This window comes from Cyclobacteriaceae bacterium, assembly GCA_025808415.1.
GTDB lineage: Bacteria > Bacteroidota > Bacteroidia > Cytophagales > Cyclobacteriaceae > UBA2336.
In genome coordinates this window covers 403,701-519,043 of the sequence record CP075525.1, presented here as the reverse complement: position 1 = coordinate 519,043, position 115,343 = coordinate 403,701, and the positions used below count along the sequence as shown (strand labels likewise).

General features: G+C 44.0%; 109 protein-coding genes and 1 tRNA gene (3 of these 110 running past the window's edge). 45 read left to right on the top strand and 65 right to left on the bottom strand.

The window, feature by feature from the left end:
* On the top strand, positions 1–2 hold a 2-nt sliver of the coding sequence (locus KIT51_02370) for a glycogen/starch synthase (protein UYN87143.1). It extends 802 nt beyond the left edge of the window; a 2-nt sliver of its 804-nt coding sequence is all that appears in the window; its start codon lies off the left edge, out of view; its stop codon straddles the left edge of the window (only 2 of its three bases are visible, at positions 1–2).
* A protein-coding gene (locus KIT51_02365; GenBank protein UYN87142.1) for a hypothetical protein crosses the window boundary here: on the top strand, positions 1–1,422 show its 3' portion. 15 nt of this gene lie to the left of the window's left edge; 1,422 of the gene's 1,437 nt are visible here — the last part of the coding sequence; its start codon lies off the left edge, out of view; it ends in the stop codon at positions 1,420–1,422. The genes KIT51_02370 and KIT51_02365 overlap by 17 nt, the downstream gene beginning before the upstream one ends.
* Before the next feature lie 3 nt (positions 1,423–1,425).
* Positions 1,426–3,261 (top strand): glutamine--fructose-6-phosphate transaminase (isomerizing), encoded by a 1,836-nt coding sequence (gene glmS / locus KIT51_02360; protein UYN87141.1) that lies wholly within the window; start codon positions 1,426–1,428, stop codon positions 3,259–3,261.
* A 228-nt stretch (positions 3,262–3,489) separates the two neighbouring features.
* Here glmS and KIT51_02355 read toward each other — a convergent pair whose 3' ends face one another.
* The 10 genes from KIT51_02355 to KIT51_02310 form a co-directional block, all read right to left on the bottom strand.
* Positions 3,490–3,867, bottom strand: coding sequence for a hypothetical protein (locus tag KIT51_02355; GenBank protein ID UYN87140.1), 378 nt, complete (start codon positions 3,865–3,867; stop codon positions 3,490–3,492).
* 119 nt (positions 3,868–3,986) lie between these two features.
* Entirely contained in the window at positions 3,987–4,502 is a 516-nt protein-coding gene (locus KIT51_02350; protein UYN87139.1) for a hypothetical protein, read from the bottom strand.
* 8 nt (positions 4,503–4,510) lie between these two features.
* Positions 4,511–4,933, bottom strand: a complete 423-nt coding sequence (locus tag KIT51_02345) for a hypothetical protein (GenBank protein UYN87138.1) — start codon at positions 4,931–4,933, stop codon at positions 4,511–4,513.
* The gene (locus KIT51_02340) at positions 4,934–5,629 is read right to left on the bottom strand and encodes a hypothetical protein (protein ID UYN87137.1); all 696 of its coding nucleotides are present in this window, start codon (positions 5,627–5,629) and stop codon (positions 4,934–4,936) included. It lies immediately after the preceding gene.
* Positions 5,630–5,798: 169 nt separating this feature from the next.
* Complete coding sequence (locus tag KIT51_02335) at positions 5,799–6,335, bottom strand: hypothetical protein (protein ID UYN87136.1); 537 nt, start codon at positions 6,333–6,335, stop codon at positions 5,799–5,801.
* Between the two features lie 102 nt (positions 6,336–6,437).
* Positions 6,438–6,743, bottom strand: coding sequence for a helix-turn-helix transcriptional regulator (locus tag KIT51_02330; GenBank protein UYN87135.1), 306 nt, complete (start codon positions 6,741–6,743; stop codon positions 6,438–6,440).
* A gap of 25 nt (positions 6,744–6,768) precedes the next feature.
* The gene (locus KIT51_02325) at positions 6,769–7,074 is read right to left on the bottom strand and encodes a type II toxin-antitoxin system RelE/ParE family toxin (protein ID UYN87134.1); all 306 of its coding nucleotides are present in this window, start codon (positions 7,072–7,074) and stop codon (positions 6,769–6,771) included.
* A 245-nt stretch (positions 7,075–7,319) separates the two neighbouring features.
* Positions 7,320–7,745 (bottom strand): hypothetical protein, encoded by a 426-nt coding sequence (locus tag KIT51_02320; protein UYN87133.1) that lies wholly within the window; start codon positions 7,743–7,745, stop codon positions 7,320–7,322.
* Positions 7,746–7,943: 198 nt separating this feature from the next.
* The gene (locus KIT51_02315) at positions 7,944–9,011 is read right to left on the bottom strand and encodes a hypothetical protein (GenBank protein UYN87132.1); all 1,068 of its coding nucleotides are present in this window, start codon (positions 9,009–9,011) and stop codon (positions 7,944–7,946) included.
* Positions 9,011–10,315, bottom strand: a complete 1,305-nt coding sequence (locus KIT51_02310) for a hypothetical protein (GenBank protein ID UYN87131.1) — start codon at positions 10,313–10,315, stop codon at positions 9,011–9,013. Before KIT51_02310 ends, KIT51_02315 begins: the two co-directional genes overlap by 1 nt.
* A gap of 129 nt (positions 10,316–10,444) precedes the next feature.
* Here KIT51_02310 and KIT51_02305 point away from each other — a divergent pair, with 129 nt between their 5' ends.
* Complete coding sequence (locus KIT51_02305) at positions 10,445–10,900, top strand: hypothetical protein (protein ID UYN87130.1); 456 nt, start codon at positions 10,445–10,447, stop codon at positions 10,898–10,900.
* Positions 10,901–10,905: 5 nt separating this feature from the next.
* Here the strand turns inward: KIT51_02305 and KIT51_02300 are convergent, their stop codons facing one another.
* A complete protein-coding gene (locus tag KIT51_02300; protein ID UYN87129.1) occupies positions 10,906–11,571 on the bottom strand; it encodes a 3-hydroxyacyl-CoA dehydrogenase in 666 nt (221 codons plus the stop codon).
* A gap of 50 nt (positions 11,572–11,621) precedes the next feature.
* On the opposite strand from KIT51_02300, the gene KIT51_02295 reads away from it, so the two are divergent.
* The gene (locus tag KIT51_02295) at positions 11,622–12,002 is read left to right on the top strand and encodes a RidA family protein (GenBank protein ID UYN87128.1); all 381 of its coding nucleotides are present in this window, start codon (positions 11,622–11,624) and stop codon (positions 12,000–12,002) included.
* Positions 12,003–12,075: 73 nt separating this feature from the next.
* On the opposite strand, the gene KIT51_02290 is transcribed toward KIT51_02295, so the two are convergent.
* Positions 12,076–13,755, bottom strand: a complete 1,680-nt coding sequence (locus KIT51_02290; GenBank protein UYN87127.1) for a glutamine--tRNA ligase/YqeY domain fusion protein — start codon at positions 13,753–13,755, stop codon at positions 12,076–12,078.
* Positions 13,756–13,828: 73 nt separating this feature from the next.
* On the opposite strand from KIT51_02290, the gene KIT51_02285 reads away from it, so the two are divergent.
* Positions 13,829–15,364, top strand: coding sequence for a glutamate--tRNA ligase (locus KIT51_02285; GenBank protein ID UYN87126.1), 1,536 nt, complete (start codon positions 13,829–13,831; stop codon positions 15,362–15,364).
* Positions 15,365–15,366: 2 nt separating this feature from the next.
* Positions 15,367–15,600, top strand: coding sequence for a hypothetical protein (locus tag KIT51_02280; GenBank protein ID UYN87125.1), 234 nt, complete (start codon positions 15,367–15,369; stop codon positions 15,598–15,600).
* A gap of 42 nt (positions 15,601–15,642) precedes the next feature.
* Here KIT51_02280 and KIT51_02275 read toward each other — a convergent pair whose 3' ends face one another.
* Positions 15,643–16,050, bottom strand: a complete 408-nt coding sequence (locus tag KIT51_02275; protein ID UYN87124.1) for an isoprenylcysteine carboxylmethyltransferase family protein — start codon at positions 16,048–16,050, stop codon at positions 15,643–15,645.
* Between the two features lie 52 nt (positions 16,051–16,102).
* Between KIT51_02275 and KIT51_02270 the strand changes: the two genes are divergently transcribed.
* Positions 16,103–17,314: an alanine dehydrogenase gene (locus KIT51_02270; protein ID UYN87123.1), complete on the top strand. Its 1,212-nt coding sequence runs from the start codon at positions 16,103–16,105 to the stop codon at positions 17,312–17,314.
* A 1-nt stretch (position 17,315) separates the two neighbouring features.
* On the opposite strand, the gene KIT51_02265 is transcribed toward KIT51_02270, so the two are convergent.
* From KIT51_02265 to KIT51_02250, 4 genes are all read right to left on the bottom strand, one after another.
* Entirely contained in the window at positions 17,316–19,049 is a 1,734-nt protein-coding gene (locus tag KIT51_02265; protein UYN87122.1) for a metallophosphoesterase, read from the bottom strand.
* Positions 19,046–20,140, bottom strand: coding sequence for a sulfatase-like hydrolase/transferase (locus tag KIT51_02260; GenBank protein UYN87121.1), 1,095 nt, complete (start codon positions 20,138–20,140; stop codon positions 19,046–19,048). Before KIT51_02260 ends, KIT51_02265 begins: the two co-directional genes overlap by 4 nt.
* A 64-nt stretch (positions 20,141–20,204) precedes the next feature.
* A complete protein-coding gene (locus KIT51_02255; protein ID UYN88474.1) occupies positions 20,205–21,734 on the bottom strand; it encodes a SusD/RagB family nutrient-binding outer membrane lipoprotein in 1,530 nt (509 codons plus the stop codon).
* A gap of 31 nt (positions 21,735–21,765) precedes the next feature.
* Positions 21,766–25,131: a SusC/RagA family TonB-linked outer membrane protein gene (locus KIT51_02250; protein UYN87120.1), complete on the bottom strand. Its 3,366-nt coding sequence runs from the start codon at positions 25,129–25,131 to the stop codon at positions 21,766–21,768.
* 274 nt (positions 25,132–25,405) lie between these two features.
* Here KIT51_02250 and KIT51_02245 point away from each other — a divergent pair, with 274 nt between their 5' ends.
* Positions 25,406–25,798, top strand: coding sequence for a helix-turn-helix transcriptional regulator (locus KIT51_02245; protein ID UYN87119.1), 393 nt, complete (start codon positions 25,406–25,408; stop codon positions 25,796–25,798).
* Positions 25,786–26,010, top strand: a complete 225-nt coding sequence (locus tag KIT51_02240) for a cupin domain-containing protein (protein UYN87118.1) — start codon at positions 25,786–25,788, stop codon at positions 26,008–26,010. Before KIT51_02245 ends, KIT51_02240 begins: the two co-directional genes overlap by 13 nt.
* A 3-nt stretch (positions 26,011–26,013) precedes the next feature.
* Here the strand turns inward: KIT51_02240 and KIT51_02235 are convergent, their stop codons facing one another.
* The gene (locus KIT51_02235; GenBank protein ID UYN87117.1) at positions 26,014–27,144 is read right to left on the bottom strand and encodes a TIGR03364 family FAD-dependent oxidoreductase; all 1,131 of its coding nucleotides are present in this window, start codon (positions 27,142–27,144) and stop codon (positions 26,014–26,016) included.
* Positions 27,145–27,276: 132 nt separating this feature from the next.
* Between KIT51_02235 and KIT51_02230 the strand changes: the two genes are divergently transcribed.
* Positions 27,277–28,119: a histidinol-phosphatase gene (locus tag KIT51_02230; GenBank protein UYN87116.1), complete on the top strand. Its 843-nt coding sequence runs from the start codon at positions 27,277–27,279 to the stop codon at positions 28,117–28,119.
* Positions 28,120–28,135: 16 nt separating this feature from the next.
* Entirely contained in the window at positions 28,136–29,446 is a 1,311-nt protein-coding gene (locus KIT51_02225) for a hypothetical protein (protein UYN88473.1), read from the top strand.
* Here KIT51_02225 and KIT51_02220 read toward each other — a convergent pair.
* Together KIT51_02220 and KIT51_02215 are read right to left on the bottom strand one after the other, a co-directional pair.
* Positions 29,403–29,927: a hypothetical protein gene (locus tag KIT51_02220; protein UYN87115.1), complete on the bottom strand. Its 525-nt coding sequence runs from the start codon at positions 29,925–29,927 to the stop codon at positions 29,403–29,405. The two genes, KIT51_02225 and KIT51_02220, sit on opposite strands and share 44 nt — an antisense overlap.
* Positions 29,928–30,041: 114 nt before the next feature.
* Positions 30,042–30,728, bottom strand: a complete 687-nt coding sequence (locus tag KIT51_02215) for an HAD hydrolase-like protein (GenBank protein UYN87114.1) — start codon at positions 30,726–30,728, stop codon at positions 30,042–30,044.
* Between the two features lie 141 nt (positions 30,729–30,869).
* On the opposite strand from KIT51_02215, the gene KIT51_02210 reads away from it, so the two are divergent.
* Both KIT51_02210 and KIT51_02205 read left to right on the top strand, forming a co-directional pair.
* The gene (locus KIT51_02210) at positions 30,870–31,451 is read left to right on the top strand and encodes an HD domain-containing protein (GenBank protein ID UYN87113.1); all 582 of its coding nucleotides are present in this window, start codon (positions 30,870–30,872) and stop codon (positions 31,449–31,451) included.
* A gap of 28 nt (positions 31,452–31,479) precedes the next feature.
* Complete coding sequence (locus KIT51_02205) at positions 31,480–31,782, top strand: DUF4286 family protein (protein ID UYN87112.1); 303 nt, start codon at positions 31,480–31,482, stop codon at positions 31,780–31,782.
* Between the two features lie 5 nt (positions 31,783–31,787).
* Here the strand turns inward: KIT51_02205 and KIT51_02200 are convergent, their stop codons facing one another.
* Both KIT51_02200 and KIT51_02195 read right to left on the bottom strand, forming a co-directional pair.
* Entirely contained in the window at positions 31,788–32,276 is a 489-nt protein-coding gene (locus KIT51_02200) for a GNAT family N-acetyltransferase (GenBank protein UYN87111.1), read from the bottom strand.
* A 57-nt stretch (positions 32,277–32,333) separates the two neighbouring features.
* Entirely contained in the window at positions 32,334–34,478 is a 2,145-nt protein-coding gene (locus KIT51_02195) for a S9 family peptidase (GenBank protein UYN87110.1), read from the bottom strand.
* A gap of 96 nt (positions 34,479–34,574) precedes the next feature.
* Between KIT51_02195 and KIT51_02190 the strand changes: the two genes are divergently transcribed.
* Entirely contained in the window at positions 34,575–35,363 is a 789-nt protein-coding gene (locus KIT51_02190; protein ID UYN87109.1) for a tryptophan-rich sensory protein, read from the top strand.
* A 2-nt stretch (positions 35,364–35,365) separates the two neighbouring features.
* Here the strand turns inward: KIT51_02190 and KIT51_02185 are convergent, their stop codons facing one another.
* The 5 genes from KIT51_02185 to serS form a co-directional block, all read right to left on the bottom strand.
* The gene (locus tag KIT51_02185; protein ID UYN87108.1) at positions 35,366–36,799 is read right to left on the bottom strand and encodes an efflux transporter outer membrane subunit; all 1,434 of its coding nucleotides are present in this window, start codon (positions 36,797–36,799) and stop codon (positions 35,366–35,368) included.
* Positions 36,789–40,034, bottom strand: a complete 3,246-nt coding sequence (locus KIT51_02180) for an efflux RND transporter permease subunit (protein ID UYN87107.1) — start codon at positions 40,032–40,034, stop codon at positions 36,789–36,791. The genes KIT51_02185 and KIT51_02180 overlap by 11 nt, the downstream gene beginning before the upstream one ends.
* 19 nt (positions 40,035–40,053) lie before the next feature.
* A complete protein-coding gene (locus KIT51_02175) occupies positions 40,054–41,142 on the bottom strand; it encodes an efflux RND transporter periplasmic adaptor subunit (protein UYN87106.1) in 1,089 nt (362 codons plus the stop codon).
* A 131-nt stretch (positions 41,143–41,273) separates the two neighbouring features.
* A complete protein-coding gene (locus tag KIT51_02170; GenBank protein ID UYN87105.1) occupies positions 41,274–41,627 on the bottom strand; it encodes a hypothetical protein in 354 nt (117 codons plus the stop codon).
* Between the two features lie 91 nt (positions 41,628–41,718).
* A complete protein-coding gene (serS, locus tag KIT51_02165) occupies positions 41,719–42,993 on the bottom strand; it encodes a serine--tRNA ligase (GenBank protein ID UYN87104.1) in 1,275 nt (424 codons plus the stop codon).
* A gap of 275 nt (positions 42,994–43,268) precedes the next feature.
* Between serS and rho the strand changes: the two genes are divergently transcribed.
* Complete coding sequence (rho, locus tag KIT51_02160) at positions 43,269–44,813, top strand: transcription termination factor Rho (GenBank protein ID UYN87103.1); 1,545 nt, start codon at positions 43,269–43,271, stop codon at positions 44,811–44,813.
* A 139-nt stretch (positions 44,814–44,952) separates the two neighbouring features.
* On the opposite strand, the gene KIT51_02155 is transcribed toward rho, so the two are convergent.
* From KIT51_02155 to KIT51_02120, 8 genes are all read right to left on the bottom strand, one after another.
* Positions 44,953–46,245: an ATP-binding protein gene (locus KIT51_02155; protein UYN87102.1), complete on the bottom strand. Its 1,293-nt coding sequence runs from the start codon at positions 46,243–46,245 to the stop codon at positions 44,953–44,955.
* Between the two features lie 194 nt (positions 46,246–46,439).
* Entirely contained in the window at positions 46,440–46,931 is a 492-nt protein-coding gene (locus KIT51_02150; protein UYN87101.1) for a hypothetical protein, read from the bottom strand.
* Positions 46,932–47,151: 220 nt separating this feature from the next.
* A complete protein-coding gene (locus tag KIT51_02145) occupies positions 47,152–47,325 on the bottom strand; it encodes a hypothetical protein (GenBank protein ID UYN87100.1) in 174 nt (57 codons plus the stop codon).
* Between the two features lie 138 nt (positions 47,326–47,463).
* Positions 47,464–49,632 (bottom strand): peptidase domain-containing ABC transporter, encoded by a 2,169-nt coding sequence (locus KIT51_02140; GenBank protein ID UYN87099.1) that lies wholly within the window; start codon positions 49,630–49,632, stop codon positions 47,464–47,466.
* A gap of 1 nt (position 49,633) precedes the next feature.
* Positions 49,634–50,116, bottom strand: a complete 483-nt coding sequence (locus KIT51_02135) for a hypothetical protein (GenBank protein ID UYN87098.1) — start codon at positions 50,114–50,116, stop codon at positions 49,634–49,636.
* 31 nt (positions 50,117–50,147) lie between these two features.
* Positions 50,148–50,486: a hypothetical protein gene (locus tag KIT51_02130; protein UYN87097.1), complete on the bottom strand. Its 339-nt coding sequence runs from the start codon at positions 50,484–50,486 to the stop codon at positions 50,148–50,150.
* Positions 50,487–50,913: 427 nt separating this feature from the next.
* Positions 50,914–51,534: a hypothetical protein gene (locus KIT51_02125; GenBank protein UYN87096.1), complete on the bottom strand. Its 621-nt coding sequence runs from the start codon at positions 51,532–51,534 to the stop codon at positions 50,914–50,916.
* Positions 51,535–51,606: 72 nt separating this feature from the next.
* Positions 51,607–51,807, bottom strand: coding sequence for a hypothetical protein (locus KIT51_02120; GenBank protein ID UYN87095.1), 201 nt, complete (start codon positions 51,805–51,807; stop codon positions 51,607–51,609).
* 132 nt (positions 51,808–51,939) lie between these two features.
* Between KIT51_02120 and KIT51_02115 the strand changes: the two genes are divergently transcribed.
* A complete protein-coding gene (locus KIT51_02115) occupies positions 51,940–52,578 on the top strand; it encodes a response regulator transcription factor (protein UYN87094.1) in 639 nt (212 codons plus the stop codon).
* On the opposite strand, the gene KIT51_02110 is transcribed toward KIT51_02115, so the two are convergent.
* Both KIT51_02110 and KIT51_02105 read right to left on the bottom strand, forming a co-directional pair.
* On the bottom strand, positions 52,570–53,271 hold the full coding sequence (locus tag KIT51_02110; GenBank protein ID UYN87093.1) for a hypothetical protein: 702 nt from the start codon (positions 53,269–53,271) through the stop codon (positions 52,570–52,572). The two genes, KIT51_02115 and KIT51_02110, sit on opposite strands and share 9 nt — an antisense overlap.
* Before the next feature lie 126 nt (positions 53,272–53,397).
* Complete coding sequence (locus KIT51_02105) at positions 53,398–54,660, bottom strand: DEAD/DEAH box helicase (GenBank protein ID UYN87092.1); 1,263 nt, start codon at positions 54,658–54,660, stop codon at positions 53,398–53,400.
* A gap of 106 nt (positions 54,661–54,766) precedes the next feature.
* Here KIT51_02105 and KIT51_02100 point away from each other — a divergent pair, with 106 nt between their 5' ends.
* The 4 genes from KIT51_02100 to KIT51_02085 all read left to right on the top strand — a co-directional run bounded on the left by KIT51_02100 (position 54,767) and on the right by KIT51_02085 (position 57,549).
* The gene (locus KIT51_02100; protein UYN87091.1) at positions 54,767–56,107 is read left to right on the top strand and encodes a dihydroorotase; all 1,341 of its coding nucleotides are present in this window, start codon (positions 54,767–54,769) and stop codon (positions 56,105–56,107) included.
* Positions 56,108–56,173: 66 nt separating this feature from the next.
* Positions 56,174–56,249, top strand: a tRNA-His gene (locus tag KIT51_02095).
* Positions 56,250–56,397: 148 nt separating this feature from the next.
* Positions 56,398–57,204 carry a M28 family peptidase gene (locus KIT51_02090; protein UYN87090.1) on the top strand — a complete coding sequence of 269 codons (807 nt, stop codon included), beginning with the start codon at positions 56,398–56,400 and terminating at the stop codon, positions 57,202–57,204.
* Positions 57,205–57,300: 96 nt separating this feature from the next.
* The gene (locus KIT51_02085) at positions 57,301–57,549 is read left to right on the top strand and encodes a hypothetical protein (protein ID UYN87089.1); all 249 of its coding nucleotides are present in this window, start codon (positions 57,301–57,303) and stop codon (positions 57,547–57,549) included.
* Positions 57,550–57,605: 56 nt separating this feature from the next.
* On the opposite strand, the gene KIT51_02080 is transcribed toward KIT51_02085, so the two are convergent.
* From KIT51_02080 to dxs, 3 genes are all read right to left on the bottom strand, one after another.
* Positions 57,606–58,349 carry a hypothetical protein gene (locus KIT51_02080; GenBank protein UYN87088.1) on the bottom strand — a complete coding sequence of 248 codons (744 nt, stop codon included), beginning with the start codon at positions 58,347–58,349 and terminating at the stop codon, positions 57,606–57,608.
* Between the two features lie 157 nt (positions 58,350–58,506).
* Positions 58,507–59,280, bottom strand: coding sequence for an alpha/beta hydrolase (locus KIT51_02075; GenBank protein ID UYN87087.1), 774 nt, complete (start codon positions 59,278–59,280; stop codon positions 58,507–58,509).
* Positions 59,281–59,285: 5 nt separating this feature from the next.
* On the bottom strand, positions 59,286–61,211 hold the full coding sequence (gene dxs, locus KIT51_02070; GenBank protein UYN87086.1) for a 1-deoxy-D-xylulose-5-phosphate synthase: 1,926 nt from the start codon (positions 61,209–61,211) through the stop codon (positions 59,286–59,288).
* Between the two features lie 174 nt (positions 61,212–61,385).
* Here dxs and KIT51_02065 point away from each other — a divergent pair, with 174 nt between their 5' ends.
* Positions 61,386–62,156, top strand: a complete 771-nt coding sequence (locus KIT51_02065) for a segregation/condensation protein A (protein UYN87085.1) — start codon at positions 61,386–61,388, stop codon at positions 62,154–62,156.
* Here KIT51_02065 and KIT51_02060 read toward each other — a convergent pair whose 3' ends face one another.
* From KIT51_02060 to KIT51_02015, 10 genes are all read right to left on the bottom strand, one after another.
* Positions 62,157–63,584, bottom strand: coding sequence for a TolC family protein (locus tag KIT51_02060; GenBank protein UYN87084.1), 1,428 nt, complete (start codon positions 63,582–63,584; stop codon positions 62,157–62,159). It abuts the gene before it with no gap.
* Between the two features lie 2 nt (positions 63,585–63,586).
* Complete coding sequence (locus tag KIT51_02055) at positions 63,587–66,649, bottom strand: efflux RND transporter permease subunit (protein ID UYN87083.1); 3,063 nt, start codon at positions 66,647–66,649, stop codon at positions 63,587–63,589.
* Positions 66,650–66,663: 14 nt separating this feature from the next.
* Positions 66,664–67,755 carry an efflux RND transporter periplasmic adaptor subunit gene (locus tag KIT51_02050; protein ID UYN87082.1) on the bottom strand — a complete coding sequence of 364 codons (1,092 nt, stop codon included), beginning with the start codon at positions 67,753–67,755 and terminating at the stop codon, positions 66,664–66,666.
* Positions 67,756–67,770: 15 nt separating this feature from the next.
* Complete coding sequence (gene coaE / locus KIT51_02045; GenBank protein ID UYN87081.1) at positions 67,771–68,379, bottom strand: dephospho-CoA kinase; 609 nt, start codon at positions 68,377–68,379, stop codon at positions 67,771–67,773.
* A 6-nt stretch (positions 68,380–68,385) separates the two neighbouring features.
* Positions 68,386–69,318, bottom strand: a complete 933-nt coding sequence (locus tag KIT51_02040; protein ID UYN87080.1) for a hypothetical protein — start codon at positions 69,316–69,318, stop codon at positions 68,386–68,388.
* A 27-nt stretch (positions 69,319–69,345) separates the two neighbouring features.
* Positions 69,346–69,660 carry a preprotein translocase subunit YajC gene (gene yajC, locus KIT51_02035; protein ID UYN87079.1) on the bottom strand — a complete coding sequence of 105 codons (315 nt, stop codon included), beginning with the start codon at positions 69,658–69,660 and terminating at the stop codon, positions 69,346–69,348.
* Positions 69,661–69,754: 94 nt separating this feature from the next.
* Entirely contained in the window at positions 69,755–70,252 is a 498-nt protein-coding gene (locus KIT51_02030; GenBank protein ID UYN88472.1) for a DUF1573 domain-containing protein, read from the bottom strand.
* 61 nt (positions 70,253–70,313) lie between these two features.
* Positions 70,314–70,622 (bottom strand): YtxH domain-containing protein, encoded by a 309-nt coding sequence (locus KIT51_02025; protein UYN87078.1) that lies wholly within the window; start codon positions 70,620–70,622, stop codon positions 70,314–70,316.
* A gap of 143 nt (positions 70,623–70,765) precedes the next feature.
* The gene (nusB, locus tag KIT51_02020; GenBank protein UYN87077.1) at positions 70,766–71,902 is read right to left on the bottom strand and encodes a transcription antitermination factor NusB; all 1,137 of its coding nucleotides are present in this window, start codon (positions 71,900–71,902) and stop codon (positions 70,766–70,768) included.
* Between the two features lie 81 nt (positions 71,903–71,983).
* On the bottom strand, positions 71,984–73,024 hold the full coding sequence (locus KIT51_02015; GenBank protein UYN88471.1) for a Glu/Leu/Phe/Val dehydrogenase: 1,041 nt from the start codon (positions 73,022–73,024) through the stop codon (positions 71,984–71,986).
* Between the two features lie 236 nt (positions 73,025–73,260).
* On the opposite strand from KIT51_02015, the gene KIT51_02010 reads away from it, so the two are divergent.
* Positions 73,261–75,057, top strand: a complete 1,797-nt coding sequence (locus KIT51_02010; protein ID UYN87076.1) for an ABC transporter ATP-binding protein — start codon at positions 73,261–73,263, stop codon at positions 75,055–75,057.
* Here KIT51_02010 and KIT51_02005 read toward each other — a convergent pair whose 3' ends face one another.
* The 3 genes from KIT51_02005 to truA form a co-directional block, all read right to left on the bottom strand.
* Positions 75,058–75,792, bottom strand: a complete 735-nt coding sequence (locus tag KIT51_02005; GenBank protein ID UYN87075.1) for a hypothetical protein — start codon at positions 75,790–75,792, stop codon at positions 75,058–75,060.
* A gap of 74 nt (positions 75,793–75,866) precedes the next feature.
* Positions 75,867–77,639: an ABC transporter ATP-binding protein gene (locus tag KIT51_02000; GenBank protein UYN87074.1), complete on the bottom strand. Its 1,773-nt coding sequence runs from the start codon at positions 77,637–77,639 to the stop codon at positions 75,867–75,869.
* 25 nt (positions 77,640–77,664) lie between these two features.
* Entirely contained in the window at positions 77,665–78,414 is a 750-nt protein-coding gene (truA, locus tag KIT51_01995; protein ID UYN87073.1) for a tRNA pseudouridine(38-40) synthase TruA, read from the bottom strand.
* 144 nt (positions 78,415–78,558) lie between these two features.
* Between truA and KIT51_01990 the strand changes: the two genes are divergently transcribed.
* The 3 genes from KIT51_01990 to KIT51_01980 all read left to right on the top strand — a co-directional run bounded on the left by KIT51_01990 (position 78,559) and on the right by KIT51_01980 (position 81,995).
* Positions 78,559–79,008, top strand: coding sequence for a DUF4293 domain-containing protein (locus KIT51_01990; protein UYN87072.1), 450 nt, complete (start codon positions 78,559–78,561; stop codon positions 79,006–79,008).
* A 117-nt stretch (positions 79,009–79,125) separates the two neighbouring features.
* Entirely contained in the window at positions 79,126–81,060 is a 1,935-nt protein-coding gene (gene htpG / locus KIT51_01985) for a molecular chaperone HtpG (protein UYN87071.1), read from the top strand.
* Positions 81,061–81,263: 203 nt separating this feature from the next.
* Positions 81,264–81,995: a hypothetical protein gene (locus KIT51_01980; GenBank protein ID UYN88470.1), complete on the top strand. Its 732-nt coding sequence runs from the start codon at positions 81,264–81,266 to the stop codon at positions 81,993–81,995.
* A gap of 52 nt (positions 81,996–82,047) precedes the next feature.
* Here the strand turns inward: KIT51_01980 and KIT51_01975 are convergent, their stop codons facing one another.
* Positions 82,048–82,398, bottom strand: coding sequence for a YraN family protein (locus KIT51_01975; protein UYN87070.1), 351 nt, complete (start codon positions 82,396–82,398; stop codon positions 82,048–82,050).
* A gap of 74 nt (positions 82,399–82,472) precedes the next feature.
* On the opposite strand from KIT51_01975, the gene KIT51_01970 reads away from it, so the two are divergent.
* Genes KIT51_01970 through KIT51_01950 form a run of 5 tightly spaced genes read left to right on the top strand, consistent with a single transcriptional unit; the run spans position 82,473 to position 85,227 of the window.
* On the top strand, positions 82,473–83,480 hold the full coding sequence (locus KIT51_01970; GenBank protein UYN87069.1) for a bifunctional phosphoglucose/phosphomannose isomerase: 1,008 nt from the start codon (positions 82,473–82,475) through the stop codon (positions 83,478–83,480).
* Between the two features lie 38 nt (positions 83,481–83,518).
* On the top strand, positions 83,519–83,749 hold the full coding sequence (locus tag KIT51_01965) for a DUF433 domain-containing protein (protein ID UYN87068.1): 231 nt from the start codon (positions 83,519–83,521) through the stop codon (positions 83,747–83,749).
* 7 nt (positions 83,750–83,756) lie between these two features.
* Positions 83,757–84,107: a DUF5615 family PIN-like protein gene (locus KIT51_01960; GenBank protein UYN87067.1), complete on the top strand. Its 351-nt coding sequence runs from the start codon at positions 83,757–83,759 to the stop codon at positions 84,105–84,107.
* A gap of 2 nt (positions 84,108–84,109) precedes the next feature.
* Positions 84,110–84,826, top strand: a complete 717-nt coding sequence (lipB, locus tag KIT51_01955; GenBank protein UYN87066.1) for a lipoyl(octanoyl) transferase LipB — start codon at positions 84,110–84,112, stop codon at positions 84,824–84,826.
* Positions 84,823–85,227, top strand: coding sequence for a hypothetical protein (locus KIT51_01950; protein ID UYN87065.1), 405 nt, complete (start codon positions 84,823–84,825; stop codon positions 85,225–85,227). Before lipB ends, KIT51_01950 begins: the two co-directional genes overlap by 4 nt.
* A gap of 135 nt (positions 85,228–85,362) precedes the next feature.
* Here the strand turns inward: KIT51_01950 and KIT51_01945 are convergent, their stop codons facing one another.
* The 3 genes from KIT51_01945 to KIT51_01935 all read right to left on the bottom strand — a co-directional run bounded on the left by KIT51_01945 (position 85,363) and on the right by KIT51_01935 (position 93,028).
* Entirely contained in the window at positions 85,363–87,864 is a 2,502-nt protein-coding gene (locus tag KIT51_01945) for an ABC transporter permease (protein UYN87064.1), read from the bottom strand.
* Positions 87,865–87,938: 74 nt separating this feature from the next.
* Positions 87,939–90,449, bottom strand: coding sequence for an ABC transporter permease (locus KIT51_01940; GenBank protein UYN87063.1), 2,511 nt, complete (start codon positions 90,447–90,449; stop codon positions 87,939–87,941).
* Between the two features lie 74 nt (positions 90,450–90,523).
* A complete protein-coding gene (locus tag KIT51_01935; protein ID UYN87062.1) occupies positions 90,524–93,028 on the bottom strand; it encodes an ABC transporter permease in 2,505 nt (834 codons plus the stop codon).
* A gap of 294 nt (positions 93,029–93,322) precedes the next feature.
* Here KIT51_01935 and KIT51_01930 point away from each other — a divergent pair, with 294 nt between their 5' ends.
* Positions 93,323–94,531: an ATP-binding protein gene (locus KIT51_01930; protein ID UYN87061.1), complete on the top strand. Its 1,209-nt coding sequence runs from the start codon at positions 93,323–93,325 to the stop codon at positions 94,529–94,531.
* 44 nt (positions 94,532–94,575) lie between these two features.
* Here KIT51_01930 and KIT51_01925 read toward each other — a convergent pair whose 3' ends face one another.
* Positions 94,576–95,943 carry a GHKL domain-containing protein gene (locus KIT51_01925; protein UYN87060.1) on the bottom strand — a complete coding sequence of 456 codons (1,368 nt, stop codon included), beginning with the start codon at positions 95,941–95,943 and terminating at the stop codon, positions 94,576–94,578.
* Entirely contained in the window at positions 95,933–97,318 is a 1,386-nt protein-coding gene (locus KIT51_01920) for a sigma-54-dependent Fis family transcriptional regulator (protein UYN87059.1), read from the bottom strand. Before KIT51_01920 ends, KIT51_01925 begins: the two co-directional genes overlap by 11 nt.
* A 177-nt stretch (positions 97,319–97,495) precedes the next feature.
* Here KIT51_01920 and KIT51_01915 point away from each other — a divergent pair, with 177 nt between their 5' ends.
* The 6 genes from KIT51_01915 to KIT51_01890 are packed head-to-tail and all read left to right on the top strand — an operon-like array spanning position 97,496 to position 103,001.
* Positions 97,496–98,500 carry a phosphotriesterase gene (locus KIT51_01915; protein UYN87058.1) on the top strand — a complete coding sequence of 335 codons (1,005 nt, stop codon included), beginning with the start codon at positions 97,496–97,498 and terminating at the stop codon, positions 98,498–98,500.
* Positions 98,501–98,548: 48 nt separating this feature from the next.
* Complete coding sequence (locus KIT51_01910; GenBank protein UYN87057.1) at positions 98,549–99,262, top strand: 3'-5' exonuclease; 714 nt, start codon at positions 98,549–98,551, stop codon at positions 99,260–99,262.
* Positions 99,263–99,304: 42 nt separating this feature from the next.
* Entirely contained in the window at positions 99,305–99,553 is a 249-nt protein-coding gene (locus KIT51_01905; protein ID UYN87056.1) for a hypothetical protein, read from the top strand.
* The gene (locus KIT51_01900) at positions 99,553–99,849 is read left to right on the top strand and encodes a type II toxin-antitoxin system RelE/ParE family toxin (GenBank protein UYN87055.1); all 297 of its coding nucleotides are present in this window, start codon (positions 99,553–99,555) and stop codon (positions 99,847–99,849) included. The genes KIT51_01905 and KIT51_01900 overlap by 1 nt, the downstream gene beginning before the upstream one ends.
* A 5-nt stretch (positions 99,850–99,854) precedes the next feature.
* Positions 99,855–102,002: a ribonuclease R gene (gene rnr / locus KIT51_01895; protein ID UYN87054.1), complete on the top strand. Its 2,148-nt coding sequence runs from the start codon at positions 99,855–99,857 to the stop codon at positions 102,000–102,002.
* Between the two features lie 24 nt (positions 102,003–102,026).
* Positions 102,027–103,001 (top strand): polyprenyl synthetase family protein, encoded by a 975-nt coding sequence (locus tag KIT51_01890; protein UYN87053.1) that lies wholly within the window; start codon positions 102,027–102,029, stop codon positions 102,999–103,001.
* On the opposite strand, the gene KIT51_01885 is transcribed toward KIT51_01890, so the two are convergent.
* The 4 genes from KIT51_01885 to KIT51_01870 all read right to left on the bottom strand — a co-directional run bounded on the left by KIT51_01885 (position 103,002) and on the right by KIT51_01870 (position 105,635).
* Positions 103,002–103,505 carry a hypothetical protein gene (locus KIT51_01885; protein ID UYN87052.1) on the bottom strand — a complete coding sequence of 168 codons (504 nt, stop codon included), beginning with the start codon at positions 103,503–103,505 and terminating at the stop codon, positions 103,002–103,004.
* A 79-nt stretch (positions 103,506–103,584) separates the two neighbouring features.
* A complete protein-coding gene (locus KIT51_01880; GenBank protein UYN87051.1) occupies positions 103,585–104,772 on the bottom strand; it encodes a glycosyltransferase family 4 protein in 1,188 nt (395 codons plus the stop codon).
* Positions 104,773–104,827: 55 nt separating this feature from the next.
* On the bottom strand, positions 104,828–105,061 hold the full coding sequence (locus KIT51_01875; protein UYN87050.1) for a hypothetical protein: 234 nt from the start codon (positions 105,059–105,061) through the stop codon (positions 104,828–104,830).
* On the bottom strand, positions 104,982–105,635 hold the full coding sequence (locus tag KIT51_01870; protein UYN87049.1) for a sigma-70 family RNA polymerase sigma factor: 654 nt from the start codon (positions 105,633–105,635) through the stop codon (positions 104,982–104,984). The genes KIT51_01875 and KIT51_01870 overlap by 80 nt, the downstream gene beginning before the upstream one ends.
* Before the next feature lie 197 nt (positions 105,636–105,832).
* Between KIT51_01870 and KIT51_01865 the strand changes: the two genes are divergently transcribed.
* The 3 genes from KIT51_01865 (at position 105,833) to KIT51_01855 (ending at position 110,668) form a co-directional block, all read left to right on the top strand.
* A complete protein-coding gene (locus KIT51_01865) occupies positions 105,833–106,219 on the top strand; it encodes a hypothetical protein (GenBank protein UYN87048.1) in 387 nt (128 codons plus the stop codon).
* Positions 106,220–106,309: 90 nt separating this feature from the next.
* Positions 106,310–109,159, top strand: a complete 2,850-nt coding sequence (gene uvrA / locus KIT51_01860) for an excinuclease ABC subunit UvrA (GenBank protein UYN87047.1) — start codon at positions 106,310–106,312, stop codon at positions 109,157–109,159.
* A gap of 78 nt (positions 109,160–109,237) precedes the next feature.
* Positions 109,238–110,668 (top strand): hypothetical protein, encoded by a 1,431-nt coding sequence (locus tag KIT51_01855; protein UYN87046.1) that lies wholly within the window; start codon positions 109,238–109,240, stop codon positions 110,666–110,668.
* A gap of 1 nt (position 110,669) precedes the next feature.
* Here the strand turns inward: KIT51_01855 and KIT51_01850 are convergent, their stop codons facing one another.
* Both KIT51_01850 and KIT51_01845 read right to left on the bottom strand, forming a co-directional pair.
* On the bottom strand, positions 110,670–111,482 hold the full coding sequence (locus KIT51_01850) for a purine-nucleoside phosphorylase (protein UYN88469.1): 813 nt from the start codon (positions 111,480–111,482) through the stop codon (positions 110,670–110,672).
* 22 nt (positions 111,483–111,504) lie between these two features.
* Positions 111,505–112,320, bottom strand: coding sequence for a purine-nucleoside phosphorylase (locus tag KIT51_01845; GenBank protein UYN87045.1), 816 nt, complete (start codon positions 112,318–112,320; stop codon positions 111,505–111,507).
* A gap of 157 nt (positions 112,321–112,477) precedes the next feature.
* Here KIT51_01845 and KIT51_01840 point away from each other — a divergent pair, with 157 nt between their 5' ends.
* The 4 genes in view from KIT51_01840 to KIT51_01825 are tightly spaced (at most 58 nt apart) and all read left to right on the top strand, a layout consistent with a single transcriptional unit that may run on beyond the window.
* Positions 112,478–114,331 (top strand): gamma-glutamyltransferase, encoded by a 1,854-nt coding sequence (locus KIT51_01840; GenBank protein ID UYN87044.1) that lies wholly within the window; start codon positions 112,478–112,480, stop codon positions 114,329–114,331.
* A 58-nt stretch (positions 114,332–114,389) separates the two neighbouring features.
* Complete coding sequence (locus KIT51_01835) at positions 114,390–114,620, top strand: hypothetical protein (protein UYN87043.1); 231 nt, start codon at positions 114,390–114,392, stop codon at positions 114,618–114,620.
* Positions 114,613–115,026, top strand: a complete 414-nt coding sequence (locus KIT51_01830) for a putative toxin-antitoxin system toxin component, PIN family (protein ID UYN87042.1) — start codon at positions 114,613–114,615, stop codon at positions 115,024–115,026. The genes KIT51_01835 and KIT51_01830 overlap by 8 nt, the downstream gene beginning before the upstream one ends.
* Positions 115,023–115,343, top strand: partial view of an alanine racemase gene (locus KIT51_01825; protein UYN87041.1) — the 5' portion only. The gene runs 780 nt beyond the window's last position; the window shows 321 of its 1,101 coding nt (coding positions 1–321); its start codon is at positions 115,023–115,025; the stop codon falls past the right edge of the window. The genes KIT51_01830 and KIT51_01825 overlap by 4 nt, the downstream gene beginning before the upstream one ends.

Here is a 115,343-nt window from a genome sequence, read left to right as displayed (position 1 = left end):
AAACGAACCGGGCAGCTTCTATTAGCTGCCTTGTTTTTGATGGCATGTGAAGATGAGAACAGCCTGTTAGGATTTAGGAATCCGAAAAAAAAAATCACTACTGCTTACATCGATTTAAGCATCGGTGAAGGTTCTGTGTTAGCTCTTTCGGGGGTAACTACGGATAATCTCGTAAATCCTACACGATTATTAATAGGTCAATATACGGATCCTGTTATTGGCAGCAACCGGAGCCAGGCCTTTATTGAGTTTTTACCAGGAAACACCCAATTGCTTCCTCCAAACTCAGTTTATGACTCTATTGTTTTATACCTTAATCTTGATCTATATTCTTACGGATTGAATGGAGGATCAAACGAAAAATTTACTATACATCAAATTACTGAAGATACCTTAACATATTTTTCCCAAAATAGATATTACTCGGATTCAGAGTTAGAATATAACCCCATTTCATTGGGTGAGGCTTCCTTCTTTGTTCATGCAGACTCACTTGCAAAAAACCTAAGTAAACCTCAAAGCTTGCGTGACACAATAGTTGCGAAAGTCAGATTGGACGATTCATTCGGCCTTCAGTTATTTACCCTGGCCAAAGAAAATTTAGACGAACAGTACACTAACTCATTTAAGTTCAGAGAACTTATTAAGGGGTTGGCTCTTGTGCCTTCTGAGAGTTCTGGTATACTAGGTTTTAATCCAAACACACCTAATAGTAAAATAATCGTTTATCACCACACGGTCGAAGGTGGTGTGATAAAAGATTTTCTTGAATTACGATTTAATTTTTCGCTACGGGGTTTTAGCAATATCAAGGCTACACTTACCGGAGAGTGGGCCTCAATTACAACAATAAATCAAGGTATTGATCCCCCAAGCGGTATGCGTTGGGTTCAGGCCGGAACTCCTTATCTAACACGTATAGATCTAAACAACTTTTATACACAGTTTGCTGATACTGCTCAAGCCAATACTCAAATAAATTTTGCACAAATAATCATAGAAGGTGTAAATAAATCTCCCGGATTTGACCCGTTACCAGCTTTTGAATTTCGAGTAATGAAAGAAAATGATACTTTCTATCAAAACTCAAACCCTACAGACACCGAAATGCTTCGACCTTATAGGTTGTTTGCTGAGCAAAACAATTTTGTTGTTATTGGTGATGCTGGTCGCGATGCAGCAAGCCTTATTTACAATTCCACTTCAAATACGTACTCAGGGCAGCTTACCATATTTTTCCAGAACTTGTTGAATGAAAAGGGAAGAGCTAATAGGTTGCAACATCTTGCTATTTATCCTGCAAGCACCATTACGGGTCTGAATCCCCCTAACTTCGGAAAAGTAGTAAACAGATCCATCTTTCATAAGAATAATATCAAGCTTCGGATTTACTACTCTACTTCACTAACAGGTAACTTGTAACCTATGTGCGGAATTGTTGCTTACGTGGGCCATCGCGATGCCCAGGAGGTTATTATAAAAGGACTAAAACGCCTGGAGTACCGTGGCTATGACAGTGCGGGAATTGCCTTGCTCAACAACGGGCTGAACGTCTACAAAAAGAAAGGCAAAGTTTCAGATCTGGAGGACCATATTACCGATGGAACACTAAAAAGCACGATTGGTATCGGCCATACACGATGGGCCACCCATGGTGAACCTAATGATGTAAATGCACATCCTCATTACTCCTATAGCCGTAAGCTGGCTATTATTCATAATGGTATCATTGAAAATTACAGCTCTTTAAAAAGAGAGCTGCTCAACAAAGGCCATGTATTTCTAAGCGAAACAGACACCGAGGTTCTTATTCATTTCATTGAAGATATTTGGGAGAACAATCATTGTTCTTTAGAAGAAGCTGTTCGCTTAGCCTTAACTAAGGTTGTGGGTGCTTACGCCATTGTAATCATGTCAAACGATAATCCCGATCAACTGATCGCTGCCCGAAAAGGGAGCCCGTTGGTTATTGGAATCGGGAAAGACGAGTTCTTCATGGCGTCTGATGCCACACCTATAATTGAATATACCAAAGATGTTGTCTACCTGAATGACCAGGAGATTGCTGTTATAGATGAAGGTCAATTGCGCATCAAAACCATTGAAGATGCGCCCATGACACCTTACATTCAAAAGCTTGAAATGGAACTTGAGGCCATTGAAAAGGGTGGCTTTGATCACTTCATGCTCAAAGAAATTTTTGAACAACCTAAGTCAATTAAAGATTGTTTGCGTGGACGATTGGATTCACAAGCCAACCGATTGGTACTGGGCGGAATTCGCGAGTACGTTAATAAAATGATGAATGCCGAGCGTATTATTATCGTGGCGTGCGGAACATCATGGCATGCCGGCTTGGTGGCTGAGTACATGATTGAAGAATTATGCAGAATCCCGGTTGAGGTTGAGTACGCTTCTGAGTTTCGCTACCGCAATCCTATTGTACGGGAAGGCGATGTGGTAATTGCAATTTCACAATCCGGTGAAACGGCCGATACGCTTGCCGCCATAGAATTGGCCAAATCGAAGGGTGCTGTTATTATTGGTGTTTGTAACGTAGTAGGCTCATCCATTGCACGCGCCTCGCATGCAGGATCCTATACACACGCAGGGCCCGAGATTGGTGTAGCCAGCACGAAAGCCTTTACCGCGCAGCTTACCGTATTAAGCATGATCTGCCTGATCATTGCGCAAAAGCGTGGCACCATCACCGACCAGGCTTTTCACCAGATGTTGGTAGAACTGGAAACCATTCCTGAAAAAGTGGAAAAGGTGTTGGGGCTTAACGACAAGATTCGGGAGATCGCCTATACTTTTAAAGATGTTTCAAACTTTCTGTATCTCGGCCGAGGCTATAATTTCCCAGTAGCCCTGGAAGGTGCATTGAAACTTAAAGAAATTTCCTACATCCATGCCGAAGGTTACCCTGCTGCCGAAATGAAGCACGGACCTATTGCCTTGATTGATGAAGAAATGCCGGTAGTATTTATTGCTACACACGATAGCTCTTACGAAAAAATTGTTTCGAACATACAGGAGGTGAAAGCCCGCAAGGGGCGTGTCATTGCTGTTGTTACGGAGGGCGATCGCCTCATTCCTCAAATGGCTGAGTTTACAATTGAAGTTCCTGCTGTACAAGATGCCCTCATACCAATTGTTTCCGTAATTCCGTTGCAGTTGCTTTCCTACCACATTGCTGTTATGCGTGGCTGCAATGTTGATCAGCCGAGGAACTTAGCAAAATCGGTTACGGTAGAGTAAGCCATTTTAAGGCTGATAATTAAACTGAGAGATAGGATTAAAGTTGCGGAATAGTTTACAAAAGTTGCGAAGTAGTTTACTGAAATTGCAAAATAATACAGGGGAATTACTTTTTGTTGCATCCATCAGAAACTTTTATTCCTTGTTCCTGCTCTTTTAATCCCGATGATCTGGGCTAACAAAGCCCGGTTTTTATCAATTGCGTTTAATGTATAATGAGCATAATTGCTAAGTGTTTGTAAACCCTTCCCTTTCGGATAACCTGAATCTTGCTTTCCAGCCCATTATCAGTAATACCAATAATGAAATATTCATTATTGAGTAGTTAACTGCAAGGTCTAAAATTTGATTTATTGAGTATATCAACAAAAACGAATAAACAATAACACCTGAAACGTGACCTGCGAAGTTTAAAATTCTTCTGATCAGAATACCCCTTCTATTTAAAAAAATGACTTTATTCATTTGCTCATAGTTATTTACCAGGGCTATTTCCGGTTCAACCTTTGAAGCAATGCTTGGATTAATGTATCCCTTCGTTTTATGAAAATAGTTGTGTAGCGCCCTTAAGTATTCAGGTTTTTGTAGATTGTTGAGGGTCTCCATAAGCGATGTGATTAATTTTTCAAAACTAAATTCAACTACCAAAATAATGGATGGTAACGGACAAACTCTGTCAGTAGCATTTTTATCTATTACAATAGTCTATTGATCAAATACCTCCTCTATTTTTCGACAGGCTTTTTCCTTGGGATTTTATATTCTAATCCAATCCGCATATTCAGTCTGTCCGTGTAGGGGCTTTTGTAATTGGGGGCAAACAGGTTATAAAGCACTTGTGCATTTCCTCGAAGCGATTTTGAGATGCGGTAGAATAAATCGGTATGTTCAATAATCTCAAAAAGATCCAAGCGGAGCGACTCAGTTATAACGCCATTTACAACTCTGTTCATACTCAACCCGTTTGCAGGAGTAGAATTATAAGCAATTGCACAAAGGCGGAGGTTATAGAAAGTATTAAAATACGCTTCACGCCCGCCAGCACTCGCAATCTCTGTAGGCAGTGCATGAATTGATCGGCCGTCAGGGCCCTGTCCTAAATACACCGGCCCCCTAATATTTAGCGCCCACGTGGAGGCCATGTGACTTATCGCAGAGAAATGAGGGTTTAGTCCGGCACCGGCTACACTATACCCTCCCGCTGTGGCCGGGTCGCGATGTTTATTTTTGCAGTAACTCATCAATGCCTTTATCGAAGATGGAGTGGTTTTTGACGCAGATTGACAGTTTTACCAAAAACAAAGTAATACACACTATCACTTCGTAATATCTGAATTGTATCATTATTTGCTATCTTAATAATCTGGTCTCCCTTTTGTAAAAACAATTCAATGAGTTGGGGATTATAGGAGACATTTCTAGCAAACTTTGTTCTCCAAATTTTGCCATTAACAAGTTCAACCCGAGCCATCGTCTTGTATATGATTACCTCTTTAATTTTTCCAGAAAACTCATCATCAATGGTGACAACTTCTGAATAGGGTAATGGGTCACTAAAGAACATGTCATTGATGATATCCCTCATAATAACACCGACAAAAATAACTACCCCTATAATTGCCAGAATTACTCTAAAGTAGTATTCGTTATGCCATTCAAAAAAAACCTTCATCTATCTTCTTTTGAATTTTGTATCACCATAATTTAAATTAAAGGAAGGGCCGGGATCTCCAGCCCCAAAAAAGAAATTTATTCCAATTGACCACCCTCTAGTAATACCAGCATCTCTTGATTCGCCCCAAGTAACACCTCGAGACAGATCAAGGAAAGGTAGATATGGATACCCACCCCAACCAATACTTGATGAATATCTCCTTCCCTCAAAATCTGTTATTCTAACTTGAACATCAGTCTTTGCCAGAAAATATAGCTCCGTTATGCTGAGTCCTGCGCTAGCATCCCAGCCAAATGCTTTACCATATTCTTCACCAATCTCTATCATCATTCCCGCTTCTATTCCCAAAAGCATCATAAGTCCCGATGTTCCAGGAATATTCAGATCAAAACCAAATAGTCCGATCATATTAACATTACCAGAAAAAGCGATTGCATCTGGTAGATGTAATGCTATCCTTAATGCTAGAAGATGCCCTCTTTTTAAAATATCTAAAATCCCGGGTGGATCACCAAAACTTCCATTAAGTGATGCGATGAGTTTTAGACTTAGAATTTCTCTTCTTGTATTGAGCCAATAATCTACCGTTTGTTTCAAGGGCATTTGCCCATTGAAATGCAAATTCGGTAGCTTCTTCACTTCCATATTCAGTATGTGCCCATGAGCTATGCCTTCTGTTGTAGGCCATTCCATAAGCAAGTGTCTGGGTCTGGCTTGAAAATAAAAATCCTCTTCCATTCAACCAATGGCCTCCGTGTGGACTATCCCATGCAGCCGCTAAGAATGAGAAAATACTGCCAGTTTTACTTGCACCTGATGACGATGCATTCATTGAATTCAAATAGCTGCCAACCTGCACCCCTTACCCTCCCGCAGTGGCCGGGTTCCAAATCCATGATCCTCCTGCCGGGTCCATTATTTCCAAAGGAACCATACCCGGGCTTATGCTTCCAAAATTCATGGCGTAATAATAAGCCTCACTACCACCGTACGGCCCCTTGTTCCATGGGTCGGCACCACTGGGGTCGTTAAACGTTACCGGGTCGTTAAACGAATAATTGTAGGGTGTAAGCGAAGCATACTTGGTGGCCATCGGATCAACGCCATTCATGCGGCCCAATACCGGATCGTACTGGCGGTAGGCTAAATCGTAAAGCGAAGCAGTTGTATTGTACTCCGTGCCTCCGTTACCCAGAAAGTTATTACCTATCGCATTCTCGCGTGTCCAGCTGTTGGCGGTTTGCAAACCGAACGGGTAGTACTCGTTGTATTGTACACTATTACCTTTGGTGTGGGTCATTACTACGTCATCAAAATATACCTCAACTAAGGTAGGGTTTTCGTTGCTTATATACATAAACACAAAGCCCTCTTCCTTAACAGTATACTCGCGCATCATATAGTCGTGGGGTATTACAGGGGTGGTACCTACCTGCTGGGCATTAGGGTCAATGGCTTCCCTTGCCGGTTGGCCACCTTTCTTATCTCATTTGTCAGTAGGTCAAAGTTTAATTGAGAGTTCCAAATGTCCACCAAGTCCAAGTTCAATTATCTTTTGAAGTGTCGAAAGTCTTGCTTCTTTGATGTTATTCTCAATCTTTGAAATATATGATTTCGTTGTCCCCACTTTTTCTGCAAGTTCCTCTTGTGTCAATCCTTTTTCAAGACGAGCCTCATAAAGAAGAGCTCCAATTTTAAAACTCTCATAACCTGCTTCAAGTTTGTCCCGCTTGGCAGTTCCCTTTTTTCCATAATGCTTGTCCTTAAATTGGTCAAGCGTCATAATGTTACCTTTTTTCGTTTTCATACTCATCCTTTATTTTAAGTGCTTTCTAAATTTCCTTTTTCGGTGTCTTCTGCGTTTTCTTTTGAAATCCATTGGCTAAAACAACCAATTGTCCTTGGTCGAAGAAACAGAATATTCTAAAGATGTCGCTCGCTAATTGAACTCTTATTTCAAATAGTCCGTCTGTATTCTCAATGTGCTTGAGATACGTCTCAGGTACTCTTTGCAATTCTTCAATCAAATCAAAAGTCCAAATGATTTTATCCTTAACCTTTTGCTTTTGTCCTTTGAAGAAGTCGTCAAAGTAGGTCTTATAGAAAATAATTGTCCTCTGTTTCTTCTTTTTATCCACGAGGCAAAGATAGGAATAGTTGTCCTAAAGTGAAACTTTAAAAAAGGCCATTTTTGCCGGATTTGTCTACGGAGCGGGTTGCAACTATAATACACTAAGCCTGCTAACAACGTTTCAGGAATCGTTTTGTGATAAAACGAAGAAATACCTGAGTAAGCTCACAAAAAATTCCGTACTCATCAGCACCTCTGCTGAACGCGAACGCAACAGGTTTTTTAACAACATGAAGAAGCGGGTTACTGACTTCAAAAACAGGTTAGGTTAAAGCTTAATTTTCCTGGTGCTAACTCAACTGGCGCAGTTTTGTTGGCGAAGAACACCAAAAAAAGACCGAGCTGCCAATAGTGCGAATAGGTATCCTGCTCATCAGTTCTATTCTGTGTTGACCTGTCCAGGGTAAACTTACTGCCCCAAACTTTTGTGTAATCCAGTACAACTTCTATGTTGTTGGTTATAGAGTAACCATACCCGGTCGACAACCGAAAACCTTTGCCAAAACTGCCGTAGGTACCTTCCACTATGTAATCGAAATCACTGCGTTTTACCTGCACCAAATCGTTGCCGCCTGAGAGGCCATAGCCGAAGCTGCCGTAAAGGTTATGCTGTGCTGGCAACAAACCGGCAACCGTTAGTATGGCTATGGTAATGAAGGTACAGTTAAGGCATTTCATTGGGTTTTTTTGTTTTCAGGGGTAAGTCATAACCACATCATCAAAATAGATATCAAACAAACTTGTACTTTATGTTTGTTTTTATCTTACTCAACGTCCTCTACGAGTGACGTTGAGGGGGTGTAATGCCTAGGGTAATGATGGTACAGTTTAAGCATTTCATTGTGGGTTTAGTGTTTTGTTCTTCGGGATAATAATCTAATCGTCAAACTTTAGTATGTATATATGACTTTCATAGGCTGTACTTACACGCATCGGTACTTCACCAACGGACATGCTTTGTGTGGTTGGTTTATCGGTTAAAGTTGATAATGATACAATTACTGTATTCTTCTCATAGGGACTAATACCAGTTATCATCGAATGCTTCTTAAAAACATAATGAAGCTTTACCTCTTTGGTATCAAAATTATAGCTTTTTAATTCTTGATAACCGGAACCTACTATTTCGTCAGGGCCGGGGGGCAATGATTTATAGTGAAGGAAGTAAAACCTGTTGGCAAACTTATCAAATGTTATATCTACCGATCCTTGTATAGCATCGAAAAGTGTAGTTTCCAATCCACTTGAAATACATTTCATTAGGTTGATATAAAGTTTCTGGGACTCACAATATATTAATCTATCATCGCTGACACGAAAAGCAAACTGCATATCGTCAAAGCCAAATTGTGCGCTATCCCTTAACAGGGCTACCGTTTGACGGTTTCTTAAATCATACTTGTATAACCTTGGGTTCTTAACCGTTCCGGTTTGGTAAACTAGATATGGGAAATCCACCTTGATTCTATTATTTATTATTCTTAACGGAAGATTATCTATTGTATCAGCCATACCAGTATTTAGATCATAGATATAAACCGCCCTTTTATAATCCTGGCTGAAAAAATTCTTTGGCCTGCTTCGTTCAGGAAATGTACGGTAAATCAAAACATGGGATGTATCAACCCACCCTAAGTGTGGATAACCAACGTTTCTGTCAAGTATTTGTTCGGTTGAATCATTCAGGTTTCGCACAGCTATGACACTACCAATAACCCGGTTATCATTGTCAGCAAGTAAGCCGTAATACAATAGCTTGTTATTCTCTGGATTATAGTGTGCATATTCTGATTGTGATGACTCAGTTTTAAGCCTGGTAAGTTTTGCCGATTCTTGAATTTGAACTTTAGCAACTTTTTGTTTCTGTTTTTGAGCGTAGCCACTGGGCGTGTTTAAGAAATAAACAATAGATAGAAAGGCTATTTTAAAATAAATGGAAATCACTATGGCCTTAATTTAAAGTAGTAATCTGTTAAACTGAAACCAATCCCTATTATTTGATAATGACCCCACTCCGGAGAGGATATTACTCCTCTCATCCCAAAATTAAAGTTAAGGTCAATTGATCTGTTACGAATATCTATACTACTCTGGTTATCCCTCGTGATTGTTAGGCTTCCTTCATTAAATTTAATTATCTGTGACTTCCCATTTATCCCAATAACTATCTTATCGCCCATTTTTACAATACTGTTAATACCATAGTCATTCAAACCAAACTGTGAAATAGTCTCGCCTTTTATATAGACATTACCAAATTCAGCATTGAACATATTTACAATTTGATGAATAATCTCAATAGGACTGGAGCCACTTTTTAATACCTCGTCTTCTATTGTATTGATCATCAGTTGATACTTTTCAATTTTATCGGGTGTTAATTCAATGGCTTTTAAAAAATCGGTATGCGCAATGATTTGAACAAGATCCAAGCTTAACGACTGAGTTATGAATCCATTTTCAACCTTGTGTACGCTCCATCCATTTTGGTGCGTTGCAATATAGGCCAGTGCAGATAGTCGCAGATTATAGGAAATATTGTAATATGATTGGGCGCCACCAGCTCTCGCAATCTCTGTAGGCAGTGCGTGAATTGATCGGCCGTCAGGACCTGATCCCAAGTATACCGGCCCCCTAATATTTGGCGCCCATGTGGAAGCCATATGACTTATAGCAGAGAAATGGGGGTTTAGTCCGGCACCGGCTACACTATACCCTCCCGCTGTGGCCGGGTTCCAAATCCATGATCCTCCTGCCGGGTCCATTATTTCCAAAGGAACCATACCCGGGCTTATGCTTCCAAAATTCATGGCGTAATAATAAGCCTCACTACCACCGTACGGCCCCTGGTTCCATGGGTCGGCACCGCTGGGGTCGTTAAACGTTACAGGGTCGTTAAACGAATAATTGTAGGGTGTAAGCGAAGCATACTTGGTGGCCATCGGATCAACGCCATTCATGCGGCCCAATACCGGGTCGTATTGGCGGTAGGCTAAATCGTAAAGCGAAGCAGTTGTATTGTACTCCGTGCCTCCGTTACCAAGAAAGTTATTGCCTATCGCATTCTCGCGTGTCCAGCTGTTGGCGGTTTGCAAACCGAACGGGTAGTACTCGTTGTATTGTACACTATTACCTTTGGTGTGGGTCATTACTACGTCATCAAAATATACCTCAACTAAGGTAGGGTTTTCGTTGCTTATATACATAAACACAAAGCCCTCTTCCTTAACAGTATACTCGCGCATCATATAGTCGTGGGGTATTACAGGGGTGGTACAATTAAATTAGGACCAGTAAGAACTCAAGCGCCTGCATGATAAATATCATTGCCTAGTGACTGTTTCGGTAAGTATATTATCGATCATAATATTAAGATCATGAAAACACTATTTTTCTTCAGTACGGTTCTTTTGGCAGTCATGATGTTGCTAATGAGCCTCTCTGTGATTGAGCACCAAGGCAAAGCACGTATTCTTATTGTGTCACAGCGCACGGAATTCCAGGAAGAAGTTTCCAGGCTTGTTACAGAGCATTACAAAACAAAGTCGATAGGAACACAGGTTATTAGCTTCAATACCATGAAAAATGTGAAGGAAGAGGAGTGGGGAGTTATTGTTGTGTTGCAAGCCTGGGAGGGAGCCACCGCGTCTTCGGCCCTTACCACCCTGATCAAGGCCGCCAACCCACCAGAAAAAGTAATTGTAGTGGTTGCCTCGGAAACGGGCTCAGAAAAATTTACCGGGATTGATGGGATTACGGCTGCTTCCCTGAAATCAGAAGCACCTGGTGTGGCTAAGAAGGTTATTGCCCGCATTGATAAAGTTCTGAAGTAGGCCAGCTACCCCATTAAATACTCCCGCTTCAATAATGGGCACACTTTGTAGCGTTCATCGTGCGTGTCTTCATACACGGCTTCCAGCAACTCATACACATGCTTAATGCCGATGAGGCTGCACCATTCAAACGGGCCGTGTGGGTAGTTGGTGCCCAGCTTCATGGCCTGATCTATGTCTTCACGGGTGGCCGTGCCTTCCAGAACGGTGTAGAAGGCTTCATTGATAATCATGCAGATGACACGAGGCGTAACCAGTCCAACACGGTCTTCCACCAGTAAAAAATCCGTTCCCAGTTTAGTACAAAGGGATTTTAAAGGCGCACCATCCACCGGCCGCAGCACGCTTACTTCCAATACCGAACGATTAACAAAAGTGGGGAGTCCGTTAAAACCAAAAAGATTTGCTGTGATCTTATGATCCGTGAGACTAGACAATTCGGCTAACGATAATTTGGCGGTGTTAATAAATACATTAGCACCTTGCTTATCGGCATAGATCTCGGCCTGAAAGGGCTCCTCATCCAATATAAAATCAAACACCAGGTCGCTGCCGGCTACAAATCGTTCTGCCTCGCGGTGATCCTGCTCAAAGGTATACGCATGCTGATCTCCAAATTTCTGCTTGCATTCTTCGAGATTTAACGGGTCACCGATCACCAAAATGTTCATGTTTCTTATACTTTTGAGGCGTTGCTAAATTAAGATTAAAACACATTGGTATGTCAAAAACAGTTATTTATTCAGCACATGCACCGGAGCCCATCGGGCCGTACAGCCAGGCTATACAAGCCGGAAATATGCTTTTCGTAAGCGGTCAGATCGCAATAGACAAAGCCTCCGGCAACCTGATCACCGGCAACATCCCGGATGAAACAACCCAAGTGATGAAAAATCTGGAATTTGTACTACACGAAGCAGGAATGAATTTTTCGAATGTGGTGAAGTGTTCCATCTTTTTAAAAGACATGAATAATTTTCCGGTGGTGAATGAAATCTACGGTAAGTATTTTTCAGTGAATCCTCCCGCGCGCGAAACTGTGGAGGTTAGCCGGTTGCCTAAAGATGTTAATGTGGAGATTTCGTGTATCGCGGTGAAATAAAAGCAAGTAGCAAGACGTAAGTAGTAAGATGTTGAGGACTTAAGGCTAGTTTTTACTTCTTACTACTTATGTCTTATGTCTTGCTACTTTTAGACCACATATCCCTAAGCGTAACCGTCCTGTTAAATACAAGCTTATCAGTAGTGGTGTCGGGATCAAGAACAAAGTAACCTTTACGCATAAACTGATAACGCGTATCTGCTTTCGCTTTTAACAAATCAGGTTCAGCAAACACAGTTTGAATTTTTAATGAATCAGGATTGAGGTGATCTTTAAAATCGCCTTCTGCGTCAGCAACATCTTCTACTTTAAAAAGACGATCGTATAAACGAACTTCTGCTTTTACGGCATGTGCAACACTCACCCAGTGCAACGTGCCCTTCACGTTAATACCGGAGGTATCCGAACCGCTACGGCTTTCGGGAATGTAGGTGCAATGTAGTTCAGTTACATGACCGTTAGCATCTTTCACAACCGATTCGCATTTAATAATGTAAGCACTTTTTAATCGCACCATTTGCCCGGGCGCTAAGCGGAAATATTTCTTTGGAGGATTCTCCATAAAATCTTCCTGCTCAATATACACTTCACGACTGAATGGAATTTCACGTGTTCCTGTTGCTTCATCTTCCGGATTATTCTCGCTGGAAACTATTTCGGTTTTTCCTTCCGGATAATTGGTGATCACCACTTTTATTGGATCAAACACCACCATTCTCCGCAGTGCGACTTTGTTAAGGTGTTCGCGTACGCAGAATTCCAGCAAGCCCACATCAATCAGGTTGTCGCGTTTGGCAACACCAATACGATCACAAAAGTCGCGAAGGCTTTCCGGTGTATAGCCTCTTCTGCGCACACCACTTAGTGTAGGCATGCGCGGATCATCCCATCCGCTCACGTGATTTTCATTTACCAACTGTAACAATTTGCGCTTGCTCATTACGGTGTACGTAAGGTTTAATCGCGCAAACTCATACTGACGGGACGGATAAATCTCCAGGTTTTCAATAAACCAATCGTACAGCGCACGGTGTGGTACAAACTCCAGCGTGCAAATGCTGTGCGTAATCTTCTCAATCGAATCGCTTTGTCCGTGTGCAAAATCATACATCGGGTAAATACACCACGCATCGCCCGTGCGGTGATGGTGTGCGTGCTTGATGCGATAGATAATCGGATCGCGCATGTGCATGTTCGGGTGCGCCATGCCTGACTGCCCGTTAGGCAGTTCTACCTTGGCACGCAATACTTTTGTACCATCGCTATACTTACCGGCACGCATATCGGCAAAAAGCCGCAGGTTTTCTTCTACACTTCGATTTCTAAACGGACTATTGGTTCCTGGCTGCGTAGGCGTTCCCTTCTGCTGTGCTATAGCTTCACTGCTGCTATCGTCTACATAAGCCAACCCTTTCTTAATGAGTTTCACTGCAAACTCATATAACTGTTCAAAATAATCGGAAGCATAAAACTCATTGGCCCACTGGAACCCAAGCCATTGAATGTCATTTTTTATACTCTCAACATACTCGGTTTCTTCAGTTACCGGATTGGTGTCATCAAAGCGCAGGTTGGTCTTTCCACCATATTTAAGTGCTAAACCAAAATTGAGGCAAATGCTTTTGGCATGACCAATGTGCAGATAGCCGTTTGGTTCGGGCGGAAAACGGGTAAGGATGGTTTGGTGTTTCCCTTCCCGCAAATCGTTTTCAACAATCTCTTCCAGAAAGTTCAAGCTCTTTTCTTCGGCCATGGCAGTTGCGTATAAAAGGTGCAAAGGTAAGACCCTTTACAGAGAATTATAACAGATCGATTAACTTTGCTTCATGAAAGATGTTCGTGTGCGGTTTGCCCCGAGTCCTACGGGGGCGTTACATATAGGCGGGGTCCGAACGGCCTTGTATAATTTTTTACTTGCCCGTCAGCAGGGCGGCACCATGATTCTTCGCATTGAAGATACCGACCAGAACCGGTACGTGCCCGGAGCGGAAGAATATATTATGGAATCGCTAGACTGGGCTGGCATAAAAATCGATGAAGGCGTTCGGGAAGGTGGCCCTTATGCCCCCTATCGCCAATCAGAGCGCAAGCACCTTTACCAGCAATATGCACAACAGCTTTTAAGCAGCGGGCATGCTTACTATGCTTTTGATACCGAGCAGGAAATTGAAGCCTTGCGTGAGCGCCAAAAAGCAGCCGGCTCCGACCAGCAGCAGTACAGCAGCGCAACGCGTTCAGCCATGCGCAATTCCCTTACACTTAGTTCAGAAGACACAAGGAAATTACTTGATTCCGGGGTGAACTATGTCATCCGGTTTAAGATTCCTGAAAACCAAACCGTGGTGTTGAATGATTTGATACGCGGTGAAGTAACGGTGAACACAACGCAGTTGGATGATAAAGTGCTGATGAAATCAGACGGGATGCCCACCTATCACCTTGCCAACGTGGTTGACGATTACCTGATGAAGATTTCGCATGTCATCCGTGGTGAAGAGTGGCTGCCATCAGCCCCGCTTCATGTTTTGTTGTACAAGGCATTTGGGTGGGAAAAGGATATGCCACGGTTTGCTCACCTACCCTTGTTGTTAAAACCGGATGGCAACGGCAAACTCAGTAAGCGCGATGCCGACCGCATGGGTTTTCCTATTTTTCCGCTTAACTGGACTGACCCCAGCACAGGTGAACAATCAACCGGATACAAAGAGTCAGGATACTTGCCTGAAGCCTTGATCAATTTCCTCGCGTTTTTGGGATGGAACCCCGGAACTGAGCAAGAGATTTTTTCAATGCATGAATTGATACAGGCATTTAGCGTTGAACGGATTGGCAAGGCCGGGGCAAAGTTTGACATTCAAAAAGCACAGTGGTTCAATCAGCAATACTTGCGGGCCAAAACCGATCAGGAACTTGCAGCTTTTTTACTGGAACAATTAAAACTCGAAAATATTTCCTGTACACAGGAGAAGGCAGAAAACATCTGTGCCCTGATGAAGGAGCGGATCACCTTTCCACAAGAGCTATGGGAACACGGTAAATTCTTTTTCAGGGCGCCTGAATCGTTTGATGAAAGTGTTGTGACCAAGAAATGGAATGACGATGCGGTTAAGGTAATAACCGCTTACCGCGATGCCGTTGAAAAATTAAATGCATTCGATGCAACAATAGCCAAAGAAACATTGGAACAGGTTACCGCCTCGCTGCAGATTGGAACGGGCAAAATCCTTCAGGCATTGCGTGTTGCGATGAGTGGATTGGGTGGGGGACCTGACCTGATGATGATCATGGAAATCATCGGCAAAGATGAAGTCGTGGGTCGCTTAACGTTTGCATTACAAAATCTGAAACAAAAAGTCAGCTGATCATGACCAAAAAATCAAAACCTGAAAAAAAACCAGCAGCCAAAAAGCCGCGCGTACACAAAGACCTGGATGGTTTTGAGGTATCTATCAACCAGTTTGGTGAACTGAAATCCAATATGGACATAGAAAAGATCAATGCCTTTCTGGACAAGAATGTTGACGATAAAAAGCTTGCCGAACGGGACGATTACGAGGAGCTGAAAAAGGGAAAAGCAAAGAAGAAAACGAAAAAATAAAATCCCTACAAACCTCCAAGGACTTAAAGACCGTGGAGGTTTTCAGGGCTTTATCTTCGGCATAATCGAAGGCACCCTATCCTTATATTCGCGATAGGCTTCTCCATATTTTTTAATCAGCTTCCGTTCCTCCAACGGAATTCCTATCGCCAGATAACTAAAAATACAACAAGCCGATACCAATGTGGTCACATTGGGTATAAATAACCAAAACGCAATGACTATTAAAACGGTAGCCGAATAAATCGGGTGGCGAACATACTTCAAAATGCCATCGGCTTTGAATTGCTCCTGCGCATCCGATTCCAGTCCCACGTACAGTAACCTGTAGTACCGGTATCCTTTACCTAAGCTTTGACTGAAATATGACTTCACTCTATCTGCTGCCAACACACTATGAAGCACGAAGTACACAACCCAACTTAAAATCAATAAACTGTATTTCTCCATATCCGAAAATTACAGCAAAAAGCTCATTACCTTTGAACAAGGTCAATCTTTTATGAAGTCTATCAAACTCGGCATCATCCGCGAAGGCAAAGTTCCGCCCGATAAACGCGTCCCATTTACTCCCTTGCAAACCGAAGAAATTGAGCAGCGGTTTCCTAACGTTAAAGTTGTATGTCAAGCCAGCGATGTACGCGCCTTTAACGATGAGGAATACCGGGAATTGGGTATTGAAATAACACCCGATGTAAGCGATTGTGATATACTGATGGGCATTAAGGAGGTGCCTGTCGATCAACTTGTGGCACACAAAACCTATTTCTTCTTCTCGCATACTATTAAGAAGCAGCCTTATAATAAAAGAATGCTCCAGGAAATCCTGAAAAGAAAAATCAGGTTGATTGACTATGAAACCCTGAAAGACCGTTTGGGAAACAGGCTGGTAGCCTTTGGCCGATATGCCGGAATTGTAGGCGCTTACAACGGATTATGGACTTATGGCAAGCGATATGGCGGATATTCTTTACGGAGAGCATTCGAATGTTTTGATGTTAACGATTTAAAACTGGAGTTACGGAAGGTAAAACTTCCCCCGGTTAAGATCATTCTTACCGGTGCCGGTCGCGTGGGCAAAGGCGCTATGGAAACGCTTGACTCAGCCGGTATTCGTAAAGTTGGGGCTTACGATTTTCTGGCAAAAACTTTTGATGAACCGGTTTATGTACAACTGGGCAGTGCCGACTATCACATCAGGCGCGAAGGCGGGCATTTCAACCGCGATGAATTTCACCAGCATCCGGAGCGCTACGATTCAACATTTCTTTCCTTCACCAAAGTGGCTGATTTTTTAATGGCCGGTGCGTTTTGGAACCCGAAAGCACCTGTGCTTTTTACCCGTGAGGAAATGTGTTCACCGGAGTTCAAAATAAAAATCATTGCCGACATCACATGCGATTTGGGTGGCTCTATTCCCAGCACGATAAGGGTAAGCACAATTCCTGATCCTTTATATGACTTCGATCCGCATTCAGGCATTGAACAACCAGCCTTGAGCGAGGAAAAGCATATTACCGTAATGGCGGTTGACAACCTGCCGTGTGAATTGCCCCGAAGTGCTTCAGAAGAATTTGGTAAAGACCTTATTGATAAAATATTGCCATTACTTTTTGAAAGTGATCGCGAAGGGGTTATTAAACGTGCCACCATTGCCAAAAGCGGGCACCTGACAGAAAACTATGAATACCTGGCCGACTATGTGGCTGTATGATCTATTTCACTTGTTCAAAAAAATCGAGCATCTGATTCTCCAGTCCCCTGACTTCAAAACGGAGTTTGGTTCCGTCAATAAAAAATCTTCCCATGTGATGTTGCTTGATTACGGTATCCATTTTGGGGTGCAAAGAAGATTCTACGGGCTCCAACGAACCACCTGCACCACCGACAATCAGGAAAGTAGTTTTTTGATTTCCGTATTTCTTTGTTAGCCGTTCATAATCGTGCGTGTGCCCTGAAACCACAAAATCGATTTGTGCCGTTTCAATAACCGGTTCCAATAAATCCCTAATAACCTTTTCACCTTCGTAGCTGGGCCATCCTTGTGAGTAGGGTGGCTGATGGATTAACACAAACCGCCATGTGGCTGATTTCCATTGATCGGATTGTAGTTGATCATAAAACCAACGGGACTGCTCAGAATCTTCGGGGATACCAATCGGGAAACGTTCATTCGGATCGAGGGCTATAAAAGCACCATTACCAAATGTCCAGGCTCGATAGGTTGGTCTATTTTTAATAAGCTGGTTGTAGTGCATCGGTACCAGGTCATCATAATACCCATCATAATCATGATTACCGGCTATTAAGTAGTAGGGTCTGCCGGCTGCAGATGCACCCAGCAGGTTGAAGAACATTATCCATTCTTCTTCATTCGATCCATTGCCCACCAAATCACCAATGCCAATACCGAAGGCATCCGAATAGGTTAATGTGTTTGAAATATGGGTGGCAAAATCCTTCCATCCCGACTGGCTGTCGGCCCAGATGTTAAAGGAGAAAGACCTTGGTTCATTTGTTGAAAAACTGTACCGAGGCGAAATCGTTTTGCCAGCACTAAGCTCATAAAATACAGTTACGCTATCAGGAAGATCATTCAGGGTAAATGTGCAACGGCTGCAGGTTTCAACAAGGTACTTGTCCAATCGTTCAGGTGAAAACCCGTAGCGTAATTGAACGGATGTACTACTCTCAATCCAGGCTTTAATAGTAAAGTCATTTTGATCATTTCGCTGTATCCATGGACCCGTTATAAACGGATAGTCACTAACCATTGCCATTAGCCTGTCACGGTTTTCACCTTCCGGATCAGCTATCGCCTGAATGGCCATTTCAATTAAATTCATTTCCGGATTCTGCAACAATAGAACTTTTTCAACAGCCTGTTTCAACTGAAGAAATGCACCTAAGGTTTGGCTGTGTTTTAAAAATTCTTTCTTTGAAATAAAAGCAACGGCTCTTAAACCTCCGCTCATGGCATTATTCAACACACGCACAATTACTTCCGTATCGCTCTTCGTAACCGGAAAATAATTCGCTGTAAAACGCTTAACCCTGTCTCCGTTTACAAAAAGCTGCGCGCCATCATCTGCCTGTATGAAAAGAAAACCATCTGCCGAAATCGAAATCTCTTTCTTGTACCAGATGGTACAGTCTGGTTTGTTGATGCGGTGCGGCAGGTCAACCCGATCACCTGAAACAGGTTTTACTTCTGCTTGCAGCCTTTCATCTGGACTGCCCACCATAAACATCCAACCTTCCATCCATTTTTCTGTAAGTGGAATTTCAGGGTGCTTCAGTGGCTTATACTTTTCATATAGTTTACTAAGCAACGGAGATGTTGATGCTGAATCAATTTCAACAAACGCCTTATAGGTTGATAAAGGCTTGTCTTCCTTTTTGCAACCTGCAATAGAATATAAAAACAAACCTAAGATCCAAAACCTCATTTCATTTTGATCATTGACTTGACCACTTCGCCAACCGGTTTTTCATTGGTGTATTCTATACCCAGAAAAGCAGCCGCTGTTTTAGCTACCTGATTCTGGTAATATTGTTTGCTTTCTTTCACTTCACCCAAGGTAGGTGTGTCAGGACCGATAACTGCAAACCAGATATGCCCCGCACCATCTATTTTGGTTCCGTGGCTCCGCCAGGTATCGATTGGTTCTGTTCCCCTTCCATGATCGGTGGTAATAATAAAGGTTGTTTTGTCCTTGTATTCCGGGGTTGCCTGCACATACTTCCACAAGTTTTCAATAAACTTATCGGTTTGATGGGCCGATTTTAAATACGCATCATACTTTCCATCATGGGCAAAATCATCGGTTTCACCATAGGCGATATAAACCACTTTAGGTTTATTCTTCTTTATGTATTCTAATGCATAATGGTGTGTAAACCCATCCAACCGAACGCCTCCCCACGGACTGGGGATTTGCGATTGAAATTCATTTAAAAATTTCTCCCGTTCTGTTAATGAAGCACCTGATGCCATTTCAAACCCTGCATTTACCGGAATACCGCTACGTTGCCGGTTAATAATAAAGGGGAAAACATCCCATGAACAAAAGGCAGCCACTTTACCTTTGTAAGCAGGCATGCGGTTAAGGTATTCGAGTACCGTTACATTGGGGTTATCTATTTTATTGTTACTATTGATTCGGTCATCATCGGCAAAGCCACAAAGTATTTCACTATACCCAGGGTAAGAAAACCACATATAATTTGAGCAGTCCACTTTACTGTTAAGATTTCGATTACCGTAAAGCTGACCTTTGCCGGCAATTTCACTCCAGAAAAATGGCATTAATGTTTTTCTTCTCGCTTCGGGTGTCTCCTCCCAAAACCTCCGTTTCAAATCAAGCGGGTCGCCCACATACTGCTTGTTTGTGATCAGCAGGGAATCAGCCCCGGTAAAAAGTTCCTGCCAACGGAGACCGTCAAGCGTGATGATAAAAATATTTTCGGTTTTTAATTTCTGTGCCGTAACGATATTCGCTACTGTCAACAGAAGAATAAGTGTATAGATTTTTTTCATAGATTTATTTAGAAGAAATAAATACAAAGGGCGCAATTGCGCCCTTTGTAAAGTTAGCTATGGCTCAGTTAACATCCCACCACACGCGGGTATTGAGGTCATCTGATCCTTGACGGCCTACGGCTTCGTTTCGGTTGGTACCATTTAAAGATTGCTCAATAGTAGGATAGATATACCGTACCGGAATTTTGTCATCATTTAAGTTATCCTGCGCAGGAACCAAGGCCGGAATATTGGTGCGTCTCCAATCAAACCAAGCCTCAAGTCCGTTAAAGAATAGGGCAATCCATTTTTGAGTGCCGATTTTTCTAAGCTTATCGGTAGTTGAACCAGTATAAGCAACTTCTGGTTGTGTGAGATAACCTGCCGGCAAAGTCAAATCAATATTGTACGATACCGGTACAATGCTTTCGTAAAAATCAAAATTTGCATTGATGCCATTCAGGTAATAGGTTTCGGCATTACCGGTAGTGATCATACCTTTCTCCCGTGCCTCCGCAAGGATAAACTGAAGCTCGGCATAACTCATTATGGTGCTGCGTGCGGCATCAGGTGCAGGAGCCGGACCACTATCGTTACAAACTAAACACGCAAAGGTTAACCCTACGCGTGAAACATTTTGCGGGCCTCCGTTATAGCTAAGCGCCTCAGTATCTTCAAGTCCGTTAGGGATGCCTTCAATTTTAGGCATTCCATCAGCTACCGATTTTTCAGTTGGGCGTGCGAAAACAGCCAGGCGTGGATCCTGGATAGACGTTAAGTAATCGCCCAAAGTTTTGCTTAACCTGAACTCATCAAATGAACCAACACGTGTAGTATACAACGGCCACTGATTAGGTGCCGAAGCAAGATATTTCAATGCGGCATTGTCGGCATTGCTTTGAAAAACCGGATTACCAGTCGGGTCGTTAATTATCGCCTGCATTTCGGCATTTACATTTTTCCGGTCTGAAATACGCATGAGGTAACGCAAGCGTAATGAGTTTGCCAATTTGCGCCACTTGATTATGGAAGCAGCGCCCCCACCGTACAACAAGTCGCCCGCTAACGCTTCTGAACTTGTTCCTAAAATTTCGTTGGCGCGTTTTAAGTCGGCCAGTATCCCGTCATAAATTAATTCCTGCGTATCGTACTTAGGTTGGTAAATCCCCTGTTTGGCTTTGGTAGCTTCTGAGTAAGGAATATCTCCATACGCATCGGTAGCCAACGAAAACATCCATGATTTTAAAATGAGGGCTACACCCAAATAATTGTTTTGTACAGGCTCTGCACGCTCGGCAAAATCTATAACCGCCTGAAGGTTGCGCATATTACCAAACACGGTATTCCACAACCCGTTCTGTTCATTCCATAAATACCGATCTTCATTCACAAACTGAATTTTGGCCGTGTGTTGCACAACAATATTGCCGATACCCCAGGCTTCGCCTATTTGGTTGTTGAGCGTGTTTCGGATAACACCCGACAATAGTAAATCTGGTGTAACCGAAGTAGGAACATTAGGATTGGTATTGATATCCTCAAAATCTTTATCGCAACTTGTTACCACAAACAAGAGGGTGAAGATCAAAGTAAAATTTCTAAGTGTTTTCATACTCATGTTGATCGTAAGTAAATGTTGAGGTTTAGAATCTTAAACCAATATTAAACCCATAGCTGCGCGATGACGGTATGGACATAAACTCTATACCGGGCAAAGCAGTACCACCCGTGTATGACATCACTTCCGGATCGATATGCGGAACTTTGGTCCATAATGCCAGGTTCCTTCCCACCAAAGCAACCGAAACACTCCGGAAAGGAAGTTTACCAAATACCTTATCCGGTATAGTATACCCGATTTGAACTTCACGGAGTTTTACGAATGAAGCATCATACACTACGCCCTCGGCAATCCTGCGGCCACCGGTCCATGCGGTGTGCCACTGGCGGGGCAACACCCGTATATCGTTTACGCGGAATGTTCCATCCTGATTTTGCACAACGCCCTGGCCTACTACATAAGTGCCTGCAGGTGCATTTAACAATTGAGGATCGGCCTGAACAGAAGCCTGGGGATAATACCCATTTTCCCTTCCTTCAAGTGTTTCGATAATAATACCACCTTCACGGCCAACGGTTTGTGTTTCGGAATAAACGGTTCCTCCCTGGCGCACATCAAACAGGAAGCTTAAGCGTACATTTTTATACGAAAGGGTGTTGTTGATACCTGCCAACCAATCCGGATTATAGTTGCCCAGCTTAATACGATCAGTTGTTGCAATGGGCCTGCCTTGGCTGTTGAATACCATTTGACCGGTGAATTGCCCGGTGGCATCATAGTAGGGTTTTGTCGGGTCAGCACTCTGCACACGGGCAAAGCCTATTCCATACATATCGCCCATGCGCTCGCCAACACGTGCCTCAATGGTAACCCTGCGGTTGGCCATAACGAAGTTATCGAGGCCGTCAGAAAGTGAAACAACTTTACTGCGGTTAGCCGACCAGTTGATGTCGAGATTCCATTGGAAACCGTTGTTGAGTTTTACCGGGATGGTATTCAGCATTACTTCCACACCATAGTTTTTGATCTCACCGGCATTGATGGAGCGGCTATTGTAGCCAGAAGTTATCGATAAAGGGATATTCAGGATCTGGTTACGGGTAAGCGATTGATAGTAGGTTAAATCCAAACCAATCCGTCTGTTAAAAAACATCAGGTCAATACCCGCCTCATAAGCCGTGCTGATTTCAGGTTTTAAACTAAAATTGGCCAGACGGTCCGTTTCGCCATACACCTGGCTGTTGCCAAACGGGTCGCTGGGATTAAATGACTGGGTGAACGTAAAGGCATCGGTATCATTACCTACTTGTGCAACACTGGTGCGAAGCTTGGCAAAAGAAATTACTTGCGGGAGCTCGATCATATCGGAAAGCACCGCACTCAAAGCAGCTGATGAATAGAAATAGGCGTTATCTTCAGAACCTATACCGGCATCTTTAATGGCCTGGGGCAACGTAAGTGCACTGGACCAATCGTTACGTGCCGTTAAGTCAAGGAATAAAATGTTTTTATACCCTACCTGCGCTGTTCCATACAAACTATTGATGCGCTTGGCCACATCGGTTTGTGCCGTTTGTAACGGGGCACGGAAATTTGTGAGGTTGTAAATGCCCGGAAGATTTAATTGCGGGGCATTCACTTCCAGAAATTCTGACTTTTGGCGCAATTGATTTCCACCAACCGAGGCCGTGAGGGTAAACAAGGACTGAACAATTTCCTTATTGAAGGTTAACAGAAAATCAGAGTTACGCTCTTCGGTAACAATTTTTGCTTCACGGTACTGGCCAAACGGAAAACGCTGTGTGCTAAAAGCCCTTCTGTATTGCCTGCGCTCGCTGGAATAGTCGGTAGCCGTGCGCAATTGAAGGCTTAACCATGAGGTGAAATCATATTTAACAGACATGTTGCCAACAATACGGTCGTAGTATTGGCCATTGGTGTTTTCATATACCGTGAAAAAGGGATTATCGTGGTAGTTGTAGTTCCAACCGAATTGTCTCCTCCCTTGCAATCCTGGCATCCAGTAATTCTTCAGGTCCTCCATGCTCACAGAGCGGGGCAACCAGCAATTGAACAAGTACATGATATTTTCAGTACCGTAGCTAATGGAAGGACGGTTGTCACTCTCGCTCTCGATGTAACTCACAAAAGCGCGTGCCGAAAACTTATCGGTTAAGTTATAACCACCGCTAAGCGAAACGGTATTCCTGCGAAGGTCGGTATTGGGCACCGTACCGGTTTGGTCAACACCGGTATAGGACAAGCGAAAGTCACCGTTTTTGTTGCTGCCCACCAGGGCCACATTGTTGGTAATGGTGCGGCCGGTTTGGAAGAAGTTCTTTACCCCATCCTTATCGTTCAACCAGGGCGTTGGTGTAATTACACTTCCTGCCGGTGCATTCAAATCGCCACCACGGAAGGGAATAGGCTGACCATTTAAAGAACGGGGCGAATTAAACTGCGGATAATTTTGACCTGTAAAGGCAGGGCCCCAGCTTTCATCTGTACCATCGGTTAGTCCTCCACCTGCACCGTTAACAAAGGCAAAATCACCACCGTTACCATTTCCCTGGCCGTATACATTTTGATATTCCGGTAAGCGCAAAACACTTTCAAATGTTGTGTTTGAGTTTATCTCTACTCCAATCCCTTTGCTTCCCCTGCCCGATTTTGTGGTGATCACGATTACACCGTTAGCTGCACGCGAACCGTAAAGGGCGGTGGCCGCGCCACCTTTCAAAACGGTGAGTGTTTCAATATCGTCAGGGTTGATGAAACTGGCACCGTTGCCAAAGTCAACCTCAAGATTTCCTCTTCCTGATGCACCCGTTATACCGTTGCTGATCGGTACGCCATCAATTACATAGAGCGGCTGGTTCTTATTCAAATCAACGGAACGCTCACCACGAATGGTTACCCGCGCTGAACCACCAATACCGGATGGGCTGCCTACAACCGTAACTCCGGCAATTTTCCCTGCCAGTTGGTTAACCATATTGGTTTCACGTGCCATAGTCAGGCTCTCGCCCGAAACCGACTGCAGGGCATAGCCGACAGCCTTCTTATCCTTTTCTACACCCAGGGCCGTTACCACCACTTCTGAAAGTTGACGGGCATCGGTGGCCAAAACAACATTTACATTAGATCGGCCATCCACACTAACTTCCTGTGTGATAAATCCCACAAATGAAAAGACCAGCGTGGACGAAGGTGATGGAATGGTCAAGGCATATTCCCCGTTTACATCGGTGATGGTTCCTTGCGAACTACCTTTCACCAGAATATTTACACCGGGCATGCCCGCTCCGTCTTCACCGGAGGTAACACGGCCGGAAACAACGTTCTGCGCCATGGCAGATGTTACGATTACCAGCAATAAGGGTATTAGTAATCCCCGTATCACTTGGGTTGCTAAAGAATTCTTGTTCCTTAGTAGAGTTTTTTTCATAAAGTTTTTTGGTTTAGTGTAATCCTTCGATAAAGGATTGACCTTTATCAAATCGTTGCATCAAAGGTTGACAAAGCACTTGACGTGGAGTTTAGTACGCAGTTACCACTGCATTAATCTTTGTGTTGCAAAATGAAAAATCAGTTAATGAATCAGGTTTACTTTAATGAAACTGCATTGATTGTCAAGCAACAAGAATGAATAGGGCTTAACCTTGTTTTAACACAGCAAACGGACAATTTAACGACCTTGTTGAGGAATCGATCCTTTTGGTATGTTTACAAGGAGTAAACGATTTATTTCCATGATCGACAATGAAGTGGTATCGCGCATTGCACAGAAGATACGGGCAACACGCCTCGAGAAAAACCTGACTATTCAACAACTCGCCAACCGAACCAAGGTAAGCAAAGGGTTGCTCTCCAAAATTGAAAACTCCCGCACGCTGCCCTCACTCCCGGTGTTCATTACCTTAATTCAATCACTGGATATTTCATTGAAAGAATTTTTCAGTGAAATGGTATTGCTGAATGGAAAAGATTACCTCGTTGTCAAAAAAGTCAATACAAAACGGTGGAGCGCGAAGGACGCGAAGGGTTCGATTACCAGCATATTCTTTCACAGAATATTTCAACCTGCACCCTGGAGGCCGTATTGCTTACCGTAAAACCGGGTGCAAAAGGCAGGCCTACTACTTCCGATGGCTATGAGTTCAAATACCTGATATCCGGTCGTTGCGACTATCAGATCAATAATGAAAAAATTACGCTGGAAGAAGGTGACTCATTATATTTTGATGCCTCCGTTCCGCATTTGCCCATTAATACATCGGGCGAAAAAGCAGTTATGCTGGTGGTTTATTTCCTCATGCCGAAGTAATCTTTATAGTGTGCTCATCACCCGCTCGGCCAAACCAAAGCTTAAGGTCATGCCCGCACCGCCTAGCCCGTTAATAATCATTACGTTGGGTTCAGGTTCAAGAACAAGGCTTATGTCGCCTTGCAATTTGGGGTAAACCCCATGCCAGCGCTCGGTTATGCTTAAGCTGCCAAGTTTTGTAAAAGATGACAGATAGCCCAAGATTATTTCATTCACATCTTCGCGATCGAAGGGTTCAACGGTTCGGTTGTAATGGTGCGAATCACCAATAATCAACTCCCCGAGGTGGTTTTGGGCCAGCAACACATGAATGCCATGCTCTTTATACATTATGGATTCCCGATCGTACCGAAGGTCAACCTCTTTTAAGGATTTACATTTTGCAAAAGCACTATAGTGCCGTAACGTAAGCCCGGCACATAACGTGGGGCCAATCTGCACCGGACGATCAGGTACAGCCTTCATCATTTGCAATTTACATTTTGTGATAAGCTGCCGGTCGTAAACCTCCGGATATAAGGTTTCAAAGTCGGCACCGCTGCAAATAAATACTTTATCAACATGCCAGGTTTCGCGTGCCGTTACGATATGCGGAAGCGATACCTCCACAACGGCATGGCCGTATTTAATAATGAGTCCATATTTCTCCACCAGCCATTCCGGGATCCTGCGAATAGACTCACGTGAATAAACCGTTCCTTCGGTTGCGCTCCACAACCCGGCTTTCAGATTTTTTGAGTTGACCACCGGTGATTTTTCCAATACTTGTTGTGGGGTAAGCAGCGCGCATTGAAAAGCTGTGTCTTTATATATATCCATAAACTCTTCAAGCACGGCCACTTCATCATCATGGTAAACAACATGCATTGATCCGTTGGGGTTTAACCAAAAGCCGGCTTGCGATGAAACGTCCAGCCAATGCTGGCGTGAGCGCAAAGCCATCTCCAAACCAAGACCCGGCTCCTGCCCGATAGGCCACACCAAGCCAAAGTTGCGCACCGAAGCACCCACAGCAAACTGGTCGCGCTCGAATAACACTACACGATAGCCCTTTTTCAATGCCATGTAAGCATGGGCAAGGCCTGCAATGCCCGCGCCTACAATAGCGATATCAGCAACACGATCTGAACTCATAGATGATTAAATACTTTTAGTAAAGGTTATAAAATGCATTGACTGTTATACGTGTGCCTGTTACTTTTTTGTTAAGGATGTGTGAAAGGCTTTACTGCTGAAATTTTATGACGAAACTTGGAACTATTAAGTATGTTATCAAATTTTCATACGCACACAACCTATTGCGATGGTAAAGACCGTGCACAAACTTATGTTGAACGAGCGGAAACCTTAGGTCTTTCAAGCCTTGGAATATCATCGCATGCGCCATTGCCTTTTGAATGTAAATGGTGCATGGAGGCTTCACGACTACCCGCGTATTTAAAGGAGCTTAACGAATTAAGGTCTCAATTAAAAGAGCTTGAACTCTACATCGGCCTGGAGGTAGATTACATTCCTGCCATTACAGGCCCAACCACATTCAGTAAACAACTCGATTACACCATCGGCTCCATTCATTTTGTCGATAGGTTGCCAAGCCATAAGCCCTGGGAGATTGATGGGACTTTTGAAATGTTTAACGATGGCCTCTCAACACTATTCAACAACAACATTCAGGATGCAGTAACACGCTACTTCGAACTAACGCGCGATATGATCCGCAAGGATTGTCCAACAATTGTCGGGCATCTTGATAAAATCAAAATACATAATAAACACCAAACACTGTTCGATGAATCGGACAGTTGGTACCGGCAGCAGGTTATGCAAACACTATATGAGGTTGCCCGGTACGGAGCATTTCTGGAAGTGAATACACGAGGCATCTACCAGGGGAAAACCGTGGAGCCCTATCCGGGTTGGTGGGCATTAACGTATGCGCACAGCAAAAAAATCCCCATAGTCATTAATTCCGATGCCCACCATCCTGATCAACTTATACGTGAGTTCTTGCCGGTAATCCAGGCATTGGCTAAAATAGGGTATCGCGAAAGCATGGCATTGTTACAAGGCCGTTGGCAAGCCTTTACGTTTACGAGCTATGCAACCTGAACTGCACGAACATGCCATTACAAAGTGGTTGCGTCAGGCACACCCGGTGTGGTTTACGCTTTACGCATCGTTGGCAGCCTTCTTGTTGTACACGTGTGTTTACATCTTCCGAAAAACATTTTCCGTAGCCACATTCGATGGGCATGCCTATTGGGGAATCAGTTATAAAGTCTGGCTGGTTACGTTTCAGGTTGTTGGTTACTCACTTTCAAAATTCATTGGAATAAAAGTGGTGAGTGAACTAAAAACAAATGCGCGCACAAAAGGAATATTGGGCATGGTGGCCATGGCGGGTGTTTCGTGGTTACTGTTTGCCCTTACGCCTGCCCCTTACAACCTGGTTTTCCTGTTCACCAACGGTTTGCCCTTGGGCATGGTGTGGGGCATGATTTTCAGTTTCCTGGAAGGCAGGCGCATGACAGAAGTATTGGGCGCAGCACTTTCGGTGAGTTTTATTTTTTCATCCGGCTTCTGCCGCACTACGGGTGCCTACCTGATGCGGGATTTAAATGTGCCGGAATTATGGATGCCTTTTGTTGCCTGTGCCCTCTTTACTCTTCCGTTACTGATATTTTTGTTTCTGTTGGATAAAATTCCCCCACCATCATTATTGGATGAATCCCTTCGTGCAAAGCGGGAACCTATGAATTTGCAAGAGCGAAAAATGTTTACGCTCACTTTTTTACCGGGCATCATATTTTTTGTGCTCAGCTACATGCTCTTAACAGCCCTGCGCGATTTTCGGGATAATTTTTCGGCCGAACTTTGGGGAGCGTTAGGCTATAGCGGCAATCCGGCCATTTTTACACAAACCGAAATCCCTATTTCACTCGCTGTGCTTTTTGTTATGGGCAGCATTATGCTCATTCGCAATAATGCGCTTGCACTCATGGTCAATCATTTCATTATCCTAACCGGTATGGCCTTGATTGGCTTTAGCACCTACTTGTTTGAGCTTGCTGTTATTGATCCCTTTACCTGGATGGTTTTGATTGGGCTTGGGCTTTACCTTGGCTATGTTCCCTTTAACAGTATTTTCTTTGATCGGCTACTGGCTACTTTTAAATATACCGGCACGGTAGGGTTTATTATGTACGTGTCCGACTCTTTCGGATACCTGGCCAGTGTTGGAATACTTTTTTTTAAAGAATTTGGATACGCCAGGTTAAGCTGGCTCAGCTTTTTTATTTCAGGTGGCTATTATATTTCCATTGTTGGTAGTTTACTGATTGGTGGATCGCTCCTTTATTTTCATTTCAAGTACAAACGCACGGAAGCTAAACCTACTTTCGGGAAAGCACCCCTGCAGGAATTTCAAGCGAGTTAAAATACTGAATAATGCGGATGGCATCGGCAAGCTGGTAAGGATCAAACCTTTTGGCGCGAACGTAAACCGATAGCCGGTGGCCCGATAAATCATCCAGGTGAGTAAACATGGTGCCCCCAAATTTTTTTAGCTCAACCAACTCATCATTTTTCATGGAGTAGTACATGTACTCGTCATCATTCGGTGGTACTGAATGATATGTATTAAGCCTGCGCAATACCCTCACCGTTCCGGTTACAACAACCTCGTACAGGTAAGTAGTTCTTGCTGCGCTCTGCTGATCCAGTGAGATAAAACGCCTGTTGATATTACTGGCAACATCATAATAATTGACTGCCTTTACTTTGAAGGCCGGCAACACGGTTACATTCAATGAATCGCGATGTCGAAATAAAACAACATCATGAACTTGTTCCACATTTAGCTTACCCGCCAAAACCTGATTGTCATGCAAAACGATTACACCTTCATGCCACTGCAAACCCGCGGACAAAGATTGAGCACTGTTGAATAGGAGTAAACAAAACAAAAAATGCTTCACTTCATGTTAACGATGGTTAACATGAATATAACATTACGGTAATATTAATGCAAACTAGTGGAGCACAATTGCCGGCAATTCGGAAATTCGTTCGATCAGGTGCGTAGGTCTTTCCAGTTTGAGTTGTTCATGTGTAAATGCGCCCGTAGTAACTCCAATCACATACTTGCATCCGGCCGAAAGGCCTTCCTGAATATCGGAAGCGGTATCACCTACTTTAGCCACCTGCTGAACATCCTTCACATCGGTCAATTCCATGGCACGGAAAATCATATCGGGGTAGGGCCGGCCACGCTCCACTTCATCGCTGGTAACGCTGCCATCAATTAAATTATTCTCTAACCAGCCTAAACGTTCAAGCAAAGGATCGGTAATCTGCCGATCGAACCCGGTATCCACCACAATCTTTAGTTTACTTTCTTTCAACTTTCTAAATGTCTCACTTACGCCATCCTTTTCGCCAACTGAAGTATCGTGTTTGTAAAACGAAATCATTCGCGTTACAAAAGCTGTATGAATTTCGTCAATCCACTCTTCGGTTATGGCCTTGTTACCTGTGTAACGCTGTTCCAACAACTGCCTGATGGCTACAGGTTTGGGAATACCCATTACCGCATTGGCATCTTCAAGGCTAATACTAACATGGTGCTCTGCCAATGTTTGCCGAAGAACTTTGTGAATGTCTTTATCGTCCTTCACGGTTGTGCCGGCCAAATCGAAAACTACTAAAGCAATACTCATCTCCATTTTTTTAATAAAAGTAAAATCCTGTAAACCAAAATCACTATCTGCCACATGAAATAACCTTCATGTTTATACGATGGAGAATTAACCGAAACGTAATATGCGCAGCCTATCTTTAGTGTTACATACATTTGCTATATGGATACGATTAAAGAACGCGTTGAAAAAGTATTCTCTCTTTATGAACAGTTTGGTTCTGCCGATTACATTGGCGAACCGGTTTCACAAATGGAACATATGTCGCAGGCAGCTCAATTAGCCATCAACGAAGGGTTTGATGATGAAGTGGTGCTGGCTGCCTTCTTCCACGATATCGGGCATCTTTGTGTTGAAGTAACATCCGAAAATGACATGAATGGCTATGGCATAAAGTCGCACGAAAAAATCGGGGCCGATTTTTTGCGCGAGCTTGGTTTTCCTGAACGGGTAGCCCGGCTTGTCGAAAACCATGTGCAAGCCAAGCGTTACCTCACGTATAAATACCCTTCATACTATGAGGCCCTGAGCGAGGCCAGTAAACAAACGCTGGCACTTCAGGGCGGTGTGATGACGGCTAAAGAGGCTGAGCAGTTTCAACGCGATCCGTATTTTGACCTGAGTTTGCTGTTGCGCAAATGGGATGAACTGGCGAAAGAAACCAACCTGCCCGTTATTGATTTAAGTGAAATGCGCAGAAAAGCAGAGGCCGTACTTACCGGAATAAAAATCAGTACATTTTAAGTCTTGCTGTTGCTGCCTATCTTTGGGCATGTACCTGTATAACGTAACCGTAGGCATCGACAAAGATGTAGAGCAAGAATGGCTGGCCTGGATGAAGCATGAGCATATTCCTGATGTGCTTGCTACCAATATGTTTATCGGCCATAAGTTTTACAAAGTATTGCACGATAATGAAGATGGATCTGTTTCGTACAGCATCCAATATTTTGCCGACTCGTTGGATAAAGTAGTGCATTACCTTGAGCACCTTGCCCCGGCTCTGATCGAAAAACACAAACAGAAATATGGCAACAAGCATGTTGCCTTCAGGACATTGCTGGAAGAGGTTTGATTAGATCATGTCGCTGAAATTAATTTCTTAATATCTTCACGCTCCAAACTGCAGTTTATCCATTCACCATCCAGCTTCGCACGATAATATTTCTTATAAAAATTAATGGCCGGTTCGTTCCATTCCAGTACCTGCCACATCATACCGGAGCAACCTTCATCCAGGGCATGTTGCATGGTTCTGTCAAACAGTAATTTACCGATGCCTTTGCCGCGCTCTTGTTCTGTTACCACAATATCTTCCAGGTAAAGTCGCTTGCCCTTCCACGTGGAGTAGCGCCAATAAAAAATGGAAATACCCACAACTCCGCTTTCATTTTCGGCTACAAATAAACCATAGATTGGCGTTGGGCCGAAACCGTCCCGCTCCATTTGCTCAACGGTATTAATCACTTCGTGTGGCGCCTTCTCATACAATGCTAGTTCTTTGATTAGCTCAAGTACACGGGGCAGGTCGGCCTTAGCGCCCTTTCTTATAGAAACAACTGATGTCATAAATACAAAGGGCTATCATAATGATAGCCCTTGAAGTTATATAAAAATATCTATTGACTACATATCGCCCTTTGCCAACGGTGGTATGATGCCCATGTTATACCAGGCAAAGGCATATTGATCGGCTGTAACATCCAGGGCCTTGGAAAGGTTTGATGAACCGTGTCCGGACTTTACATCAACCCGTATAAGCACCGGATTATTTCCGGCATGATGCTCCTGCAGGGTTGCGGCAAATTTGAACGAGTGCGCAGGCACAACCCGATCATCATGATCGGCCGTGGTTACCATAGTGGCAGGATAAGAGGTGCCCGGTTTAAGCGCATGTACAGGAGAATAAGTTTTTAAATACTCAAACATTTCCTTTGAATCATCGGCTGTGCCGTAATCATAAGCCCAGGCTGCCCCTACGGTAAACTTGTGATAGCGCAGCATATCCATTACTCCGACAGCCGGAAAAGCAACCTTGGCCAGGTCGGGACGCTGTGTCATGGTTGCTCCTACCAACAAACCACCATTTGAGCCTCCGGCAATGGCAAGTTTTTCACTTGATGTGTACTTCTCTGCAATGAGGTACTCACCTGCTGCTATAAAGTCATCAAAAACATTTTGTTTGTTCATTTTGGTTCCGGCAATATGCCATTGCTCACCATACTCTCCCCCGCCCCGCAGGTTGGGCTGAGCAAACACGCCTCCGTTCTCCAGCCAAACAATTCTGGAGGCGCTGAATGAGGGCGTTAAACTGATATTAAACCCACCATAAGCATATAACCATGTAGCATTTTTTCCATCCAGCGGAATTCCCTTCTTATGAACAATAAACATCGGAATCTTTGTGCCGTCCTTACTTTCATAAAAAACCTGCCTCGTCTCATAGTCATCCGGGTTAAACGCAACATCAGGCCGTTGATATTCGGTTGATTTTCCGGAAGCAATGTCGTATTTGAAAATAGTGGGCGGATAGATAAAAGAAGTGAACGAATAATAGACATCCTTATCCTCCCACCGGCCACCGAAACCTCCGGCAGAACCTATACCCGGTAATTCCACTTCACGCTCAAGCTTACCTTTATTACTAAATTGTTTGATCTGTGACTTTGCATCCTTCAGGTAACTCACAAAAAGCTTACGACCGGCAGCACTAACATTCTGCATGGCGTCATCAACCTCAGCAATGATATCTTTCCAGTTCTCAGGTTTCGGATCTTTGGCTTCCACTTCAACAATGCGGCCATTGGGTGCATTGAGGTTGGTTCGGATAATCAGGCGCGTACCATCATTGTCTACCACGCTGTGATTGTTGTCGAAATTGGTAACAGCCGGCACAAAAGTTCCTTTGGCATTGTTTAAGTCCCGTATGTATAATTCATTACCTGTAGTGCTAATGGAAGTTGTAAGGATGAGGAAGCGTTCATCTTCCGTCAGGTATGCACCAGCCCTGCGTTGCGGCCTTTGTGCACCACCATCGTACACCACCTGATCGGATGATTGCGGTGTGTTCAGTTTATGAAAGCAAACTTTGTTGAAATTAACTTTTGAAAACAGTTGGTTTCCTTTGGGATTATCATAGCGCGAATAATAGAATCCGTCATTTCCTTTCCAGGAAATACCTGTGAATTTTAAATCGTAAAGTGTATCGCCAATAATGGTCTTATCAATGGCATTCATGGTTACTGCTTTTCGCCAATCAGAACCGCCCTCCTGAATTAAAATAGTAAGCAAGGAACCATCTTTACTAAAAAACATTCCGGCCAAACTGGTTGTACCATCTTTCGAAAATGTATTGGGGTCAAGAAAAACTTCCTCTGCTCCATCTTCCCCCTTCTTTCGGTATTGAACGTTGTGGTTTTGCAAGCCACTGTTTTTTGAATAATAATAGTATTCACCATACTTCACCGGTGAACTGATCCTCTCGTAATTCTGCAGTTCATCCAGGCGTTTTCGTACGGCATCGCGAAATGAAATATTTTTCAGGTACCCAAACGTAACTTCATTCTGCGCAGCAACCCATTCGGCTGTGACCCTAGCCGTATCGTTCTCCAGCCAACGGTATGGGTCGGGAACTTTTGTTCCAAAATAAACATCAACCGTATCCACTTTTTTTGTTACCGGATAAATCAGGCTCGTCTGCTGATCCTTTTGTTGGGAACAGGATATCGCCAACACAATCAAGACGATAAAAAGAAAAACATGTTGTTTCATGGTTTTAAATTTTTATGCCAAGTTAACAGCAAGACATGACCACTCCCTATTATATTTGATAAAAGGCATCAGGCTTGATTTTTCCCAAAATTTTCCATGAAAAACAGTATGTCAACCGTGCTTGCAGCCTTGGCCAATACGCTTGCATTGGCTGGTGTTTTGGCTGTTAATGGATTGGCCAATATCCTCCCCATTAATGGATTGAATACAGGTCAGGTCTCTGCCTCATACCCAAGTTTGTTTACCCCTGCAGGCATAACTTTTTCTATCTGGAGTATTATCTACCTGCTGCTGATCGGGTTTGTTGTGCTGCAATGGTTCCGGCTGAATGATGTACTAATTTCAACCGTATACAGGCGCATTACACCGTTATTTATCATCTCGAGCATTTTCAACATGGCCTGGATCATTGTGTGGCATTACCTGTATGTGTGGACATCGGTACTTATCATGATACTTTTATTGATCACATTAACTATACTTTTTATGAGGCTGCAGCAGGAAAAGTTCAGCTCAACTGCAGAGCGTGTGTTCATCAGTTTACCCTTTACGATCTACTTTGCCTGGATCTGTGTGGCCACCATTGCCAATATTTCTGCTGCACTTATTTCATTGAAATCATCGTCCTATGTTTTCAGTTCGGAAACATGGACAATAATTGTAATGATCGTTGCTCTTCTGCTTGCCTTCTACATTACCCTGCGCTTTAAAAAGCCCGCCTTTGCCGCAGTAGTTACCTGGGCATTGGCGGGAATTTATATGCGTTCGTTCGCTGAAGACAATGAATTAATTACCTCAGTCGCTTTACTGCTGGCAGTACTTTGTGGTCTATTGTTCTTCTATTCAGGGATCAGGAATTTAAGAACATTCACATCCACCCGGTAAATCTATTGCCAGCCTCCACCTAACGATTTATAGATTCCAATTCTGGCAGCAATCTGTTTTCGTTTAATCTCAATTAATTCCATTCTCGACTCAAGCGCTTCGCGTTGTGTCAGCAATACTTCCAGGTAATCGGCCCGGGCTGACATAAAGAGATTATTTGAAATGGTTACTGATTGCGTGAGTATCTCAACTTCCCTACCTTTTGCATCCAATGAATTACTGTAGTTCTGAAGCCTGGACAGTTCGTTGGCTACTTCCAAATAAGCGTTAAGCACCGACCGCTCATATTGATAAATTTGCTTTACTTGTTTTGCATTTGCCGTATTGAATGTGGCCTGTATGGCATTTCTGTTCAGCACCGGAGCCATTAACCCACCGGCAAAATTATACAGCATCGATTCGGGTTTAATGAGATAGGTGGGTTTAAATGCTGCAAAGCCAAGACCTGCATCAACACCCAATGATGGATAAAACATGGCACGAGCCACTTTAACATCCAATTGTGCCGCAGCAAGTTCAAACTCCGCCTGCCGGATGTCAGGCCGGTTTTTCAATAACTGAGCCGGTATACCCACTTGAAGGGAGTCTACCCGTATATCCAAAAACTCGTTAGAATTTCTGCGTATGGCTTTCGGGAAAGATCCCGTTAGAAAATGAATCCGGTTTTCTGTTTCAACAATTCGCTGTCGAATTTCGTATTGAAGATTTTTAGTGTTGAGCAGTTGTGCTTCAAAACGGTTAACCGCCAGTTGCGTTACTTTAGCGGCAGCTTTTTGTTGCTCAACAATACTCAACGCATTGGTCTGGATGGCAATGTTCTGCTGAATAATATTCAGCAGATTATCCAACGCCATTAATTCATAGTATGTTTCAGCGATTTCCGCAACCATGTTAGTGACCATAAAATTCCGCGCCTCCATGGTAGCCAGGTATCGGTTAAGGGCAGCTTTTTTGGCATTGCGCAACTTTTTCCAAACGTCCAATTCCCAGGAAGCGGACAAGCCAAAGCCATACTGATGCAACGGTTCGGGAAAAGGAGTGCCTGGTTTTATCTCCAGTGATTCTTCAACAGCACCTCCCGGGGTGTAGCGGGCCGGTTTTTCAAGGCCTGCTTCAGCCTGAAAGCGAACAAAAGGAAGGTATTCACCCTTTCGTGCCTTCACTTCATTTTTACTCACCTCAATCTCCATTAACAGGATGTTAAGCTCCTGATTGTTTTTTAATGCCGTGTCAATCAGCGCAACAAGGTTAGGGTCAGCAAAGTAGGTTCGCCAGTTCAGGCGTGCTACTGTACCTGTATCCTTAGCCGCTGTCATAAACGTTTCAGGTACATTTTTATTTACGGTTTTACCGGCATAGTCGGGCGCTTTGCAACGCACAACCGACAAGAGTATCAAAACGAGTATGCAGCTCTTATCTATTATCTTAGTTTTCATTTTTGTTTCTTTTTCGATTTGCTGCTTTCAATAACAAACCAAGGTTTTGAATCTTTTTAATGAGTGAGGCCCGCGAACGGTTTTCCACCAACTCTTCGGTAAGCGGGTTTTCGTCCTCGTCTTGTATCAATCTTCTTCCTTCCGCCAATTTTCCGAACACATAATATAAGCCGGGTACAATCACCACTCCGAAAAGTGTTCCGAGCAACATACCTCCCAAAGCGGATGAACCGATAGTGCGATTACCAACTGCCCCTGCACCGGTTGCCCGCACCAATGGAATAAGGCCAGCAATAAATGCGAACGAAGTCATTAAGATGGGCCTGAATCGTACCTTAGCGCCTTCAATAGCTGCCGATAAAACCGTTGCTCCCTGGTGGTGTTTCTGAACGGCAAATTCAACAATTAACACAGCGTTTTTACCTAACAAACCAACCAGCATGATCAACCCTATCTGTGCATAAATGTCGTTGGCCAGGCCCATTACCTTGAGCAACAGAAACGAACCGAATACACCCGCTGGAAGTGACAGCACAACGGCTAACGGGATAATGAAACTTTCGTATTGCGATGCGAGCACGAGGTAAACGAATATTAACACAACAATAAAAATGTAAAGCGCCTCATTGCCCCGATGGGCCTCATCGTATGACAATCCTTCCCATGCAATGTCATAACCATTCGGCAGTGTTTGTGCGGCCACTTCTCTAATGGCATCAATGGCATCGCCAGTGGTGTAGCCGGGGGCGGGTACCCCCCGAATAGCCGATGATGTGTACAGGTTAAAGCGCGTAATCTCGTTAGGTCCTTGTGTTTTTCGCAGTTCAACAAACGATGAGTACGGAACCATTTCATCGCGGTTGTTTTTCACAAACAGGTTGAGGATATCAGAAGGCATCCTTCTATACTCAGGGCCGGATTGTGTATACACTTTAAAGAACGTATTGAACCGGGTAAAGCCTTGTTCGTACGTACTGCCAATTAAAATGTTCAGGTTTTCCATAGCCGTACCAATGGAAACTCCCTTTTGCATGGCTTTCTGATTGTCGATTAGTAATTCGTATTGCGGATAATTCGCTGCATAAAAAGTAAACAAGCCTGTGAGCTCTTTGCGCTTATGCAGTGCTTCCATAAACTCGGTATTGATTTTATCGAATTCATGATAATCTACGGTACTGTTCTTATCCAGCAGACGCAATGAAAAACCATCAGATGAACCATAACCCGGAACTGCAGGTGGTTCGAAGAATTCAATTACAGCGCCCAGGTTGTGGGTTTCTTCCTCCAGTTCTTCTATAATTTCCTTAACCGAATGTTCTCGGTGTTCCCAATCTTTTAAATTGATAAGACACGTGCCGGCATTAGAGCCACGCCCTTCGGTAAGAATCTCATATCCGGCCAACGATGTTACCGATTCAATATCTTCAATTTCCTCGGCAATCTTTTGAAGCTGCCGGCTCACATCATTGGTGCGCTCCAAGGTACTGCCGGGCGGTGTTTGAATGATGGCATATATCTGGCCTTGATCTTCGTTGGGAATAAAGCCGGACGGTAATGTTTTATTGATGCCAAAAATGCCAAGTGCAAATGCAGCCAGCATGCCAAACGTTACTACCCTGCGGCTTACAATCAACTTAAGAATACGGATATAAATGCCTGTTCCCTGATCAAACTTCCTGTTAAACCAATCAATAAAAAGATTTACAGGTGTTCTGCGCCTGCGTTTACCATGATTGTTTTTTAAAATCATGGCGCAGAGTACAGGGGTTAATGTAAGGGCAACCACACCCGATAAGATGATGGAACTGGCCATGGTAATTGAAAACTGTCGGTAGAAAACTCCTACCGGGCCCGTCATAAAAGCAATGGGCACAAACACGGCCGTCATAATGAGTGTAATGGCAATAACGGCACCACTGATTTCACCCAGCACCTTTTTAACGGCATTAAACGGAGAGAGATGTTCTTCTTCCATTTTAGCATGAACCGCTTCAACAACAACAATGGCATCATCTACCACAATACCAATGGCCAGCACCAAGGCAAAGAGCGTAATCAGGTTAATGGTAAGACCAAACATTTGCATAAACACAAAAGCCCCAATAAGCGAAACCGGAACGGCAATGATGGGAATAAGTGTTGATCGCCAGTCGCCTAGGAAAATAAATACTACCAACGCCACCAGCACAAAGGCTTCTGCCAGGGTGTGCATAACCTTATCAATGGATGCGTTTACGAATTTGGAAACATCGTAGTTGATTTCGTAATCCATACCCGGAGGGAAATCCTTTCGAAGTTCTTCCAGCTTTTCTTTGGTGCGGGCAATAACGGCACTGGCGTTCGTTCCAAAATTTTGCTTCAGTACGATAGAAGCCGAGGGATATCCATCTTTATTGGAATAGATATCAAAAAATTCACTGCCTAATTCTACTTCAGCAATGTCTTTTAATTTCAAAATTTCACCTTCCGGATTTGCCCGAACAATAATGTTCTCGTACTCTTCGGGTTTATTAAACCGGCCTTTATAGGTAAGGGTATACTCCAGCGACTGTGCGGTTTTGCCCGAGGCCTGGCCTAACCTTCCGGGCCTGCCGATAATGCTTTGCTCCTGCATGGCTTCCATTACCTCTTCGGTAGAAACATTGTACGCCCGCATCCGATCAGGCTTTAACCAAATACGCATGGCAAAAGTGCGGCTGCCCAGTATTTGTGCGCGCCCCATCCCGCTTACACGTTGCAGCTCAGGAATGATTCTTACGTTGGCATAGTTGTACAGGAATTTCTCATCCGCATTCTTATCGGTGCTGTACAGGTTAACGTACATCAACATGCTGGGTTGAATTGGTGTGATGATGATCCCTTCGCGTTGAACCAATGGCGGAAGATTATTCATAATGGCATCAACGCGGGTTTTAACATTCACCACCGCTGCGTTGGGATCAGTGCCCGGTTCAAAGATTATTTGAATGGTGGCTTCCCCTGCACTTGTCGCATCAGATGTCAGGTATTGCATGCCCTGTACACCATTGATGGCCCGCTCCAGCGGAATTAATGTTGACTCGACCAATACTTGCGCACTTGAGCCGGGGTAAGCAATAAAAATGTTTACACGTGGTGGGGCAATATCGGGAAACTGTGAAATGGGCCGCGTATTGATCGCCAGTATGCCTAAGAAAACAATCGCTATTGATAATGAAATAGCCAGGACCGGCCGTTGAATAAATTTACTAAACATGGGAATTGCCTTTAGGGAATTACTCAGCGCGAAGGTTATGCAACTCGGCCACTAATTTTTGAAGATCATGAAACTCATAGCTGATCTTCTGGCCATTTTTAACTTTTCGTAAACCTTCAACCAGAATCATATCGGTTTCCTGTAAGCCATCAACAACAGTATATAGGTGAGGCATCTCCGCTCCGATCCTGATTTCGCGCGAGCGGACTACACTATCGGCACCGGCAACAAAAACAAATTTTCTATCAAGCACTTCAAATGTTGCTTTTTGGGGAATGACCAAAACATCGTTGAGGTATATCGGCATCAAAATATTTCCGGTTTCTCCGCTACGCAAAAGTCCGTTCGGGTTTTTAAAGGTAGCCCTAAACGCAATGTTACCTGTTTCATTATTAAAGTCGGCTTCGATGGTTTCTACAATTCCTTCTTCTTGAAAAAATTTGTTATTGGCGAGTTGCAACTTTACCCGCAGTAGGCTATCGGATTTGGGTAGAGAAGCATACTCCAGGTACTCTGCCTCCGGCACATTGAAATAAACCCACATTTTGCTGTTGTCCGAAAGTGTGGTGAGCAACTCACCTTCATCAACCAGGCTACCCAGCCTCACATCATTAAAGCGACCCACAATTCCGTCAAATGGTGCGCGGATTTCCGTAAACCCTAAATGCGCTTGCGCCAATGTTAACTCTGCGCGTGCCTTTTCTAATTTAGCTTTAGCCAGTGCAAGCTCGTTCTTCGAAACAATATTGCTGTCGGCCAGTGCTTTTGTATTTAAGTATTCAATTTCGGCAAACGATACTTCTGCCTGTGCCTTCTGTGTCTCGGCCTGGTATATGACCGGCATAATTTGAAACAACCGTTGGCCTTTTTTTACCAGTTGCCCCTCATCTACATAAATGTTTTGCAGGTACCCGCGTTCAAGCGCACGCAGTTCGATGTGCTGGATGGCCCTTATCTGGCATACATATTCCTTAAATATGACAGTGTCCTTCTTGACTGATCGGGTAACGGTAAATTTAGGAGCTTCGTGCTCTTGATGATTATGATGACGACAACCTATCCAAAATAGTGAAGTTGACAGCAAACCGAGAATCCAAATTCTCTTCATTGAAATAATGTAAAAAGTTGAAATATTTTTTCTAATTGTAAAATGTGGCGTTAAACAAAAACAGGTTCAACTACGCCAGTGCCCTGATGCGAAAACACCAGAATCATCCCTAAGGAAGCAAGAAATAATAATCAAATCAGGAAAACGCAATGCAGCCGGAAAAGTGGCTGATGCTGAGCCGGGGAAATGGCCGGACAGATACAATAGATAGAATGATAGGTTTCAGAACGAAATGAACTCGAGACCGATATGTCTTCCAATTCAATGGCCTCAAATTTCAAACGTTCACCCTCTCCTTCGCTCTCAGTCTTCTCAAACAGCGAAGATGCACTAAGTGGCTTGGGAGCCTTCTTCACCGGAACAAACGTACCCGATAAATGCCCTCCATTGGTTAAGGGGGAAGCCATCACAGCGGGCACTGTAAATTGAATACAGATTACAACAAGTAACAGGCGTATCAGAAAAATGGCTTTACGTAGGGTCATATACGCATTAACCGCACAAAGGTCTGTGTTTTTTCAACAAAAATTCAATTGAATCCTTTTAAAACTTACCTCATACGTTTGCAGGGCCATATTAGCTGATTTTATCAAACCCGCAATAGGGAACCAATACCTTGGGAATAGTAATACCATCAGCGGTTTGGTTGTTTTCCAAAATACCGGCTACTATGCGCGGCAATGCCAACGCACTGCCATTTAAGGTGTGCAGCAGTAGCGTTTTGCCATCTTTCGTTTTAATGCGCAGTTTTAACCGGTTTGCCTGGTACGCTTCAAAATTGCTGACCGAACTTACCTCCAGCCAACGTTGTTGGGCGGTGGCAAATACTTCCATATCGAAAGTCATGGCTGAATTAAAGCCCATGTCGCCTCCGCAAAGCAAGAGTTTGCGGTATGGCAACTCAAGCTTTTCCAGCAAACCCTGAACATAGGCACACATTTCTTCCAATGCCTGGTACGACTCTTCCGGTTTCCTGATCTGCACGATCTCCACTTTGTCGAACTGATGCAAGCGGTTCAGCCCGCGCACATGAGCACCCCAGCTTCCGGCTTCCCTGCGAAAGCACGGTGTGTAGCCAACGTTTTTTACGGGCAACTGGTCTTCTGGAAGAATCACATCACGATACAAGTTGGTGATGGGAACTTCAGCCGTAGGAATCAGGTATAAACCATCTTCCTGCACAAAATACATCTGCCCCTCCTTATCGGGTAGCTGACCGGTTCCGTACCCGGAAGCTTCATTCACTACAATGGGCGGAAGCATTTCACGATAGCCAGCTTTCTCAGCCTCATCCAAAAAGAAATTGATAAGGGCGCGCTGTAGTTTGGCACCTTTTCCTTTATATACCGGAAATCCTGCACCTGTTATTTTAATGCCCAGGTCAAAATCGATGATATCGTATTTCTTGATCAACTCCCAGTGCGGCAATGCATCAGGACCTAATGTTGGAACGGTGCCATGCGAATGCACGGTGAGGTTATCATCGGCACCAACACCTGCAGGCACTTTATCTGCCGGAACATTGGGTATCTTATACAAATGAACTTTCAATGCATCCTCAAGGCCGGCAAGTTCCTGCTCCAGGTTTTTCAGTTGTTCCTTTTCACTGGCGATAGCTGCACGTAAGGTTGCCGCCTCCTCAGCCTTACCGGCCTTCATGAGTTCGCCAATACGTTTGGCCTCGGCATTCGATCTTGCCTTCAGGTCATCCGCTTGCTTTTGCGTGTCTCTGCGCGATTGGTCGAGGGCAATGGCTTTATCAACCAACTCGCCTGCATCTTTCAATCCACGCTTTCCAAGAGCACTGATTACATGGTCGCGCTCCTCGCGCAAAACTGATACCTGAAGCATACCGTTACGTTTAAAATGGAGAGCAAAATTAGGTTTTTGACCGAACCAAAGCGGATTATAAGCCAACAAATTCTTTACTGTTTTTTGATTGTAATCAATTTTGGCCTATACTTGCATCATCATCGGGCACATTCTAAAGCCCTTTATATATACAGCATTTGCCTTACTGAATTTTAAAACGACCCTGTGTTTTTATTGAACCTGTTTCAGCATTATCCTGATTTAAGACCCCACATATTTCAAACCAACAACAAAACAACTCACCATTTTTTAACATGTACACCATTGACGATCTAAATGTCAGACTTCTTTCTGAACTGAAAGAAATTGCAGAACAAATGGGCGTGAAAAACGCCAAAAAACTTTCCAAGCAGGACCTGGTCTACAAAATTCTTGACCAGCAGGCCATCACCGGGGAATCGCCTGCTACAAAAAAAGCTGCCCCGGCAAATGAAGGGCGGAACCTGAGGCCACGCAGGCGCGAAAATGTAGCCCCAACGCCCAAGCCTGAAAAAGAACTTTCCACTGATGAATTACTCGATTCGATCAGCATTGACCTGGACACCCCCGTTCCGGGATTTGAAGAACCGGCCGAACAAAAGCCTGTAACTCCTCCGGTAGTTGAAGAGCGGCACCAACATACGCCCCGCCATGAAAGAAGGGACGATGAACGAAACCAGCCCAACCGCCCCAACATACGCGACTTCGATGGTGTGATTGCCAATGAAGGTGTACTGGAAATTATGCAGGATGGTTACGGATTTTTGCGCTCCTCCGATTATAACTACCTGGCCAGCCCGGACGACATTTATGTATCGCCTTCACAAATAAAACTGTTTGGCCTGCGCACGGGTGACACGGTAAAAGGAACCATTCGGCCGCCAAAAGAAGGAGAGAAATATTTTGCCCTATTAAAAGTTGAATCCGTAAACGGTAAAACCACCGAAGAAATACGCGACCGCGTAGCGTTTGAATACCTGACGCCTCTCTTCCCGGAAGAAAAACTGAAACTCAGCACCACACCGGACAACATGTCTACGCGTATACTGGATTTGTTTGCGCCCATTGGCAAAGGCCAGCGCGGTATGATTGTGGCCCAACCTAAAACCGGTAAAACGGTGTTGTTGCAAAACATAGCCAATGCCATTGCCGAAAACCACCCCGAAGTTTATTTGATCGTATTGCTGATTGATGAGCGGCCCGAAGAAGTAACCGACATGGCACGTAACGTAAAAGCAGAAGTAATTGCCTCAACGTTTGACGAACAAGCCGAGCGCCACGTAAAAGTTTCCAGTATTGTATTGGAAAAAGCCAAGCGTATGGTAGAGTGCGGGCACGATGTGGTGATTTTGTTAGACTCCATTACGCGCCTGGCTCGTGCTTACAACACGGTGGTCCCATCTTCCGGTAAAATACTTTCCGGTGGCGTGGATGCCAATGCACTGCATAAACCCAAGCGTTTCTTTGGTGCTGCCCGTAACATCGAAAATGGCGGATCGCTCACTATTATTGCCACCGCGTTGATTGACACCGGCTCGAAAATGGATGAAGTGATCTTTGAAGAATTTAAAGGTACCGGTAATATGGAGTTACAACTTGATCGTAAGCTTTCCAACAAACGTGTATATCCTGCTATTGATGTTCCGGCTTCCGGCACCAGGCGTGAAGACTTATTAATGAAAGAAGAAGAACTGCAGCGCGTTTGGATCCTGCGCAAGTTCATGAGCGACATGAACAGCAATGAAGCGATGGAATTCCTGCTGCAGAAGATGAAGGGAACACGGAACAATGAGGAGTTTTTATTGTCGATGAACGGCTGATATTCAACAGCCAATCATTAGTGAATTAATCAGCCAATGGAGCAATCTGTTGGCTGATTTTTTTATACGTATTGTCTCCTGCTCATTGCCACTTTTTAACTGCAGTACGTTGCTGAATAAGCAACAGACTTCCAGTCAATCAAAATTGACGCTCCTTTCGGAATACAAAATCAAGGGCAGCCACATGGCTAACCTGAACTCCGTCAATTTTTTCATCAGGCCGGGGGGTAGTGGATATGATTACGCCTTTCTTTGATTTCAATTTCTTACAGGCGTGCAACAATCCGGAAAGCTCGCGCGCATAGGTGTCCGGGTCGGTTATGGAGTATGAAACCTGAAGGGGTGTTGGCTTCTCCTTTTCGAACAATACAAAATCGCACTCTTTGGTGTCCTTGTAGTAGTATACTTCCCGTTTTTGTCGCCTCAACTCCAGGTAGCAGAGGTTTTCAAGCAGTTTGCCATAATCTTTGCTGAATTTGAAGGTGATGGCGTTGAGCAAGCCGTTGTCAATGAAATAGTTTTTCTTGTCGCTGTTAGCGCGTTTTAATTCCGAGAAGTCAAATTTTGAAACGGGTATCGACAGGTAAACGGCTTTGGCCGCTTCATTGGCTTCATACAGGAAATTTTTGTCAAGTTTATAGCCTTGTGAACGAAGTTCGTTATAGAGCTTGTTCAACGACAAGTATGAGCCCGTAGTGTTGGCTAATCTTTTCAGGAAATATTTTACAACAGGCAGGTTGGTAAACGCATATCGTTCAACCAAATCACGATACGTCATCACATCAAAATACTCCTGAAGTGCCTGCATTTTAAGGCTATCGGGCAGCAGCACTACTTCCGGGTATCCGCCTTCTTCCAGGTACGTATGAAACAGCTTGCTGATTTTAGCTTGGGTGCCCGTATCTTGTTTTAAATAATTGACTTGTTTGAACGATAGATATTCACGGAAAGAAAGAGGCAATATTTCGAATGTTAGCGTACGTCCGCGCATAGCTGTGGCTATCTCCATGCTTAGCAACCTGGCGTTTGAACCGGTGAGAAACAGGTTGCGTGTATAGGAGTCGTAACACCTGCGCGCAAATTTTTCCCAATGGGTTATGTTTTGGATTTCATCGAAAAAGAAATAGCATTCTTTCCAGTTCGTATCGGGATAAAGCTCATGGTAGGCTTTTAATACGATGTCAAGATCTTCTGCTTTCAGGTTAAGGCGCTCATCCTCGAAGTTCAGGTAGAGTATATTGGTCTTAGGCACACCCCTGCTGACCAGTTGATGCATGAGGTGAAAAAAGTAAAAACTCTTACCGCTGCGCCTGGGGCCGATGAGCGATATGGCCTTTCCCGAGTTCAGTGGTAACTCCAACTCACGCGGAGTTACCTCCTGTAAAGGAGAGGTGTGAAAGTCGGCCAGCATATCCTTTAACGCTTGACGCATGGTGGCAAATTTATAAAAAAACCTTGTATATCAGGGTATTTTTATGATTTTTTTCTTGTAAAGAAAGAAATATTATTAAAAATTGTTAAGAAACTCTGGCCCCAATTTAACCTTCATTTGGATTAATGCAGGCATGCAGGAATTGTGGATCTATCAATCAGCCGATGGAGAAATCTGTTGGCTGATTTTTGTGACTACTGAAACTCAACCTCCTCGTAACACACTATTGCAGTTGCAACATTATTGGCAAACTTTAGCTCCAGTGCTGCTTCTTTAGGAACGACAATACCATGAATATTTTGGTAGCTGATGAAATTGGTATAGCCAATGTAGTCCCGTTCTTCAGCCACAGTTGATTGCTGCAATAAATTCAATGACTTTCTGTCAAAAGTTAAAATATGCTTCGCAGCAGCACTAACCTGTTTTTCGATTACAACTATTGAATCAGTCATAGATTTCAACAACCACGGAATAGACTCCTCACTTAAAACATAATTTAACTGATGCTTGATTCCATTGCCGTTAAACTCGATTGGAACAGGAAACATATCCCAATAACTTATTTTTTTCCCGTTTGTATAACTGCACTTACGGGGGGCGTCAGCAAAAAATTCGCACACCTGCTCCGATTTCATTTCAGCATATTGAGAATTCATCGTGTATTTTATTTCAGCGATGATTTTCATCTTCAAAATTTTAATGCTGTCCAATTTGCCGAACGGATCTATATGGTTGTTATAGCTGGAGATAAAATCAATTGTGGTTTGGGCGGGGGCTACTGTGTCTATAATTAGAATAATAAGCAGGTTAAAAACAAATCTTCCCATAAATCAAAGGTCTTAAAATGAATGTGGGTACATAGATTTAAGTTGCTAAACCTATAACCAACGATCTTGCTTGATAATGTCAATATTGGTATAAACAAGAATTATAAGCAAGTTCAAAAATGATAACAGCTTCAACAGTGCCAAATGGTATGCCGTTTGAAACAAGAACTGCCCATGCTAAAATACCGCATATATCTATAGTTGGCATACCACCCTCAACCCCTTCCATTTTCTCTAAACTTAATGTTTTCATAATTTTTATAGGTTTAAGTTAAACATACCGCCAACATAATGCAGCAGCACATTAATAATCAAGATACCCCCCATAAATGGGGGTTGCATTTCCCCCCATTTATGGGGTAATTCAAGAAGAATTTTGCTATTAAACCACTTAAACAACTAACTCTTTAACAGACTCACTGTAAAAATTTACAGATCCCATCAGCGTTTCTGGCGTTCCGCTTGCAACAATTTCCCCTGCATCAAGAATGTAAATCCTGTCAGCCTTTCGTGCCGTTTGGATGCGATGGGTCACTAAGATCACAGCTGTATTTTGCTTGAGATTCATTAACAGTTTCAACACAAAAGCCTCTGTGTTTTTGTCCATCGCGGCTGTTGCTTCATCCAACAACAAAAGTTGCGGCTGTCTGAATAATGCCCTGGCTAAAGCCACTACCTGCTTCTGGCCTCCTGAAATATTTATTCCTTCTTCTCCTAAAATGGTGAGATAACTCTGCGGAAACGATTCGAAGTACTTGTCGAATCCGGCTTGTTTACAAAACTCAAGGGCCGACTGGTATTCATCCGGGTTATCACTCAGGGTTAAGTTGTACAACAAATTGCCGTTGAAAATCTTTACCTCCTGCGGCACCACGCCAATCAGGTTTCGCCATGTTGATGTTGAAATCCGGTCAAGATCAATGCCGTTAACTTCAATCGTTCCGCTCTCAGGCTTATAAAACTTTTGAATGATCTGAAGAAAGGAGCTTTTTCCGCCTCCGCTTTCGCCAAGCAAGCCTATCACTTCTCCTTTCTTTACATTTAGAGAAATTTCTTTCAATAGCCGTGCTCTGCCGGGAAAACGAAATGAGAGCTTGTTGACAGTCAGTTGTTCAATTTCAACCAGGTTTATTGATGATTCACTGGGTTGTGTCTCCGGCTTTATCGAAGCAAACTCAAACAGTCTGTCAAATGCAACGCGGGCTTCCTGAAATTGAATGTTGGCAATGGCCAATCGGTTTAAGGAAGGAATGATGCTTCCGGCCATGGAAAGTAAGGCCACCATTTCTCCCAACTGCAAGGTCTCTTTTAACACCATCCATGACGACAACCCAAATACAACCAGCATAAATACTACACCCGTAATTTCATTCAACAACCCAAAACGCAGGTTCAGTTTGCCTAACTCAAAAATCTTATTTTGGAAAAAGCCATATACATGCTTGTTCACCTTCTCAAAAAAAGATTCGCGATTAGCAGCCTTCACCGTAGCAATACCCTGGATCGTGTCCACATAGTGACCTTCTGTTAATGCATAGCTGCTCATCACCTCCTTTTGTGAGGCAATAATTTTGTTATTAAATAACCAAACCAACAGGGCATATACGGGCAAGCAGGTCAGCATAACACTACCAAGCCAGGATGAATATGCGAATACAAATACAACCGCCACAATAATCAATAGCAGATCGATCAACACATTGCCGCTTATCAGGCTGATGGTCGCTTGTATTCTACGCGTATCGTTCATGCGGGCAATGAGCTCACCTGTCTTACGTGAATCAAAAAAGGATTTCGGAAGATATAGCAGGCTTCCATAAAATTTTTGGATGATCCGGTTGTTGAAATCCGTTCCCTGCTTTACCAGAAAAAAACCCCTTAGGTAACCCAGGCCACTTCTGGCAAGCAAAAGTATACCTACCAGCACGAGGCTAAGGATGAGCTTCTTTGTATCGCCTGACGGCAAGATGTTATCGATAAGCTTTTGAGAAAAAATAGCAGTTGTTAAACCAAGTGCTGAAATAATAAGACCAAGAAACAGCGCGGCTACTAACACATTTACATCGTCTTTCACCAAATCAATAATCCACTGCTTCTTTTGGTTGTTTTGTGTTTCGGCTTTAACAAAATTTTGATTGGGGGTGAGCTTTAGTAAAGCCTTACTTTGCCATAACGCATCTAATTCATTTGGCTTGTACGTTATAATGCCTTTCGTAGGGTCACCGACCACAATCTGCCAGTGCTTATCAAACCCATAGTAGACGAAGTAATGCTGTAACCGGTTATCCATAATCACATGAAGTATGGCCGGTTCTTGTAATTCTCTCAGGTTCTCAACACTTTCTGCCTCTAGCCCCTCCGCATCAAAACCCAATTGCCGGGCTGCCTGGTATAAGCCCAGTAAGGTTGTACCTTGTTGGGTAGTGCCGCTTAACTCCCGCAGTTTTTCTAATGTGGTTTCTCCACCATGGTAATTGATAACGGATGCGAGGCAGGCTACTCCGCAATCGGATTGGCCCTGCTGGCGGACAAAAGTCTGTTGTAGTAAACGTTGCTGCATACTACTGCAGGTACTTTAAAATAGCTTCAGGTTTTGTCTCTCCCCTGAATTCCATTACCAGCTTTCGATCAATCCCATAAATAAAAATATGAGGTACAGCAAGAGTGCCCAAAGTAGCAGCAGCATCGGTAGCGTTGATTTTAGTGAAATGAATGTTAGAATATCCCGTTAATCCATATTGTTCGGAAAATTGCCGGATAACCGTAATTGGCTCGGTTGAAAAGAAAACGAGTTGAACACCAATGAATTTATCAGTAGAAGCCTTGATGGCGGCTGCTTCATACTGGCAATGATCGCAGCCGGAATTAAAATGGATCAGTAAAACAGGCTCCAGTGGTAAAGATTCCAAACGAAACCCCAGGCTATCCTGCGATAATAAGTTTAGTGCAGGAAATGTACTTAATGAAGTAGTTCTTGCCTTTTTCTGTTGCAGCCTGGCAAATGAGGCGTTGGCCATCCAGCCAATGATACAAAGAACCGTCATTATCAGAACCCATATCATTAAATCACGCATCTTATTCAATCAGATTAATCGTTAGAAAAACAATGAAAACAATCCAGAGCAACAAGCCAGTTCCGTACGATGCGGCAACAATGCCAAGCATTTTGGAATAACGCTCACCGGTTAGTTCATAGAGCCCATAGGCCAATACTAACCAATACACCAATTCAAATACATTTAAAATTTGAAATGGATAAAGTAACCAAGGTTCAACTGAATCCCTATTAATAAGATTTAGAGCAGATAAAGGTGAGAAGATTTGTAAGTCTTTTAAAGTGTAGTCTATGTGAAATATTCCAAACCAAAGGACTTTAAGAATTGGGGGAATAAAAAACACAAATTCGGCAACCATTGTCACTCGAAATAAGCATTTGAAAGGGGACGGTATGCCATACAATAACATTCCGATTGATAGGCAGGATGATATTAGAAAAAATTTTAGTGTATAAAATATGGGTTGGAATACATAATTCAACCATTGATATCTATCTTTTCCCTGGATGATTCTAAGTATGCTTTCATATGATATTTTCTCCCCGAAATACTGGAAATAAAGATCATCAGAGATAAGTACAAAACTATAGACTACGTTTATTGTAATAGAGGTAATCACTACTAAAATAAACAATAAATAACCATTAGCAGCCCACTCTTTGTTTCCTCCAGTTTTAGTATTGATGCCAAAGTACATGAGCAAATCTTGAATTTAAACTATCAATTGAAAACATCCATGGCTAATCTCAGGTCCGTAGGCATCAAATTTTCACAATTTTCAAAGGTTAAAGAGTTACTCGATGATACAATCCAAGATATACTTGGAGTAGTGTATAGGGTATCGGTAAAAATAAATTCCAAACCTTAAAAGAACTACCTACAAATGCATTTAGATTGGGCAAGAATAAATAGACTAAAAAATCAAAATCAAAACCAACTGCCATTATTGAGGCAACTAATGGCAACAGAGTCAGAAAAATTATTGACCTATTCGGAGAAATGAACTTTTCAAATCGCCTAGCAATAAGATGATTTAAAATAACGAAAGTCGTTATTAATACAGTACTTAAGACACAAATCATTACAAAAAAAAACAAAGATTCATTTTGTGGCCCCGCTAAAAAAAATAATGGAATAGCAAAAATGAAAACCGTTGCAAAGAAGAGTTTAAAGATATTAATAGAATCAAAGAAAAATTTAAGGTATGAGCTATCTGCCTCAATTCTAACTAAGAAAAGGTCTGTTTCGAAATGGGAACTAATTTTGTTAAGAAAAATTAAAAATACGGTAGCTGCACATAAGTTTCTCCATAGCAATATTAAAACGGAATTATCCACTCTTTCATAACCTAGTGTTACCAAAAAAAGTATTCCAAAAATAATTTGAGATGTTCGTGCTGCATTCATAATTTAACGTGGCTATATGATTAACTTTAAAACATTTCAAATCTACTAATCATATAGCCACATTAACTTAGCCTAAAGTACATTTCCGCAATAATCGTGAATAGCTTCAACGCCAACCACAAAATGCATCAAGCCAGCAACTGTACCGATACCAGTAGGAGTCTCTGTAACGGCAAGAGCCACTAATCCTATACCAGCAGCGCAACCCAAAGCATTAGTCCAACTCCACCCACCATTAATGGATTCTAAATTTTCAATGCATAAAGTTTTCATAATTTTTATTGGTTTAAGTTAAACATACCGCCAACATAATGCAGCATACACTATTAAATCAATACACCCCCCATAAATGGGGGTTGCTTTTCCCCCCATTTATGGGGTAATATTGAATAGAATTTGTCCCCCATGAATAAAAGCACCACCGTTTTGGTTGTGGATGACCACCGTATGGTATGCGATGCGCTGGTGGCCCTTTTAGAAAAAACAGGGCTGTGCAAAAAAGCCCTGCCGGCCTACAGTGGTGAAGAGGCCCTGCGCGTCCTTGAGCAGCACCGCATTGCCATCGCCTTGGTTGACATTCGCCTGCCGGGCCTCAGTGGCAGCGACCTTATAAAAACTGTTAAACAGGAATATCCCAACGTAAAGGTTATCGGAATGACCAGCTACGATGATGAGGAGACGGTCCAGGAAATGCTGCTGCTCAACCTCACGGGTATATTGCTTAAACGCAGCACCAACAGCTCCGAAATCAACGCCTGCCTGAAAGCCGCACATGACGGAAAAAACTTTTTTAGCGAAGCGATACAGCAGCACATGCAAAAGCTGCAACATGCCCCAGCCAGGTCATCGCGTACCCATTTTACCAACCGTGAGCTTGAAGTGCTGAAGCTGCTAACTGAGGGGCAATCGAGTAAGCTTATTGCCGAGCACCTTAACCTCAGAGCCTCTACCATCGAAGATTACCGCAAAGGTCTGCTTAAAAAAACAAACACCAAAAGCACAGCCGGGCTGGTGGCCTTTGCGTTACGCAACGGCTTATTGTGAGTTTCTGTATCCCAGCAAAATCACCAACCCGGGTGTACGGCTTCTGATAATCAGCTCTGCCCCAATAGCCCCCGCTCTTTGTTTAATGGACTCTGTACCATACCCCTTGCCACGACCACGCTGCAACAGGCCCTGCCCGTCATCTTCAATAACCACCCACAAAGTATCTTCCCACCTGAGTGAAATAAGTAGAACAGAAGCCGTTGAATGATTTAACGAGTTTTGCGCGGCTTCCTGGATGATATAATACAGTTCACGCTTGATATACGGCTGTATAAAGAATTCATCCTGTTCATACTGTACTTTAAATTCTACTTTCCGGTGTATTATACGGCTCAACCGAGCCACCAACTCGTGTATCAGCGTACTGAATGATTGGATTTCAAACTTGGGCTGTACCAGGTCATCAATCAGGTACCGGATGTCGGCCATGATGTTTTCCAGTTCGCGGTGAAGCAACAACACTTCTTTTTTGGCACGTTCCGGTAGAGGATAATAACTCAACTGTTCAAGCCGCAAGCGAACAACGACCATGCGTTGTACAATATCGTCATGCAAATCGGCTGCTATCCGCTTTCGCTCGGCTTTCAGCAACGTATCGTTTGATTTTACTTGTTGTTGAAGTTCCGTCTCCATACGCTTACTCCGTTCCGATTCCTCAACCAGGTCTTGCTGAACCTTCCTGAGCGTCAAGGTCAATTCATTGTGCTTAGTTTGTAATCCCTTAAGGCGCTTAAAAGAATACAAGGCCTGTAAAAGCATAGCTGCAACCAGAACGGTGACCAACCCGATCATACACACTGTCGAACAAAAGTCCCGTTATCTCTTTTTAACCTTCCCTTTTTCATGAAACGCCCCTTTAAAATCAGGGTTATCTTTTCGCTTTTGCCGGTCAATTTCACGGGCCATGGCTTGTGCCTCGGCAAAAGGTGTTTCCGTAATCTCTACCGCGGAGGGCAGTCGCTTTACCGGTATCTGTTCACGGATTAGCCGTTCAATTTTTTTGATGTGGTATAACTCGGCATCGGTAACGAATGTAATGGCCGTTCCTTCATGAAAAGCGCGACCGGTACGGCCAATGCGATGGACATAATCATCGTACACCACGGGCACATCAAAATTTATAACGTGTGTTATACCGGTTACATCAATGCCCCGTGCTGTTACATCGGTTGAAACCAAAACCCGGAGATTGCCCTCCTTAAATTCATTCACTGCATTAATGCGACTGTTTTGTCCCTTGTTGGAATGGATAACCCGAACCGGGCCAAGGTCTTTTCGGTCGAGATAATGAAACACATTATCGGCAGTTTCTTTATTTCGGGTGAAGACCATCACACGGGTAAACGTTTCGCGATCGGTAAGCAGGTATTCCAGGAAATTGATTTTTGTTTTCAGGTTAGGTACGTAATAAACCTGTTGCCGTACCTGGCTGGCGGCTGTGGCCGGGGGCGTTACTTCAATACGCACCGGAAATTCCAAAAACTCAGCGGATAATTTTTCGACACGTTGATTAAACGTTGCCGAGAATAACATATTCTGCCGCTTATTCGGGATCACTTCAAATATTTTGCGAAGCTGCGGCATAAAACCCATGTCCATCATGCGGTCGGCCTCATCCAGCACCAACGTTTTTATTTGCCGGGTTGGCAATTCGCCTTTCAAATACAGTTCCATAAACCGACCAGGGGTGGCCACCAAAATATCCACTCCTTGTTTTATCGTTTCAATCTGCACTTTGGGGCCAACACCACCGTAAATCGGAACAATGCGTAAATCCGTATACTTCGCCAACTGCCTGGTATGCTCGGCAATCTGGATGGTAAGTTCTTTGGTAGGCGCCAGGATAACTGCCCGCGGATCAGTGCCCTGTGCATAGCGCACTTTCATCAACACCGGTATAACATAAGCAGCAGTTTTACCCGTACCGGTTTGTGCGATGCCAATTACTTCCTGGCCACCCATCAGCAAGGGAACACATTTTTGCTGAATCTCTGTCGGGCGGTCAAAGCCGGCATCAGCTATCGCATTCAGCAATTGCTTGTTTAATTTAAAAGCATCAAACGATAAAAGTGCTGCCATGGGCGCTTATTTTTACGGAATGAAAGGCTATGCACAACATTCACAAGGTAAGTAACGACACTAAACATAGTCATTCCAGCCGATCAATCTAAAATATTTTTAAGCAATGAAATCTACACGAATTGTCAACGCAAATATAGTCAATGAAGGCAAGGTGTTTCAGGGCGAAGTGCTGATCAACAGTGAGTACATCGAAGCCATTGGTACTGATTTATCAGGCCATCGTGCTGATGTTGTGTTGGATGCCAAGGGCCAATACTTATTTCCTGGTTTGATTGATGACCAAGTACATTTTCGGGAACCGGGCCTTACACATAAAGCTACCATCTATACCGAATCGCGTGCTGCTGTAGCCGGAGGGATTACCAGCTATATGGAAATGCCCAACACCGTTCCACCTGTGTTCACACAACAACTGCTTGAGGAAAAATACAGCATTGCTTCGCGCGATTCGTTGGCCAATTACTCCTTCTTCATGGGCACCTCAAACGATAATCTGGATGAGGTGCTGCGCACCGATGCCCGGAAAGTTTGCGGATTAAAAATTTTCATGGGCTCCTCTACCGGAAATTTATTGGTTGATGACCCGAAAACCTTAGAGAACCTGTTTTCGAAAGTGCCGTTTCTCATTGCCACGCATTGCGAAGATGAAGCCACCATTTTAAAAAACACTGCACACTTCCGTGAAAAATACGGTGAAGATATGCCGGTGAAGTATCATCCGTTTATTCGCAGTGAAGAAGCGTGCTACAAATCATCTTCATTCGCGGTTGAGCTTGCAAAAAAATTCGGAACACGGCTGCACATCCTGCACATCTCCACGGCTAAAGAAGTTTCGCTTTTTGACAACTCAATTCCCCTATCCAAAAAGAAAATCACAGCCGAAGCATGCATACATCACCTTTGGTTTAACGATGCAGATTATGAACGCCTGGGTACGCGTATAAAATGGAACCCGGCTATTAAAGCAGCTACCGATCAGCGCGGAATTCTTCAAGGACTACTCGATGGCCGAATTGATGTGATTGCTACCGACCATGCCCCGCACACACTGGAAGAGAAACAACAATCCTATTTCAAAGCGCCTTCGGGCGGGCCGCTCGTACAACACAGCTTAACAGCCCTGTTGGAGTTTTACCACCGAGGTGAAGTTTCATTGGATTGGATTGCCACAAAAACAGCGCATAATCCGGCCACTCTTTTTCAGATTGAAAAGCGGGGGTTTATACGGGAGGGCTATTTTGCTGATCTGGTGCTGGTTGACCTGAATAAGCCGTGGTGCGTAAGCCCGGAAAACATCCTGGCAAAATGCAAATGGTCTCCCTTCGAAGGGGTCACCTTTCGGTCGCAAGTCACCCACACGTTTGTATCCGGGCACTTGGCTTATGCCAACGGCCAATTTAACGAAAGCCAAAGGGGTAAAAGGCTTTCATTTGAAGGGCAATGACCTTCGTTTTGTTATTGTTTGGCAGTTGCTAAATTTGCAGTCCTTTCCCGGAAACGGGAACAAAACGGTGAATGTAGCTCAGTTGGTTAGAGCACCAGATTGTGGTTCTGGGGGTCGCGGGTTCGAGTCCCGTCTTTCACCCCTGATTTTTTAAAACCAAAGCCCCATAAGGGGCTTTATATTTTATGAGGATACGTGCTGTGAGATTTCTTCTGGTGGTTCTTCTTTTTTGCACTACCGGGTTTGCATTTGCCCAGTTTTCTTTCAATCCAACAAAACTCTCAAACGATTTGAAAATCCTTTCTTCCGATAGCCTGGAGGGAAGGAAAACCGGATCGGCTGGAAACACCAAAGCCCGGCAGTTTATTATCGATCGCCTAACACAGTTGAACTTACTTCCATTGCTCAATGGCAACTACGTTCAGCCTTTTACGGTTACCCAATCCTTCGGTCAGGTGCAGGCTGGCCAGGGCATGAACGTACTGGCTGTTATTGAAGGAAAGAAAAAAGAAACCATCGTGATCAGTGCACACTACGATCACCTGGGCATGCTGGGTGGAACCGTTTATAATGGCGCTGATGACAATGCATCGGGCACGGCAGCCTTATTGGCCATCGCTGAGCACTTCGCCAAAAACAAACCCTCACATCGTATCATCCTCGCCTTTTTCGATGCAGAAGAAATGGGGCTTCGTGGTTCGGCCTACTTTGTAAACAGTATTAACCTGCAACAGGAGCAAATTATGTTGAACATCAACATGGACATGATAAGCCGAAGTGATAACGGTGAGCTTTATGCTTGCGGCACCGCTCATTATCCACAGCTAAAACCTTTACTTGAAAAGGTAAAGGTGCCCGAGCACATTTCATTACGTTTCGGCCATGACCAACCTGGTTCCGGCAGGAACGATTGGACCGGCCAGTCGGATCACATGAATTTCCACAGGATGAAAATTCCTTTTATTTATTTCGGTGTTGAGGATCATCCCGACTATCACAGGCCAACCGATGATTTTGAAAAAGTAAACCAATCGTTTTATCATCGAAGTGTGGAGGTAATCATTCGTGCAATACGCTCGTTTGACAATGGGCTTTAGTGCACCATTGTTTACTTACCGCAATCTGAATTTTCTGCTTTTGCTTTTAACCTTCGTGAGGTTTTTAACCCCGAATATTTTTCATAAGTTTAGTTCATGATCTCCTGGGCAGAATTTAAAACCTATTCACTTGATCAAAAGATTACGACACTCTATGAACGTGGAACTTTTGTGATGGCTATCCGCTATTACAATTACAAGGTGAACCTATATTTGTTAGGTCATCATTACGTGGAAGTGTTCGTTAATCACAAACACTCAAGCATTGAAAAAATTGCCCCGCTTGATGCAGCACATTCGCGCATGAAGTTTTATTATGATCAGATAAAACTACCCCGCTTTTAAGCATAAAAAAACCTTCCTGATCGGGAAGGTTTTTTTAATGATGACTATTGAAGTTTTTAAGCTGTTGCTGCTGTTTCTTCAAATTTGGTCGAAGCTTTCAGTGTAACGGTCTTCTTGGCTTTGTAGCCACAGTAGCCACACGTATAATGCTTCAGCAATTCGCCTTCTTCCGTTGCGGTAGGCGTCTTTAATATCTCTTCTTTTACTACCTTAAAAGTCTGGTAATTGCATTCAGGGCACTCGAGTGCATGTAAGTGACCGGCATATTTCTCAATCTTAATGTATCCACTCTCTTCATCTTTCCACACATCGTAGTCCGTTGAGAAGATGTTCTCTTCCGCCTGCATACCCTCATCCAGGTAAGCATCTTCTTCTTCTTCACTCAATAACTTCATAGCACGGCCGGTTTTAGGGGAAATCCGTGGCTTGTAGCGCAGTACTTTGAGGCGCTTTTCAATATAAAAAGGGTAATAGAATTTGAGCAGGTTTTGCACAATAAGTGCAGCGATGAGGCCCATGGAAACGGTAGTAAACACCCGCACAAAAATGAGTATTGCATTAAGCTCTTCTATATTAGCATTGGCGTAAAAGCAGCAGCCAACAATCAAAATAACGGATGCAATCCACAACAGCTTAATTTCGTTTCGGCTAATGTAATCGTACTTTTCCTTTGGATCGCTTGTCGTTGCCAACTTCACCAGAAGCCACAGAACAATCAAAACCGCCAGTGCCCAACAGCCGTAGGCGATGTATTCGGCCATCCTGTTCCAAGGTTCATATTGCGCAATTATGGGTTCCATACTATGGGTTTGGGTTTTAAGGGTTATTAAGCAAATATAAAATCCTGAATTCTTTTAACCTAACTTACGTAAGTGCTATTTAAAAATTGGCTGCTCAATTTAGCACACTTTTCCCTAAAAAATCAAATAAACACACCAATTAGTATCCTTTTCCAACCTATGGATGGCCTGCTAATGGTCGAACGAACGATAGTATAGCGGTTGCTGTATCGTTGGTTTGTTCCAACATGGCCATATGTGCCGACTTTTCGAGCACAACAATTTGTGCCTTTACGGCTTGACGGGCTTGGGTTTCTATTGATTCAACCGGGATGAGCGAGTCATATTTGCCGGCCACAAAAAGTACTGGCTTGGTATAAGACTTTAGAACATGATTCCGGTCAGGCCGGTCCCGCATGGCGGCCGTGTACGATATTAAAGTAGATAGCGGGGTACCTAAAGCAAACTCTACTGTTCCGGCTATTGCAGGATTGGCCTGATCGGCAAACAAAGGCGGGATAAAAGATTGGACAAAGGCCGCTACGCCATTTTCTTTCACAAAGTCGATAACCCTATTGCGGGCAACCCTGCGTTCGGGCAGATCGGCATTGGCTGTGGAGTGAAGAAGTCCTATTCCACTAAAAATGTCGGGTCTTTTTTCCGCCATGGCCAGCATAACATAGCCGCCTAAACTATGCCCTAACACCATGCATGCTTCAAGCTTCCGATCATTCGAAATGAAGTCCAGCACAACATCGGCCACATCATCAATGCTGTGTGAAGCAGGCAAGCCTTTGCTTTTGCCAAACCCGGGAAGGTCAATTGTAATTACCCTGAATTCCTTACTTAATTGGGGGATTAATGAATCCCAAATGTGAAGGTTCTCACAAAAACCATGAAGCAAAACAATGGTAAACCCATTACCCTTCTCAGTGTAATGAATTGCAGCCACAGGTATTACCTTGTTTTAAGAACAGGTTCTAACAAGCTGATAACACATGTCTGTATATGGCCGGCATCAAAACCACAATCACGGTGCAACTCATATTGCTCACCGTGTTCAATAACAGCGTCAGGGATACCAAGGCGTTTTACTTCTGCCTGGTAATTGTGATCGGCCATAAATTCAAGTACAGCACTTCCAAATCCGCCCTGAATACAACCATCTTCAACGGTTATTACTTTGCGGTAGTTGGTAAACACTTCGTGCAGCAGTTGTACATCCAATGGTTTTACAAAGCGCATATCAAAATGGCCAATACTAATGCCTTGTTTTTCAAGCCTATCGCATGCCTCAACAGCGTAATTGCCAATATGACCAATGGTGAGGATTGCTATGTCGGAACCATCACGCAACTTTCTGCCTTTTCCTATTTCTAACCTTTCAAACGGTGTCCTCCACTCAGGCATGACACCCTGCCCGCGCGGGTATCGGATGGAGAAAGCCTTTTCGGTGCGGGGTAATGAAGCTGTGTACATGAGGTTACGAAGCTCCTGCTCGTTCATAGGTGCCGACACAATCATGTTTGGCAGGCAACGGAAATAGGCAATGTCATAAGCGCCATGGTGTGTAGGGCCATCGGCCCCGGCAAAACCGGCACGGTCCAGGCAAAAGTTTACCGGAAGGTTTTGGATGCACACATCGTGCACGACCTGGTCGTAAGCGCGTTGCATGAACGAACTGTAAATATTACAGAAAGGAATTATGCCTTGCGTGGCCAGGCCGGCTGAAAATGTTACGGCATGTTGTTCGGCAATACCTACATCAAAAGCACGGTCGGGCATTTCCTTCATCATAATATTCATGGAAGAACCGGACGGCATAGCGGGTGTAATACCTACTATTTTATCGTTTTGCTTTGCTAACTCCACCAAGGTATGGCCGAATACATCCTGATACTTTGGGGGCTGGGGTTTATCATGGACTTTTTTGTGAATCTCACCCGTGATTTTATCGAACGTTCCGGGCGCGTGCCAGGTGGTGGCGTTTCCTTTCTCGGCCGGTCCATAGCCTTTGCCCTTTACGGTTACGCAGTGCAAAATCTTAGGGCCTTTTATATCGCGCAAATCGTTCAGTACATGTACAAGATGGTTAACATCGTGCCCATCAATTGGGCCAAAGTAGCGCAGGTTTAACGATTCGAATAAATTACTTTGACTGAGAAGGGTTGATTTAATTCCATTTTCAACTTTCGATACAATTTCCTGCGCGCTCTTACCGAATGTGGAGAGCTTGCCGAGCAAATTCCACACGTCATCCTTTAATTTATTGTAAGTATGTGAGGTGGTTATATCGGTCAGGTAATCTTTTAATGCCCCAACATTCGGATCGATAGACATGCAGTTATCGTTGAGGATAATTAACAGGTTGGTATCAGAAACGCCTGCGTTGTTAAGGCCTTCAAAAGCCATACCGCCCGTCATGGCTCCATCGCCAATTACCGCTATATGTTGCTTATCATTTAGCTTGAGGTATTTTGAAGCTGCAGCCATGCCCAACGCGGCAGATACTGAAGTGGAGGAGTGCCCAACCCCAAATGTATCGTATATGCTTTCGCTGCGTTTAGGAAAACCGGAGATGCCCCCATACAACCGGTTTGTATGGAAAACATTCTTTCTGCCGGTAAGTATTTTATGCCCGTAAGCCTGGTGGCCAACATCCCACACGAGCTGATCGACCGGTGTATTGAACACGTAATGCAAAGCAACCGTCAATTCCACCACACCCAGGCTGGCACCAAAGTGGCCGCCATATACCGAAACATTATCGACAATAAAGTGCCTTAATTCATCGCAAAGCTGGACCAGTTGTGCCTGATCAAGTTTTTTAACGTCATCGGGGCTGTTGATTTTAGCCAGTAGAGGGCCGGGGGTAATAAGCATAGGTATCTTGGGTATGGGCTTATAACACAGTAACTATTTATTATGTTTAACAGGGTCATTTCTAACCCATTAGGCCATAAAAGTACATATTTCACGCGTTCGGATGTGAATTAATTCTCCAGTACCTCATTTTAACCCATCCATATCAATAATTGGGATAAATTTGCGCCTCTTATGGATACAGCAACACGCGATAATTTTGAGGTAAGGCTCCCCCTTTTTGAAGGCCCTTTTGATCTTTTGCTCTTTTTCATTGAGCGGGACGAACTGGATATCTATGATATCCCTATCGCCAAAATCACGAACGATTTCCTGGATTACCTTCACCATTTGGATACCCTTAACGTAGATGTTGCCAGTGAATTCATATTGGTAGCGGCTACGCTTATGCGCATCAAGTCAAAAATGCTTTTACCAAGGCCGCAGGTTGATGAACAAGGCAACGAAATTGATCCCCGCGAAGAGTTGGTGAAACACTTGCTGGAGTACAAAAAATATAAATCGGTGATCGACAGTTTCCACAAAATGGAGGAAACCGAGTTGATGAAAGAGAAGCGCGGCAACCTGATGAAGGAACTAAAAGCGCTTGCCGAAAGCAGCAACGTTGAAGCGGAACTTCAAGATGTTGATTTGTTTAAACTGATGACTGTTTTTGAAAAAGTGCTGAAGCGCTTTGAGGCTGAAAAGAATAAACCCGTACATCAGGTTATTCAATATCCATACACCATCGAAGAACAAAAAAATTACTTGCTCAATGAAGTAGCCACAAAAGAGCGTGTGTCCTTCCTGGATATTGTGGAGACTTATAAAACGCGTATCGCACTAATTTTTAACTTCTTGTCGATACTTGAATTATTGGCCGTAGGTCAGTTAGGGATACAGGTAGGCGAAGGATACAATAATTTCTGGCTTACCAAGGCAGGGGAGATTCAGGCTACTGCCTGATTATTTTTTTGTTGGCCTCGCTTCGTACTGGTCAACCAAACCACCGGTTAGCCGTATCAGATCGGTTTTGCTGGCCAGCACACTGAAAATAGCCTGATAATTTTCAAGCGCTGAATTTTGGTAGGCTTCCTGAACAATGCGCAAGTCAATGGCGCTTAACGCCCCGTTTTTGTAGCGCTCGTTTCCCAGTTCCAGGTTAAGCTCGGCTGCCTTAAGTTTTATATTGGCAATATTGGCCACCTGCCTCAGCAGGTTGTACTGATCAAAAGTTATCAGCAAATCGTTTTTGAGGGAAAGTTTTAATTGATCAATATCAAGTTGTGCTATTTTCTCCCGCACCTGGGCATTTTCGATGTTGCGTTTTATCTGGCCTCCGTTAAAAAGCGTGTACCGCATGGTGAAGTTGCCATAGGCACCGTAGGAATATCCATCATTGGTTTGGTTAACCAATATCCTGGAGGGCACCGTGTTCGTTACAGGAGAGTTGACGTCTCCATTTAAATAACCCACTACGTTAGTAACATCCGGGCCGGTATTGGAACCAAAGTTTGCATTCAATCGATCCAGTGATCCGTTAGCCCCCACGTTTAATGTGATGGTCGGGTACCTGTCAGAGAGTGCCGCACGTGTAGCTAACCGCAGTAACTCCTGGTTGATGAACTGGTTGCGCAGGTTGGTATTGGTAGATGACATTTTTCGTTGCAAGTCATCAAACTGGTACGCCTCATCAAGAAACTCCAGTGAATCGGTAAGCTCATAGGCCGTTTCCAGGTCTTCGTTTAGCACCAGGTTAAGGTTGCGCAGGGTATTCTTGTAGGTTAGTTCCTGCAGCAGGTAATTCGTGGAGTCGGTGAGGTAATCATTTTGTGCCTGCAATACATCAAATGTAATAGCTCCGCCCAATTCCTTCCGAAGTTTCACATAATCGAAGCGCTCGCGCGAGAAATCCATAACACGCTTTCGCAGTACGGTACGTTCCCGCTCCATCAGCGCCTGGTAATACCCTAGTATAATCGATTGTATAGTGCCTTCTATAACCAAGGTGGCATTGCCATAACTCAACGCTTCCAGTTGCTCCAACCTGCGTTTTGACACACGAATGAAAAAACCATCAAACAGCACAAACTGCACATCCAGTTGGCCGATAAGGTTATCCGATATGTTTTGCCCGGGCACTGCAAAGGGGTTGGCCGGTTGGCGATACGTAATGTTATTATTCTGATTAGCATTTAAGTTCACTAACGGCAGCATACCCGCCATGCCGATGGTGTTATTGCCGGTAGCAATGTCTATCTCCAGTTTTTGAATCTGAACATCAAAGTTTTTCTGCAACCCGATTTCGATGGCGCGCGCCAGGCTTAACGGTTGCTGCGCGTATAAAAAGTATGGTCCAACAATTAAAAAAAATAGTACTACAAAATTCCTCATATCTACTGTTGGGTGGCTGTTCCAAATTGTTTGCTGCTGAAATATGAATAAATGGCCGGAATAACATAAAGCGTGAGCACCGTGGCAAACAACAATCCCCCGATAACGGCAATGCCCATCGATACGCGGCTTTCCGAGCCCGCACCAAGTGCCAACGCAATGGGCAAGATGCCCAGAATGGTTGACATGCTCGTCATGATAATAGGCCTGAAGCGCGATTCGGCAGCATCAATTACGGCATCAAGCTTTTGCATACCTTGTTCTTTGCGTTGGTTCGCGAATTCAACAATCAAAATCCCATTCTTTGTCACCAATCCAATCAGCATAATAATACCGATCTGGCTGAACACATTCAGGGTTTGATCGAAATACCAAAGTGAAAGCAGGGCCCCGGCCAACGCCAAGGGTACGGTAAACATAATGATGAACGGATCGCGGAAGCTTTCGAACTGGCCTGCCAACACCAGGTAAATAATGGCCAACGCAATTAAAAATGCCTGGTAAATGGTAGATGAGCTTTCTGCAAATTCGCGCGAGGTACCGTCAAGACTTGTGCTGTAGGATTCATCCAGAACTTCCCTGGCAATCCGCCTCATTTCCTCAATGCCTTCACCCAACGAAACACCGGTTGCTAACTGTGCGCTTACCTTTGCCGATGAGTAACGGTTAAACCGGTAGAGCTGAGGGGGGCTGCTTTGTTCACTCATAGTAACCAGGTTATCCAATTGGATAAGTTCCCCGCGCCTGTTTTTTACATACAGCGTTTTCAAGTCAAGTGGTTCGTTCCTGTTTTGCCGTTCTACCTGGCCAATGATCTGGTACTGTTTACCATCCATAATAAAGTTTCCGAACCTTGATCCGCTCAAGCCCAGTTGCAAGGTTTGGGCAATATCAAAAACATTTACGCCCAGGCTTCGGGCCTTATCGCGGTTAATGGAGACATTGATCTCCGGCTTATTGAATTTCAAATCAAGATCGACAAAGGTAAATTTCGGGCTGGCGGATGCTTTTGATACAAACTCAGGCAGCACTTCCTTCAATTGCTCAAGCTCAGGTGCCTGTATTACAAACTGCACGGGCAACCCCCCGCGCCTGTCGCCTATAGTTTGTGCCTGAGTTACGAATGTACGCACACCCGTCATGCTGCGCATCTTTTTGGTAACATCATCCACAACTTGTTGTTGGGTACGTGTGCGCTCGTGCGCATCGCTTAACATCACGCGAACAAAACCCGAGTTAACTCCCCCTCCTGCAAAACCCGGGGCTGTAACACTTATAGTGCCGCGTCTTTCGGGTATCCAACCGCTGTTTACAGAATCCGTAATTGCGTAAACATACCGATCCATATATTCATAGGTAGCGCCTTCAGGGGCTTGCATCTGCATCCTGAATTCACCACGGTCCTCCATAGGGGCTAATTCGGTTGGTAGTTTGGCGCCCAGCAAGTAAATCAATCCTGCGGCCAAAAAAACAATAAGAAACCCGATCCAACGGATTTTCATAAAACCATGAAGCGAGGAAGCGTACCGGGTAGTAAGCCAATTGAAAAAAGGTTCGGTTTTGCGGTAAAGCCAAGGTTGTTCTTTTCTTCTTTTCAGGATACGTGAACACATCATGGGCGTGAGCGAAAGTGAAACAAATGATGAAATCACCACAGCGCCCGCCACCACTAAACCAAATTCGCGGAAAAGTTTACCGGTAAGCCCTTGTAAAAAGATAACCGGTAAAAACACCGCTACCACGGCTACGGTAGTTGAGATCACGGCAAAATAAATTTCGGTTGAACCACGACTGGCAGCTTGTTGGGGTTCCTCGCCCTCTTCAATTTTTGTGTAGATATTTTCCAACACTACAATGGCATCATCAACCACCAAGCCTATGGCTAATACTATACCTAACAGGGTTAACACATTGATGGTAAAACCCAGCAGGTACATCAGGAAGAACGTACCGATAAGGGAAATGGGTATGGTTACTACAGGTATTAAGGTTGTGCGCCAATCGCGCAGGAAGATAAAAATAATGGATAGTACCAGCACAAATGCAATGATGATCGTTTCCTGCACTTCGCGGATGGAAGCCCTGATATACTGGGTTGAGTCGTAGCTAAGCAGCACTTCCACATCGGGTGGAAGGTCACGCTTGATTTGTTCCAATCGCTTATAAAGCCTGTCGGCAATATCAATGTTATTGGCACCCGGTTGTGCAACAATGGCCAGGGCCACACTGGGAATGCCATCCCTTCGCAAAATTGTACGATCATTTTCTGCACCCAGTTTAGCATAACCCACATCGTTGAATCGCACCACATTGTCACCTTGTTCTTTAATAATGAGGTTGTTGAAATCATCTTCGGTAACCAGCCTGCCTACGGTGCGAACGGTTAGTTCGGTTGATTCGCCTTCTACCCGGCCAGAAGGTAGTTCAACATTTTCGCGGTTCAAGGCCTGCAATACATCCGAAGGTGCCAGTTGTAGCGAGGCCAGCTTAATGGGATCCATCCACAACCGCATGGAATACCTGCGTTGACCCCAAATGTTTACTACACTTACGCCCGGAATAGTCTGTAAGCGTTCTTTAAAATAAATTTCTGCAATGCGCGAAAGCTCAAGCAAATCGCGCTTATCGCTTACCACCGAAAAGAAAATGATCGGACTGGAGTCGGCATCCGCTTTCGAAACTACAGGCGGGTCCACATCGGGGGGTAGGTTTCTTATGGCACCCGAAACTTTATCGCGTACATCGTTGGCGGCAGCCTCCAGGTCAACACCTAATTCAAATTCAACAGTAATATTACTGCGGCCTTCACGGCTTGATGAGGTTATGGTTCGGATACCGGAAATTCCATTAATGGCATCTTCCAGTGGCTCGGTAATTTGTGACTCAATAATATCAGCATTGGCGCCAACGTAATTGGTCGATACGGAAATAACCGGAGGATCCACACTGGGAAATTCACGAACGCCCAGGTAGGTAAAACCAATTATACCAAACAGCACGATCACCAGCGACATCACAATCGCCAGGACCGGTCTCTTAATACTTACATTTGATAACCCTGCCATTTCCTTTTAGTTTTTTACTCCACCCTTCTCAAACGTGTTACCGACACCGGCAAACCATTGCGCATTTGTAAAATACCCGTAGTTATTATGGTGTCGCCTTTTGCGAGGCCGTTTATTATCTCAACATTTTTATCGGTACGTAACCCAATCTCTACCTTTGCTTCTGTAGCTACTCCGTTTTTCGCCTTAAATACTTTATGCCCGTTCAGTTCAGGGACAATCGCCTCGGAAGGCACAAGCAATGCGTTGTCAATGGTTTGAAGGATTAATTCAACGCGAACAAATTGGCCGGGTAACAATAGGTTGCCGGTGTTATCGGCCAAAGCCCTAACCCTTAACGTTCGTGTGCTCGCATCAATTTGCGGCTCAATGGCATAAACTTCTCCTTCCAATACGCGCGAATCGTTCTCAATGGTGAAGAAGATTTTTTTACCTGCCTTAACCTGCGTACTGTAACGGCCCGGAACAGCAAATTCTATTTTTGCAGGACTTAAGTTATACAGGGTAGCAATTGTTGTGTTTGAGTTAATGTAGGCTCCCTCACTTACAAAGCGAAGGCCTATGGTACCATTAAAAGGCGCCCGTATTTTAGTTTTGGCCAATTGAGCCTCGAGCAATTTAATATCAGCTGTAGTGGTGTTTAGGCGGTTCAGCGCATTGTCGTACTCTTCCTGGCTTATCGCGTCTTTCTCCAGCAGTTTGCGTTGCCTGAATTCATTGTCCTCGTTGAGTTTAAGGTTGTATTTCTGTTTTACCAGTTGGGCGTCCAGTTCGTCATCGTTGATCTCAATCAACAAGTCGCCTTTGTTTACTTGCTTTCCTTCCCTAAAAAAGATGCCTGATATTTTACCGGCAACCTCGCTCCTGATTTCTAAAGACTCGTTCGGTAAAACAGAACCTGTTATAATCAATTTGTTATCCAACCGTTCAGGTGCTAACAATATACCCTCTACCGGCAGCTTTGCCTGGTTAGCGGCTGATGGATTTCCTGCAGTGATGGGTGCATCCGACTCAGAACTAAATAAATTTAGTTTGGGCAGCGCCAACAGAAACAGAATAACGACTACAATTACACCTGTAAAAATTTTCTTTTTCATACTCTGCAAAAATATTCTTGCCGCTTAGTTGTTTATGCCTTGCGTAAATAGCTGGTGTAGTTTAAGCACCTGGGGGAGAACCATTTGGCTATTATCGTTCATGACAACAAAATCAGCATGCGCCAGTTTTAGTTCGGCATCCATCTGGTTTTTGATTATCCCTTTTATATCCTGTTCGCTGCGATGAGGGTCGCGCTGCTTTACACGTGCCACACGAACAGCTTCCGGGGCATGAACAACAATTACTTTGTCCAGTGCTTTATAGGATCCTGACTCGTAAAGCAACGCAGCCTCTTTCAGCACATACGCATGCTCCCGTTGCTTATCCAACCATTTTAAATAATCCTCTCCAACACGCGGATGCACCAACTTGTTTAAAACTTCCAGCCGTTCTGGGTTATTGAAAACCGTGCCTGCCAGGTAGTTCCTGTTCAAACTTCCATCCGCATGGTACGACAAACCTCCGAATTCTTTTTTGATCTGCATGACCAATATTCCATCGGTGGTCATAACCGATTTCGCTCGGCTGTCTGCATCATAAACGGGTACGCCCAGGCAAGCAAACATTCGGCACACCAGGCTTTTGCCTGAGCCAATACCCCCTGTAATGCCTATTTGTAGTGGCCTTTTCATAAAGGGTCAATAACTTATGTGAAGTGTATCGATGCTGACCAGATTCGCAAACTTGCTAAGCCCATTGAGGCGGGGTATAATTTTATGATGGCCCTTACCCAGCCCGGCCAAGTCCACAACAGCAGTAACCTGTTGGTCAATTGTATTTAAACTTGCGGGCAGTTGGTAGGTAAAGTGAACTTCTTTTACCTGTATAAAAGGCTTGAGTTCTTTGGGAAGGTTTATGACCTGAAGAGCAGTTGTATCTGACACCTGAATCAACCGGTCTGCTAAAAGGCTCACCATAACAACAGGTGGGTTAGCGGTAATTAATTCGCTGCTTAACTCAACTTCAATCCGATCGCTAAAGGGCTTATCGATATTCCGGGGCAATGATAAAGCAATAGCACCCGGTAAAGCATTTACCAGGCTTTGCGGCCCCTCCAGCCAAACCGAGTCGGGTTCAATGCGCACCTCACTGGCCAGGCCAAAATCCTTTTTGATAAATTGCTCAACCTGTTCAACCGTTAACGAAACTTTGCGCTTCACCTTCGGGTCAATGTTTAGGTGAATCGTATCGGTTAGCACAAAATTTATCTGGATGCCTTCCAGTTGCGTTGAAAGAAGCGGGGGCAGCGAAGCACCAACAATCTTTTTTACCTCGGCTGGGTTTTCAAGGGGTATGCGCAGTGGCGTAACTTTTAAACCCGAACTTTTTCGAAAAAGATCCCAGCCTAAACCGCTTACATTGAGCCTGACCTGATCGGGCAAGGCTTTAACCGGAATATAAGCCTCCTCATCATACTCAAAGGCCAGGGGAAAATTTATGTTGGCCGAGTAGCTTTTATTGAGTGCATTGAATATCCAAAAAACAGCTGCCGCAAATACACATAGTAATACTGCCTTCCAATTGCGGTTGTTGAAGCGAAGAAAGTTAAATATCGAGTTAATAAAACTCATGGCAAGCGGCAGCGGGTTGGTTCATGCTCACGCACCTTTATTGGCGGCTTTGGTGGCCTCCATAGAAATCGCAGACTTGTTGAACCGTATCCTTCCTCCTTTTTCTATTTCTAAAATAAATGTATCGTTTTCCAGTTCAGCAACACGGCCATGCGCCCCGCCAATGGTAACCACGTAATCACCTTTCTGGATTTCATCGGTGAATTTTTTCTGGTCTTTTGCCTTCTTCTGCTGCGGGCGGATCATGAAAAAATAAAAGATCACGATCATGAGGCCCATCATAATGTAAAAACTATAATTACTGCCTTGTGCTTGTGCCTGTAAGAGAATTGTATGGATCATAATTTTTAAAAATTGAATGTCAAAGTTAGGGTTAAAAACAAGCATCCCAAACCCTTGCGGGTTTGGGATGCCGTTGTAGTGTTTTGTAGTTATTTTATTTCGCTGGGCCTTGCGATTCGGCTTTTGGTGTAACCATAGCTTTAAAGCTAAGCACGGTTGACTTCGGCCAGGTGTTAGCTGTTACCGTTACGGTTTTATGCTGCATGTTAGGCTTTCCGTTGCTGTCAAATTCCGCTTTTACAAAGCCCTGGCCACCTACTGGTATCGGCTCTTTTGACCACTCCGGAACTGTACAGCCGCACGAAGGCTGTGCATTCTGGATGATGAGCGGAGCCTCGCCAACGTTCTTGAATTTATAGGTGTAAGTTACTTTTGTTCCTTCCTGTATGGTACCGAAATCGTGGTCAATTTTTTCAAACTGAATGACCGGTAGCGGGCCTTCAGGTTTTGTTTCTGGCTCCTGCGCAACAGGGTTATCGGTTGGGGTTACAGAAACGGGCGACCGTTTGTTGCCCTCCAACTCAGAAAGCCTGGCTTCCAACGCGGCAATTTTCTTCTCGGCATCCTTGTCTTTACATGCGGTAAAGAGCACGGCAATCAAACCCATTATCCAAATACTTTTTCTCATTAACATAATTGTTCGCATTTAACTGTTATTTATTCTTACCCTTAATCTGATCTAAAAGTTCATCAACATCTTCCAAAAGTTTTTCAGCCTTTACTTTGGCATCATCCACCACTTTTTGTCCCATAGACTTCGCTTCCGATGTAAGCGGGGTTTCCTTTCCGTCCACAAAATCGTTGATCAACCGCTGCAACATGTCTTTATATTTCTCCAACTGAAAAGACAGTTTCTGACGGGTGTGTTCACCTTTGTCGGGGGCATACAAAATGCCCAAAATAGCCCCGGCTGCAGCGCCAGCCAGAAAAGCTATTAATGTATTTCCACTCTTTTTGCTCATAGAACCTCAAATTTGACCAGTATTTTCTTTAAACCAATAACAAATGGGGCAAATGGCCAAAAAACCACTCAAAAATACTATTCGCAAAGGTTTAGTAACAGACAAACAGCCTGAAAATTGAACTGTTAACGGGTTTTTAACAATTACTTGTTGTCCATTAGCCCCCTGCCGCTTTTCTTGATTCCACCCTGGGTTTTCAATTCTTTCGAAATAACATCCAGTATGCCATTAACAAACTGGCGGCTTTTTGGCGTGCTGTAGTTTTTAGCCAGTTCAATGTATTCATTAATGGTAACTTTTACAGGAATACTGGGGAAGCTGATCAGTTCGGTGATAGCCATTTCCAGGATAACCCTGTCGGTTAAAGGCAAGCGTTCAACCTCCCAGTTGCGGGTATTGTCGGCAATTAGTTTATGGTGTTCGGCTTTCAGTTCTATTGATCCTGTAAACAACTGTTCAATAAAATGAAGGTCATCTTCCCAGTTGAGCGAAAGTTGATGGAGTTGCAGGGCTTCACCGGATTTTGGGTCGTATGATTTTACCGTTTTCTCAACCATGCCTTTCACGATGTCGCGATCTTCGGCCCAGTGCAAAATCTCTTCTTCGAAAAAGTCATTGATAATGGTTTTGCCCAACACAATTCTTCGGAAGAAATGATTGATCAGTTTTTTTTGATCTTCCTGCGATGGGTTTTTCTTGTCCAGGTAGGCCATGTACTCATGGTCTTGCTTTACCACATCGCGCAACCATAGCCGTACACGCTCAAAATTCTTTTCCCAGGAAACATTCAGCCTGAGTGATTCCTTTTTGAGTTCATTGCTTTTTTGAAAAGCCTCTATCCATTGGTTGTTTATGAAGTTGCCATGATTGATTTTTTTATCGGCCTTGGCCGCATCAGCCGTGGAAACGGCCAGCATTAAAACGGATATGTACTGCCTGTAAATTTTTTCAACATCTTGCGAGAGGCTTTTTTTGAATGCGGTAGCATCTTTACGCACAGCTTTTTCATAGTGTGCCAATGCGGCTTTTACAACCGATACTATTTTTTCATCATCGTTGGCAAGTGGGGCATTCTTCTCAAATACTTTATCTAATAGTTTTATGGCCTCTTTTCGCTGGCGGGTTAACTCCTTTTTATCTTGAACCTCCATGGAATTGAGATCAGGCTCGAATGCACGTTCTACTTCATCCTTGCACAGGAGGTAATTGGCTTCTTTGCCTTGGTGAAAGGCAAAGAGGCTTTGCATGACTTTTATGCGGAGGCTTCTGCGGTTAAGCATGTTTCAAAGAACGGGTAAAAATAGAATAAAAAAGTCGTCTGCTAAGGTAATAACAGACGACTTTACAAAATAACTTATGAATTACCGGGGTATTCTCACCCGTCCTACTTCTTCAATGCGCTTTTCGGCAAGTTTAATGGCTGCTTCCTGCGTGTTGATTTTCTCTTTTTCTGCGTAGTTGATAATATTCAAGCAGGTTGTGTAAATGCCTTCTGCCTGCTCAAACACTCTGGCGCGGTTGTAGTTACCCAGGTATTCGTTGTAAACATTGATTAGTCCGCCAGCATTAATTAAGAAATCCGGTGCATAGGTAATGCCGCGGTCAATCAGCATATAGCCATGCTTTACTTCATCCTTCAACTGGTTGTTGGCTGCACCCGCTACAATACTGCATTTTAAGCGCGGGATGGTGTTATCATTCAAGGTAGCGCCCAGTGCACACGGGGCGTAAATATCCACGTCCAGATCGTACACGGCATCCATAGGCACGGCTTTCACACCAAACTTTTGTGCCAATGCTTTTACTTTTTCGTCAGAAATATCTGTGATATAGACCTGTGCATTTTCTTTCGCCAAATGCTCAACGAGGTTCATACCTACCTGGCCCACACCCTGCACCACAACTTTTTTGTTCGCCAGGCTATCGCTTCCAAAAACTCGCTTTGCAGCAGCCTTCATGCCCACAAATGTTCCGTAGGCCGTAACCGGTGAAGGGTCACCGCCTCCGCCCATGGATTCAGGTAAGCCTGTAACATGTTTTGTTTCCATGCTGATGAATTCCATATCAGCTGTTTTCATGTTTACGTCCTCGGCCGTGATGTACTTACCACTCAGGCTGTTCACAAATTTTCCAAAGCGCCTCATAAAGGCTTCTGTCTTCATGGTTTTGGCATCGCCAATAATTACCGCTTTGCCACCACCCAGGTTCAACCCACTGATGGATGCTTTAAACGTCATGCCGCGTGATAGGCGTAGCACATCGGTTAATGCTTCCTGTTCATTAGCGTAATTCCACATGCGTGTGCCGCCCAATGCAGGACCTAATGTTGTGTTGTGAATGGCAATGATCGACTTAAGCCCTGTTGCTTCGTCATAACAAAATACAACCTGCTCGTGCCCCATTTGAGCCACCGTACCAAACAGTCCGGCTTGCTCTACTTTCTCTAGTTCTTTGATCTCCATCAGATTTGTTTTAGTGATGATTGTGCTACTTTTACAAGCCGCATCTTGCGGCAAAAACTCCTCTTGAAAACGATACAAAGGTACCTGTTTTTACCTTCATTTCAACGAACTCAAACGTTTGCATGAACTTAAAAAGCTTTATTTCGTTTTAAGAAGGGTTCACCAAATTTTATAGCATGAAGGAACTCAAATACCTCAATAAATATTTACTGAAATACAAGCGGCTAATCCTGTTGGGAACGCTGTTCGTAATTATCTCCAACGCTTTTCAAATTATTCCGGCACAACTGGTCAGGCACTCGATAAACCTGGTCACTGACAACATTAGTATCTATCGGGCATTTGAAGGGTTAACCTTGCAGCAGGATTTTTTCAAGGTATTTGCTTTTGGTATCCTGCTCTATGCAGGCTTGATTTTACTCATGGCATTTCTACGTGGATTTTTTCTATACCTCGTCAGGCAAACGCTCATCGTTATGTCCCGGCATGTGGAGTTTGATCTGAAAAATGAAATCTTCCAACATTACCAGGCGTTGCCGTTAAGTTTTTATCGCAGGAACAATACAGGCGATTTGATGAACCGTATCTCGGAAGATGTGAGCCGGGTAAGGATGTACCTGGGCCCAGCCATCATGTACGGGTTGCAATTGATTACGCTGTTCATGATGCTTATACCGGTAATGTTCAGCATCAGCACTACCCTTACCCTGTATGCGCTTATTCCATTGCCCCTGCTTTCTATCAGCATTTATTTCGTTAACAACATTATTGAAAGACGCTCCGAACAAATACAAAAGAGTCAGTCACGCCTTTCTACTTTTGTTCAGGAAGCCTTTAGCGGCATTCGTGTTTTAAAATCATTTAACCGCGAAAATGAATCGCTGCGAAAATTCGAACTGGAAAGCGATGAGTATAAAAGGCAATCGCTTAAGCTAACTAAAGTTCAATCGTTGTTCTTCCCGCTTATTATGGGGCTTATTGGCTTGAGCACGATATTAACCATTTATGCCGGCAGCACCGAGGTGATCAATGGCAACTTGTCGTTCGGTAACATTGCTGAATTTATTATTTACGTAAACTTGTTAACCTGGCCGGTAACTTCCCTGGGGTATACCAGCAGCCTTGTACACCGTGCCGAAGCTTCACAAAAAAGGATCAATGAATTTTTGAAAACACAACCTACTATTGTATCTGAGAAAAACCTTGAAAAAGAAATTCAAGGTAAAATTGAGTTCAGGAATGTTACCTTCATTTACCCCGATACAGGCATTACAGCCTTGAAAAATATTTCCTTTACGGTAAACCCGGGCGAATCATTGGCCATCATCGGCACAACCGGATCAGGAAAAAGTACCGTGTCGGCATTGGCTGCCCGTTTATACGATGTTCGCGAAGGGGAAATATTGATTGATGACATTCCTATTTCGCATTACAGTTTACATGCCTTGCGCAAACAAATCGGCTACGTGCCCCAGGATGTATTCCTGTTCAGCGACACCATTTCCAATAATATTTCTTTTGGGCTGGAAGAACCCAAGGAAGAAAAAATTTACCAGGCCGCCCGAGATGCTGATGTGTTCACCAACATTATGGCCTTTCCGCAAGGTTTTAACACCCGTGTTGGCGAGCGGGGCATTACGCTTTCAGGCGGGCAAAAACAACGGGTGTCAATTGCGCGCGCCATTGTTCACGATCCGAAAATTTTAATGCTGGATGATGCCCTTTCGGCTGTGGATACAAAGACTGAAAACAATATCCTTAACAGTCTTAAACGGATCATGCAGGGCCGCACAACCATTATCATTTCGCACCGTGTTTCTTCTGCCAAAATGGTTAACAAAATTATAGTGCTGGTGGATGGAAAAATTGTTGAAGAAGGTACGCACGAAGCGTTGTTGGCCATAAAAGGATTTTACAAGGACCTGTTTGATAAGCAAACGGCCATGGACGAATTGCAGGTTGCCGATGAATAATTAAAAGATATAACGCAACCCCACGCCCCCCTGGATTTTATAGAAGCCCGGATCGCGGAGCAAATCAACAAACACTTCCAACTCCATAAAAGCAGACACTGGCATTTTAAAATAAGAATATTCAATGCCGAGTGTGCCCTGGGCACCGTAAGTAAAACGGCTCCGCGTTATAAATTGTATTTTATTATCCAGTATACCATCGTTCAGCAAGTAGTCGTATTGGATATTCAAGCTGCGCCATTCCCAACCCAAACCTGCATAAGCCTGCAGCCCCTGGCTGATTTTATCGGCTTTGATGTGGTACAGAACTTTTATTTCGCCCACAAAATCGGATTTAGCCCGATGCGCCAGGTAAGTAGTAGTTTGGTTTTCCTGTAACGTATCCGGACGGGTAAATTCATTAAAAACCTGACGATAGTAGCTGCTGTAGAGCCCGCTGGCCGACCGGCCAAAATCCAGGCCGAACGAAAAATGTTTGTTGGCGTAGTACTTATAGGTTACGGCAAACGGATCGCCCAACTTTACGCCCAATCCATGGTATGGGTAACCCGTGTCTTCAAAAATAGGACAGATGGTTTTGGCTTTTGATCGGGGCACCCTGATGACGTTATAGTTATGCTGGGTGCGCGTGTGCATGAGCTTGCCCCCATGGTGGACTTTAGGCCTCTGCGCCCAGGCCGAAGTGGCCGAGAGGAGGCATAAGTTTAGGACAATCAGGTACTTCGAAAGGGGCATTAAGAGCAAATATAACCGATTTGGCATTATTTGCCGACCGCCAAGCTACTTTGGGTTATTAATCTGCCGAATGTTTAAACAAACTCTTTGTACTGCATTTTATAGAGTTGGGCATACGCACCATCTTTTGCCAACAGGTCATCATGCCTTCCTGTTTCGCGTATCTCGCCCAGGTCAAGCACCAGTATTTTATCAGCCTTTTGTATGGTGGATAAACGATGGGCAATAACAATAGATGTTCTTCCCTTCATCATTTTATCGATGGCTTGCTGGATCATTTGCTCGGTCTCACTATCCACTGATGAAGTAGCCTCATCCAACACCAGTATTTTAGGATCGTACACCATGGCGCGGATAAACGAAATCAATTGACGCTGACCAACAGAAAGTGTTGCACCGCGCTCCATCACGTTATACGAAAGTTGACCGGGCAGTCGCTCGATAAATTTTCGTGCACCCACCAGGTCGGCAGCATGCCAAACCATTTCTTCGGTTACTTCAGGGTTGCCCAGCGTAATGTTATTCATGATGGTATCGGAAAACAGGAAGACATCCTGAAGTACCACACCAATATTCCTTCGTAAGTGACCCAATTCATATTCGCGTATATCCAGGCCATCAACGGTTATTGTTCCTTTGTTGATTTCATAAAACCGGTTAAGCAGGTTAATGATGGATGATTTGCCGGCCCCGGTAGCCCCAACAAGGGCAATCATCTCGCCCGCTCTCACTTCAAAGCTCACATCTTTCAGCACGTACTCTTCGCCATCGTAAGCAAACCAAACATGGCTAAACTTTACTTCGCCATTTAAGTGCTCGGGTTGATGGGTGCCGTTGGGTTGAACGTGCTCATCATTGTCGATCAGGTTAATGATGCGTGATGAACTTACAATACCCATCTGCAAGGTGTTATACCGGTCAGCTATCATGCGAATGGGACGGAAGAACATCTGAATATACATAATGAACGCTATCAGCTTTCCAATAGTAATTCCTGTTTCTTCAAAGTTTATTGCACCCTTGGCTCCATACCATACCAGCAGACCTATACCGGCAGCCGCAATAATTTCTGCTACCGGAAAATAAATAGAGTAGTACAGCACCGACCGCAGGTTAGCTTGCTTATGTTCTTCATTAATAGCCTTGAATTTTTTATACTCCCGTTTCTCACTGGCAAAAATCTGAACCACGTTCATACCGGTTATATGTTCCTGCACAAAAGTGTTCAGGTTAGCTACGGCATTGCGCACATCGTTAAAGGCTACTTTAATTTTTTCCTTAAAGATGTATGTGGAGATCAGTAGCAAGGGTAGTGTCGCCAGGCTAAGCAAGGCCAATCGCCAATCCTGATAGAACATGAAACTCAAAATAAATATCAGCTGCAACAGATCACTGACCATGGCAGCCAGACCTTCGCTAAAAACATCCGCCAGGGTTTCTACATCGGAAATGGTGCGGGTAACTAACCTGCCAATAGGTGTTTTATCGAAAAAGCGCAAACGAAGACTCACCAGATGTTTAAACAAGGCGGTACGGATATCGCGAATAACCTGCTGCCCCATCCAGCCAGACATGTAGGTATGAACATACTGAGCAACTGACTGCACCAGCAGCAGACCCACAAGCGCCAGCATCATAATGGCCATGCCATGATAATCACCTGCTGCTACCTGGTTATCAAGTGTCCATTGAATAAGCAACGGACGAATGGGGGTAAGTATTCCAATGGCCAGTGTTAAGAAAATCAAAAAATAGAACCGGCCTTTATAGGGCTTCACAAACTTCATGATGCGCCTGAGCACTTTGAAGTCGATAATATTTCCGCTGCTAACCTGTTCTTTTTCCATTGAAGTCTCTTCGGGAGAGATGACGTTAGTCTATAAAAATTGATTTAGGATATTTAACTCGTACCAGGTACAATCCGTGCGGATCAACATTGGCACCTGCCTTCTTCCTGTCTTTACTATTGATGATACTTTTAAATTCGTTCATTGAAATTTTCCCTGTGCCAACATCCAATAAGGTACCTACAATAGCCCTTACCATGCCCCGCAAGAAACGATTAGCTGTAATGGTGAAAACCAGTTTCGCCCCATCTTGTTTCCAGGATGCTCGCTTAATGGTGCAAAGAAAGTGATTTACATCGGTCTTTACTTTGCTGAAGCACTCAAAATCATGTTCACCGCATAATAACGCAGCCGCCTTGTTCATGGTTTGGATGTTAACCGGTTTAAAGTAATGAAGCGCCAAACCGATCATCATAGGATCTTTTATCAGCGTAATGTGATATTCATAGGTTCGCTCAACGGCAGCATAACGGGCACTTGCATCAGGCTTAACAGTCTGGATGGAACGAATGGTTATATCACGAGGAAGAAAGGAATTAAGTCGGTGAAGTAGGTCTTGTCTTTTAAAGGGCTTCTCAATATCCGTGTGAAAAAACTGCTGAGTACAATGAACGCCTGTATCCGTTCTGCCACTACCCACAATTTTGATTTCCGAACGCAACAACTTACTCAAGGCATGCTCCACCACTGTCTGCACCCCGGTTGCATTGGCCTGGCTTTGCCAACCGGCATAGTTGGTTCCGTTGTATGCGATTTCAAAAAAATACCGGGGCATAGTAAAGTTATCAGGTGCGGTTTTTACGTCAAATTCACAACACGTTGTTCAGAATCACGATAGCATTTTACTGCTGAAGCGGTTGCGCTTTGAATCTTGAACCCTGAAGTGGTAATTTGCCGGCCAAGTTAAATGAACACTTCTATGTGGCAAAGAATTCAAACTGTATTTCTGATTATAACCATCGCTTCACTTTTAATAGCCTTAGTGCAACCCATCTGGCAAGTGCAGTCGGGTGATGCAACATTAACGTTAACACCTTTTTATTTGCTACAAGATAATTCATATGTCTACATGCCTTATTCCCTTACCGCCATACTTGCTGTGGCCGGCATTACCCTGGCCATCATTACCATCAGGCGTTACGACAACCGGCTGCTGCAAATCAAGCTTGGCGCATTAAACTCATTGGTGCTGGCCGGTTTTATGTTTAGCGCAGTAATCTTCACCTCAAAACTTTCCGAACAATATCAGGGTAGTGTTGGCATGGTTTGGCTCATATTGGCCGGGGTTGCCGTTATTTCAAATTGGCTGGCCATCAGGTTTATTAGGAGGGATGAGCGGTTAGTAAGGGATTCCGATAGACTGCGGTAACTGCTGCCAACCTGTCACCAAAACATCTTTGGAACAACATTTGAAATCCCTGCCGCACGCAGGGATTTTCATTTTTAGACCTGTATTCACAAACTTTTAAACTCAAAAAACAACACTATGGCAGCCGTACAGGAAAAAGGTACCATTTCTATCCATACCGAGAACATCTTCCCCATCATCAAAAAATTCCTTTACTCCGACCACGAAATATTTTTGCGTGAGTTGGTAAGCAATGCCGTGGACGCCACGCAGAAATTAAAAAAACTGACTTCATTAGGTGAGTTTAATGGCGAGCTGGGTGATCTAAAAATTGAAGTAAGCTTCGATAAAAAGAAAAAGACCATCACCGTAAGCGACAAAGGCATTGGCATGACAGCCGATGAGGTGAAGAAATATATCAACCAGATTGCATTTTCCGGGGCAGCAGAATTTGTAGAGAAATTCAAAGACAAGGCAGACGCAAAAGATATTATCGGAAAGTTTGGATTAGGTTTTTACTCCGCCTTTATGGTGGCCGATAAAGTGGAGGTGATCTCCAAATCGTACCAGGAAGGAACCGAAGCCGCCAAGTGGACGTGCGATGGCTCCACCGAATTCGAATTATCGAAAGCGAAAAAAGAAACCCGTGGTACGGACGTAATTCTTCACATCAATGCCGACTCTGAAGAGTTTCTGGATGAATGGCGTTTAAAGGGAATCTTAGAAAAGTACTGTAAGTTTCTGCCGGTTGAAATCAAATTCGGAACGAAAGAGGAAAGTGTGCCTGTCCGAACGCCTGAAGACAGTCAGGCGGGCGGGGAAGATGGCGAAGACAAGGAAGGCAAGAAAAAATACAAAACCGTTACCGTTGATCGTATTATCAACAACACCCAGCCCATTTGGACCAAATCGCCAAACGATTTAAAAGATGAAGACTACCTGAAGTTTTACAAAGAACTTTATCCCTTCAGCGAGGATCCGTTGTTCTGGATTCACCTTAACGTAGATTATCCCTTTAACCTCACGGGCGTGCTCTACTTCCCCAAAGTGAAAAACGATTTTGAAATCCAGAAAAACAAAATACAACTGTACTCGCGCCAGGTATTTATTACCGATGAAGTGAAGGATGTTGTGCCTGATTTTTTAATGCTGTTACATGGCGTGCTGGACTCGCCCGATATCCCACTAAACGTGTCGCGCAGTTATTTGCAAAGCGATTCTAACGTAAAAAAAATCAGTCAGCACATTACTAAAAAAGTTGCCGATAAGTTGCAGGACTTGTTCAAGAAAGACCGCAAGGATTTTGAAAAGAAATGGGACGACATCAACATCTTTGTAAAGTACGGTATCATCAGCGATGAAAAATTCTACGACCGTGCCAAAGATTTTTCGCTGTTCAAAAATGTTGAAGGCCAATACTTCACGTTTGATGAATACAAAGAAAAGGTAAAGCCTAACCAAACCGATAAAGAAAAACAATTAGTATACCTGTACGCATCTGATGCCGGCAAGCAACATAGCTTTATTGAAGCCGCAAAAAATAAAGCTTACGATGTGCTGTTACTTGATGGCATTCTCGACAACCACTTCATTAACACGTTGGAACAAAAACTGGAGAAAACCCAGATCAAACGGGTTGACAGTGATACGGCTGATAAGCTTATCGATAAAGATGAGAAAAACGAGAGTGTTTTGTCGAAGGAAGAGGAGGAACAGGTAAAAAGCATTTTCGAAAAAGCCATTAACAACACCCACATGACGGTGACGGTTAACGCTATGGCTACCGATGATTTTCCGGTAGTGATTACCATGAGCGAGTTTATGCGCAGAATGAAAGACATGGCCAAGATGGGCGGTGGTGGTTACGCTTTTATGGGCTCCATGCCCGATAGCTATACTGTAGCCGTTAACGGCAACCATGGCATTATTCAAAAAATTCTGAAGGCCGAAACGGAGGAGCAAAAAACAAAACTGGCCAAACAAGCTTTTGACCTTGCCCTGCTTTCGCAAAATATGCTTACCGGGGCCGACCTTACTAATTTTATTAAGCGTAGCGTAGAGTTTGTCGCTTAATACGAGCGAACCTTAGCGCCTCTGCGGTCATGAACATTCACCGCAAGGGCGCTGAGGCATCACATCGGAACCGTTGCGATTTTGCCCATACTTTTTCAACTTTAGTCTCGTTTTAAAGCGAAATGCGCTACATTTTTCTTTTAGTTATACTTTTTGTTATACCTGTGGCCTCCCTGCTTGCTCAGGAAGAACAGCAGGATAAAATGTTCACGATCGATACCCCGGTAAACCTCGACTTTACCAAGGAAGAGGAACCCATGAATACCTCTAAAAAGAAGAAGCCAAAGAAAAAAGTATTCTACGGGATAAAAACCAAAAAAGGATTTTCGCGCAAAGGGGTTGGTGAGCGTACCGTTTACGAAACTTTCTTCTACCTGAAAAAACCCGAAGTACCCGAAACCCTGGTGCGCGATATTTATTACTACGATTTTGCCCGCAGGGAAATTATACGAACCAGCCGGTTCGATCCAAAAAAAGGTGTGCTCGTGCACGGTCCCTACAAGAAGATTCAAAACAACGTAGTGCTGGAGTCGGGGATTTTTTATAAGGGCACCAAGCATGGGCGCTGGATGAAATACTCACGCGACAGCGTGTTGCAGGACAAAGAGAAATATTTCCGTGGTTGGCCAAAAGAATCCCTGATCAGCTATTATGATCCGGTGGAACGCAAACAGCCCAAAGAAATCATACCGATTGAATTTGGCGAGAAGGAAGGAAACTATTACATGTTTTTTGAAAACGGGCAAGTAGCCGTGACCGGTGAATATAAATGGGACCAGCGGGTTGGTGATTGGTATGAGTACTATCCCAGCGGCCGCAGGAAAAAATTAGTTGCCTACCCAAAAGAACCGTTCGACAAAAATGTTACGCCCTACATAAAAGTGGAGTGGAACGATAAAGGAAAGGAAATTTACCGGAACAACAAGGGAAGTTAAGTTCCTAAACCTGACAATCAAGTTACATCAGTAACATCAACGAATTAACCAATCAATTTATCGCATCCTCAAAATGCCTGATCTCGGGAGGGTTGCCCAACTTTACAGAAATAATATCGAAGCGGATGTGCCCGTGCCAATTGTTGGCGAAAATATATTCCTCGGCAGCTTCAAAAATTTTCCTACCCTTTTTACCATCTACAAACGATTCCGGCTCACCAAAAGCGCTTGAGCTACGGGTTTTAACTTCCACAAAAAGCAACCAATCATTTTTTTTTACAATCAGGTCAATCTCGGCATGTTTAAAGCGAAAGTTCCGGGCTACTACTGCATACCCTTTCCGCTCCAGGTATTCAGCAGCAAGGTCTTCACCCTTTTTTCCTATGGCAGCTTTATCCGACATAAAATGTTTACAATTCCTTTACCAGCATTCTAAATTCGTACATTAAATAATACCTTTGAACGGAATTTATCAGCATGTCAGCAACAAAGAAATATATTGAAAGCTTCACACGCCAGTTGGCCGAAGCGCTTCGCATCAGCGAGGCTATTGATTTAGTACGGCCCGGCAGCGACATCCGTAACGTGGTTATTGCCGGCATGGGTGGTTCAGGCATTGGCGCTAACCTGGTGGAATCATTAACCTTTGGCCGGATTCCCATCCCGATAACCGTTTGCAAAAGTTATAACATCCCCCAGTTTGTTAGCCCGCATACGTTGTTTATTGCCTGTTCGTATAGCGGCAACACCGAAGAAACCATAGCGGCCCTTAACAAAGCGTTGCTGAAGCGCGCACACGTTATTGCCATTGCCTCCGGAGGCAAACTGTTGGATATCGCACGGGAGTACAACCTGTTTTACATTCAGCTCCCGTCCGGATCGGACAGCCCCCGGGCCATGCTGGCCTACAACATGATTGCGCTGCTTTCGGTGCTGTACCATACCGGACTTATCGGATCAACCTTTATCAAGGAAACCGAAAATGCCATCCAGTTTTTAGACCGTGGCGAAAAGGGGATTCAGAATGAAGCCGAACTTATTGCCCGTAAGCTAAAAGGTAAGCTTCCGGTAATTTATTGCGACAACCGGCTGTATGCCATGGCGCTTCGTTTTCAACAACAACTAAACGAAAATGCCAAGCACATGGCGCACATCAACACCTTTCCGGAAATGAACCACAATGAATTGGTGGGCTGGCAATTCCCGGAAAACCTGATGCCCATGCTGCAGGTAATTTATATGTATTCCGACCATGATCACGAACGTGTGGAAAAACGCATGGAGATTTGCCGCACTATTTTTGAAAAACGATCGAACCCGATTATTGATGTGGTGGGTGAAGGTGCCTCATTGCTGGAACAATACTACTACCTTATTCACCTTACCGATTGGGTATCCTTTTACCTGGCGAAAGAAAATGGCGTTGAGCCTGACCCAATTGAATCCATCAACTACTTAAAAGGAGAACTGGATAAAATAAAATAAACTTTGAGAAGCAATTCTATGTTTATAATTTGATTCCTATGGAATGGCGCGAACACATCACTTCAAACAAAGAAATCCTTGGCGGAAAGCCAATCATTAAAGGCACCCGTCTGTCTGTTGAATTTCTTCTCGGACTATTTGCCACTGGGTGGTCAGAGGAAAAAGTTCTTAAAAACTATCCGACCTTAAAGAAAAATGATATTCTTGCCCTCTTTGCTTATGCTCAGGATAGTGTTAAAGACGACTTACTGATTGGCCTCAAACCATAAGCGCTAAATGAAGCTTTTAGCGGATGAAAATATCCCTCTTGAAACTGTTGAGTTGCTTGAGGAGTCTGGTTTTGATGTTCTGTCTATTTTACGAAAATACTCAGGAGTTGCTGACACTAAAATTATTGATCTCGCAAATAATGAAGACCGTCTTATTATTACTTTCGATAAAGATTTTGGCTTCCTTGTTTTTGCTAGAGGTTTCTTACCGAAGAAGGGAATCATTTTCTTAAGAAATGCTGAGCTTGCTCCTGAGAAAACTGCACAACTTCTAATCAATCTTCTCCGTTCAGGTTCCACATTTGAAGGGCACATAACTGTTGTAACGGAACACTTTATCCGGCAACGAAAACTTTAGGCATGAATTCGAACCTCAACCGCCAAACAAAATTCATAAACCTCGGTCTTATCGACTATCAACAAGCCTGGGATTACCAGGCTTCGCTTTTTTCAAAAATCCTCGATGTAAAAAAAGAAAACCGCGACTTACCAGTCGGTCAACAAAAGCAAACGGATAATTTTTTGATCTTCTGTGAACATCCGCATGTGTTCACCCTCGGAAAAAGTGGTGATGAGGCTAATCTGAAAATAAAAAAAGAAAATCTGCACACCATAAATGCGTCCTACATCCAATCCAACCGCGGGGGCGACATCACCTACCATGGCCCGGGGCAGATTGTTGTCTACCCGGTGATTGATCTCGAAAACTTTTTTACCGACATTCATCAATACATGCGCCTGTTGGAGGAGTCGGTAATGCTAACCTTGAATACGTTTGGAATTACAGCAGGGCGCATAGCCGGGCTTACCGGTGTATGGCTTGATGTTGACCAGGAAAAGAAGTCGAGGAAGATTTGTGCAATGGGCGTAAAAACCAGTCGCTGGGTAACCATGCACGGCCTGGCATTCAACGTAAATACTGACCTCAATTACTTTGATTACATCATTCCGTGTGGTATTGCCGATAAAGCGGTAACGTCTATGGAAAAAGAGTTGGGACAAAAACAAGACATGAAAGCCGTAGAAGAAATGCTCAAAGCCAGGATTGCAGAACTTTTTAACATGGAGTTGGTATGATCTGCGATATTGAAATACCCGAAGTAAAAAATGTCAGTGTTGCAATTACCTGCAAACAACAACCCGGTGAAACGGCTGAATGGAGCGTTTACCTGATCAATAAAAACCCTTTCCCGATTGAAAACACCTTGGTGGCCAGCAAAGGCTATGGCGAAAAAGACGGCCAGGAGCAACAAACTTCCGTATTGCGGCATTTTATAGAAACGGTGCCTGCCCATAGTGCTGCGTTGGTTGAACCGATTGACCCGGCCGTGTTTCATTTAGACAATGAATACTGGGTAAGCTATTACATTGGTACTACCATTTTTGATAAGCGATTTGTTTTTGTGCCCGATTCCATTCGGGAGGAAAACCTGATTTTCATCAAAGAGTTAAACGCAGAAGGAGTACTACACTCGTGATAAGTAATTGCTTAGAGGGACTTCAAAAGAATGTATAGGCGAATAACTGACCGATGCTCTGCACACCCCGATTATGGTTGGTAGTTGTTGGTATGCTGGTTCTATCAACTAAGAACTAACAACCAGCAACGAATTTCACTCATACTTCAACGCCTCCACCGGGTTGCTCCTGGCGGCTTTCCATAATACCGAGGCAATCGTTGCAAACATGATCAACACCAAAATCAACACCGGCAATGTGAAGTGCCACCACTGCAAAGCAATCCGTTCGGAATATTTTTCTAAATATTGGTGGGTGAGGAAATAGGCGATTGGAATGCCGATGACGGTCGCTATCAAAATCTGTCTTACGGTTGTACTCAGTAACAACTGAGCAACCTGATACAACTCTGCGCCCAACACTTTGCGGATCCCTATCTCTTTCGTTTTTTCGGCAGCCTTATTCGAAATCATCCCTAACATACCCAAGCATGCTATGCCAATGGCCAGGCAGGTGAAGAATAATATTTGATTGCGCCAGATTTTCTCGCTCCGGTAATGACGATTTACATGATCATCAAGGAAATACCAGTTGAAAACATTTCCCGGAAAAATTTCTGTATAGGCGCGTTCTACATCGCGAAGTAGGTCAGCTGTTTTTGTTGCCTCCAGGTTCAGTGTAAAGCGTTCAGGTTGCAGGTTTGCATTCAAATAATGTTTGTACGTCAGTGCTATGCCGGCATCGGCTTTTGAATCGTGGTCACCAGAAAATTTTAACATCGGGCGCAAGCGATAACCGTTTATCACACCAATAATGGTAACAGGCCTCCATTCAATGGTATCCATAACCGTGGGTTTACCTTCAATTTGAATGACCGAACCCACCGCCTCTCCGGCTGATTCAAATCCAAGGCGTGGAAGCGCGCCTTCGCTGATGATGATACTGTTATCACGATCTGACTCTGTAAAATTTCTTCCAGCCAAAAGATTGATGTTGTAAAACGGGATAAAGTCCTCATCAACGCCACCGTTGGTATCCAATGCTATGAATGGAGTATTTAAGTTTCGCTTTACGCCAATATTTTTTACACCATCACCCATTACCGAACTGCTGATGGTCATATTCCGGATTCCGGATAGTGCCTGTAGCTTATTCTTGAAAACCTCTACATCTGACGCATAGTGGTTTGTTTTGAACACAGGTGCATTAATGGTGATTAGATTTTCTTTACTAAACCCCAGGTCTTTTGCTAACACAAAGGTCACCTGTTGGTAAATCATAAATCCCCAGATGATAAGCACAACAGCTATGGATAATTGCAGGGATGTTAATGACCACTGAACACCCGTTTTTCCTGTGAGCTGATTTTTCTTGTTGAAGAGATCCCTGATTTTCGGAACCATCGACAAATAGGTGGGATACGCTGCCGAGAGCAGCGTCATCAGCGCAACAACCAAAAACATGAGCAAGATGGATTCCTGATCAATTTCGAAAACGTTAAGCTGCAACGCCACATTCAATGGATATTTCAACAATTGAATCAAAGTAAAGGCCAGGGTCAATGCGATGATGAAAACAAGCGCTGATTCGATGGTAAATTGTTTAATGAAATCCACTGACGCGGCACCGGATACTTTTCGGGTAGCCACCTCTTTCTGGCGCAGCCTGATGCGGGAGTTGGTCAGACTGATATAGTTCACAAAAGCCAGCACCAGAACCAACAATCCTACCGATTGGAAAATATGAAGTAAAGTTTTTGACTTTGGATTGAATTGATCGCCTCTCCATTTTTGACTAAAGGCAACTTCGCTTAACGGCTGAATTAAGTTGGTGGCTTTAGATTTGAATAAACGCAGTGCGGGCCCAAAATACTTTTCAATGATTTCCGGTTGATTGAGTTTACGCCCAAATTCTTTCCAATCTGGCGATGGGCCGCCTTTTACATACGTTGTTGCAACAGGAGGTCCAAAAGCGGTAGCCCAATAATTTACCCTGCTTTGATTAGATAATACAATCTTAAAATCAAGATGTGTGTTCGATGGCAGATCAGTAAAAACGCCCGTGACGATATACGCTTGTTTGTTGATAGCGATGCTTTTTCCTAAGGCTTCATCATTACCAAAATACTTTTGTGCAATAGAATGGCTTAGCACGGCAGCGTTGGCCTCTTTTAAAACATGGGCAGCATCACCCTGCAGCAAGGGTATGGAGAAGAACTGAAAAAGGTTGGCATCGGCCATCACTACTTTCTCTTCCAAAATTTTTACTTCTGCATATCCGGGTTTTTCGTAGGATACCACAATGTCCTTACCGAAACCGGTAAGTTCAGCGGTGAAGTAGCTGCGATCGAGTATGCGCGTATAACTCTCCACATCCGGAAAGTCAGCGGCCACCTGAACAGCAAAGGGGGTACCAGTAACACCATATAGCTCACTATCCCAACTCTTATTATCATCCGACCATTCCCATAAGAGGCCAAGCCGGGCTATCCGCTCCCAATCTTTCCATTGCTGGTCACTTTTTAATTCATGCCGGGCGTATTGCCAGAGAATAATAAACACAGCAAAGCCCACACTAAGTCCCGCCACATTAATGAATGTGAAGAACGGATTTCTCGCCATCAGGCGCAGGGAGAGTTTGAGGTAGTTTAATAACATGGTTGTTCGTTATGGGTTGGCAGTTGTTGGTATGCTGGTTCTATCAACTAGGAACTAACAACCAACAACTTTTATCATTCATACTTCAGTGCCTCCACCGGGTTGCTCCTGGCGGCTTTCCATAATACGGTTGCTACTGTGCTTAACATGATCACCATCAAAATCACCACAGGTAAAGCGAAGTGCCACCAGTGCAGAGCCATATGATCGGAGTATCTGTTCAGGTAGTCTTTTGTTAAGTACCAGGCAATGGGTGTACCTATCAGGATTGCAACCAGCATTTGGCGCATCGTGGTGTTCAGCAAAATCATGGTTAACTGATGAAGCTGCGCGCCCAGCACCTTGCGGATACCGATCTCTTTTGTCTTTTCAACCACCTTGTGCGAAATCGTACCGAACAACCCCAGGCAGGCAATCACAATGGCCAGGCCCGTGAAGGTAATGATCTGATTGCGCGCTACTTTTTCCTGCTTATAAAGCTCGAAAACCTTTTCGTCAACAAATGACCATTGAAAAGGTACTTCGGGAAATGAACGATGAAATACAGATTGGACAGAAGTTAAAGCAGATCCGGCACCAAGTTCATTGAGTCGTACCGAAATCACTTCAGGAATAAAGTAATCTCGGTCAAGGTGGTGGTTATTGTGCATGAGTACAAAGCCCCTGCCGGTTTCTGTCTGAGTAATGCTGCCATTGTGGTTAAGATAAGAGAAGACCCGATAGTCTTCTATCACGCCTATCACTGTTGCTTCCTTCCAGTTGCGATCGTGACCCAGATCGTGACCCAGCAGGATTTTCTCGCCAATGGCATCTTCAGGAGACTGGAATGCGAAACGATTGGCCGCATAACGACTAATGATCACCGCATCAGGGGATTCCGCAGCATGAAAAGAGCGACCTGCGACCATTTTGATTCCATAAAAATCGATAAAGTCTTCATCAACTGAATTGCTTTCTACACAGTAAATCGTTTCGGCCCCTGTTTTTCTCACACAAAACTCTCCTCCACCCAAACGCGTGGGGTGATACTTACTGGCGGTGACAGATTCCACAGAAGGCAGAGCCTGAAGTTCATTTTTAAGCCCGGACACCACCGACCGGTAGTTATCCGGTTTTACCACTGGGCATTCAATTAAAATTGCCCGATCCCGGTTAATACCGATGTCTTTGTTGAGAATGAACTGTATCTGATTCGACACATTAAACACTAGCAAAATGAAAATGATAGCCACCGAAAATTGACCAACCGTGAGTACATGTGGCAGCAGCTTATTCCTGATACCTGATGACTTGCGGGCGTATAGCGACCTCGGTTGAAAAGACAAGGCGATTATGGCCGGATACAGACCGGTGATCAGTGTGCCCATGGCAATGAATGCCAGAGGCATCCAGGTGGCGCTTATATCGCTTGTGTAAAGGGAAGGTATATCAATGTTCAGCAAAGTTTTTGTTGGGACTTTCACTACCTGTATGATTGTCAATGCCAGCACTAACGAAATTCCGTTGAACACCAACGACTCGGTGACAAACTGCTCAATCATGTCTGCGGCTTTCGCCCCGGATACCCTGCGGGTGGCGACTTCATTAAATCGTTTTGAGATGCGGTGAATCGATAAGTTGATATAATTCGCCCAGGCCATGATTAATACGGAAAGCGCAATGAAAATGAGCACGAACAAAAATGACATAGATTTGGGATAAAAGTCATCGGCTATAAAATTTTTACTAAACGGAATTTCGGCAAGCGGCTGCACAAACATGCTCAGCCTCAGTGACGATTGCGCACGCAGGTTGTTAGCCCAGTACTGCTCTTTTTTTGAATTTAGCTTGGTCTCAAGATTTTCGAAATCCGGCTGGTTTAATTTTAAATACAACTTTGCTAGTCCAAAAAAAGCATTGTTCCATTTATTGAGATATGCAACATTGGAGATGGCAATATTAAAGTTAAGGTGGGTATTGGCGGGGAGATCCTTGAAAACGCCCGTCACGCGCAAGGCAATGGAATCGTTGAGTTGAATTATTCTACCGGTAGCATCGTCATTACCAAAGTATTTTTGGGCAACACTACTGGAAAGTACCACACTATTGGCTTCCCGAAGAGCTTCTTGTGGATTACCGGAAACGAGCGGTATTGTAAAAAACGTGAACAGATTAGAATCGGCATATACAACCTTCTCTTCGTAAAAAGATTTTTTCTGTCCGTATTCATCTCGCCAGGATAGGATCACTTTATTACCATGATTAACCAGTTCGGTGGAAAATGCATCTTGCTGATGTACCCTCAGGGTACTCTCCACTTCCGGAAAATCTTCATTGATAAACCCGGCAATGGGTGTTTTGCAAAATCCAAAGGTAGCATGCCCCCAGGTTTGGCCGCCATCCTCCGACCACTCCCAATTTACACCAACGCGCGCTATGCGTTCGTAGTCTCGGTGGTACTGGTCAGACTTTAATTCCCGTATGGCATAGCCCCACAGCGCATAGAATGAAGCAAAGCCAATAGCAAGCCCAATGATATTGATCCCGGAAAAAAATGGATTTCGCACCATCAGGCGGAGGGAGAGTTTGAGGTAGTTTAATAACATGGTTGTAAGTTATTGGTTGATAGTTGTTGGTCTGTTAATTCTATCGACTAAGAACTAACAACCAACAACTTTTTTCATTCATACTTCAGTGCCTCCACCGGATTTTGCTTCGCGGCTTTCCAAACTACAGACGCCACAGTGCCCAGCATGATCACAACCAACATCACCACAGGCAAGGCAAAGTGCCACCATTGAAGTTCAATACGTTCGGAGAATTTTTGAATGTAAGCGTCTCCCAGGTACCATGCGGTTGGCATACCCACCATAATCGCAATGCCCAATTGAATGAAGGAAGGTTGAAGGATCAGCCTGCTAATGTGCCCGCTATGGGCTCCGAGGATTTTGCGAATGCCGATTTCCTTTGTCGTGGATATAACTTTGTGGGCAATCATGCCCTGGAAACCCAAACAGGCAATCACTATGGCAAGCACCACGAAAAGCATAATACGATTGCGGGTTATCATTTCATTTGCGTACAGATTATTCATGCTTTCTTCGAGAAATGACCAGGTAAAAGCTGTTCCAGGATACATTACTTTATAATCAGCTTCTGCAGCAGCTATTGAATGCTGAATGTTGCCGGGGTTCAGCTTGATGAAAAGTTTTTCGAGTGGAAAAAATTCAACATTCTTGTTTTTATACGTGAACATTTTTCCTTTGGATTGAAAATCATTTTTCAAGTCCGTAGCAGCCACTGAGGTCTCAAAAAATGGAAAGGTTCGATACTCCTTGACTACACCTACTATTTCAACTGTGAGCCATTCCCCTAACTCTTCACTTTTCAGAACCTCCAATCTTGTACCTAATGCATCGGCTGAATTTTCAAAACCCAACCGTTGAACTGCTACTTCACTAAGAATAGCGACATCACTCCGGTCATCCTGGATAAAATTTCGTCCGGCCACCAGCTTTAAATTGAAGAGCTGGAGATACGTTTCGTTTATACCATTCCATTCAAAGCCGATTTGCATCAGACTGCCGGCTCTTCGTGAATTCAATTGAAAATAATCTACCCCGGGGGCACCGAGGCCGTATGCCGTTTTATCGATCGAGGGGTTGGCCGCGAGCCTGCTAATTAACCCTTCCAGATGATTTTCATGATTTCTTACTGCAGGAATTTCTACTACCAGCACATGATCACGATCAAAACCGACTTCTTTGTCAAGGATATGGTTCAACTCGAAGTACACTAATGACGACCACAGTATTAACGTAATAGCTGACGCATATTGAACAATAACCAGGCTTGATGATAATATCCCCCCGGAACTTTCGGCTGTCCTCTTGAAAAGAGAGAGAGGATGACTATTCCTTGTCTTATATGCCGGAAACAAACCCGTTATGGCAATGCTTAGCACAAACACCATAATAAAAACTACAAATGACCCAGTTTCTGTTTGCCCCAGTTCACTAATTTGAATATTGAATAAATGATGGAAGGGAATCCGGGCAAACTGCAAAAGCGTTATGGCCAAAAGCAACGCAAGTAAATTGATCAGTGCTGATTCGGTGAGAAATTGAAAAGCGAAATCCGTACCGCGTGCCCCATTAACTTTTCGGGTGGCCAGCTCCTTTTCCCGCTTCTTGTTTCTGGCGATCCATAAATTGATGTAATTGATCCATGCCATCGCCAGCAGCACAACAGCCACAGTGGCAAAGGTTATTAGTAGTGACTTTGACCGAAAAGCAAATTCATCGCCCGGAAGATTTGCGCTGAATATTATTTCAGCTAACGGCTGAACAAACACTTCGATGTCTGTATTATGCAGTACCTGCAGGATGGCAGCAAAATAATCTCCCTTTCTTCCATTTAACTTTGCCTCAAACGCTTCAAATGAATTTCCTTCTTTAAGTTTCACATAATTGATGGTCGGACTATTAAGGGCTTTTGCCCATACCTCTAAGTATGGCGTGTTCGAAATGACCGTATTAAAAGTCAGGTGCGTGTTATGCGGCAGGTCCTTAAAAACACCGGTCACTTTAAGGGTAATCGAATCGTTGAGCTTTAACAATTCACCTACCGGGTCTGTGTTGTCAAAGTACTTGACCGCCTGACTTTCAGAAAGCACAACCGAACCGGCTTCAGCTAAAACATTATCCGGATTGCCGCGTACCAGGGGAATGGAAAAGAAATTGAAAAGATTTTGATCCGCATAGATGACGTGTTCTTCCCTGAAAATCCTGTCCTCCTGTATTCGTCCAACTCTTGACATGGTGATCTTTCTCCCGTTAGGAACCAGGCCTGCCGGAATCCCGAAGAAAGGCTGTGTATGAAGACGCACATAATCCTCCACCTCGGGAAAGTCTTCTTTTACACGTAATGGAATATCCGACTTAGAAAAACCGACCCTGGAGTGGTCCCAATTCTTGCCAGCATCAGTCCATCTCCAGTGATACCCGATTCTGGCAATGCGCTCATAGTCCTTATGATATTGATCAGCTCGTAACTCATTTATAGAAAAATCCCACAACACGATAAAAGACGCCAAGCCAATACCCAACCCAAGAATATTAATCAACGTGAAAAACGGACTTCTTGCCATCAGGCGCAGGGAGAGTTTGAGGTAGTTGAGGAGCATTCTTCTATTCTTTAAAGTAGGCAGTAGGCAAAGGACAATAGGCAATCACCTAGCTTGCCTGCAGATTCAGAATCAGGCCAATTGAAATTTCCCGCTTAAATCGCCAAAATCAAAGCCTTTGAATAGTCGGGTGTTCTGAATCAGAACAATGTATTGTTTCAGGACGAAACAACTTCAGGTATGGCATCTTAGAAATCGGGAAGATTTTTTGCTATCCTTTTCAGCGGGTTTTGTAAAGTTTATTCTGACAATATAAACTTTTATATATTTGCAGTATAAACTATCCGGCACGCTGTGGTATTAAAATCAGAATTGGAAATTGCTTACCGGTTGCAGCAGGATTTCATAAAACCGGTGAAATCGTTTATCAGACGCGACTATCCTGCCCCGGCCAGGAGCAATCACGTGGAGGTAATCTCGGGCATACGGAGGTGCGGCAAAAGTACACTGATGGACCAGATCAAACAGGGTTATGGAGACGCTGCAGGCTATTTCAATTTTGAAGACCCGCGCGTGCACGACTTCGGAGTATCTGATTTTCAAAAACTGGATGAGGTGATCGGCACAGAAACGAAAGCTTATTTCTTCGATGAAATCCAAAACGTTCCCTCCTGGGAAATTTATGTTCGCCAGCTGCACGATCGGGGCAAAAAGGTTTTTATCACCGGCTCGAATGCATCGTTGCTCAGCAAGGAGTTGGGAACGCGATTAACCGGCCGGCACCTCAGGCATGAATTGTTTCCGTTTTCCTACCCGGAGTATCTGCAATACACCAGGTCAAAAAATTCAACTCTTGCTTTTGAAGATTACCTACAACATGGTGGCTTTCCCGAATATCTCCGCGACCGAAATGAAGAAATGCTGCAGATGCTGCTGAAAGACATTGTGGCAAGAGATATCGCCATCCGGTACGGAATAAAAAACACGAGAACGCTGATGGATATCACGTTGTATTTGCTTTCGAACGTGGGCAAAGAATTCACCTTCAATAGTTTGCGCAAATCGTTCCAGGTAGGATCGGCCAACACCGTTTCAGATTATCTTTCATGGCTGGAGGACACCTATCTGCTATTTTTTCTCACCCGGTTTAGCTGGTCGGCCAAAAGCCGTGCAGTTAACCCACGGAAAGTTTATGCTATTGACACCGGCATGATCAATGCCAACAGTTTAAGCTTCAGCAAAGACAAAGGTCGTTTGCTGGAAAACATAGTGTACCTGCATCTCCGTAAAAGGAATTATGAACTGTCCTATTTCCGCGAACAAACGGAGTGTGACTTTGTGGTATTCGAAAAAGGAAAATGTAAAACGGTGATGCAGGTTTGCCAGCAACTGCACAACGAAAACCAGGACCGTGAAACCGGGGGCTTGCTGGAGGCAATGGATTTTTTCGGATTGAAATCCGGGCTGATTATCACCCAGGGGCAAGCCGATGCATTGCGTGTTGATAGAAAAACAATTGAATTGAAACCCGCCCACCAGTTTTTGATGGAGGATAACTTCTGAAAGAGTACTCTTCTCCTGCGTGAGCCGCTGCTCAGGCAAATTACTCAGGATGTAAAACTCAACGTGAACACACTCCCCCTGCCCGGTATGGATTGCACACTGATATCCCCATTTTGTTTCTGCATGATTTGCTTGGAGATGCTCAGCCCGATTCCTGAACCTCCTTTCTTGGTGGAGAAGAACGGAATGAAAATCTGGTCGAGGTCCTCCTGTGAAATTCCCTGCCCGGTGTCACGTACATGAAGTTGCCGGTAGCGATTGCCCACAAATGACGCAGCCAGTTCAATGTGCTTTTCGTCCTTCATGTTGCGCATGGCTTCCACGGCATTCTTGATCAGGTTGATCAACACCTGTTGGGTAAGACACCTGTCTGCGTACACAAATTGCTGGGCAGGAATCTTGATAGACAGGGTAATATTCTCCTTCTGTAATTCCTTCATATAGAGTGAAAGGGATTCATTCACAAGGGCAAGCATTTCAACTTTTTCAAGACAAGGCTCCGGCACCTGGTTGATGTTGCGGAAATTGTGAACAAATTCTTTCAATGATTTGCTTCGCTGGTCAATCGTGCGCAGGCTTTCCATCATATCGCTTCGCTCTTCCTCGGTGAGGCGTCTATCCTTTGCATTTGCTTCCGTCACCATTTCATAGATGTATGAAGAGAGGGTTGATAGCGGAATGGCGGAATTGGATATCTCATGGGTGAGCACACGCAGGAGTTTCTGCCAGGTTTCCGCTTCCCGTGCAGCCATTTCGCTGCTTACATCGTGGATAGAAATCAGCTTTAGATTCCTGTTCTCAAACAACAAGTGTTGCGCATGGATAGAAAGTATGGATGTCTTTCCGGCCACCACCAGTTTTTCGGTAATCCTTCCCCCATCAGGCATTTCGATCAGCGTGCGCGTAAGGCCCGCATCGATACGGCCAAGCGATTCAATCTTTTGCAGGAATGGCACCTGGAACAGATTCTTGGCTGCGTGGTTGATCAGAAAAATTTCCCCGGTTGTTTCTTCAAAACAAATCAGGGGCGCGCTGGAATTTTCAACGATGGCCTGCAGCAACTGATGTTGTGATTCACGCTCGGACCTGAGCTTTTTGAAAATATCATTCAACTGGTTGAAGGCGCGGTGAAGATCATAATTGTCAGAGTCTTTGCTCTCAGAAAAGGTAATGGCAAAATCGTTTTGGCGGAGGGCCTGCAGGAAAGCGGTGAGCTTGAGTTCTGATTGCGTGACAAACCTTATGGTCTCAATGAACAGCCCAATCGTGATGATACTCGTCCAGATGCCGGCCATCCAATAGGGTGAATCAAATACAAGGAAGCCCGTAAGGCATCCGAAAATGCAAATCCCCAATAGTCGTATGGCTACTCTTAACCGGAGCCGCTTACGAATGTGAGATTCATTTTCCATATTCGCTCAGGCCGTATTCTTCAATCTTTCGGTAAAGGGTAGTGCGGCCAATGCCCAGTTCCTCCGCAGCACGCGTGAGGTTACTCCCGGATTTCAACAATGCCTTCCGGATTACTTCGCGTTCCATTTCGGAAATATTCAGGGTTTCGATCTCACGCGAAGGGCTTTCAATTAAATCCATCAGTTGAAAATCCGATGCGTACACCACCGGCTCGCGGCACAAAATTACTGCGCGCTCAATAGCATGCTGAAGTTCGCGAATGTTTCCGGGCCATCTGTATTTGCGCAAATCTGAAAGGAGGTTCAGGCCTGGTTCAAGTGACTTGTTGTATCGCTTTGTATAGTATTCAAAATAGTACTGGAACAGGTCAGGCAAATCCTCCATCCGTTCGCGAAGCGCAGGCAGATTGATTTCAATGGTCTTGATGCGATAAAAAAGATCTTGCCGGAAGGTTCCGTTCTTCACAAAATCATAAATCGGTGCATTGGTAGCGCAAATGATGCGAACGTCAATTTCAACCGGGGTATTGGAGCCAACCTTGCATACCGACTTAGTCTGGATCGCGGAAAGCAATTTGATCTGGAGTTCTGGGGGAATATTTCCGATTTCATCCAGGAACAGTGTGCCTTTGTGTGCGAGTTCAAATTTTCCAATGCGGGATTCTTTGGCATCAGTAAAGGCGCCCTTTTCATGACCAAACATCTCCGATTCAAAAAGTGTCGGAGGCAGTGCACCTACATCGACTACGATGAATGGCTCATGCGCGCGGTTTGAGCGCTGATGAATTGCCCTGGCAACCAATTCCTTCCCGGTACCATGTTCCCCAAGTATCAATACCGATGCATCGGTTTCCGCAACACTGTCAATAGCTGAAAGTACAGGCTGCATGGTAGGAGCTGAAGCAATGAATGGACTCTCATTTTTGTTGAGATGATCCTGTAAAGCCTGTTGCTTTGATTTCAGGTTCCGGTTTTCTTTTCGGGCCTGTGTCTGGTGATACGCGTTAACCATGGTGGTGACGAGCTTTTCCTTGTCCCACGGCTTTGGCAGGAAATCAACAGCCCCTTCTTTAATCGATTTTACCGCCAGTTCAATATCGCCATAGGCGGTTTGCAATACCACCTGCGTATGGGGCGACAGCACCCGGATACGATTCATCCAGAAGATGCCCTCATTGCCAGAAGTGACTCCTGCACTGAAGTTCATATCCAGCAGGATAACATCAACTTCACGTTGCTTCAGAAACGACTCCAGTGTTTTCGGTGAACTGAGTGTTTCAATGGTCTCAAAATACTGCTTCAGGATCATACGGGAGGTGAGCACCACATGGTCGTCATCATCAATAATCAGAATCGTTCCCGGGTATTTTTTCATGATTGGGAATAGAGGAGTAATCTAAATTAACCTAATTCATTCCCGGAACAAAGGCAGTTCCAAACTTAAAATCCAACAAAATCAAACCACCCTGCCAATATGACTTTGGTTGCGGTTGTTTAATTTTGAAACAGTTGTTTCATAAGAGAACAATCAAATTCACATTCTCCTTTGCCTATGATGACGTTTGTGCAGTTTACCATTCCCCTCCTTATTATCCTTGTTTCTTCCTGGGGGAATAAGGAATCTGTATTATTAACCGTAACAGGTGAAATCCCAGCATCAGCAATGGGCATCACCCTTCCGCATGAACATATTGTCGTTGACTTCATCGGGGCCGATAGCGTCAGTCCAGACCGGTACGATTCTGACTCAGTTTTTATTCGGGTCTTGCCCTTTTTGAATGAACTAAAAAAACATCAGGTACAAACTTTTATTGAATGCACACCCAATTATCTTGGGCGCGATGTCAGGCTTCTCCAACGCTTATCTAAAGAAACCGGAATTAATATTATTACCAACACCGGCTACTATGGAGCAGCCCATGAAAAATATTTACCCAAACATGCCTTCACTGAAAGTGCCGAAGAGCTGGCACAGCGATGGATTGATGAGTTCAACAACGGTATCGAAGGCACTGGAATAAAACCCGGCTTCATGAAACTTAGTGCAGATACCGGCCCGCTAACAGAAACTCAACGAAAAATTATGAAGGCCGGTGCCTTGGCCCATCTAAAAACCGGGCTCAGTATTGCGGTGCATTCAGGCGATGGGAACGCAGCCAAAGAAGAACTGGAAATTTTTTTTGCTAATGGCGTGGCGCCAGAAGCATTCATATGGGTGCATGCACAGAATGAAAAAAACTATGATGTCTTTAAAGAAATGGCATCGAAAGGTGTGTGGGTGGAGTTTGATTATGTTCATACCAAAACCATTGAGCAATACGTGGAGTTTATGAACTATATGAAAGCGAATAATCTGCTTCACCGCACCTTGCTTTCGCATGATGCCGGCTGGTACAATGTAGGTGAAGCTGGCGGTGGTAGTTTTCGGGGTTTTACTGCCCTGTTTGAAATTTTATTACCACGTTTGCTGAAAGAAGGTTTTACCCAAAATGAAATTGATCAGGTAATCAAAATTAATCCGGCACAAGCCTTTCGTGTTGGTGTAAGAAAAAGGTAAGCACCATGTCTGGTAGATTACCAACACAAAGATTGTTATCTTAACACCATGATTGCCGAACTGCGCGACATTCTATTTTTAGATATTGAAACGGTTGCCGCTACGGATAACTACAACGTACTGGACGAACGCCTGAAAGTTCAATGGTCGCGTAAAGCCTCCTTTCTGAAACGCGAAGAGGGCGTAACAGACGAACAACTGTTTCATCAGCGGGCTGGTATCTATGCCGAGTTCGGAAAAATTGTATGCATTGCCGTTGGGAAATTATTTGATACCGAATCCGGTGAGTTAGGGCTTAAAACAAAAGCCTATTACGGTCACGATGAAAAGGCACTGTTACAGGATTTTAAAGCAATGCTTGAAAAGCTCGATAACGGAGTGCGCTTTTGTGCCCATAACGGAAAGGAATTCGATTATCCATACATGAGCAGGCGCATGTTGGTAAACTCCATTGCCTTGCCTCAGCCCCTCAACCTTGCCGGACGAAAATCCTGGGAAGTAAATCACCTGGATACCATGGAGCTCTGGAAGTTTGGCGATTACAAGCACTATACTTCCCTCGATTTGCTGGCCGCTATTTTTAATATCCCTTCCAGTAAAAATGGCATTGACGGCAGCCAGGTTAACTCCGTTTATTATAAAGAAAAAGACCTGGAACGAATCAAAGACTACTGTGTTAGTGATGTAGTCGTACTTACGCAACTCTATTTAAGGATGAAGGGTTTGCCTCTTATTGCTGACAAAAACATCATCGCAGCGTAATATTGTTTTTGTATCTTCGTGTATTATACCTTGTGGGTAATTATGGATGAAGCCGGTGTAAAGAAAGAAATTGCTCAAAAAATCAATCGTATCAATGATGTTCGTATCCTTGAAAGTCTTGATTCTATTGTAGATGATTTGCTTGCCAAAAGCTTAGGTAAAGATTTTTGGGATGATTTGCCTGAAGCCCTTAAATCAGGAATACAAAAAGCCGAAAAAGATCTTACTGATGGAAAAGGGTTGCCTCATCAGGATGTAATGGCTGAAATTAAAGAAAAATACGGTCGCTGATGGCGAAGCAAATTAGCTGGTCCCCAGATGCTAAACGTGACTACCTGCTTATAGTAGATTATTTAAATGCCCACTGGAGCCAACGCGAAGTGCTGAATTTCATTGATCGCACAGAAGAAATACTAGACCTTATTGCGGACAATCCTTTGCTTTTTGTATCCTCTGAAAAAAAACCGGGTGTTCATCGCTGTGTGATCGTAAGTCAGGTAAGCATGTTTTACCGGGTACAGCACGAAACTATTGAATTGCTTCGCTTTTGGGACAACCGCATGGACCCAACAAAACTCGACTATTGAGATACATGTCAAAAAAAAGAAAAAAAAAATCTCCCGATCCCACCTCAATCAAACAACAATTTGAATCTGGAATCTTATCCGTGCTGAACGAAGCTCCTGGCCGTGCTTATAGTATAAAGCAAATTGCCAAAAAGCTGGGCTTGAAAAAGCGCGATGATATCAAGGCCATGACCTTCTCGGTGTATGAATTGGAGGAAGCCGGAAAAATCAAAGAACTCAGCAACGGCACCTATGCCAGTGCACAAAAAGAAAAAACACTAACCGGCATTGTCGATCATGTAAGCTCACGCTTTGCCTATGTAAAAATCGGTGAAGACCGGCCCGATGTGTACATCAAAGCCCGCGATCTCGGCTCTGCGGTTGACGGTGATACCGTGAAGATAGCGATACTGCCCTCACGCCATGGTGAACATCCGGAAGGAAAGGTGGTTGAAATTATCCGCAGAAACAGGAGCCAGTTTGTAGGCAAGCTGGAACTTTCAAAAAACTTTGCCTTTGTAGTAGCCGACTACCGGAAAATTCACAAAGATTTTTTCATCGCGCAGAATAATATCAACGGTGCCAAATCAGACGACAAGGTAATCGTTGAAATACTGAACTGGGGCGATGGTGAAGGAAACCCGGAAGCCAAAGTGGTCAACATTCTGGGTAAGGCAGGTGAAAACGAAGCTGAGATTCATTCCATTATGGCCGAGTTTGGCCTGCCGTTCAAGTTTCCGCCAAACGTGGAGAAAGAAGCCAGTAAAATTGAAGAAGGGATTACCGCAGCAGAAATAAAAAAACGAAGGGATTTCCGCTCAATAACCACATTTACTATCGATCCTGAGGATGCCAAAGATTTTGATGATGCACTTTCCTTGCAACTTCTCCCTAATGGAAATTATGAAGTGGGTGTACACATCGCAGATGTAACGCACTACATTCAACCGAATTCAAACCTGGAAAAAGAAGCATTTGATCGGGCAACTTCGGTGTATCTGGTGGATCGAACCATCCCCATGTTACCGGAGAAATTGTCAAACGAACTCTGCTCCCTAAGGCCGAAAGAAGATAAGCTGACATTTGCGGCAGTTTTTGAACTGGACAAAAATGCCAACATCATCAGCGAATGGTTTGGACGAACCATCATACACTCTGATCATCGCTTCACCTATGAAGGAGCGCAGGAAGTAATTGAAACGGGAAAGGGATTATTTGCCGAAGAGTTACGAACACTTAATGAGCTTGCCTTAAAACTTAAAAAAGAAAGGTTCGCGAAAGGAGCTGTGAATTTTGAAACCACCGAGGTGAAATTTAAACTGGATGAAAAGGGCAGACCTTTGGCTGTTATTCAGAAAGTGCGGAAGGATGCCCATAAACTTATTGAAGAGTTTATGCTGTTGGCCAACAAGTGTGTTGCCACACACATCTACAATAAAAAGAAGGGCCCGGAGAAAAACACATTTGTTTACCGTATACACGATTATCCCGATCCGGATCGTGTAAAAGACTTCGCAAACTTTGCCAAGCAATTCGGCCACCGGATAAATGTGGATGAACAATCTATTTCGCGTTCGTTGAACAAACTCATGAACGAAATTGAAGGTAAGCCCGAGCAAAACGTATTGCAACAACTGGCCGTTCGTTCCATGGCCAAGGCAAAATATTCTACAGAAGCGAAAGGACATTTTGGATTAGCCTTCAATCACTATTCTCACTTTACCTCCCCCATCCGCAGGTATCCCGATATGATGGTGCACCGCTTGCTGCAACACTATCTTGATGGAGGAAACCCCGTTAGCAAAACTGAGTATGAGCCTAAGTGCGTACATTCATCCGAACGTGAAAAACGCGCAGCCGATGCCGAGCGTGCCTCCATCAAATACAAGCAGGTAGAATTTATGTCGCTCATGGCCGGTGATAAAGCCTATGACGGATTGATTTCCGGTGTTACCGAGTGGGGTATCTATGTTGAGATTATTGAAACCAAATGTGAGGGCATGATCCGCATGGCCGATATGGATGACGACTACTATGAATTCGATGAGAAGAATTACTGTATTGTCGGCAGACGAAATAAAAAGATTTATACCCTGGGCGACCAGGTTCGGGTGCGCGTAAAGAAAACCGATGTCGACAGAAGATTGATTGATCTTGTGTTCGCTAAACAATAATCTTGTTTTTCCATTTATTACAGCATGTATACAATTCCTACCTATAAGCGCCTGATCGATCAGGAAATCAGCAAGCATAAATTTGGCCAGGCACCTGATTCGCTGTATGAACCCATCCGCTACCTGATGGGGCTTGGTGGCAAGCGCATGCGACCCCTCTTAGTGCTGCTGGCCTATTCCCTGTTTAAAAAAGATGTCAAATCCGTGGTGAAGTATGCCGTGGCCGTGGAGGCTTTCCACAATTTTACGCTCATGCACGATGACATTATGGACAATGCCCCATTGCGCAGAGGAAACGTAACCGTACACGAAAAGTGGAATGTTAACACCGCTATCCTTTCGGGAGATGTTATGCTGGTGCGGGTTTACGATATGTTTTTGTCGCTCAAACCAGAGGTACTGAAGTCTGTGCTGAAGGCCTTCAACAACTGTGCAGCCGAAGTGTGCGAAGGGCAGCAATGGGACATGGAATTTGAAACCATAAACGCGGTAACGGTGGATCAATACATCAACATGATCCGGCAAAAAACTGCCGTGTTGTTAGGCTTTAGCCTGGAGTTGGGCGGTATGCTGGCGGGCGCGTCCAAAACCGATTGTAAGGCGCTGCGCGAGTTTGGCATCAACATCGGTATTGGTTTTCAATTGATGGACGATTTGCTGGATGCGTATGCAGATCCAAAGAAATTTGGCAAACAGGTAGGTGGCGATATCATCGCCAACAAGAAAACATTTCTACTGATTACCGCCCTCGAGCGCGCCAACAAACAACAGCATACTGAACTTCAGCATTGGCTGCAGACTAAAAAGTTTAACAAGCGAGCAAAAGTTAAGGCTGTTAAAAATATCTATGATGAACTTCAGATTCCTGAAATAACGGAGAACAAAATCAAACAATACTTTAACAGAGGCTACAAACAACTGGAAAAAGTTGGTGGAAATAAATCCGCCAAGAAAATAGTAGCGGCCTTCACGGAAGAATTGATTGCGCGGCAATCGTAATTATTCCTCCTCCTCACAATCATCCCAACACTCGCTGCAAGGTTGCTGAACAACTGTGTAGTTGTATAAAATAGATTCGTGTGCCATGCGCACCGGCCGCTCATCAAGTCCAAAAAAGAACCATCCGGTTATCGGCTCATTGTCATCTTCCCACTGCATGTAATACGTTTTGGCTAAGTTTTCGTCCTGATCATGCACGGAGAGTACCAAGCGCCCGGCCTCATCGATATAAAACGATTTGATCAGCGCAAATGAAGCATCCTGCCCCCAGCCAATCATCAAGGTGTCGCTGTTTACCTGAACCATCATGTTATCGGCATCGCATGGGCGGAAGATGATGTAGCTACCATCATCCTGCTCGGTGAGTTGCTGCCATTCGCCTTGTAAATCACTTAGGGTAAACGATGTAGAGGATGTACCGGCAGCAGATTTTTCACTATTCTCTTGACGGCCAGACGAACAGGCCATGGCCAATAAGAGGAAGAGGGGGTAGAGGTTTCGCATAATTAAAGATACTGAATAACCCTAAAAATACTATACCACAGAGGGGACATAGAAAATTTGAATCAATCAACTATGTGCCCTATGTGCCTATGTGGTTCAAAAAAATTCTTGCAAACCTATCTCCCACTTTTTTTCTTGAATAGGTTTGCTCGGCAAGTTTACGCGCATTTTGCTGATAGCCTTTCAAGCGTACCGGATCAGCAAGTAATAGTTTGATCTGACGAATCAAGTCATCCGGATTCTTTGGGTCAACGGCTATGCCGCAGCTATGTTGTGAAAGTTCATCTTTTATCCAACCCCCAAAATTGATTACGATAAGTTTTCCGGCTGCCAGTGCATCAAAGTACTTATTCGGGGAGCCCGTTTCCAAAACGGGCAAGTGTTTATAGCAAACCATAACGGCATCCGTCACATTCAACACATCGCGCACCGCTTCACGATTTAAAAATCCGGTTAACGAAATGTTGGTTAGTTTTTTCTGATCAATCAATTGTTGCAGGTCATCATACATTTTTCCATCCCCGCAAATCAAAAAATATATGTTCAGGTTTTCAGCCTGTACACGTTCCGCGCAGTGCACCATATATTCCAATCCGTTGGCAAGCCCAAGAGTGCCGACATAGGAGACAACAAACTTGTTTTGAACACCAAAGCGTTGTTCAACTTCAGGCTTCCTTATTTCGGGTAGATAAAAATGTGTGTCGGCCATGTTGGGAACCTGGTACACTTTCTTGCCGGGAGTAGTTTTTTCTATGGCCTCCTGTATGGGTTGCGACAAGGCCACAACCGCGATGGATTTTTTATAAATAAGCTTTTCGAGTTTGTAGAGTATGGCTTTCAGTACCGGATTCTTAATAAACCCCATCTGCACGGGTGCTTCAGGCCATAAGTCGCCCACTTCAAAATAATATGGAATCTTGTATCGGAGTTTAATCCACAAGGCAGCCAGGCCTGTTGTTAGCGGAGTTGAAATGGCATACACCACATCAGCCTCACGAAATTTACCAGCATACTTCACAATATGCCACACAAAAAGCCAGAACGAATAAACGCGTTTGAAAAAACCATACCGGTTATTGTAGTCTACCGGCAGGTAATGGATTTCAATTCCTTCAGAAGTAATTTCCCTGATGCTGGTCTCGTTGTGTGTGGTGATCACTACAACCTCAATACCTTTTTCAACCAGCGCATGGGCCAGGTAATAGGAACGTAATGCACCACCGACTGTGGGTAAATTAAAAAATTGGTGAAGGACGAGGATTTTCACAGGGCAAAGAAAACATACAATTAACAGTTGGCAAGAACCAGCTATCAATTCGTGTCTAATGCTTCACCGCTGATGTGCTTCGTGAATAGCTCAGGATATTCAGAACGGTTTGGGCTGAAGGCTCCAGTTTCGCAGCGTCCATTTCCTTTTTTAGGGCGCTCATGCTGGTGTACATCGCCTGAAGTTCCGGATCGGTAAGCAGGGCCTTGCTAATTTCCTGCGTCTCCTTCTCCGTAGTCTCGTGGTATAGATACCTGATCAGGTCGTCTTGGGTAAAAGTCTTTATCATAGGCAAGCTGGTTATTGTTCATCTTCTTTCTGAGATTAATAAGTGCATAACGCATTCTGCCCAATGCCGTGTTGATGCTTACCCCGGTGCGATCGGCAATTTCCTGAAAACTCATCTTCAGGTAATGCCGCATAATCAACACCTGCTTCTGCTCGGTTGGCAACTCTTTGATGAACCCCCGGAGCCTGGATTTGGAGTCGTGCATAATCTGCTTCGACTCCATTGACTCTTCGGAGAAATCCATCGAGTTAAACAACCGGCTCCCATCCTCCAGCACAATTTCCGGATAGCGTTTCTTCTTCCGGAAATAATCTATGGCCAGGTTATGCGCAATGCGACTAATCCATGGTAAGAATTTGCCCTCTTCGTTATACCGTCCCCCGCGTATGGTATTTACCGCTTTAATAAAGGTCTCCTGCAACAAGTCCTCGGCCACATAGCGGTCACGGACGATCAGGTAGATGGCGGTATATAACCTTGATTTATGGCGGTGCAGAAGCGTTTCAAAAGCCCCCTCGTTACCATTTTGATAGCGCAACACTAATTCGCTATCACTGCATTTGTTCTCTGTCATCTAGCTCACATTTAGGTAACGTAGAAGTCTAGATCAATATTGTAGGGGGTTTAGTGGAACAATAAGGTTGAAAAGATATTAATATTCCTAATCAGCGCAAATAATTTCTTTATCAGCGCAAATAATTTCTTTAAAATTCTTGTCTGTAACTAAAATTCTTTAGGTATTTGCTTTCGATTTTTTGAGCCTAAAACCTTATGTCTGTTAACAAAAAGCGAATAATCAAAAGCCTGGAAAACCTGAGCGAGGACCTGCACGAACTGTTAAAAAAACAGTACCCGAATGGGTACGAAGGCAGCATTACCCGCATTATGAATGCGAAAAAGGAGCCCATCTTCGTGTTCCCGCTCGAAACGGATGATGCCATATACCTGGTAAAGGTACCGGCTACCAAAAACAGCGATGGCGGCTATGACGTAGAGGCTGGCGGCCCGCAGGAATTTGACAGTGATGGCGGGGGCGATGACGATTACGGTTCAAATGATGACTTCGAGTCGGGTGGTGACGATGATGACTTTGGCGATGACGATGGCGGGGGCAAAAGAAGCCGTGAGGCAAGCTATGATCCTGATTTCGACAGCTAAGATTTATTAACCTGAGTTTATGGAACACCATCCCCGCGGATGGTGTTTTTTATTCCATCACTCCATGACATTAATTGCTAATTTTAAGCGGTGAACCCGCAAACCCTAGTGACAGACACCCAACTCGACAATCTCGATCCTAAAGAATACATCATCATAAAACGCGCTCGGGTAAACAACCTTAAAAACCTGAGCGTGGCCATTCCGCGAAATAAACTGGTGGTTATTACCGGGCTTTCCGGCTCGGGCAAATCGTCATTGGCGTTTGATACACTGTTTGCAGAAGGCCAGCGCATGTATGTGGAAAGCCTGAGCTCCTATGCCCGCCAGTTTCTGGGTCGGATGGAAAAGCCAGAAGTGGATTACATCCGCGGTGTTTCACCGGCCATTGCCATAGAACAAAAGGTGAATACCCGCAACCCGCGATCGACTGTGGGTACCACAACTGAAGTATACGATTACCTGAAGTTGCTTTTCGCCCGTATCGGCAAAACGTACTCACCGGTAAGTGGCAAAGAGGTTAAACGCGATACCGTAACCGATGTTGTAAATGAAATCAACAAACTGCCCGAAGGTACCCGCATTATGGTGGCCAGTCCGCTTGCCCTGAAAAAGGGCAAAAAAATACAAGAAGAATTAAACCTGCTGTTAAGCAAAGGATTTGCCCGCGTACTTGTTGATGGTGAACCTAAATTTATTGAAGATCTTTTGGCCGAAAAGAAAAAATCTTTTGCCAAAGATGCCCGGGTAGAAATACTGATTGATCGCGCAGTGGTAAATGCTACCGATGATGATACGGTGTTCAGGCTTTCAGATTCCGTTCAAACTGCTTTTTATGAAGGCCATGACGAATGCATTATTTATGCCGAAGGCCATAAACCCATGCACTTCTCCGACCGGTTTGAACTGGACGGCATAAAGTTCACAGAGCCCTCCGTAAATTTTTTCAGCTTCAATAATCCCTACGGTGCATGCCGCACGTGCGAAGGATTCGGCAAAGTATTGGGCATTGATGAAGACCTCGTTATCCCTGACAAATCCTTATCGGTGTATGAAGGTGCCGTAGCGCCCTGGCGAAGTGAAGTGATGGGCGAATGGCTTAAACCGCTGTTAAAAAACGGCATCAAGTTCGATTTTCCGATCCATCGTCCGTACCATGAGTTATCGGAAAAAGAAAAAGAAGTTTTGTGGAAGGGTAACGCTTACTTTGATGGTATTCATGCCTTCTTCAAATACCTGGAATCCAAAACACACAAAATACAATACCGGGTTCTGTTATCGCGCTACCGCGGCAGGACCAACTGCCCCGATTGTAAAGGAACACGCTTGCGCAAGGATGCCCATTATGTGAAGATTGCCAATACCTCCATCATTGACCTGGCGTTATTGCCCATGGAGGATGCACTGGAATTTTTTACCAAACTCAAATTACCTGAGTACGATAAAAAAGTATCGAATAGAATTTTAACCGAAATTACTACACGACTGGAATACCTGGTGAAAGTAGGGTTGGGTTATTTAACCTTAAATCGCCTTACCTCCACGCTTTCGGGTGGCGAATACCAGCGCATAAAACTGGCTACTTCATTAGGCAGTGCGTTGGTGGGATCTATGTATATTATGGATGAACCGAGTATCGGCCTGCATCCGAAAGATACTTCACGGATGATAGAGGTATTGAAATCTTTACGCGATTTGGGCAACACCGTCATTGTGGTAGAGCATGAGGAAGAAATCATGCGGGCAGCCGACCAGATTATTGACATCGGCCCCGAAGCGGGCGCCCATGGAGGAGAGTTGGTGTACCAGGGTTCGTTAAAAGACCTGAATGCACCCCTGACCAACGGGCAGAGAAAATTTGTTTCCCACACCACCAATTATTTAGCAGGAAAGGACAAAATTGATATTCCTGCCAGGCGAAGAAAATGGAAAGACTCCATTATCGTTGCCGGTGCACGGGAAAACAATTTGAAAAATCTTACCGTGCAATTTCCGATGGGCATACTTACGGTGGTTACCGGTGTTAGTGGTTCAGGCAAATCAACCCTCATCAAAAAAATTCTATACCCCGCAGTGGGCCGTTTAAGCGGATCAGTGGCAGAGTCTCCCGGCAAATACGATAAACTGGAAGGTGATCTTTCACGCATCACCCAGGTTGAATTTGTAGATCAGAATCCTATAGGAAAATCATCCCGTTCCAACCCTATTTCATATGTAAAAGCCTACGATGCAATCCGCCAGTTGTATGCCGATCAGCCCCTTGCCAAACAACGCGGCTACAAACCCTCACACTTTTCTTTTAATGTAGAAGGTGGGCGTTGTGAAACGTGCGAAGGCGAAGGCGAAATAAAAGTAGAAATGCAGTTTATGGCAGATATTTTCCTGAAATGCGAATCTTGCCAGGGTAAACGTTTCAAGCAGGAAATATTGGAAATTGAATACAACGGTGCAACCATTGCCGATGTACTGGACATGACCGTAGAAGACGGTCTTGAATTTTTTAAAGACAAAAAATCTATTCACGAAAAAATACAACCCCTGTTTGATGTGGGCATGGGGTATGTAAAACTCGGGCAATCGTCAAATACTTTAAGCGGTGGTGAAGCTCAACGGGTAAAACTGGCTTCCTTCCTGGGAAAGAATTCAGCAGACGGAAGTATACTTTTCATTTTCGATGAACCTACCACCGGCCTGCATTTCCATGATATTTCAAAATTATTAAAAGCCATCAATGCCCTGGTCGACCAGGGACATACGGTAATCGTAATTGAGCACAACATGGAAGTAATAAAGTGTGCCGACTGGATTATAGACCTTGGCCCTGAAGGAGGAGAGAAAAAAGGTGGTAAGCTATTATTTGCAGGAACACCTGAGGATATGGTGAAGAAGGCGAAGGGGAGTTATACGGCAGATTTTTTAAGGCAAAAGATGAGCAACTGATCATGCTTCTAAAAAAGGACTAACCATGCAAGCAACCAACCGTTTAAGCATAAGTCTGTAGGGTTTAAAATTGTTGTTATGAACAAAACCTTAACGTTGTGTTTACTGCTGATTTCAACCCTGTTAGTTGGCCAGGCTAATGTTACCGTAAAACTTTACTCTCCGGATGAACTGAAAACCGACATCCGCTTTCTCATCAGAACGCTGGAGAACATCCATCCCAACCTATATGCTGCTACACCAAAGGAAAAATTTTACAAGGATGTTAAAGAACTGGAGCAGGGGCTCACTGAGCCGATTACCCGTCTTGAGTTTGCCCGAAAACTTATTCCGTTAACAACGGCTTTGGGCGATGGGCACACGTCTGTTTATTTTCCGCAGGAAGAACGCAGTGAATTTTTGAAACAAGGTGGTAAGGTGTTTCCCTTTGAGGTGCTCATCCGCAACAACCGGCTGTTTATCACAAATAATTACAGCAGTGACTCAACTTTAACAGGAGTAGTTGAAGTTGTTTCGATAAACGGATTGCACACGCCTGAATTGCTTGATCATCTTCGGTTGTATGTAAGTGCCGAACTTGATTTTTATAAGGATATCCGCATCCAGCGATCGTTCAGAAGTTTGCTGTGGTATGTTTTGGGGTATTCTAACTATGACCTTGAACTGGTTATAAATGATCAGCCCGTTAGTAAACATGTTGAGGGAATTACCTCAACACAAATTCAGGTCGCTACGCTTCAACGATCGGTAAACCAAAATGCAAAACCATACTCCTTAACCATTACTCCAGAAGGGTTTGCAATTATTGATTTTCGTTCGATGACAGATAAAAAACGTTTTGCCGTGTTTCTGGATTCGGCTTTTCAGGTTATCCGCAACAAAAACATCCAGCACCTAGCCATTGATATTCGCAACAACGGTGGCGGCAGCTCGCAATTGGGCGACATGCTTTTTAATTACATAACCGATAAACCTTATCGCCAGGTTGACCGGATGGAAGTAAAAGCAAGCAAAGAAATGAAAAGTTATTTTCGCCAGCGCTATGTTAAATGGTATATGTACCCGCTCATGCCCTTTGCTGTTTTTAATAAGCAAGCCCGCCATTATGCGTTTGGAAAACCGGGTAAAATACAGGTGGTTGAAATGAAAAAGCTGATCAAACCAAAAAACGAGCTGCTAAAATTCAAAGGCCAAACCTATTTGCTTGTAAGCCATTACACCTTCTCCAGCGCCAATATGCTTGCCGATGCGTTTAAATGTTACAGCATGGGTACAGTGATTGGTGAAGAAACCGGAGGAGTACTTATGGCTTTTGGTGATGTTATTCTCATTCAACTACCCAACACCCGGTTGGCTGCCGGTTGCAGCTATAAAAAATTTGTTCACCCGTGCAGCGATAACACCCTTCGGGGTGTTAAGCCCGATGTGGAAATTATTGCTGAACCATCTGATCTGGTTTCGGGCCGCGACCTTGTGCTGGAATACCTCAAAGAAGTGATTAAGCACTAACCTACAACAACCGGATCAACTCCACATATAGCGCTGTAAGTTTTGGCTCGGCCTTGCCAGCCACTTTCACAATCTCTTTCAGGTTTACCGGTTTAAGGTTGTCCGGGTCACAATCATCTGTCAAAACCGAAATGGCACAACACGGCAGGCCCATGTGATTGGCTACAATTACTTCGGGCACTGTGCTCATACCCACAGCATCACCCCCAATCTTTCGCAAAAATCTGTATTCAGCGCGTGTTTCCAGGTTAGGGCCCATAACCGGAACATAAACACCTTCATTCAACCGGATTTTTTTTTCTTTCGCGATTTGTTTGAGTTTACTGTTCAATGCTTTTGCGTATGGCTCACTCATATCGGGGAAGCGCGGACCAAACAATTCGTAATTCTCACCACGCAACGGATTGTCAGGAATTAAATTAATGTGATCGTCAATCAACATTAACTGACCCTTCTTCCAGTTGGGGTTCAGGTTTCCTGCTGCGTTGGAGATTAACAGGTTTTTAACACCCAATAATTTCATTACCCGCACCGGCAATGTGATTTGCCTGAGGTTATACCCTTCGTAGTAGTGAAAGCGGCCTTGCATGGCCAGCACTTTTTTGCCCCTCACTTCACCATAAATCAGTTGGCCTTTATGGTACTCAACCGTAGAAATGGGGAAGAAGGGAATAGAGTTATAATTAATAACCAGTGGTGATTCAATTTCCTTTACAAAGAGGTTCCCTAACCCAGTACCAAGGATTACCCCAACCTCAGGCGCCTTAACCCCTCGTTTCAAAAGAAAATCTGTAGCCTCCTTTATTTCGTGCATCATGCTTCTGGTTCTTTTACTATTATAGTTGCCCGATTAATCCTGTAAATAGCGTTACCAGTTTTTTCTCTGAAGCTGAGGCCGTATCTACAATATTCTGAAGTTCTACACGGTGTAAATTGTCGGGGTCACAATCGTTGGTCAGTACCGAAACTGCACAACAGGTAATACCCATGTGGTTAGCCACCAACACTTCTGGCACGGTACTCATGCCTACCGCATCCGCACCAAGCGTCCGCAGGTAACGGTACTCCGCCCGCGTTTCCATGCTCGGGCCCTGAACGGCCGCATAAACACCTTTGTGTAGCTTTATTTTATTCTCCTTTGCAAGTTTCAGTAGTCTCTTATTTAATTTCTGATGGTACGGTTCGCTCATATCCGGAAAGCGTGGGCCAAATAGTTCGGAGTTCTCTCCCCGCAAAGGATTATCGGGCTGAAGGTTAATGTGGTCGTCCAGCATCATCAACTCGCCCTTATGCCAATTCAAATTCAAATTACCCGCAGCGTTTGACACCATCAGTGTTTCAACGCCAAGCAGTTTCATTACCCGAATGGGCAGCGCAATTTGCTGCATGCTATACCCTTCATAGTAGTGGAAGCGGCCACGCATCACCATCACCTGCTTTTTCTTCACTTCACCAAAAATCAGTTGGCCTTTGTGAGAGGTTACAGTAGTGACCGGAAAATGCGGTATGACATTATAATTAATAACTACCGGGTTCTTAATTTCCTCAACAAATAAATTACCCAGCCCGGTACCTAATATCACGCCCACTATAGGCTTGTGTTTAATTTTTTTTTGGATAAATTCTGTTGCCTCTTTTGTCTCGTTTAGCATACCCATAAAGATCAAACCAAATGTACTAATTCAAATACAACTGTATCCTTATACGGTAAAAATCTACTGTTCGTAAAAGTTTAAGGCTTCATTGCCGAAATAAGATTACATTTATTACCGCTACCCTATTAGCCCAGCCGATAAAAAAACAGAACCTATGAAACAGATCGTTATTATCCTTAATCTTTTACTCATTGCCTTTGCAGGCGTTGGTCAATCTTTCAACACCTTTCCGGTAACTACCCAAAAACCTCCGTTGCATGGAAGGCACTGGATGGCTGTAACCGGTAAACCCCTTGCCGCAACGGCTGGAGCTATGATTTTTAGCAAAGGCGGTAATGCCGTGGATGCTTCGTGTGCCATGCTGGCCGCTACCTGCACTATGTGGGATGTGCTGAGTTGGGGCGGTGAAACCCAGGCGCTGATCTACAATCCGAAAACCAAAAAAGTTATTGCCATTAATGCTTTGGGTGTTGCGCCCACCGGGGCTACGGCACAATTCTTTAAAGACAAGGGCATGAAATATCCTCCGCAATACGGACCACTGGCAGCCGTTACACCCGGTACACCCGGGGGGCTTATGACCATGCTGGCCGAATACGGAACGATGAGTTTAAAAGATGTTCTGACCCCTGCCATGCAAATGGCGGAAGGTTATCCGATAGAAGCGCAAACCGCCAATTCAATAGAACGTGAAAAAGCGCGTATTAAAGAATGGCCCTACTCAAAGAAAGTTTTTTTAACACACCCAGGTGAGCAACGCGAAGCCCCTTATGCTGGTGAAATTTTTGTTCAGAAAGATTTATTGGAAACCCTGAAAAAATTAGTGGACACTGAACAACAGGCACTGAAAAAAGGTAAGTCAAGGAAGGAAGCCATCTATGCCGCGTATGATCGTTTTTATAAAGGCGACATCGCAAAAGAGTTTGCGCGCGGCTGCCAGGAACAAGGTGGTTTGATTACTGAACAAGACCTTGCTAACTGGAAAGTAAAAATTGAAGAACCATTAATGACTACCTACAAAGGTATTGAGGTGTACAAACTTCAGCAGTGGACACAAGGCCCTGTGATGTTGCAAACCCTGAACATCCTGGAAAATTTCGACCTGAAATCGATGGGCTATAATTCATCGCGGTATATACACACCCTATATCAATCCATGAACCTGGCTTTTGCCGATCGTGATTTCTATTACGGTGATCCTGCCTTTGCACCGGAAGAGCCCATGAAGGGTCTACTGTCGAAAGAATATGCCAAAGAACGTGCGAAGCTCATTAACCCAAATCGTAACGATCCGAAAATCGGGCCGGGCGATCCTTATCCGTACGAAGGAAAAATTAACCCGTATACCGATTTGTTAAAGGTTTGGGGCAACCCGCAAAGCAACTTATATAACCCCTTGAATGAAAAATACTTTGAAGACTTTGCGGCCGGAACAACATCCGTAGAAGCTGCCGACAAAGAAGGTTGGGTAGTGTCCATTACTCCCAGTGGCGGTTGGGTACCTGCCTGCATTGCCGGTAACACCGGCATTGGTATGAGTCAGCGCATGCAAAGTTTTGTGTTGGATGAAAAGGAAAACCCATTCAATGTAGTAGAGCCAGGCAAACGCCCACGGGTAACGCTTACACCCAGCATGGCGCTAAAAGATGGAAAGCCTTTTCTTTCGTTTGCCAAGCAGGCCGGTGATGAACAAGATCAATTGTTGATTCAATTCTTTTTAAACATGGTTGAATTTGACATGACCGTGCAAGAAGCCTGCGAAGCCCCCAGCTTTATCACCAACCAAATGTTCTCGAGCTTTGGTGATCATGAAAAACAACCCGGCTCATTAATACTCAACAATCAAATGCCTCCGTGGTCACGGAAAGAACTAGGACAGATGGGCTACCGGATCACCTATCGCGAACGAACCAGCGGACCAATTAATGCCATTTACTTCGACTGGAAGAATGGAAGCTTTTGGGGTGGTTCGAGTAACCATGGGGAGGATTATGGATTGGGGTGGTGATTACACCTGTTAAAAAGTGGCGGTTTATCTTTACCTTTAGATTACAAATTAAAAGCCAATGGAACGGATAGTAATTCAGGTTGATGACAGTGTTGGAAAAATCTACCACCTGCTTAGTGCAGATAAGCAGCAACAAATTTCTGAGGCCTTGAGCCTGTTGTTAAAAAAAGCAGCCAACGATATAACAAACGATACATACAAAACTCTATTGGACGAATTCGGTAATCAGGCTATTGCTAATGGGTTAACACCTGAAGTTTTAGAAGAACTTTTGAAAAAAGATGACTGATCTTTTTATAATTGATACCAATGTACTGATTAGCGCTCATCTTCTTCCTCAATCTGCTACCCGACAAGCGTACGATCTGGTCTGGCAAAAAGGCATAGCCGTATTTTCAAAAGCTACTTTCCATGAATTTGCTACAACGTTTACACGTGAAAAGTTTGAGCGGTATCAGCAACTCGAAAACCGTCTAAGGATGATTGCGCTGATTGAAGATAGGGGACACTTCAAAGAGGCCACAGTTCAAATTACAGAATGTCGCGATCCTAAGGATAATATGTTTTTGGAACTGGCCGTGAGTTGTGCAGCTTCAGCTATAATTTCCAGCGATCCGGATCTGCTCTTACTCCATCCCTTCCGTGGCATACCTATTCTTTCACCTGCCGATTTTCTAAAAGCATTTAAGCAGTGATTTATAGACTTTACGAACCAACCCTCCTGCTCGATAAGCAAAAATGTTTGTCGAACATTTCCATGATGGCAGAGAAAGCGCGAAAGAATAATGTGGGTTTCCGGCCACATTTTAAAACGCACCAGTCGCATGAAGTGGCCCGGTGGTTCCGGGAGTTTGGTGTTGAAAAAATCACAGTGTCTTCCATGAAAATGGCTGAATACTTTGCCAGCGATGGGTGGCGCGATATTACCGTAGCTTTTCCGGTAAACATTCACGAGAAAGATCGTATTAACCAGTTGGCCGAAAAGATAACCTTGAACCTGTTGGTCGTTTCA

What these genes read in the sequence shown, in the direction of transcription:
- KIT51_02265 (UYN87122.1), bottom strand. Translation starts at nt 19,049, where the DNA reads ATGAGGTTTTGGATCTTAGGTTTGTTTTTATATTCTATTGCAGGTTGC.
- KIT51_02005 (UYN87075.1), bottom strand. Translation starts at nt 75,792, where the DNA reads ATGCCCCTTTCGAAGTACCTGATTGTCCTAAACTTATGCCTCCTCTCG.
- KIT51_02300 (UYN87129.1), bottom strand. Translation starts at nt 11,571, where the DNA reads ATGAACATTTTGGTGATCGGTGACCCGTTAAATCTCGAAGAATGCAAG.
- KIT51_02155 (UYN87102.1), bottom strand. Translation starts at nt 46,245, where the DNA reads ATGCGTCAAGCGTTAAAGGATATGCTGGCCGACTTTCACACCTCTCCT.
- KIT51_01855 (UYN87046.1), top strand. Translation starts at nt 109,238, where the DNA reads ATGAACAAAACCTTAACGTTGTGTTTACTGCTGATTTCAACCCTGTTA.
- KIT51_02335 (UYN87136.1), bottom strand. Translation starts at nt 6,335, where the DNA reads ATGATGCGCGAGTATACTGTTAAGGAAGAGGGCTTTGTGTTTATGTAT.
- KIT51_02270 (UYN87123.1), top strand. Translation starts at nt 16,103, where the DNA reads ATGAAGTCTATCAAACTCGGCATCATCCGCGAAGGCAAAGTTCCGCCC.
- KIT51_01945 (UYN87064.1), bottom strand. Translation starts at nt 87,864, where the DNA reads ATGTTATTAAACTACCTCAAACTCTCCCTGCGCCTGATGGCGAGAAAT.
- KIT51_02230 (UYN87116.1), top strand. Translation starts at nt 27,277, where the DNA reads ATGTTATCAAATTTTCATACGCACACAACCTATTGCGATGGTAAAGAC.
- glmS (UYN87141.1), top strand. Translation starts at nt 1,426, where the DNA reads ATGTGCGGAATTGTTGCTTACGTGGGCCATCGCGATGCCCAGGAGGTT.
- KIT51_02120 (UYN87095.1), bottom strand. Translation starts at nt 51,807, where the DNA reads ATGAAAACTTTATGCATTGAAAATTTAGAATCCATTAATGGTGGGTGG.
- KIT51_02295 (UYN87128.1), top strand. Translation starts at nt 11,622, where the DNA reads ATGTCAAAAACAGTTATTTATTCAGCACATGCACCGGAGCCCATCGGG.
- KIT51_02190 (UYN87109.1), top strand. Translation starts at nt 34,575, where the DNA reads ATGAAAAACAGTATGTCAACCGTGCTTGCAGCCTTGGCCAATACGCTT.
- KIT51_02320 (UYN87133.1), bottom strand. Translation starts at nt 7,745, where the DNA reads ATGAAATGCCTTAACTGTACCTTCATTACCATAGCCATACTAACGGTT.
- KIT51_02015 (UYN88471.1), bottom strand. Translation starts at nt 73,024, where the DNA reads ATGGGGCACGAGCAGGTTGTATTTTGTTATGACGAAGCAACAGGGCTT.
- KIT51_02055 (UYN87083.1), bottom strand. Translation starts at nt 66,649, where the DNA reads ATGGCAGGGTTATCAAATGTAAGTATTAAGAGACCGGTCCTGGCGATT.
- KIT51_02260 (UYN87121.1), bottom strand. Translation starts at nt 20,140, where the DNA reads ATGAAAAAAATCTATACACTTATTCTTCTGTTGACAGTAGCGAATATC.
- KIT51_02150 (UYN87101.1), bottom strand. Translation starts at nt 46,931, where the DNA reads ATGAAAATCATCGCTGAAATAAAATACACGATGAATTCTCAATATGCT.
- KIT51_02170 (UYN87105.1), bottom strand. Translation starts at nt 41,627, where the DNA reads ATGACCCTACGTAAAGCCATTTTTCTGATACGCCTGTTACTTGTTGTA.
- KIT51_01950 (UYN87065.1), top strand. Translation starts at nt 84,823, where the DNA reads ATGATCTGCGATATTGAAATACCCGAAGTAAAAAATGTCAGTGTTGCA.
- KIT51_02085 (UYN87089.1), top strand. Translation starts at nt 57,301, where the DNA reads ATGATCTCCTGGGCAGAATTTAAAACCTATTCACTTGATCAAAAGATT.
- nusB (UYN87077.1), bottom strand. Translation starts at nt 71,902, where the DNA reads ATGCTTAACCGCAGAAGCCTCCGCATAAAAGTCATGCAAAGCCTCTTT.
- KIT51_01975 (UYN87070.1), bottom strand. Translation starts at nt 82,398, where the DNA reads ATGTCGGATAAAGCTGCCATAGGAAAAAAGGGTGAAGACCTTGCTGCT.
- KIT51_01970 (UYN87069.1), top strand. Translation starts at nt 82,473, where the DNA reads ATGTCAGCAACAAAGAAATATATTGAAAGCTTCACACGCCAGTTGGCC.
- KIT51_01890 (UYN87053.1), top strand. Translation starts at nt 102,027, where the DNA reads ATGTATACAATTCCTACCTATAAGCGCCTGATCGATCAGGAAATCAGC.
- KIT51_01935 (UYN87062.1), bottom strand. Translation starts at nt 93,028, where the DNA reads ATGCTCCTCAACTACCTCAAACTCTCCCTGCGCCTGATGGCAAGAAGT.
- KIT51_01835 (UYN87043.1), top strand. Translation starts at nt 114,390, where the DNA reads ATGGAACGGATAGTAATTCAGGTTGATGACAGTGTTGGAAAAATCTAC.
- truA (UYN87073.1), bottom strand. Translation starts at nt 78,414, where the DNA reads ATGCCCCGGTATTTTTTTGAAATCGCATACAACGGAACCAACTATGCC.
- KIT51_01900 (UYN87055.1), top strand. Translation starts at nt 99,553, where the DNA reads ATGGCGAAGCAAATTAGCTGGTCCCCAGATGCTAAACGTGACTACCTG.
- KIT51_02345 (UYN87138.1), bottom strand. Translation starts at nt 4,933, where the DNA reads ATGAAGGTTTTTTTTGAATGGCATAACGAATACTACTTTAGAGTAATT.
- KIT51_01940 (UYN87063.1), bottom strand. Translation starts at nt 90,449, where the DNA reads ATGTTATTAAACTACCTCAAACTCTCCCTCCGCCTGATGGTGCGAAAT.
- KIT51_02025 (UYN87078.1), bottom strand. Translation starts at nt 70,622, where the DNA reads ATGAGCAAAAAGAGTGGAAATACATTAATAGCTTTTCTGGCTGGCGCT.
- KIT51_02100 (UYN87091.1), top strand. Translation starts at nt 54,767, where the DNA reads ATGAAATCTACACGAATTGTCAACGCAAATATAGTCAATGAAGGCAAG.
- rho (UYN87103.1), top strand. Translation starts at nt 43,269, where the DNA reads ATGTACACCATTGACGATCTAAATGTCAGACTTCTTTCTGAACTGAAA.
- KIT51_02115 (UYN87094.1), top strand. Translation starts at nt 51,940, where the DNA reads ATGAATAAAAGCACCACCGTTTTGGTTGTGGATGACCACCGTATGGTA.
- KIT51_01980 (UYN88470.1), top strand. Translation starts at nt 81,264, where the DNA reads ATGTTCACGATCGATACCCCGGTAAACCTCGACTTTACCAAGGAAGAG.
- KIT51_01915 (UYN87058.1), top strand. Translation starts at nt 97,496, where the DNA reads ATGATGACGTTTGTGCAGTTTACCATTCCCCTCCTTATTATCCTTGTT.
- KIT51_02255 (UYN88474.1), bottom strand. Translation starts at nt 21,734, where the DNA reads ATGAAAACACTTAGAAATTTTACTTTGATCTTCACCCTCTTGTTTGTG.
- KIT51_02175 (UYN87106.1), bottom strand. Translation starts at nt 41,142, where the DNA reads ATGAAGAGAATTTGGATTCTCGGTTTGCTGTCAACTTCACTATTTTGG.
- KIT51_01965 (UYN87068.1), top strand. Translation starts at nt 83,519, where the DNA reads ATGGAATGGCGCGAACACATCACTTCAAACAAAGAAATCCTTGGCGGA.
- KIT51_01830 (UYN87042.1), top strand. Translation starts at nt 114,613, where the DNA reads ATGACTGATCTTTTTATAATTGATACCAATGTACTGATTAGCGCTCAT.
- KIT51_01960 (UYN87067.1), top strand. Translation starts at nt 83,757, where the DNA reads ATGAAGCTTTTAGCGGATGAAAATATCCCTCTTGAAACTGTTGAGTTG.
- KIT51_01905 (UYN87056.1), top strand. Translation starts at nt 99,305, where the DNA reads ATGGATGAAGCCGGTGTAAAGAAAGAAATTGCTCAAAAAATCAATCGT.
- KIT51_01885 (UYN87052.1), bottom strand. Translation starts at nt 103,505, where the DNA reads ATGCGAAACCTCTACCCCCTCTTCCTCTTATTGGCCATGGCCTGTTCG.
- KIT51_02350 (UYN87139.1), bottom strand. Translation starts at nt 4,502, where the DNA reads ATGAGTTACTGCAAAAATAAACATCGCGACCCGGCCACAGCGGGAGGG.
- KIT51_02185 (UYN87108.1), bottom strand. Translation starts at nt 36,799, where the DNA reads ATGAAAACTAAGATAATAGATAAGAGCTGCATACTCGTTTTGATACTC.
- KIT51_02195 (UYN87110.1), bottom strand. Translation starts at nt 34,478, where the DNA reads ATGAAACAACATGTTTTTCTTTTTATCGTCTTGATTGTGTTGGCGATA.
- KIT51_02285 (UYN87126.1), top strand. Translation starts at nt 13,829, where the DNA reads ATGAAAGATGTTCGTGTGCGGTTTGCCCCGAGTCCTACGGGGGCGTTA.
- KIT51_01925 (UYN87060.1), bottom strand. Translation starts at nt 95,943, where the DNA reads ATGGAAAATGAATCTCACATTCGTAAGCGGCTCCGGTTAAGAGTAGCC.
- KIT51_02290 (UYN87127.1), bottom strand. Translation starts at nt 13,755, where the DNA reads ATGGCCGAAGAAAAGAGCTTGAACTTTCTGGAAGAGATTGTTGAAAAC.
- KIT51_02330 (UYN87135.1), bottom strand. Translation starts at nt 6,743, where the DNA reads ATGAAAACGAAAAAAGGTAACATTATGACGCTTGACCAATTTAAGGAC.
- KIT51_02200 (UYN87111.1), bottom strand. Translation starts at nt 32,276, where the DNA reads ATGACATCAGTTGTTTCTATAAGAAAGGGCGCTAAGGCCGACCTGCCC.
- KIT51_02080 (UYN87088.1), bottom strand. Translation starts at nt 58,349, where the DNA reads ATGGAACCCATAATTGCGCAATATGAACCTTGGAACAGGATGGCCGAA.
- KIT51_02010 (UYN87076.1), top strand. Translation starts at nt 73,261, where the DNA reads ATGAAGGAACTCAAATACCTCAATAAATATTTACTGAAATACAAGCGG.
- KIT51_02340 (UYN87137.1), bottom strand. Translation starts at nt 5,629, where the DNA reads ATGGAATGGCCTACAACAGAAGGCATAGCTCATGGGCACATACTGAAT.
- KIT51_02275 (UYN87124.1), bottom strand. Translation starts at nt 16,050, where the DNA reads ATGGAGAAATACAGTTTATTGATTTTAAGTTGGGTTGTGTACTTCGTG.
- KIT51_02215 (UYN87114.1), bottom strand. Translation starts at nt 30,728, where the DNA reads ATGAGTATTGCTTTAGTAGTTTTCGATTTGGCCGGCACAACCGTGAAG.
- htpG (UYN87071.1), top strand. Translation starts at nt 79,126, where the DNA reads ATGGCAGCCGTACAGGAAAAAGGTACCATTTCTATCCATACCGAGAAC.
- KIT51_01850 (UYN88469.1), bottom strand. Translation starts at nt 111,482, where the DNA reads ATGCACGAAATAAAGGAGGCTACAGATTTTCTTTTGAAACGAGGGGTT.
- KIT51_02180 (UYN87107.1), bottom strand. Translation starts at nt 40,034, where the DNA reads ATGTTTAGTAAATTTATTCAACGGCCGGTCCTGGCTATTTCATTATCA.
- KIT51_02125 (UYN87096.1), bottom strand. Translation starts at nt 51,534, where the DNA reads ATGAATGCAGCACGAACATCTCAAATTATTTTTGGAATACTTTTTTTG.
- KIT51_02210 (UYN87113.1), top strand. Translation starts at nt 30,870, where the DNA reads ATGGATACGATTAAAGAACGCGTTGAAAAAGTATTCTCTCTTTATGAA.
- KIT51_02140 (UYN87099.1), bottom strand. Translation starts at nt 49,632, where the DNA reads ATGCAGCAACGTTTACTACAACAGACTTTTGTCCGCCAGCAGGGCCAA.
- KIT51_02235 (UYN87117.1), bottom strand. Translation starts at nt 27,144, where the DNA reads ATGAGTTCAGATCGTGTTGCTGATATCGCTATTGTAGGCGCGGGCATT.
- rnr (UYN87054.1), top strand. Translation starts at nt 99,855, where the DNA reads ATGTCAAAAAAAAGAAAAAAAAAATCTCCCGATCCCACCTCAATCAAA.
- KIT51_01920 (UYN87059.1), bottom strand. Translation starts at nt 97,318, where the DNA reads ATGAAAAAATACCCGGGAACGATTCTGATTATTGATGATGACGACCAT.
- KIT51_02065 (UYN87085.1), top strand. Translation starts at nt 61,386, where the DNA reads ATGGATACAGCAACACGCGATAATTTTGAGGTAAGGCTCCCCCTTTTT.
- KIT51_02130 (UYN87097.1), bottom strand. Translation starts at nt 50,486, where the DNA reads ATGGTTGCCGAATTTGTGTTTTTTATTCCCCCAATTCTTAAAGTCCTT.
- KIT51_02135 (UYN87098.1), bottom strand. Translation starts at nt 50,116, where the DNA reads ATGACGGTTCTTTGTATCATTGGCTGGATGGCCAACGCCTCATTTGCC.
- KIT51_02250 (UYN87120.1), bottom strand. Translation starts at nt 25,131, where the DNA reads ATGAAAAAAACTCTACTAAGGAACAAGAATTCTTTAGCAACCCAAGTG.
- KIT51_02280 (UYN87125.1), top strand. Translation starts at nt 15,367, where the DNA reads ATGACCAAAAAATCAAAACCTGAAAAAAAACCAGCAGCCAAAAAGCCG.
- KIT51_02245 (UYN87119.1), top strand. Translation starts at nt 25,406, where the DNA reads ATGTTTACAAGGAGTAAACGATTTATTTCCATGATCGACAATGAAGTG.
- KIT51_01990 (UYN87072.1), top strand. Translation starts at nt 78,559, where the DNA reads ATGTGGCAAAGAATTCAAACTGTATTTCTGATTATAACCATCGCTTCA.
- lipB (UYN87066.1), top strand. Translation starts at nt 84,110, where the DNA reads ATGAATTCGAACCTCAACCGCCAAACAAAATTCATAAACCTCGGTCTT.
- KIT51_02305 (UYN87130.1), top strand. Translation starts at nt 10,445, where the DNA reads ATGAAAACACTATTTTTCTTCAGTACGGTTCTTTTGGCAGTCATGATG.
- coaE (UYN87081.1), bottom strand. Translation starts at nt 68,379, where the DNA reads ATGAAAAGGCCACTACAAATAGGCATTACAGGGGGTATTGGCTCAGGC.
- dxs (UYN87086.1), bottom strand. Translation starts at nt 61,211, where the DNA reads ATGCTTATTACCCCCGGCCCTCTACTGGCTAAAATCAACAGCCCCGAT.
- KIT51_02040 (UYN87080.1), bottom strand. Translation starts at nt 69,318, where the DNA reads ATGAGTTTTATTAACTCGATATTTAACTTTCTTCGCTTCAACAACCGC.
- KIT51_02105 (UYN87092.1), bottom strand. Translation starts at nt 54,660, where the DNA reads ATGGCAGCACTTTTATCGTTTGATGCTTTTAAATTAAACAAGCAATTG.
- KIT51_02205 (UYN87112.1), top strand. Translation starts at nt 31,480, where the DNA reads ATGTACCTGTATAACGTAACCGTAGGCATCGACAAAGATGTAGAGCAA.
- KIT51_01865 (UYN87048.1), top strand. Translation starts at nt 105,833, where the DNA reads ATGTCTGTTAACAAAAAGCGAATAATCAAAAGCCTGGAAAACCTGAGC.
- KIT51_02310 (UYN87131.1), bottom strand. Translation starts at nt 10,315, where the DNA reads ATGATGCGCGAGTATACTGTTAAGGAAGAGGGCTTTGTGTTTATGTAT.
- KIT51_02355 (UYN87140.1), bottom strand. Translation starts at nt 3,867, where the DNA reads ATGGAGACCCTCAACAATCTACAAAAACCTGAATACTTAAGGGCGCTA.
- KIT51_02145 (UYN87100.1), bottom strand. Translation starts at nt 47,325, where the DNA reads ATGAAAACATTAAGTTTAGAGAAAATGGAAGGGGTTGAGGGTGGTATG.
- KIT51_01910 (UYN87057.1), top strand. Translation starts at nt 98,549, where the DNA reads ATGATTGCCGAACTGCGCGACATTCTATTTTTAGATATTGAAACGGTT.
- KIT51_01840 (UYN87044.1), top strand. Translation starts at nt 112,478, where the DNA reads ATGAAACAGATCGTTATTATCCTTAATCTTTTACTCATTGCCTTTGCA.
- KIT51_01845 (UYN87045.1), bottom strand. Translation starts at nt 112,320, where the DNA reads ATGCTAAACGAGACAAAAGAGGCAACAGAATTTATCCAAAAAAAAATT.
- KIT51_02060 (UYN87084.1), bottom strand. Translation starts at nt 63,584, where the DNA reads ATGAGGAATTTTGTAGTACTATTTTTTTTAATTGTTGGACCATACTTT.
- serS (UYN87104.1), bottom strand. Translation starts at nt 42,993, where the DNA reads ATGCTTCAGGTATCAGTTTTGCGCGAGGAGCGCGACCATGTAATCAGT.
- KIT51_02000 (UYN87074.1), bottom strand. Translation starts at nt 77,639, where the DNA reads ATGGAAAAAGAACAGGTTAGCAGCGGAAATATTATCGACTTCAAAGTG.
- KIT51_01875 (UYN87050.1), bottom strand. Translation starts at nt 105,061, where the DNA reads ATGATAAAGACTTTTACCCAAGACGACCTGATCAGGTATCTATACCAC.
- yajC (UYN87079.1), bottom strand. Translation starts at nt 69,660, where the DNA reads ATGATCCATACAATTCTCTTACAGGCACAAGCACAAGGCAGTAATTAT.
- KIT51_01870 (UYN87049.1), bottom strand. Translation starts at nt 105,635, where the DNA reads ATGACAGAGAACAAATGCAGTGATAGCGAATTAGTGTTGCGCTATCAA.